Raw genomic sequence first — 115,343 nt, 5'->3', positions numbered from 1 at the left:
GATCTAGTGCTAGAGCAAGAACAATTAGGCAAAGGGAATATACAGGTAAAAGGTGAGGGTGATTATAAGCAGGTTACTATCGAAGATGTGATATTAACCAGCCTTCATGGTAATGCAGAAGCAATAGGTAAAGTCGAATGGGATCCAGAAATCCGTTGGAACTTTGATGTTGATGCGAAAAACCTAACTTCGAGTAATTTGCTGCCAGAATGGCCAGTTAGTGCCGATACCAAATTAAATTATACAGGTACTTTTTTAGATTCTCGATTGGAAAACCAGCTACAAATTTTAGAGCTGGATGGATTGTTTAGAGAGCAAAAGTTAACTGCAAAAGGCCAGATTACCGAAAGAGAAAGTCTAGTTCGTGCAAACAAGCTACAGCTTACATTAGGCGATAACAATATTCTGGTAGATGGAGCTGTAACAGAGCCATTGAACCTGGATATTAAATTAGACGCAAAATCACTGAAACAAATAGTACCAGATGTTGCAGGCAGGGTTGAAGGTGAAGTTTCGATTAAAGGTGAGTATAAAAAGCCAGAAATACAGGCGAAAGTTACTGCTAATAATCTTGAATATGCAGGCTTTAAGCAATCTTCAGTACCTATACTGATAGAAACCAATGTTGTTGCTGATAATGACGTGTTAACACTGAAAAGTGCATTAATTAAAAGCGGCAAGAATACTGTCGGTTTGACGGGTAATGCAACTGAACCATTTGATTTAAAATGGAAAATAGAGGCTAAAGATTTAAAGCAAGTATCACCTCAGTTAGTAGGTAGTATTAATGGAATTGCTTCTTTAAAAGGAGATATTGATAAGCCTGTCGCGACATTGGATATTACTGCTAAAAAACTTGAATTTAATGGCATCCGCCAAGGTGAAGTAGCTCTTACCTTAAAAGGCGAGGTAAGCTTAGATAATAAAAATATCCTTCTAAAGGATCTTAAGCTAGCGAGCGGTAAAAATGTTCTGCAAATAAATGGTAATGCCGGTGAGCCACTAGATTTAAACGTAAATATTAATGCGCCTGAATTAACACGGGTATCCCCTGATCTGGCAGGGCGTATACAGGGCGATACCAAGATAACTGGATTGTATAAATCGCCCACTATCACAACAAAATTAGTTGCCTCAAATTTGCAATATCAGGACTTTAAATTGGGTCAATCTGCGATGAATCTTCAAGGTGAAGTTCAGCTCGTTGATGGTATTCCAATGGTTAAATCGTTAAATACTCAAATAGGGGATAATCGTTTTGAGGTCTCTGGTCGAGCGAGTAGCCCTTTTGATTTAAGCTGGAATATTGACAGTAAAAATCTTAAAGAAATTACGCCCGAATTATCAGGTAGATTAATCGTTAAAGGACAGTTACAGGGAACTATAGATAAGCCTATTATCAATGCAACTGTAGATGCAAAGAAATTAAGTTATAAAGCTTTCAAGCTGGATTCTGCAGATTTTACGGCGAGTACTACAAACAATATTTATAAAATAAATGGAAAGCTGAAAAGTCTTGAAAGTGATGGTCAAAAAATAGATAACGCAAGTCTAGAGTTAAATGGGTCTATTGAAAACCATACCCTTGCTGCCTTTGTTGATCACCAAGAGGCTAAGGTACAACTTAAAGCAAATGGTGGCTGGGAAAATGAACAGTGGAGTGGAATCCTTCAACAATTAAAGCTTGATGATACGCAAGCAGGCGATTGGGCGCTGCAAAAGCCTGCACGAATCAGTCTTTCTAAAAGTGGGTTTAGTGCAGAGCAGTTTTGTTTATCAAGTAAAAAAACGAATGCTTGTTCAACAGCAAGTTGGTCAGAAAGTATAGGGCTTAACGCAAAAGGTACGTTAAAAGAGATACCTTTAGATCTAGCTAAGCCATGGTTGCCAGAGGGAATGACAGTTAATGGGGTGATTAATGGCTCCTACGATATTAACCAAAATAACGGTAAACCAAAGGGTAAAATTCAATTTAAACTGCCAAGTAATAGTTTTTCGTTTAAAACTGATGATGAAGAACGAGACTTCTTTTATGAAGATGCGGAAGTTAATGCAACCATAGATAATCGAACCATCAATGCTGATGCTTCGATGAAAATTGTCAATCGTGGTCAGTTTTCAGCGAATGCCAAGGTAAAACTATCACCAGAAAATGGAAAACATACAATCGATGGCAAGGCTAGTTTTGATATACCAAATATAAACTTCGCGCAGGAACTTATCCCACATAGTCGAGGTTTGCGAGGCGCTCTTAGCAGCAAAATTAGCTTTAGTGGTTTATTAAGTAAGCCCCAGATAAAAGGACAGGCAGATATTAAAAATGCCTACCTAAGATTACCAGAAGCAGGTACAGAATTAACCGATATCAATATCAATGTCATTGCCGATCAGCCGGGTAAAGCTAGAATCAACGGAAAAATGTTGATGGGTAAAGGAGCATTAAATGTCACTGGTGATATGGACATTAATGATGTGGCAAAGTGGAAAGCTAATATAAAAATTAGTGGTAATGATATCCGCTTCATGAACACCAATGAGATTAAAGCAAATATGTCGCCAGACATCGTATTAGGCTTATCTCCTGAAGTAGTAAGTATCAAAGGCAAGGTGACTATTCCTTATGCTGATATTCGTTTAAATGATATCCCGGAAAGTAGTATCGATGAGTCGGGAGATGCTTTTGTTATTGGTGAAAACAAGCCTGGTGAGCAGGTTTCGGCGGTTAAATTACAACCTAATGTAGTCATCGTGATAGGCGATAGAGTGCGACTAGATGCATTTGGTTTAAAGGCAAAACTTTCTGGCGACGTTAATGTGACTCATAACAGACGTGATGTCTTGGCCAATGGTTCTCTTCGAGTGACTGATGGAAAATTTCAAGCTTATGGTCAGGACCTGGAAATCAATAATGGTCGTCTGATATTTAATGGTTCACCCAAGCTTGTGGGTATGGATATTCGAGCTACTAGAACAGTTGATAATCAAGTGGTTGGTGTTCACCTTGGAGGAAATGTACTCAATCCAAAATCTACTATTTTCTCTAACCCTGCAATGCAAGAAAGTGAGGCATTAAGCTTCTTGTTAACAGGGCATAGCCTATCGTCAGCATCAGGTCAGGAAAGTGCGTTATTGATGTCAGCGGTCAGAGGCTTGGGAATAACCGGTAGTGGAAGTTTGGCGCAAAATATCGGTGCATCATTTGGTCTGGACGACGTTAATATCGTAACTAAAGAAGACTTGCGAGAAAGTGAGTTGGCTTTAGGTAAGAGATTAGGTTCGCGATTATATGTGCGCTATCTCTTTGGTTTGTTTGACCAAACCCAAAAGATTGCGATTAAGTATAAAATTAATAAAGTGTTGTCACTCGAAGCTGAAACATCCGTTGATGAATATGGTCTTGATTTAATTTACGAGTTTGAAAGAGATTAGGGTGAGTGAATCTCCATTGTTGTTAGCAGTCAGTGAAATAGGGGGATACCCAAATTTCACTGAATTGTATCAAGGCCTAGGTTTTGAAGTCATTACCGAAACCAGTATGCGAAAAGTGCTAAAGCTGCTTAAGAAAAAAGTCCCTACTGTAATCGTCGCCGAATTTAATTATCAATCAGACTTTCGTGATCGAACCAGCTCATTAGAATCCATGATGTCTGTTGTTCAAAGGCATAATGGTATTAGAGTGGTCATTTTCTATGATAAAGAACACGAAAGCCAATTAGCTAAATTGCAGGCTCGCTATGATATTAGTGAAGCACTGAGTTTCCCTATTTCAGAAGAAAAGCTATCCGCTGCGGTTAAACTTAAATCCTGCTAAAGTCAAAATAGAGCCGAAAATGAATTTAATTTATAGAAATGCAGAAGAAGGAGATCTGAGTAAGCTAATAGAAATGCTGGCTGATGATCAGCTTGGTGCACATCGAGAGGATTCATCTACACCAGTTAATCAAGCTTACATCGATGCGTTAAAAGTCATTAGCGATGATCCTAATAATGAGCTGATAGTGGCGGAAAGATCGGAAGATTCGGATACTTATATTGTTGGCATGTTGCAACTAACCTATATTCCTTATCTCACTTATAAAGGCTCATGGCGTTGCTTGATCGAAGGTGTGCGAGTGCATAAGGATCATCGCAGCAAAGGTTATGGTAAGCAGCTTTTCGAATGGTCAATAAAACGCGCCAAAGTACGGGGGTGTAATATTGTTCAGTTAACCTCAAACAAACAGCGTTCTGATGCTATCCGGTTTTATAATGATCTTGGATTTAAAGCCTCGCACGAAGGCTTTAAATTAATGATTGAGAATTAATGCTTCAGTCAATCTACGAATACGTTACATTCGTTCCATTACATCTATACCAAGCAAGTCCAATCCAGTTTTCAGCGTATTAGCGGTCAGCTGAGAGAGTCTTAAGCGGCTTTGTTTGGTGTTTTCATCGGCTTTCATAATTGGACAAGCTTCATAAAACGTCATGAAGTTTCCAGATAACTCATAAAGATAATTACACAAAATATTAGGTGTACCATCTTTCGCTACTGCTTCAATAGCTTCGGAAAGTTGTAATAGCTTGCTCGCTAATTGACGTTCTGCAGGCTCTTCAATAATAATCTTTGCGGATGTATCAATTGCTTCAGCTTTACGGAATATGCTTTGAATTCGAGCATAGGCGTACTGTAAATAGGGGGCTGTATTTCCTTCAAAACTGAGCATGGTATCCCAGTTGAAAATATAGTCGGACGTCCGATTCTTGCTCAAGTCTGCGTATTTTACTGCGCCGATGCCAACAGTCTTGGCAATGCTTTCTCGACTTTTTTGATCTAAGTCTGGGTTCTTTTCCGTAACAAGATCAAGCGCACGCTGCTGGGCTTCATTGAGTAAATCAATAAGCTTTACAGTGCCACCTGTGCGTGTTTTAAACGGTGTGCCGTCTTTACCCATCATGGTGCCGAATGCCATGTGTTCGAGGCTAGTTTCTTCTTTTACAAATCCAGCTTTTTTACCGACAGCAAATACTTGTCTGAGATGCAGACTTTGGCGTGCGTCGACAAGATACAGACCACGTGTCATCTTCAACGTATCATTACGATAACGAAGTGCGGCTAAATCTGTCGTCGCGTATAAATAACCACCATCAGATTTTTGCACAATCATCGGGATGATCGAGTCGTCTTTACCTTTAAACTCTTCGAGAAAAACACATTGCGCACCTTGGTCTTCAGTTAATAGCCCTTTTGTTTTCAGATCGCTAATAACATTGGCCAAGTCGTTGTTATAGGCACTTTCTGGCATTACATCTTCACGTGTTAGTAATACGTTTAGAATTTTATAGATTTCATCACAATGAGTGAGGGAGGTATCAATGAACTGTTTCCATAAGGCTAGAAACTCTGGGTCACCTGCTTGCAGTTTAACTACGTTATTCCGTGCCTGTTTAGCGAAATCAGCATCTTCATCAAAGCGCACTTTTGCTGCTTGATAAAACTTTTCTAAATCAGCTAATTGCAGGGTGATTTCTTTGTCTTGTTGTTTTAACTCGCCCATGTATGTGAGCAACATGCCAAATTGAGTGCCCCAGTCGCCGACATGATTTTGGCGAATGACTTTGTGCCCAGTAAACTCTAAAACGCGCGCGATAGCATCACCTATGATTGTAGAGCGCAAATGGCCCACATGCATTTCTTTGGCTAGATTCGGCGCAGAGTAATCGATGACTACGGTTTCAGGGTGTTCTGCTTTCTCTATATTTAATCTATCTGACTCGAGCGTTTTTTCTACTTGTTGTTGCAGCCACTCGTTCTTTAAATGAATATTGATAAATCCAGGGCCGGCTATTTCCAGCTTATCCGCATAGGTCGAGAGATCAAGGTTTTCTATAACTTTGGCGGCAAATTCTCGGGGATTCATTTTGAGTGCTTTTGCTGCGCCCATTATGCCATTTGCCTGGTAGTCACCAAACTCTGGTCGAGAGGAAGTTTTTACAACGGCAGGAGCATCGTTAAGCGCGCCAGCATCGGCCAATGCCTGAGTGATTATTGTTTCAAGTTGTGTGCGAATATTCATGGGCGGGGATTCTACCGCAAAAAATGATAGATGCCTTACTCTTTAGCGAAAACTTTAAGTGTAAGACTAATTAATATTTGGTCTTCCCTAAAAAAGTGCCTCAAAGTAGGGGGGTGACTATGCGTTTAGTCACCCTTTACTCCGTAAAGAGTTTGCTAATGCCAGATGCAATTACCCTTTCTTTAAATTCATTTCCTGAATCAGATTCATACTTTTCAGTAAATTAAGGGCTTCATAGAGTTGAAAATCAGTTTCAACTAATTTCTTCTCTGATTTTTTGTCTGTTTCGGTTGTATCTTCTTTAGTCGTTTCTGGTTTCTTTTCTCCATTCGGATTGGAGATGTGACCACTTAAATCAGCCTCTGAAAGAGGGGAAATCTCATCATCAGTATTTTCATCTTTATTCTTGAATTCAAGCTCTTCGACGGTAATGTCTGGCTCAATGCCTTTTGCCTGTATTGATCTTCCTGATGGTGTGAAATAACGAGCTGTGGTGAGCTTTACGCCGGTCTTTTCATCCAGAGGGAGTACTGTTTGAACAGATCCTTTACCAAAAGTTTTAGTCCCAATGATCAATGCTCGCTTATGATCTTGTAAGGCGCCAGCTACAATTTCAGAGGCGGAGGCTGATCCCTGATTTACGAGTACAACAAGAGGCGCACCTTCGAGTAAATCATCAGGTGTTGCGTTATAGCGCATCAGGGCGTCATCAACACGGCCTTCGGTGTAGACAATGTTGCCTTCGCTCAAGAAAACGTCAGATACGCCAACAGCTCCATTTAAAACCCCGCCAGGGTTATCTCTTAGGTCTAGTACAAGTCCTTTAAGTGATGCTTTATTTTCTTTCAGTAGGTCTTCAACAGCCTTTTTAGTGTTATCTGTGGTTTTAGATTGGAAGCTGGAAATACGAAGGTATCCGTAGTCTTTTTCCAGAATTCTCTTTTTAACACTTTTTACTTTAATCACATCACGAACGATGGTGATTTTAAAGGGTTTGGATTTACCTTCTCGGGTAATCAATAGATCAATAGGTTCCCCGGGTTTGCCGCGCATTATTTTAACGGCATCGTTAAGTGTTAATCCTTTAACCGATGTGTCGCCTAAACGAATAATCAAATCACCCGATTTTAAACCTGCTTTTTTGGCTGGTGTGTCGTCGATGGGAGCGATGACTTTAACGAAGCCATTCTCCATGCCGACCTCAATACCTAAGCCTCCAAATTCACCAGAAGTGCCCACCCGCAATTCTGTAAAAGCTTCCTCATCAAGGTAAGCAGAGTGAGGGTCAAGCCCAGACAGCATGCCACTGATCGCATCAGTGATGAGTTTCTTGTCGTCCACCTCTTCAACATAATCGTTTTTGATTCGGGCATAGACTTCCGAAAACTTTTTTAGTTGCGCAAGGGGGAGCGTTTGTGAGCTTGGTTTTAAAGCAAACGCGTTGATGCTAAAAGAGACAGCGAGCCCAATTGCAACGCCAGAAATGACGCCGGTTGTTAGTGATTTTTTCAAGGGCATACTACTCTCTAATATACAGGTAAGATGACCCGATATTACCCTAATAGTAGCGATATTGTCACTAAATAAGCAGTTACCTAAATGCTTATTTTTTAATGCTTATCTGCACCATTGTGCTGGATTATGATGGGTTGTGCCACGGCGTATCTCAAAATAAAGACCAGAATTAGTTTGGCTGCCAGAATTCCCTACAGCGGCGATAACTTCTCCGGCTTTAACAATTTGCCCTTCTTTCTTATAAACACTTCGGTTGTAAGCATATAAGCTTCGATAATTTTTGTCATGACGAATAATAACAAGGTAGCCATATCCTTTGAGTCTGCCGCTGTATTCTACTTTGCCGCGTGCAATAGCATATACATTCGACCCAGCAGGAGCAGAAATGACGACACCTTTCCATTTTTGTTTGGTGTTTCTATTGCTGCCGTATTTTTGTGTGAGCCGCCCTTTGACAGGCCATGAAAGTCTTCCTTTCAAAGAAGAAAACGGTTTATTAGGTACATAACGTCTGCTGACTGCAGTACCTGTGTTCTTAGGTTGCGTTGCTTTGGGATTAGCCTTGGGCGTTTTTTTCTGGCTAGCTAACTTTTTCTGTTGTTCCTGTCTTTTTCGTTCTGCTTCTTCTTTTTTTCTTTTTTGAGCGAGTCTTTCTATCACTCCTTTCAGGCGTGATTCTTCTTTTCGTAGCTTTGATAATTTTTGTTCTTGCGAGTAGACAACTCTCTTTTGCTTCTTAAGAGCCGACTCATGTTCTGCCACTGTCTTTTTCAATAGCGTTTTTCTAGAGCTTTGTTTGGCTAGCAATTCATTTAAGGTCTTAGTATCAGTATTTATCTGATCTTGAATTAGTTTTACTTCATCAAGCTGTTTCTGAATGCCTGTTATTTTCTTTAAGCGGTGTTTGTTCATATATTCGTAGTACTTTATCGTCCTACTAATATCTGAAGGGTTATCCTGCTTTAGCAATAAGCGCAAATGAGACTGCTTGCCCGATGTATACAAAGCCTGCATTTGCTGTGCGAGGGCATCTTTTTGTTGATTGGTTTGTATCAATAATTTCCGTTTCTTTTCATTAGACTTATTTAGATTGGTCGTTAATGTATTAATTTTAGTCTCGGTGTTGTGGAGTCTTTTGGAAATCTCATTGAGCTTGTCTTCGGTAATAGTCACTTTTTGAGCGAGTTTTTGAGATTTACTACGCTCCTTCTTTAGTGATTTGTTTGCGCTCGATATTTTATTCTGGATATTACTGCGTTTTTGCCCAGATGTTTCTGCAAAGCTTGTAGTTAAAGGCGTTATAAGTAACAGGCCACACACAAGTGTTGTGAAAACATTTAATTTCACGGACACGGTTTTAGATTTGATTGTTGTAATTTTTAGCCCCATTTGTCGAGATTTTATCAGTTCATAAACGAACTTTTAAGCTTTAACGTAAATTATAATCGGCTTGATATAAATGCAGTCGGAGTATATTATAGTATCGTTGTTTTATAATATATTGAATAACGAATATAACCCATCTACCGAGTTAATATAATATATGAATAGTCCTAAAATTGCTCAAGGCGCAGATGAAAATTGCACACTTGTCAGTGACCTTTTAGTCAGAGAAGAGGACGTTGAAACAGCATCGCGTTCACTTAAAGCTATTTCACACCCTTTACGTTTGAAAATTTTGTGTGTACTTGGTGAAAATGAAGTCAGTGTTCAGGATATTGTCGAAAGTGTCGGCACTTCTCAAAGCAATATTTCACAGCATTTAGCTATTTTACGTGACAAAGGAATACTTGCTTCAAGAAAAGAAGCGAATCGAGTATTTTATCGTGTAGGCGATGCTCGTACGCTGAAGCTTATCGGCATGATGCAAGAAGTTTTTTGTAGTACGCATTAAACGCAATATGCGTATTCTACGTTCTAAAATTAGGCCGTGTTGCCCTGTATAATTCTACTAGACTGACTCTTCAGTCTGAAAAAACAGTATTAGAGCTTTACGCAAAGCTCTAGTGCGGTTATCTTACCCTTTTTATTCATTTCTAAAGAAAATTCATGCAAGAATATATTGATTTCGCTAGCAATAACCCATTGCCTATATTGGGTTTTATTGCCGTATTGTTTTTTATCATCAAAATTGAAATATCACGTGCTACAAGAAAATATAAGCAAGTTAACGTGAATGAAGCAGTAATGTTATTAAATAAAGATGACGCTGTGGTTGTTGATGTTCGTGAAGATAAAGAAATAACGTCAGGAATGATTAAAGGCGCCAGACATATTACTTTATCTCAATTACCTCAAAAAATTGGTGAGTTAAACAAGAGTAAACAATCACCGGTATTGGTTTATTGCCGTAGTGGTAGTCGTTCTGGTAATGCATGCAACCAATTAACCAAAGCTGGCTTTGAAAACGTTTCGAATCTTGCTGGTGGTATCATGGCGTGGGAATCAGCAAACTTACCGTTAACTAAGCGATAATTACTATTTTATGCCTGCTGAAGTAATCATGTATGCCACACGGTTTTGTCCATATTGTATGCGGGCAAGGTCACTACTGAAGAAAAAAGGCGTAGAATATACCGAAATTAGCGTAGGTCGTGACCGCGATCTATGGGATGAAATGGAACAACGTAGCGGGCGAAATACCGTTCCGCAGATTTTTATAAATGATGAATCCGTAGGTGGTTATGATGACATTGCCGCTCTCGACCGACAAGGCGAACTGGATCAGAAATTAGGGATAGAACAAGATGGCTGAAGATACAAATTCACAAAACGGCGCAAACGGACAGGAAGCTGTTCAAAATACAGAAGCTCAAGAGCAACAGTTTATTATCGAGCGTGTTTACGTTAAAGATATTTCATTTGAGTCTCCAAATAGCCCAGCTATTTTTACGCAGGATTGGGAACCAGATACAAACCTAAATCTAAATACTCAGGTTAATCCTTTAGGTGACGACCACTATGAAGTTGAACTTCATTTAACGGTATCAGTAAAAGGTAAAGACGGTAAAACGGCATTTCTTGTAGAAGTGGTTCAGGCAGGTGCTTTCCTTATTAAAGGTTACCCAGCAGAGCAGTTAAACCATTTATTGGCTAGTTACTGTCCAAGTAATTTATTCCCTTATGCACGTGAAGTGATTTCAAACTTGGTATCAAAAGGTAGCTTCCCTGAAATGCATCTTTCACCAATTAACTTTGATGCACTTTATGCTCAAAATATTGCTAAACAGCAAGAAGAAGCTCAAGCAAACGGTGGAGCACCAGCAGAGACGACTGAAGTATAAATAGTCGATCTGTCTAAGCATATATCGTTTAAGAGTAAGTATTAGAAGAGTAAATTTAAGAAGAGTAAAAAAAATATGACAACATCAGAGCGTCCCCAGAAAATATCGGTTTACGGTGCAGGTTCATGGGGAACAGCTCTGGCGTTGCAACTCGCGAGAAATGGCCTGGATGTGCTTCTTTGGGGTTTTGATCCCAAGCATATCGAAGCCTGCGACAAAGCTCGCGAAAATACAGCATATCTTCCGGGAATTCCTTTCCCGGATAACCTCAAATGCACTGATTCAATCGATGACCTTGTGCAACATTCTGATGATCAACTAATCGTTATACCCAGCCATGGTTTTCGCGATCTACTCAAGCAACTCAAACCAAAACTCAATAAATCTCACACTATTGTTTGGGCAACCAAAGGCTTGGAAGTGGGTAGCGGTAAATTGCTTCATGAAGTGTTGATTGAAGAATTGGGTGATGAAATAGAATATGGGCTGGTTTCTGGTCCAACATTCGCGACGGAAGTAGCCAAGGGCTTACCTTCAGCAATGACTGCTGCTGCCTCTACAGTAGCTCTGGCAGAACGTACTGCGGCGGCTTTTCAAGGTGGTAATTATCGTGTTTACACCAGCGATGATGTACTGGGTGTAGAGCTCGGTGGCGCTGTAAAGAATGTATTGGCGATTGCCGCTGGTATTTCAGATGGTTTAGGCTTTGGAGCGAATGCACGAGCTGCAATTATCACCCGAGGTCTTGCAGAAATTATGCGTCTTGCGGATAAGATGGGTGCGCACAACGAAACCATTATGGGCTTATCTGGTGTGGGTGATCTGGTTTTGACCTGTACGGATAATCAATCGCGTAATCGTCGTTTGGGTTTGGCGCTGGGTGAAGGCAAGAATATTGATGTGGCAATCGCTGAAATTGGTCAAGCGGTAGAAGGTGCCAAGACATCTCATAGTATTCATTTGTTGGCTGATCGAGCTGGAGTTGAAATGCCGATTAGCGCGTGCGTTCACAAAGTCATTTACGAAAATATGGCGCCAGAAGATGCTGTTAAAGAATTGCTTGCGCGCGAATTGAAGCCTGAATTCTAATTTTTAACCGTACTTCTAATTCTTTATCTTTGATGCCCTATTTGAATCCCCTATTTAAATCCTGGGTGTATGCTGTTGTCTGATTCATCCTCATAAAAAAATGCTTTCAAAGTAGGGGGGTGGGTATTTAATAAACTATAATATCCTGTATCAAATTTTGTGAGCATTTAAATGAATTCCATACCTTATCTTGGCAGTGAGCAACTTAAAACAAAACTTCCGTGGCTAGACTTGATTGACGCCATCGATACCGTTTTCACCTCTGAAGTGATTGAGCCCTTGCGTCATCAGCATGACTTGAACGTACCCAATGAGCCAACCGCTTCGCTGTTATTAAAACCAGCCTGGATCGAAGGCGAGTATCTTGGGGTGAAACAAGTTACTATTTTCCCCGGGAATAGCGCTCGAGGACTTCCAGGGCTAAATGGCAGTTATCTACTCAGTAGTGCAAAAACAGGCGAACCATTATTGCAAGTTGATGCGGATGAGCTAACGGCGAGACGCACTGCTGCAGCTTCAGCGCTGGCTAGTCGATATTTATCTCGTGCAGATTCGCATAAATTATTGCTCATTGGTTCTGGTCGATTAGCCCGTGAATTAGTGTATGCACACAGTGCTGTCCGACCGATAGATCAGATTGAGGTATGGAGTCGAAATCAACAATCTGCAGAAAAGCTGGTTGCCACATTTGTTGCAGAAGGATTACCCGCAACCGTCTGCACGGATGCCGATTTAGCAAGCTCTGCAGCTTCTGCAGATATAATCAGTTGTGCAACCATGTCGACTCAAGCCATTATTTTAGGTGAATGGCTAACGCCTGGTACGCACCTCGATTTAGTGGGTGGATTCAAACCAGATATGCGTGAAACTGATGATGCTGCGATCCAGAAATCAGCCGTTTTTGTCGACACAAGACTGGCAGCCATCGTTGAAGCGGGTGATTTAACTCAACCCATAGAAAATGGTACGTTTGATAAAAATGATGTCGTTGCCGAATTATCTGAATTGAGTGGAAAGCAGCACGAGGGACGCAGTCAGCTTAAAGACAGCGACCAACAAATCACTCTCTTTAAATCGGTGGGTGCAGCAAGAGAAGATTTAGCGGCAGCTATTTTGGCTTATGAAGGTTTAGTAGACGAAACTTAAGATGAATCAAGACCAACCGAAAGGCACTGTTGCGATTGTCGGTAGTGGTATTATTGGTATTACTACAGCGCTCGAATTACAGGAAGCTGGTTATCAGGTTACGTTATTTGATAAAACCGAGCCAGCAACTGAGACTTCCTATGGTAATGCCAGCTTCCTTGCCATAGAGCTCATCGATCCTCAGGCTACAGTGGGGAATATCGTCTCTGCGGTGAAGCAACTTTTTAGTGAAAATGCGGCATTAAAAGTTACCCCCGATCACTTGTTGTCCTTCATCCCGTGGAGCATTAAGTTTCTAAAAGAGGTGGCTAGTTCACGACAAGATAAAAGCCGAAAAGCCATCGTCGCTTTAAATAAACACTCCATAAATGCCTGGAAGTCGCTATTAAATAGATCTAATTGCGAAGAAATGGTGCGTAAAAGTGGTTATCTTCAGGTTTGGGAAAAGTCTTCAAGTATCAAGCAAGCAGAAAACTGCCAGAAAGCACTACAAGCACAGGGTATTGAGTGTGAAATCTTAAAAGACGCAGCATTATTTGAGAAAGAGCCCGCGTTATCGCGTTATATTAAACATGCGCTTTATTGCCCAGAATCCGTGCAATTATTAGACCCCTACGAAACGGCAGCCGCTCTATTTGATCGCTTTGTACAGCAAGGTGGGGATTTTAAACAATCAGAAGTGAAGCAAATCTCTACGCCTGATCAACGCGTTGGTTTATCTACCTCCAGTGGTGATTTTAACTTTGATAAATTAGTGGTTTGCGCGGGAGTCTGGAGTAAAAAAATACTTGAACAACTGGGGCTGGATATTCCGCTGGTAGCCGAACGAGGTTATCACTTAACGTTTCCACAAAGCCCAGTCAAATTTAAGCGTTTGATTATGTCGGCTGATAGGCATGTGATGTTAACGCCACTCAAAACCGGAATGCGAATCACCGGTTTTGCCGAGTTTGCCAATGTGGATTCAAAACCCGTTGCAAAGCGTTATGACACCTTAAGTAAGCATATCAATGAAATAATCCCAAATTTTGAAGCAGATAAGCAACAGCCCAGTAAATGGATGGGTAATCGCTCAACATTGCCAGATTCTTTGCCTGTTATTGACTTGCACCCGCAACACCCTCAAATTGGCATGGTCTTTGGGCATCAGCATTTGGGCTTAACACAAGCACCTATATCGGCAAAAATTATTACGGCGTTAATTGATGGTGATAAAAACAATCAAACACTGGCTGACTTTAAAGACGTATTGAGTAGTTTTTCAGTGAATAGGTTTTAACGGATTTTTTTATATTCTTGAAAAAAAACGCCCCAAAGTAGGGGGGTGGGTATGACAACAAAGCAGTATAGTTATATAAAAAACTATATACGAAAATAAAGCACAAAAAAGCCTCGAGAATATCGAGGCTTTTCTAATACTCTTAATGCATTAGTATAGCGCTACACATTACTTTTCAACTTGAGATACATCTCTAACTGCACCTTTTGCTGCAGATGTTGCCATAGCTGCGTAAGCTCTTAATGCTGGAGTGACATTTCTCGGGCGAGGACCTGCTTTCCAGCCTGCGCTGCCTTTGGCATCCATTGCGTCACGGCGCTGTTGCAGCTCATCGTCAGAAATACGAAGTGAAATTTTACGGTTCGGAATGTCGATATCAATCGTATCTCCTTCTTCGACTAATCCAATCGCTCCGCCTTCAGCTGCTTCTGGTGAAGCGTGTCCGATAGATAAACCCGATGTACCGCCTGAGAAACGACCGTCAGTGATCAATGCGCAAGCTTTGCCAAGACCTTTTGATTTTAGGTAGCTGGTCGGATACAGCATTTCCTGCATGCCCGGTCCACCTTTTGGTCCTTCATAAAGAATAACAACGATATCGCCTTCAACGATTTCATCAGCAAGGATTGCCGTTACTGCATCATCTTGAGATTCATAAACACGTGCACGCCCTTTAAAGGTCAAGATATGCTCATCAACACCTGCAGTCTTTACTATACAACCGTCTTCTGCGATATTGCCGTAGAGTACCGCTAAACCACCGTCTTTTGAGTAAGCGTGTTCAACATCACGAATACAACCGCCGACTTTGTCGATATCAAGATCATCCCAGCGTTTACTTTGGCTAAAGGCATGCACAGTACGCACATTTCCTGGAGCCGCTTTATAGAAAGTTTGTACTTCTTCAGATGGGTTACGTGCGATGTCCCACTTTTCCAGTGCTTCGCCCATAGTACGAGCGTGAACAGTATTACATTCAGTGTGTAGCATGCCGCCTCGGTCTAGCTCCCCTAGAATTCTGAAAACACCGCCAGCGCGATGCACATCTTCCATGTGGTATAGCTGAGTTGCGGGTGCTACCTTGCTCAAATTAGGTACTGAGCGAGATAAGCGATCCATATCGTCCATGGTGAAATCGACTTTAGCTTCATGAGCTGCAGCAAGTAAATGCAGAACAGTATTGGTCGAACCACCCATGGTGATATCGAGGCTCATTGCATTTTCAAACGCTTTGAAGTTAGCAATGTTGCGTGGAAGTGCGGTCTCGTCATCTTCTTCGTAATAACGCTTTGTAAGCACCATGATCTGGCGAGCTGCTTCCAAGAATAACTGCTCACGATCTGAGTGCGTTGCCAGCATTGATCCATTACCTGGCAATGATAAGCCTAATGCTTCGGTCAAACAGTTCATTGAGTTTGCGGTAAACATACCTGAACAAGATCCGCAGGTAGGACAGGCTGAAACTTCTGTTTTAAACACGTCATCATCAGAGACATTGTCATCGGCTGCTGAAACCATGGCATCAACCAGATCAAGCTTTACAACCTGCTCCTGAATAACGGCTTTGCCGGATTCCATTGGTCCACCAGATACAAAGATTACGGGGATATTCAAGCGTAAGGCAGCGTTTAACATGCCTGGTGTGATTTTGTCACAGTTAGAAATACAGACTAAAGCATCCGCACAATGTGCGTTTACCATGTATTCCACAGAGTCAGAAATAATTTCGCGTGAAGGAAGGCTGTAAAGCATGCCATCGTGACCCATCGCTATACCATCATCAACAGCAATGGTGTTGAATTCTTTTGCGACACCGCCCGCTTTTTCTATTTCGCGTGCAACAAGTTGACCCATGTCTTTCAGATGAACATGACCAGGCACAAACTGTGTAAATGAATTTGCAATAGCGATGATGGGCTTGCTGAAATCGCCATCTTGCATACCAGTAGCACGCCATAGGGCTCTGGCTCCAGCCATATTACGGCCGTGGGTGGATGTACGTGAACGATACTCTGGCATGGGGATTCTTCTCTCGATTAAATGATAGAGAGCTATTTTAACGCTGAATTAGGGTCTTTGGAAATACTCTTTAAAAAAGCCGTTGAAAGTAGGGGGGTGACCTTTTGAATTATTCGCGAATCTGTTGTGAAAATGTGATGAATTTCACGGAATCGGCGTAGAGAATCCAATATATTATTCAGATAGAAATAGCCACGGTAACGAATGACAAAGGAGCTAATCATGAAACTTTCAATCTTACCAATATTGATCATAAGCGTGATGCTTGCGGCGACCATTATTATATCGGCAGAAGCGTTGATGTCTCCTTTCTAGCTGGCTTTGAAGCAGCTGTTTGGTAATGCTTTTAAAAAAGTGCCTCAAAGTAGGGGGGTGACTTTTAGTATTGAATGTCTTACTTAAACCCGTTACTTAAACCCATTGATAAATGTTTGAAAGCTTTTCGAGCGTTGCATTAATTTCATGCCGGCATCTTCTAGTTGGTCTACGGTTTTATTCGGTAACTCGAGAGCAGTGGGAACGATTCCTAATGCTTTGAGTTCCGAAGGTCGCAGGTCTTCAAGGTTAATTTCAATCAATTGGAACTCTATATTGGCGCAGTCTTTACTGGGCTTTTCTCGACAGCGCGCTGTTTGTACCTGTTTTTTCCAGACAGGGAATTTGCTCGTTAATAAGTCAATGGTCTCTGTATTGTACTTATTGGATTGGATTGTGGTGGTGGTGTCAATCACGTCAACCGTTGAAGGCGCTCGCTTGCGGGTGGCAATAACGGGGTTTTGAAAACTGGCGGCATTGACGCTGATAAAAACCATCTTCTTGGTATTCTGCATGCCGTAGGTTTTCATTGCACTCCACATGCTGTCGTTATGGAACGAGATGATATCCAGAATAGAGCGTATGCCCAGGTTATCAGCGACTCCACCATCCACTAAATGCAGGTATTTTAACTTTTTATTATCGCGGTAGTTTTTAACCCTAAGTGCATCTTTATAACGCTTTTGCTTATTTTTCACTTTGTTTCTATTGCGCTTTTGAACATCCCAGACGATAGGTGAAAACTTGCAACTACCCGCGTGATTCTCCAAAGTGATAGGAGAGAAAACCACGGGTACAGCTGAGGACGCTGCAACGGCACGAGATATCGGATAGCTATTTAAATCTGAGCAAATCCAGCTGAAATGATAACCAGTAAAAGAAAAGCCTTGGCCCAATGATAAGTCTGTCGCATTGATAACAATAAAAGGAGCATCGGGGCGCATATCGCCAAAATGTTTCTTTTTGAAAATTGTCTGGTGATAATATTCTGCGGCTAGATCGCTGCGTTCAAACAGCGCCGGCGCTAATCGAATCCAGGATTTAGGGCTAAATAATGAAAGATTGAGTAATTCGGTCTGGATTTTTCTCTTAAGCACCTTCTTCTCAAAGTCTTTGAAAATACCATCGCCAAATAAGCCATAATACGCTGAGGTGAAACTTCCGCCAGATACCGATGAAATCATGTCGACTTCATCCAGTAAGCGGCGTTGTTTGTTGCCGATGTTGATTTTAGTGTCACGTAATTTTTTTAGAACGCCGTATGACAATGCTGCAGAACGGGTTCCGCCACCTGAAAATGCCATAAACAAAGAAAGCTCATCAGATCGTTGGTTTTTTGATTCTGAACCTAATGCTGATAATTCTGAACTTGATTTAGCCTTCAGGGGCTCGTTCATTTTTGGGGAAGTAACGCTACAAGCACTAAGAAATAGTCCGCTGAAAATTATGTATAGCGGCTTAGCTGTGAATATTTTTCTTATGCGGCTTAGTGTTGTTATTTGTGACATAGTGGTTAAAGTAGTCTCTTAAATATTTTTTAGCTTTGTGTGTTAGTTTATCTTTATGTCAAAAATAATTCTATTCAATAAACCCTTCGGTGTTTTAACCCAATTTACTGATAGTGAAGGGCGTGCGACTCTGGCTGATTACATCAAAGAAAAAGGTGTTTATGCCGCAGGACGTCTTGATCGTGATAGTGAAGGTTTATTGGTGTTAACCGATGATGGAAAACTTCAAAACCGAATCGCCAGCCCAAAACATAAAATGTCTAAAACCTATTGGGTGCAGGTAGAAGGAGAGCCGGAGCAGTCTGACCTAGATAAACTACGTGAAGGCGTAGAGCTTAAAGATGGCATGACCATGCCAGCAAAAATCAAAATTATTCCAGAGCCTTATTTATTGTGGGAACGAGATCCGCCAGTACGTGTTCGTAAGACCATTCCGGATAGCTGGTTGGAAATTACCATTAGTGAAGGTAGAAATCGACAGGTTAGACGGATGACAGCAGCAATAGGTTATCCAACATTACGTTTAATTCGATATCGGGTGGGTTCCTGGACGATAGATGGGCTTGAAAATGGTAAATGTAAAACGCTTGAAATAGCTTAATACAGAGAAGACTTTGTTAAACATTGATATCACTATTAGAACGATTTAAATCTTGCTAAATTTGCATGTTACTAGGTATTTGATAAATAGATGTAAATTCAGGTCAGCGTTATGATTTCCGCTTTCGATTTGTGTGCTGTATCATCTAATAAATAAAAAGAAACGAATAAACAAGCCATTTAAGGGACGCTAATAAGTAATGCAAATATCGATGATGAAACTAGTTTTTATGACATCGCTTTTTTTATCAAGTTCTATTACCCCTGCCGCTGCTGAAACTATCAGAGTCAATTTTGATGATTGGTGTCCTTACTCTTGTATGGAAGACGACCATTCTGAAATACCTCACTCGAAAAGACCTGGCTATGAACTCGACATAATCAATCTGATTTTCAATAAACAGGGCATTAAGTTTGACTACCTTTTTATGCCTTGGGCTAGAGCTATTACCGAAGCAACCGCGGGAAGGCTTGATGCTCTTTTATCTCCGGGAAAGAAAGAAGCCCCAGGTTTGATGTTTCCCGAGGAGAGTATCGGTGAGCTCAAGTGGTGTTTTTATACTTTAGCAGGGAGTAAATGGAATTATTCAGGGGTGGATTCTTTAGAGAAAGTGACTCTGGGTTATCTTGAAGGTAATGTCGTGAGTGCTGAAGTTCAGGACTATATTGATAAACATAAAGATAATAGCTTATTAGTTCAGCCATCCTATCAAACTAACTGGATTGATATGAATTTCAATAAGCTTGCCATGGGTCGTATTACTGCGATTTTAGATGAGCAGTACACATTGGATTATCACATTAAAGAAACGGGAAAGACTTCTAATTTCAGAAAAGCGGGCTGTTTGAATAGTGAATCAATGTATATTGCTTTTTCCCCTGAAAACCCTCGAGCAAAAGAATACACAGAGATATTTGATGCAGGTTTAAGAAGGCTAAGAGCGTCAGGAGAGCTTAAAACAATTCTAGAAAATTATGGATTGGATGACTGGAATTAGCATAGGATTTTTTTATTCACACGTATTTACTTGCGATAAGTGCATAGAGCGCAAATAATGAAAGCCTATTAAGCATTAGGATTTAACTTTGTCTCTTATCTTTGAAGAACTCGATTTTCAACATACGCCGCTTGGCGAAATAAGCTTAAGAAAGCGTTCAGAGCCTCGTCTGGAAAATAAACTCATTTACGAAGTTAAGATGAATGAAGAGTTTTTGATGTCGAGTCTGTTTGTTGAAGCAGAATTACAACTCTCTCACCTTGGTTTAGCCGCGCTTGGCGGTAAGTTTGATAATAAACCACTAGATGTCATCGTCGGCGGTTTGGGGCTCGGTTATACGGCAGCAGCGGCGCTAGAGCATACTTCTGTTGCAACTTTGAAAGTGATCGATGTGATGCCGCCGGTGATTGAATGGCATCAAAAAGGTTTGGTGCCTTTAGGCGAGGAACTCATGGCTGATTCTCGTTGTGAGTTGGTGTTGGGAGATTTCTTCGCTATTGCGAGTGCAGATACTCAGGGCTTTGGTAAAGCTAATCAGGATCAAAAAGTAGATGCTGTATTATTGGATATCGATCATTCGCCCAGCTTTTTGTTATCCTCGGGGAATGCTTCCTTTTATACCAGCAAGGGTTTGTCTTCTTTAGCCAATAAAATAAATCAGGGTGGTGTATTTGCACTTTGGTCGGACGTTAAAGCGAGTGACAACTTTATTCAGTTACTTGAAAGTGTTTTTGCTGATGTTAGGTCTCATTTGGTTTCGTTTCCTAACCCTTATACGCAAGAAACGTCCAGTAATTATGTGTATACAGCGATCGTTCGGTAGTTGTTTTGATATTTTGTGATTTACTCACCATGTCTTGAGGAGAAATTTATGTCAGAAGTTATTAAACATTATTCTACGGATAATATTACTGTGGTCTGGCAACCAGCTAAATGTTCGCATTCTAAAATATGTTTTCATCAATTACCTCAGGTCTTTAACCCCAATAATAGACCATGGGTAACCTTGGATGGCAGTTCAGAAGATGAGGTTGTCGCACAAGTAGGGAAGTGTCCATCTGGGGCACTATCGATACAACAAAAAAAGGAGATCTCCACGCAAATGAACACGCAAGATAAAGATACTGCTACGAAAGTGAAAGTAACCAAAGGTGGCCCATTACTAGTGGAAGGAAATTTAACAATAACCATGCCCGATGGGGAAGAGGTTACGAAAGAAGGTATGACTGCCTTATGTCGTTGTGGTGCTTCTGCTAACAAACCTTATTGTGATGGTAGCCATAGTAAAATTGAGTTTGATACTTAATTTTAAGGTCTTGGTTGTGCTTATCAGTTGATGGGTAAAAACAATACTGAGTATCTGGTTAGTCCTGACAAAGGGACTATGCTTAATGGCTTAATGAAATAACCCCCTATAAGTAGGGGGGTGACCAATCGTTAAAAGGTTATTAATCGTATTCTGTATCTTTCCAGGTACGCATTGCGGTAAATACTTCTGTAGAGTTTTCTAAGGGTTTTCCGGCAAATTCAGAAACTCTTTTAACGACTTTGGGTAAATGTGTTCGAAGAAACGGATTTGTTTCTAATTCTAACGAGAGTCGCGACGGAACAGTCGTCTCGCCGTTTTCTCTTAAGGCTATTGCATCACTTTCTCGTGAAATAAGTTTTTCGTTATCTGGTTCTACCCATTTGGCAAAACCGATGTTATCTAACGTATATTCATGAGCACAGTAAATCAGTGTGTTTTCAGGTAGTTTTGATATTTTTTCTAAAGAATCATGAAGGTCTTTTTTTGTCCCGTTGAACACTCGTCCACAGCCTGCGGCAAATAAGGTGTCTCCACAAAAGAGACGTCCTTCACCAGTTTGATCTGCGCTATCTTCATGGGTGTAATAAGCGATATGTCCAGCAGTATGGCCGTGTACATTCATCACCTGAAAACCGGTGTTAATTTGGTCTATGTGTATTGTTTCACCACCTTGAAGTGGGTGAGTAATATGCGGGATGCGTTCGCTCGCGGGGCCATATACCGACAGATTTGGGTATTTTTCCAGTAGTTTGCCGATACCACCAACATGATCTGCATGAAAGTGAGTAATGAGAATAGCGACGGGTTGAATTTTGTCTTTTTCCAAGGCTTTAATGACAGGAGTTGCATCTCCTGGATCGACGATCGCGGCGTATTGTTGGTTTTCATCACAAATAAGCCAGATATAGTTGTCAGAAAAAGCTGGGACAGTGATAATACGATTCTTAGACGACATAATAATTAATTTTGAGAGTGGTAAATGAGTACGGGAACACTATACATTATTTCCGCACCTTCGGGAGCAGGGAAAACCAGTTTGATAACCAAGTTATTGGAAACGTTGGAAGGTGCTGAAATGGCCGTTTCTCATACAACTCGTAAAGCCCGTGAAGGCGAGATTGATGGCAAACATTATCATTTTATCGATGCTGATACCTTCCTCAATGGTGTACATAATGGTGATTTCTTGGAGCACGCAAATGTGTTTGGTAATCATTACGGAACGGCTAAAAAATCAGTAGATGAAATTCTCAATAAAGGTGTTGATGTCATTCTGGAAATTGATTGGCAGGGAGCACAACAAGTCAGAGACTTAATGCCCGGTTGTTTATCTATTTTTATTTTACCTCCATCCAAAGAAGAGCTAGAAAAGCGTTTACGAGGAAGAGGAACAGATAGCGACGATGTGATTGCTAAACGATTGGGGCAATCCGTTGATGACATACAGCATTATCCGGAATTTGATTATGTTGTGATCAATGATGATTTTGATGAATCAGTAGAAACACTTAAGAGTATATTTATTGCTAATCGAACTACTTTAGAAAGACAGAAGTTAAGAAATAAATCATTGCTTGAAGGCTTGGCTAATAAATAAAGTTTATCAATTCTATTTGTTGAAGCCTAATTAAGATATCCTGAGTTATTATTTGTCTGTAACTAAAATATGATAACTGAAACATTAAAAAACAAAATAATTAGTTATCTTAGAGAAAAAACCAAGGCACAGGATTGGGAAATAAATCACCCTGAAATTAATTCTACTGAAGCAATTGTCTATAGATTTTCCAGTAAAGATTTTCCAAAAGACGTCGCTTTAAAAGTATATCGTAATGATCAAAGCCCAAGAAGCAGGCACCATTTCGCTGCTATTGAGCGTTTCTCTTTGGCTATTAACATAGACAACGGAAAATATCGTGTACCTGAAGCTTATGGTTTTTTTCAGGATGATAACTGTTTTCTGATGGAATGGATTTCAGGTAAGAATTTAAGAGAAATTCTCTGGGAAAATTGTTTAAGAAAGGGCCCAATACAAAATAACATTAAAGTCGGCTACCAATGGCTTCGATATTATCATGAGCATGCTAATCTAAAGCTCAGCATTGTTGATAACTTGCGTTACTCAACTAATATCGAATCACACTGTGAAAAACTGCACACGGAAGAGTTATGCAAAAAGAATCCGATATTCATAGCTGGGTTTAAAGCTTTAAACCGCTATGCGAATTGCTTTTATGACTATAAAGTTTTACATGCGGATTTACATGGGGATTTGAATCTCAGTAATATAATAATTAATGAAAACCATGTGGTTGGTATTGATATTGGGGGAGCGAATTCGGCCCCAATTGCAGATGATATGGCTCAAATGTTAAATTATATATGCATAAACTACTTCAACATGCTTACCAAAGCGGATATGCGTAAGTCGCCAGATTTATGGGAAATATTTAACCTCGTTCTTGATGCGTATGAGTATCCTAAAGAGCAAAAAGCAAGGGACTTTTTTCTTTTTGTGTTTCTTTATCAGATGCTACATCGATGGATTTCCGTCTACGATTTTCATAAATCAGGATCAAACTATTCCAATATGGTTAAGTTGCTAGGTAAATGGCGCTTGCGTAACTCTGCAGTTATTGTAGAAGGGTTGACTAAGGTGGTGAATAATAAGATATCCTGAAACTTTATGGCTATGTAGTGAAGGAAATATTTTTATAATTTGTTATATTTAGTTGCTAAGCCTTTAGACTTTTCAATAGGATACTTTTCAGCATTCAGAATCATTTTTCGTTTCGCGGTTTTTACAAGATCCACATCTAATTTATCTGCTAGTCGAATCAGGTAAATAAAAATATCAGCCATTTCCAGACTTACTTCATCCAGGGTTTCGGTAGAAAGATTTTTGCTTTGTTCGTCCGTCAGCCATTGAAAATGTTCAACTAATTCGGCGCATTCAACAATCATTGCCATAGAAAAATTCTTCGGTGAGTGGAATTGATCCCAGTCACGCTCTTCGGCAAACTCGCGTAATTTAAGTTTTAGAGATTCTATTTCTGCTGACATGCTTAACTTCTATAAAATAAAAGTATCATAGCAAATTAACACCACTAAAAAAGCCAGTGGTTTTTCAACGACTGGCTATTTGAATCTTTTTTTAACTCTTAGGGTTGAATATACTAGTTAGAGTTAACTACAACCTTTAGGTCTTGGTAACCCAGCTACTTTATTGGCTGATTTAATCAATCCACCTTTAGGGAAAAAGCTAAAAATATACTTATTTGATGAACGATCTTTACCAAACTCTTCTTTCATCATTTTCATAAATTTACGTGGTTCAGCAACCTGACCGTTATCGTAAAATGCTTTACGAGTGAGGTTAATGATGTCCCAGTGTTCGGGAGTAAGCTCGTCGATACCTTCCACTTCTGTTGCAATCTTTTCTGCAATGGCTTCGGACCACTCGCTAAGCTCTTCTAACCAGCCTGCTTCGCTAAGTTGTATTGTTTTGCCTTCTACTTCGATTTCCATAATGTGCCCTTTGAAGGTTAAATATAATTTGTATTGTAGTATATCATTAAATACTAATAGATAACAAAATTGATACTTATGATTAATTTTATACGGGTATTTTCGGATACAATGACAAAATGAAGTTAATTGAAAATTTCCTGAATCTTTTACTGTCTATTCATAAGCAATCCTTTTCAAAAGAGGGGGGTAAAGGATCAACTGAAAAGATTGCCCCTGTTAATTCTGTCGCCTGGGACAAAAGACCTGCAATCGTTCTAGTGGTCGTTGCGTTTTGTATTTTGTTATTACATTACCTTAAATTTAATACGGCTTTCTATGCGACATTGAATTTATGGTTTGATCAGTTTTCAGATAATCCAGCAGCAAAAGTGCTGGAGTTGCGTCGACAAACATTCTTTCCGTTGGTGACACAAGCGTGGTGGGCTATATGGCATTTAGTTGCTTTTGTATTGATACCTGTTGTGACGATTAAATATTTATTAAAAGAGCCCTTGACGAATTATGGGCTTGGAGTGGGACGATTAAGACGGGATATTAAATGGTATGTATTGCTTGCAGCACCGATCCTTTCCTTTGTTGTAATCGTAAGCTTTCGGGATGATTTTACTAATCATTACCCTTTTTATAAGCTTGCTCATAGAAGCTGGTTTGATTTGGTCGCATGGGAAATCTTGTATTTACTTCAGTTTGTCTGTGTAGAATTTTTCTTTCGTGGTTTTATCATACAAGCCTGCCGACCGGCGTTTGGCGTGAACGCTATTTTCGTGATGATTGTGCCTTATATGATGATACATCTCTCAAAACCTTGGTTGGAAGCGAGTGGTGCAATATTCTTTGGATTGTTTTTGGGTGTCTTAGCCTTGCATTCTCGATCCATCTGGGGAGGTGTCGCAGTACATGTGTCGATTGCTCTGAGTATGGATATAGCTGCGTTGTTGCAGACTAAAGGACTGCCCCAGCAGTTGCTTCCTTAGGTAGAAGCGGTTGTTAAAACATTATAGAGTTCAATAGCGTGATCTACATCGTCATGAATTTCTAAATTATCGCCAGTCAGTAGAAGTGCGACATCGCTGTATTCTTTGATGGTTGCCATGCTATGCGAAACCATAATGATGCTTGAGTTTTCTCTTTTAGCAGCAAAAGCTTCTTTACATTTTTGCTGGAAGCCCTGATCTCCAACCCCCATGATTTCATCAACCAAATACACTTCAAAGTCTATTGCCATACTCAAAGCAAATGCCAGGCGAGAACGCATGCCCGATGAATACGTTTTAATCGGTTCATGGATATAATCGCCAATCTCAGAAAAATCCTTCACATACTCAGTGACGTACTTTATATCTGCGTTATAAATCCTGCAGGCGAAACGCAGGTTTTCAATACCAGTAAGGGAGGGGTGAAATGAACCTGTAAACCCCAAAGGCCATGAATATCTTCCTTTTCGGATTATTCTACCGCTATCTGGGTATTCACTTCCTGCAATTAATCTTAGGAGAGTGGATTTACCAGCCCCATTTACCCCTAATACACCAATGTTTTTTCTTTCAGGAAACTTGAAGTTAACATTTTTAAGAACGATATTCTGGCCATTAGCCATATCGTAAGCTTTATTTACATTTCGAAACTCAATCATACTTGTCGAGCCTTTTTACTACTTAATCTTTCGACGAGTAAGCCAAGGGTGAATATTCCTACACAGATAAAAACTGCATATTCTGGATCATACAAATCACTTTCAAAGCTAGGGTAGAAGCCTGACCTGAACCACTCTATTAAATGAATCAGTGGGTTGAAATCTACAAAATCGAATACTTCTGGTGAAAGAAAATTAGCTGTAAAAAATATTCCTGAAATAAAGTATAAAGGTCGGGAAAAGGCATTGAATATACTTGAGTAAGAGGGGTAGTGAGGGATAATAGCTGCATTAATCAAACCTATACCAGTACCAAAGAGAATGATTAATCCTGTTGGTTTCATCATCTCTAGAAAACTGTCTATCCTTATTCTAATGCCCATATAGTGTGCGATAGCTAAAAAGAACAGCATTACTAAAAATAATGTCGAAAATTCTAGAGCTACTCGAGAAATGGTGATGTCTATAGGCATCACTTGCGGATATCCAAGCAATGCTTTGTTTGTGCTTAAACCTGACATGACATTGCTAACTATATTGCTATAGAGTAACCAGGGAATAATGCCTGTAAGAATAAATAGTCCCATGCTATCTCCTAACGGAGTTGCTCTATCAAGGGCTGAGAAAATACCGATAAATACGACAACATGTGCAAAAGGCTCAAATAACGCCCAAAAGAAACCAAGTTTGCTATTGCCGTATCTAGCTCGTGTTTCACGCAAAGTGAGTGCAGAAATTACTCTACCTTGTACGTTTAATGCGTTTAAAAATTCCATAGCAATGTTTAGATTAAAATGTGTGTAATCTTGTCTTTCATTACATCCACCCAGCATGATCTCTAATGGAGGATATGATTAATCCTGATAATCCCCAGAACAAAAGGCAGGCCAAAAAGAGGATAATAAAATCATCCGGTGCTTTTGGTTTAGAGGGCTCCTCAGGTAGTTTAGGTTGTACAATAACAATTAAATAACGATGTTGTTGTGTAGCATCAATGCGAGATTGTTCAAGATTTAAAAGAGCGGCCTCATAAGATTTTTCTGCGAAGCCTTGTTCTGTTAATAATTCTTCATGCTTTGAAATTATCGAGCTCATGGTCTTTGCATCGGTGCTATCAGTGATTCTTGTACTTCTGATGCGTTCAATATTTACCTGTTTTTTCAGGGAGAAAACTTTGTTTTTGGCTTCTATAATCTTTCTGGATGTGTCAGGAAATTCGAGTCTGAGGCTGCGTAAATCCGCTTCTGCACGAGCACGCTCGGCTTCTAATTCTTCTACCAATTTGAGTTTCGATTCCGCAGATTGTTCTGGGCTAAGTGCCTGTTCTTTCTCACGAAATGTTCTGACATCTGTACGCGCGTTTTTTAGTTTTGTTTCAGCTTTCTTTAATTCTTGTCGTGCGAATTTTAAACTATCCTGACGGGATTTTTCAGATAAGGTATTAACCAGATCTTCACTGGCCGTTAAAATAGCCTTAATCACTTTTACTGCAGACTCAGGCTCAAATGCAGTGACCTTTAAATCCACTATTCCAGAAGTGGTATCAAATTCTACATTTACCTTTTTTTGCCAGTACTCAACAATATCCTCAATGCTGGAGTCTTGTTCTAATCGGGACAGGAAGTCTTTATCTTCACGTGCATAGAGCTTATTAATGTCAAAATATTGCTTGGTACGTTCGATGACTTCTCTGGATTCTATAAAGTCTTTAACGATCAAAGCATCTCTTGTCGATGATACGCTTCCAGGAAGTCCTGTTAGAGCACCTAAAGGATCTGATTGCCCCTGACCTTGTTTTTCAATGGTAAAGTGCGCATTCGCTTCATACTGAGGGCTTGCTACTTTGAGGTAATAAAGTGTTCCCAAAGTCATCGGGGTAACAAAAAATAACCAGAACAGAAGTGATTTAAAAATTTTCATAAAGGATTAGGCGATAGAAGCAAATGATCTGTGAGGTAGAATACTGATTTGACTGTTATTCTAGTATGAAGTTAGTGGTCATATTTTCAGAATATATGTTTTAACAATCTAGGTGTATAAGATCGTGGAGTATATAGGAATAATCAAGAACTGGAAAACTATCTAAAAAAACCGCTCAAAGTAGGGGGGTGTATTCATTCTAAAATTCACTGATGGATTAGCAAGTTTCGGGTTTTGTTTCTTTGCTATAAAACCTATGATGTTCTTAATCAGACAGGATTGTAGTCATCATGAGTAACATTCAACAAAATACAGATAGTCGAGATTACGAGCGCATCGAAACTGCTATTTTATTTATCAAAGAAAACTTTCAGCAACAGCCCAGTTTGGATGAAATCGCTACACACGTTCACTTGAGTCCTTTCCACTTCCAGCGCTTATTTACTGATTGGGCGGGTATTAGTCCTAAGCAATTTCTTCAGTACACTAGTATTAATTATGCCAAACAGATTCTCAAAGAGAGCCAATCTACTTTATTAGAAGTGTCAGAAGAAACTGGCTTGTCTGGTACAGGACGATTGCATGATTTATTTATAAAAATTGAAGGAATGACACCCGGCGAATACAAAAAGGGAGGCGAGTCACTCACAATCTATTATCAATATGTGCAAAGTGTTTTTGGGTTGGTGTTGGTTGCTTCAACAGAAAAAGGAATTTGTTATATGGGGTTTGTTGCTGAGGAAAAAAGAAAGACGTTTGAGGAATTGCTCCAGCGATTTCCTCAAGCTACTTTCAAAGAAGCCGAAAAAGAACTCCATTCACACGTTGTCAATTTTGGTAAGTTTGATTCATATAACAGTGGGCCTGACTCAATCAATAAGGGGATGATAAATCTGCATATTAAAGGGTCCGAGTTCCAGTTAAATGTATGGGAAGCGCTATTAAAGATTCCTTTAGGCCAACTAAATACCTACGGTAATGTTGCCGACATTATTAAACGTCCTAAAGCATCCAGAGCGGTGGGCACTGCGATCGGGAGTAATCCTGTTGCCTTTTTAATTCCTTGTCATCGTGTTATCAGAGCGAGTGGGGTATCTGGTGGTTACATGTGGGGGCAGGAGAGAAAATCAGCCATGCTTGGATGGGAAGCTGCCCAGATTGCAAATAGCAAAAACGACAAGACGTAAGAATGGATTTATTTGGTTTTGATGCTGATCTGAATATCCTGCCTTATGATGGGGATGTTTATTATTATGGCGGTATTTTAGAGTACGATTTCGCCAAACAAATCCGCTTGGATTTATTGCAAAATATCGCCTGGAAAAATGATGAAGTGGTTATTCATGGTAAACATATAATCACTGATAGAAAAATCGCGTGGTATGGCGATAAACCATACAGCTATACATATTCAAATACTACCAAGCAAGCACATGTGTGGACTGCTGAGTTATTACAATTGAAGCAGATCGTTGAAAAACACACAAACGCCGTTTTTAATTCCTGCTTGCTCAATCTCTACCATACTGGCGCTGAAGGACTATCCTGGCATAGCGATAATGAAAAAGAATTGGGTAAAAATTCGGTAATTGCTTCTTTAAGTTTAGGTGCAAAACGAAAGTTTTCTTTCAAGCACAAGCAAAGCAGAGAAACTGTTTCACTTGAGCTTGAAGAAGGAAGTCTTTTGCTGATGAAAGGTGGGACTCAGCAGCACTGGTTGCATTCTCTACCCAAAACGACAAAAGTTCACGAGCCAAGAATTAACCTCACTTTCAGGCAGATGCTATAGGTCTTTTCCATCAAATACTGCGGCATCGATATTGTCAGTATCAATCTCATCAATACACCCCAGATTGGCACGATAATGGTCAGGCATTCTCACTGTTTGATGGAATGGGTAAATGCCACACTCCTTGCAGAAGAAATGATGACCAACTTTGTCATCAAACTCGTATAGTCCAAGATTCTCCGGGTTTTTTAACTCGATATGAAATGCATCTGGTGGAATGACAAAATTTGTCATTAGTGCGCCCCTGCGTTTGCAAAAGGAACAGTTACAACGTAAACCAGCAGTGATCTCTTCTGTGTGTTCAAAAAAAAAGCTCACGTTACCGCAATGGCAGTTACCTGAATAAGTTTTCATCGCTTTTCGTCATCTTTTTTCGTTATCAAATTGCTTAACAAGCACAGAAGTGTCAGATCGAGAATAGCCTCGATCCTGCAGTTCTGCGTATTTTTCATCCACCTGTTTTGCAAGGGGTAAATCGACGCCGAGTTTTTCTGCTTCATCAAAGCAAATGGCCAAGTCTTTACGCATCCAGTCAATAGCAAAACCAAAATCGAATTCGTTGTTCATAGCTGTCTCTGTTCTATTCACCATCTGCCAGGAACCTGCGGCGCCATGTTGTAGTACATCAACCATCATTTTAGCATCGATATCAACCGCTTTAGCCATGCTCCAGGCTTCACTTAATCCCTGTAAAATACCGGTTATGCAGAGCTGATTTACCATTTTTAGGGCTTGCCCTTTACCTGAAGAGCCGATCAGAGTGGTCGCTTTGGCATAACTATTCATTGCATCTAAAGCGTTATCAAAGCTTGTTTGATCGCCACCAGCCATAATTGTAAGAATCCCTTGTTCTGCACCTGCCTGGCCGCCAGATACGGGTGCATCAAGGAATTCCATATTGTGTTTTTGGGCTTCAGCATATAATTCTTGAGCGAGGCTTGGGGAAGTTGTTGTATGGTCAACTAACAGCGCTCCGGTTTTAGCGCTAGCGAATATTTTTGTGAATACTTCTCTGACGTCATTATCGTTGCCCAGGCAAGTGAAAACGATGTCGGCATCTGCTACAGCTTCTTCCGGGGTTGCAGCAAATTTTGCTGGGTTTTCATTAGACGAGTATTCATCAGCCCATTTTTCGGCTTTTGCCGTAGTACGATTAAAAACAGTCACCTCATAACCCTTTTTTACGAGAAATCCCGCCATTGGGTAACCCATGGCTCCTAAACCTAGAAAGGATACTTTTTGCTTCGACATATTTATTCCCTGAAAATGAATTGATCTAATTTAACTGATTCAATTGTAGTTGAACTCAACTGTTTGTGTGGGTTCAAAAGTAGATTTTAGAAATTAATGAACGAGATCATTTATTTCTTATGTTTTTCGAATTTTCTAACAATGATTTCTAGTAGCGCTTTGATCACGGGGTCTTCTTTGCGAGATTCTAAATAGGCCATTCTCAATGGCAGTGTGAATGATTCGCCCGGCCACACAACAATTTCACCTTTTTTCAATAGAGCATCGGCTTCATCATTGCGAATAAAGGCTAGACCAATCCCAGAGCGTAATAATGCGATTGTGGAATCTTCAGTCGCACTAGACGTTGCCCATGCAGGCTGTACTTTGGTATCAGAAAAAATAAGATTGAGAAATCTGTGATAAATGCATAAAGGCTCAGGGTAAATCCACGGCAGCTGAGCCAGCTCTTCTCGTCCAGCACGTTTTAGTTTGTCTTTCCACTTAGGTGCGGCGGCTATTACGGCGTGCGTATCACATAACTCAACATAACTGACTTTGTCGTAAGGAATATCTCCCGAAAAAAAGCTGACATCAAGCTGTCCTTTGCCCACCTTTTGAACCAGGTCTATTGATGTGCCTTGGGTTAGCTGAATTTTAAGATTTGGGTATTCAGACATCAACGCGTTGTGCCATTTTGCAAGAAGCAGATATTCGGCATCCGTGTTTAATCCGACCTTGGCTTGCCCCGTAATTTCTCCCTGAAGTGTTTTTGCTGCCAGCTTTAACTCGTTGCCTGCATTAATCACTAATTGTGCTTTATCTCGTAGCGACGTCCCGCTCTCTGTAAGTCGCATACCTTTCGGGGTTCGATCAAAGAGTTTGACTTCAAGCTCTTCTTCCAGCGCTTTTATATGCGCACTGACAGCAGGCTGACTAGTGAACAGGCGTTCGGCTGCCTGTGTGAGATTGCCAGTATCTGCAACGGTGACAAAAGTTCTGAGTTGATAGAGTTCCATGTGAAAGATGATGTCATCATTTTGAGCGATGAACAATTCTAATGATGAGCAATTCTAATAATGATTAAAAATACCTAATGATAAATGCACAATCTGAAATCCTGATAGCAGGGTTTTGATTAAACGATTGGATAGTTTTTTCGCTGAAGCGTTAAATACATTCATGGTCTTACCTGTAGGGGGTAAATCATAACGGAGACCTTGCTTGCAGGGTCTCCATTTATAAACAAGATTGCTTAGAAATGCATTACAAATATAAGGAGACATGTCATGACTGTATACACACACGCAAATCATAATAATCATCTATCGCAGTGTCTACCCAGCTGTGAAGAAGCTGTAATTCAACCTTCAAAGAATTTATTTAAGACGCTTACTATCTGGAATCAGCGTATTCAACAACGCAAACATCTAGCAAAGCTTGATGACAGAATGCTGGAAGATATAGGATTAAATCGTGCCGATGTTGATTGCGAAATTAACAAGCCTTTCTGGAAATAAATCAATATGTTATTGCTTGAATTCCTAGGTGTTGGCTTGAAAAACATCAGAGATTTAGCTTGCAATACCGAGTAGAAAACAGTCAAATAGACATTATTACCTAATAAGGAGAGTGTCTTCTATGACTAAGTTTTTACTCGGTTTTTTCAGCTTTGGATGGCTGCGAGGCTTAGATTTCTTACCCCCATTACTACTTCGATTATTCTTAGCGCCTTTGCTTTGGGTGTCGGGTAGCAGAAAGTTGGGTTTGTTTACCGCAGACGATACTGTTTGGTATAACCCGTTAACCTGGTTCAATACAGATAACCCTATTCATCAGGCGACGACTGCCGGTTTGGCTAAAGTTCCATTTATTGGTGATGCCTTGTCAGGTGTTTTAACTAGCTCAATCGGTTGGTTGGAAATTATCGGTGCATTCTTGTTATTGATTGGTTTTGCTGTTCGCTGGGTATCAATTCCGTTATTGGCCTTAATTGTATTGACTGCACTCATGGCACTCAATGGTCAAGACATTGTAGCAACGTTGAAAGAAATGCTAATGACTCATGGTTATACTGATATGAGCAGTTCGGATTTCAGCAAGACAGTTGTTTATTTCTTGATGCTACTCACTTTATTCTTCATGGGAGCAGGTCGCTTCTTAAGTGTTGACTGGTTCTTATATCGTAGACTGAATAAGAAAGTTATTGCAGGACAGCAAGCTAAAAATATGGCTCATCCGCATGACAACATTAAAGCAGATCCATTTGACTTGGATAACACGACTGATGAAGTTAAATGATAATCTGAAATAATTTTATTATTTGATTGAGAAAGGACGCTACGGCGTCCTTTTTTTATTATTTTTTTTGTGGCAATTATTCGCTATGAAGAAAAAAGGCCCCAAAGTAGGGGGGTGACCTTAATATTATTAAAGCATTATTGTTTTGAGTGTTATCGTTTTAACAAGACGTAAACAGCGCCGGTTCCACCATCTTTAGGTTTGCAGGAATGAAATGCGAGTACTCTCTCATGCTCACTCAGCCAATGATTAACCTGAGTTTTTAAAACAGGTTTTTTATCGCCCGATCGATTACCTTTACCGTGTACAATTCGTATGCAGCAGCCTTCAAACTGAACGGCTTCTTGCAGATAATAAACCAGGATCATTTTTGCTTGTTTAATGCTAGATCCATGTAAATCGAGTTCATCAGAAATACGGTAATTTCCACTGCGCAGTTTTTTGAAAACGTTATTCTGTATGCCTTCTCTACAGAAGCTTAAAACGCCTTCCATTTGAACATCTTCCACTTCAAGTTCGTCTGAAAGAGGGTCGTGGATAAAAAGTTCTTCGAAGTCTTCATCCGCTGGGCGGACTTTTGCTTTTGGTCTTTCAACTTCATGATAAGCTTTGTCATCTGTAAGTGGTGTTACGCCTTGCATTGCGTCTGAAAAGAAATTTTGATCATATTGATCTTCTACTTGTTGTTTAAGGCGCTTTTGTGTAGCCTCCTTTTCGGCTCGGTTCTTTTCAGCTAGCTGCTTTTTAAGGTCTTTTAGTGTTTTCTTATCAAAATTAGACACGGTGAGTAGTGATGACTATAAATGGTTAATATCAATAGTTGAGATTATCATTTTATGAGTGTTTTATGGAAATTTTATGGAAATACTATTAAGTAATGATGACGGCTTTATCGCGCCCGGGATAAATTTGTTGCGTGATAAGTTATCAGAAATTGCTGATGTGCTGACAATTGCACCCGACAGAGACCGAAGTGGTGCAAGTAATTCACTCTCGTTAGAATCACCGCTTCGCCTTACAGAGCGCGGCAAAAATTTTTATAGCATCAACGGTACACCTACTGATTGTGTCCATTTGGCATTAACGGGCCTATACCCGGATAAAGAGCCTGATATTGTGATATCAGGAATAAACTCTGGCCCCAATATGGGAGATGATGTTATTTATTCAGGAACAGTAGCAGCCGCAATGGAAGGTAGAAATTTAGGATTACCATCCATAGCAGTGTCGATGGGTAATTACAAAGCACTGCATTACGATTCTGCGATACAAGCGGTGCTTCAATTGCTAAAGGATATGCCAGCGCTGAGATTAAGTGATTCAGATAATGCGGCGAGCATACTCAATGTTAATGTTCCCGACTTGCCGTGGAATGAAATCAAAGGATTCAAAGCTACAAGACTTGGAAAGCGCCATAAAGCCGAGCCTGTAGTCAAAGAAAAAGACCCGCGTGGTCGAGAAATTTTCTGGATAGGACCTGTCGGTACTGAAGCAGATGCGGGTGATGGAACAGATTTTTACGCGGTACAGCAGGGTTATGTTTCTGTAACACCTATACATATAGATCTAACACGTTATTCTGCTATAGATGATATGCAAAAATGGCTCCAAAGTGGGGGGGTGACAAAATCAATGAGCTAGATATCCAGGGCGTTGGTATGACATCCCAACGTACTCGTGACCGATTAATAGATCGCTTGCAAGATAAAGGCATCGTGAATTCTGATGTATTGCGTGTGATGCGTCTTGTACCGCGTCATTTATTTGTGGATGAGGCGATGGCGAGTCGTTCATACGAGGATGCGTCATTTCCCATCGGCCATGGACAAACGATTTCACAGCCTTTTATTGTTGCGCGCATGACAGAATTAATCATGCAATCTGAATCATTAGAGAATGTGTTAGAAGTGGGGACAGGTTCGGGTTATCAAGCCGCTGTATTGGGTGGTTTAGTAAAAAATTTGCACACAGTTGAAGTTGTGACTGAACTTCATCGCAATGCAAGAGACTTACTATACAAGTTAGGTTATCGAAATATTCGTACACACCTCGGTGATGGAAGTTGGGGATGGGAAGAAGCGGCGCCTTATGATGCGATTATGGTTACAGCAGCGCCAGATGAGATTCCTTCTGCATTAATTCAGCAGTTGAAAATAGGGGGTCGCATGATAATTCCCGTCGGGGCACAAAATAGTGAACAAAAATTGCAGGTAGTGACCCGTAACAATGAAACGAATTATTCCGTCGAAAATCATGAGTCGGTGATCTTTGTTCCATTGGTAGGTGGTTAACTGTTTACAGGTTAACAACGGGCGGTTAGCACAGTTTTTAAGGCTAATTTCAAGAAATATTACAAAAAACCAAAAAAATCCTTTAAAATGAACCTGTTTTCGAATATATATAACAAAGTAATTGAATATTCGCAGCATAAATATGCGAAAAATTATTTGGGGGTTGTAAGCTTTTTAGAATCGGCGTTACTGCCGTTACCTCCTCCGGATATAATGTTGATCCCCATGACGCTTTCAAAACCTGCGGAATGGTGGCGTTTAGCATTATGGACGACATTTACATCAGTGCTCGGTGGAATAGCTGGCTATTTACTGGGTACATGGGCTTATGAGTGGTTGGGACCGCTCATAGAAAATTGGGGTTATGGGCATAAGTTCGAGCAGGTTAAATCCTTGTTCGACCGTTGGGGCATCTGGGCAATTCTTGTCGCTGGCTTCTCGCCAATACCTTATAAACTTTTCACAATTAGTGCAGGACTTTTGTCGATGGCATTTTTACCTTTTGTGATTGCATCTGTAATCGGAAGAGGGGCACGCTTCTTTTTAGTGGCGTTGTTAGTTGCCAAAGCAGGACCTCGCATGGAACCACTCATTGTTAAATACATCGAGTGGCTGGGCTGGTTAACAGTAGGGCTGTTAGCGATCGTTGTGGGAATCTATCAATTAAAATAGAAATCGAAGGTATTTTATTATGGACAGTAAAATCAAACTAGTTGCAGTTGCTTCACTAGTTGCTGTAATGGCATCAGGTTGTAGTAGCTACAGGGGTGCATCTCAAGCTGGGTATGACACAGGAGCTACAAGCAGTGGCGGATACTCAACATCCGGCGAAACTCGCGGTTACGGACAACGTACACGTGCCAATCAGGTAGCTGGTGGCGGACAAGTACGTGGTGGCGGTCAGCAACGTGCTAATACATCTGCTACGTGTGCACCATGCGGTGCAACGGCAACACAGCCTAAGGCGCCAGCAACTTATACCTATAAGCCTGCAAAGCCTGCTGCACCAGTTGCTCAGCCAAGAACTCAGACTTCAACACATAACCAGCAGTATTACATCGACAAGTGGAACCGTGAGCAAGCAGCAGCGCGTAACAAAGTACAGCAGCCAGCGGCTCAGCCACAGCAAAACACTAACTATGCAGGTTACGGAACTAACTCTAATACACAGTATTACGATTACAGTTCTGCATCTGGCGGACAAACTACAGCGCCAGCAGCGAATACAAACGTAACGGCTAGTAATAAGAGTATTTACACAGGAAGCTACCAGCAAAAAACGTATAAGCCATACGCGCCAACAACGTATTCTGGTGGTAGTGCAGCAACAACGAATACTGCAACTTACGCAAATACTGCAGGTACATCTAGTTCAGGTGGAAGCAGCTACGTAGTTAAGAAGGGCGACACGGTTTTTGAAATTATGCGTCAAACAGGTGTGTACTGGAAAGATATTATCAGCATCAATAACTTACAGCCTCCTTACAATATTAGCCCAGGCCAAACTATCCGCTTGAAGTAATAACGGAAGTTAAGCTAAACGCTAATAAGTGTTTATAGATAACAAAAAAGCCCTCTTCTGAGGGCTTTTTTGTTATTGGTCATATTGTTTTTATTGTTTTTTATTATTGTTTGGGTTTTATTGATTTGGCGTACTTGAATCAAAACTTTGTTCAATTGTCTTTTTGTCCGCGCTCGCACTTTTATAAATCGGCGGATTTATGTGAAAATCAAGGTCGTCATAAGTGATGATACCCACATACTTATCAACGATTTCACCTTTGGGGTTAACTATATAGCTTGTCGGAATGCCAATTATGGTGCCAAAAGAAAGCATGGTGCTTTGCTGTATTGGGATCAAATCGTAGCTAATATTGAGTTGTTCTTTAAAGGAAAGAATCTCATTGATCTGGCTGCCACCAGCATCCATGCCTAGAACGATAAAATCATCTTTGTTATCTTGAGCGAAACGTTCAATGTCTGGAATTTCAGCATGACAAGGGGGGCAATACGTTGCCCAATAATTCACCAGTACCCATTTGCCTTGATAATCACTGAAATTATGACTTTTACCTTCGATATCATTAAAAGAGAAGTCTTTGACTTTTTCTAATGCCTGGCCGGAAAAGAAAGGAAGAATACTGAGTGCAGCCCATAATATTATTGGTTTTTTCATAGTGTAGAATCCTCACTTATTTTTCTTTTGAATTCAAGTAATAAGCTAATTATAAAAGAGAAAGTCACCCCCCTACTTATAGGCACTTTATATTATTGTTTTGTATGCTCATGTTCTGTTGTGTAGAAGAACTTCGATTTGAGAGATATAGAAAAGGAATGCGTGCAAACAGACTAAAAACAATTTGTGTTTAGATTTCGCTTGGATACACTAGTCACGGAAATCTTATTGAATAAATTTTTAAAAAGGATGCTATGACAGACTCAACTACAATTTATCACAATCCACGATGTTCTAAATCTCGTGCGGCAATGGAACTGCTTAGCGAAAAAGGCATTGAAGCAAATGTCGTTAAGTATTTAGATACGCCACCGGATAGTGATGCAATATCTGAGATTTTAGATATGTTGGGTCTTGAGCCTCGCGAGTTGATGCGTAAAGGCGAACAGGCTTATAAAGATAATAATCTCGCTGATGAAAGCCTAACGAGAGAACAACTGATTGAAGCGATGGTAAGTAACCCGATTTTGATTGAACGTCCGATAGTGATTAAGGATGGAAAGGCAGCGATTGGCCGTCCTATAGAAAATATCATTGATATTTTGTAATCGTATATCTATCTCAATTTCTTAAATATACGTTTAGCTCTAATCCAAATCCCAATCAAAGGCAGCAATGAAACAGGTTCTAGTTCTATATTACTCACGTAGCGGTGCAACCGCTGAAATGGCAAGGTTGATAGCGCGCGGAGCAGAAGGCGTTGAAGGTGTTGAATCTATACTTCGAACCGTTCCAGAGGTTTCTGAAGTCACCGAAGCGACAGAGCCAGCCGTTCCTGAATCGGGTGCGCCTTATGTATCACTGGATGAATTAAAAACCTGTGATGCCTTAGCGCTCGGTAGCCCAACTCGTTTTGGCAATATGGCTGCGCCACTCAAATACTTTCTGGAAAAAACCAGTGGTCACTGGCTGTCTGGTTCATTGGTTGGAAAACCTGCGGGCGTTTTTACCTCGACATCCAGCATTCATGGTGGTCAGGAATCAACTTTACTTAGCATGATGATTCCTTTATTGCACCATGGAATGTTAATCAGCGGTTTGCCTTATACAGAATCCGAACTGTTGACGACTCAAACCGGTGGAACACCATACGGGCCATCGCATCTTGCTGGTGCAAACAGTGATTTACCTTTAAGCGAAGAAGAGAAAGCATTGTGTCTGGCTCTTGGTAAACGTCTGGCAAAGTTAGCCGTGGCGTTATAGATGCTTAACCCTTTAATCATGACTAAAGCAGAATAAGTATTATGGATATCACCGTTTTTTACAGAGCTTTAGCCGGTATCGGAATCACGGGTTTAGTGATTCTCATTGTGCTTTGGAACGGCTGGTTGTCGCCGGTGCAAGAGTTTCCTAGGTCGATTGAAATAATTGTTTTCGTCGCCCCCTTACTATTTTTTGTACGCGGGGTACTGCGAGGTAATAGAGATACCTTCATTATTGTAATGCTGGTTTCTTTTATTTATATCTTGATTGGTATTTGGTTTATGTATTCTGCCGATGAGAAAGCTTACGGCTACTGGATGCTAGGATTAAGCTTATGCCTGTTTTTTGGCAGCTTGTTGAATGTCTGGGTAATGGATAAACGCGATAAGCTATTACACAATAAATAAAGCCACCCCCCACCTTTGGGGCACTTTTTTAAAAAAGTGCCCCAAAGGTGGGGGGTGGCTTAAATGCTAATAAAGTACTATCTTTTCTTTGTTTTGCCGTACTTAAATGCCTTGTTTCTATCGGCTCTGCTTTTGTATTCGCTTTTAGAGAGGAAATTTTCCTCATCCAGTTCCATATTTACTTTTTCGTAAAGGCTACGCATGGATTTTACATCCATCTCTTCGAAAGCTCCCGGGCGTAACGATCTATGGAGTTCTACATTGCCGTAACGAATACGTCTTAGTCGGCTGACGACAAGTTCTTGAGATTCCCATAAGCGGCGAACTTCACGGTTTCGTCCTTCGTTCAGAGTCACGTGATACCACTTATTAACGCCTTCGCCACCGGCAAATTTGATGGTATTAAATTTGCCTTTACCGTCTTCTAATTCAACACCTTTGAGTAAATTGTCGATATGCTCATCAGTCACTTCGCCCAAAATTCGCGCAGCGTACTCGCGTTCTATTTCATACGAAGGGTGCATTAAACGATTCGCCAACTCGCCATCGGTGGTAAAAAGCAATAAGCCATCGGTATTAATGTCGAGGCGTCCTACCTGAATCCAGCGACCGCTACTTAACGGAGGTAAATTATCAAAAACAGTAGGTCTGCCTTCTGGATCTTTACGAGAACTTATCTCACCGTTTTTCTTGTGATATAGCAATACTTGAGGCTTGGCATTGAGCTTACTGGAAAGCTTTAATACTTGTCCGCGCAAAACGACTTTATCGGTTTCGCTAATCGCTTGCCCAACCTCTGCCTTAACGCCATTCACCATTACTTCACCGGCTTTTACCCAGCGTTCTATTTCTCTACGTGAGCCGTAGCCAGCACGTGAGAGTATCTTTTGTATTCTTTCAGTCATATTGATATGGATCATACAGAATAGGGATTCTCTGGTATACACTTAGAATCAACAGTTAGAATCAATTAATAAGCAGAATAGCATTAGTCGCATTAAGGAGAGTATATGACAACAGCAAAAAAGCCTGTAAAAGAGCCAAGCCAGAAGGCTCCTGTAAAAGCAGCAGATAAGCCAATGACAAAGGAACAAGCTACCCAGGCTTTGGTAGGGTTGACTGATTCCGATAAGGTAATGAATTCCAAAACATTTACCAAAGGCGGTGATTTGTTGAAAATCAGTTGTGCTGCTGGTGACTATCCGTATTCGGAAAAGATGAAAACCAAAGATTACGAAAAAGAAAAGCGCCTGTTGCAAGTTGAATTATTAAAGGTTCAGAAGTGGCTCAAAGAAGCGAATAAGAAGATTGTTACGATTTTTGAAGGTCGTGATGCCGCCGGTAAAGGTGGAACGATTAAACGTTTTACTGAGCATTTGAATCCTCGTATTGCGCGAGTGGTTGCTTTGGAAAAACCTACTGAGCGTGAGTTAGGCGAATGGTATTTTCAGCGTTATGTGAATCATCTACCAACCAAAGGTGAGATGATTTTATTTGACCGATCATGGTACAACCGTGCTGGTGTTGAGATAGTGATGAATTTTTGCTCGCGCCACGATCACCTTGAGTTTATGCGCCAATGTCCAATGTTTGAGCGTATGTTGGTCAATTCGGACACCATCATGTTTAAGTACTGGTTCTCGGTAACTCGTCAAGAGCAGTTAAGACGCTTCCATTCGCGCAAACATGATCCGGTTAAACAGTGGAAATTAAGCCCTGTAGATGTTGAGTCACTGGATAAATGGGATGCATATACCGAAGCCAAGAAATCGATGTTCTTTAATACGGATACGGCAGATGCCCCTTGGATAGTGGTTAAATCAGACGATAAAAAGCGTGCTCGTCTCTCGTGTATTCGTCATTTCTTACATAATTTAGATTACGATAATAAAGATACATCGGTAGTTTATGCGCCAGATCCACTGATTGTTGGTTCTGTTGATAAAATGTACCCCGAAGATGCAGTGCTATAGATCAGTTGTCATAATAAATACCCCCTGAAAGTAGGGGGGTGGCTTAGGTTTGTTGCATAATCTACCGGTTTTAAGTCAAGGGGTTCTTTTGAGCCCCTTTTTTTATTTGAGGCGTTTAAGGCTCGTGTTTACTCAAACTATCTTCTAAAGAAATACTAGTTTGATGTGATTTAAGGCATAATTTTACTTTTGAAACTTCTGGTCTGATTTTGCATTTCACCCCTACCGGTAACGAAATTCATGGCAACCGCCGTGATCTTCAAAATTTACGTCATCTTTTGCCTTATCTCAGTGCCTATAAGGGCAGAGCGCTTTTGGCGTTACTATGCCTGGTGATCTCTAAGGTTTCTACCGTCTCTGTGCCACTGGTACTGAAAGATATTATTGATAAATTTGACGGAAAAGAAACTCAGGTATTGGTACTTCCGGTTGCATTACTTATTGCTTACGGTGTTTTCAGGTTACTGACCTCATTGTTCAATGAGCTTCGTGATACGGTGTTTGCCCGAGTTCGCTATCATGCGATGCGCGAATTATCGAAACGCGTCATGCAACACCTGCATAAATTATCCTTACGTTTTCATCTTCAGCGTAAAACAGGTGCTATCAGTAGAGATCTAGAGCGAGGAACTCGTTCTGTTTCTACGCTTATGAACTTTTTAGTGTTTAGTACTATTCCTATATTTGTTGAGTTTTCGCTCGTCGCTTTTATTCTTTTATCCAACTACGCAGTCATATTTGCTTTAGTAACCTTTGGTACCGTTCTTTTCTATGTGGCTTTTACCTTAATGGTGACAGAGTGGCGAATGCATTATCGACATGATATGAATCGACTGGATTCACAAGCCAATACGCATGCTTTTGATAGCCTTATTAATTATGAAACGGTTAAATACTTTAATAACGAACGGTTGGAGCAGAACCGTTACGATGAAATCCTTGAGAAATGGGAAAACGTTGCGGTAAAAAGCCAATCTACCATGTCGATGCTAAATTTTGGTCAGGGCGCGATTATCGCTGTCGGTGTGACGATTATTATGTTCCTGGCTGCCAATGGTGTTGTGGAAGGTACTATGAGCATTGGTGATCTGGTAATGGTCAATGCCTTTATGTTGCAGTTGTTTATTCCTTTAAATGCCTTGGGCATTATTTATCGACAAATCAAATATACCTTAGCTGATATGGATTTGGTGTTTAAGTTACTAAAGCAAAAGCCCGAAATACAAGATGTCGAAAACGCGACTGATATCAAGGTAAGTAAAGGCGAAGTCAAATTTGAAGATGTATCTTTTGCTTATGATAAAAAAAGAGAAATTCTTCATGGTGTGAATTTCACTATTCCAGCGGGTAAGACCGTTGCAGTAGTTGGTTTTAGCGGTGGAGGTAAGTCTACTTTAGTAAGGCTGTTATTCCGTTTTTACGATGTGAGTCAAGGTCGAATCCTGATAGATGGACAGGATATAAAAGAATGTACGCAGGACAGTTTGCGCGAAACCATTGGTATCGTGCCTCAGGATACAGTGCTATTTAATGAAAGTATTTTTTACAATATCCAGTATGGAAATCTAGATGCAAGTAGAGAAGAAGTCGAGAATGCGGCAAAGATGGCGCACATCTACGACTTTATAGAAGGATTACCAGATGGTTGGGATAGTGTTGTAGGGGAGAGAGGACTTAAGCTTTCTGGTGGCGAAAAGCAACGTGTGGCGATTGCCAGAACTATTCTTAAGAAACCGCCTATTTTGATCTTTGATGAGGCAACCTCGTCTCTGGATTCGGCGACAGAACAGGCTATACAGAAAACCTTGGGTAAAATTTCTTCAAAGACTTCTACGCTGATTATCGCCCATCGATTATCCACTATTGTAGATGCTGATATGATACTGGTCATGGAAGCAGGGAAAATTATCGAGCGTGGTTCACATCAGGTGTTGCTAGAGCAACAAGGCCGTTATTCTGAAATGTGGAATCTGCAACGAGATACTCAAGGTGATGATAGTGACAATCATGAGTAATTTAAAATGACTGGCTATTCCCAAGCTACGATTGCTGCACCTTTGAGTTTCAAAGGCGCAGGCTTACATACGGCTAAGCGTCATAAAATCACGTTACTGCCAGCTCCAGTGAATACGGGCATTATTTTCCGTGTTATCAAAAAGAAAGGGGCTGATATAGATATTCCCGCACATTGGCAGAATACAAAGAATCTACCATTGTGTACCTGTCTGGTTTCAGAAACAGGCGAGCAGGTTAGAACTGTAGAGCATCTAATGGCTGCGCTCTATGCCTGCGGTATTAGCAATGTCATCGTCGAGGTAGAGGGGAAGGAAATTCCCATTATGGACGGCAGTGCCAGGCCCTTTATCGAAGGTATTGATGAAGTGGGTATTGCTCAACAACATGCTCAGCAGAAAGTGTATCGGGTTACTGAAAAAGTAGAATACACTGAAGATAAACGCTATGTCAGAATCGAACCGGCAGATTCCTTACATCTGGATCTTGCTATTTCGCTGACTAATTTTGGACGACTGCATTGGAGTGGTGAAGTAACGCCAGAAACCTTCAAGCAGGAAATTGCTTCTGCAAGGACTTTTGGTCGGCTCAAAAATGGTCTGTTGGCGCAACTAACCCGTTTTCAAAAAGACCCTGTATGTCTTGGTGCAAATACTAAGACTGCCGTGGTGATTGTGAAAGATAAAGCGATCAATAAAGGCGGGCTGCGTATGGAAAATGAACTGATCTTCCATAGGGCGCTGGATATGGTCGGAGACCTGATGCTTTCAGGTGGAATTATACAAGGTAAAATCACTGCTAATAGCCCAGCACATCGATTGAATCACGGTTTGCTTCAGGCTATTTTTGAGCAGGGGAGTTACATAGAAGTGGGTGCTGAAACAGCGCCTGAATCAAGTCTTGCAAATGCTGACGAGAATAATTTAAAGTCTTCGGGCTGATTTTCTTTCCATCCCACTAAACTTGCCGTTCATTCCTCTATCGTGTTGGATTAACCGTTAGTGATTTGAGGTGTTTTAGTTTCAAAAATTGGCTGGTATATTTCTTTCAAGTTACAGCGATGTGACTGTTTCATACACTCCATTTGAAAAAAGAATTAGGATATACCAGTTGTGGGCTAAGGGATGGCTCTAAATATTGGAAGATCAGAGATCAACCAAAATCGTAAGGATTACAACAGCTGGGAGCCAAGGATGGCTCACTTTTCTTGTTGTTTTATATTTCTAAAGAAAGAGAGTGGAGTTGGCTGATCATCTTCGCTAGCCATTTTGTACTTTGCTATTTCAATAGTCGTGTTATCTTTGGTTTCTTTAACCGGAGATTGAGGAGCTTCTACAGACAGCAACTCTTCAGATATGAACTCTCCAGCATCTTCACTAATGTCACTATCGACTTTGCTTTCTAGGCTTTCTAGCTCTACATCTTCTGGTAGGCTCTGCTGTTCTTTGATGGCAATTGCATGTTCAACTTTGTTGGCCGTTTGTTTAATGTCGCTCTCGATTTCTTTGAGCTCGTCCAGCATGTAACGCGTTTCTTCGACTTTGTTGTGAATATCATCAAACATATTTTGCGTGGAATCTAAGGTGTTTGAGATTTTAACAATTTTAGAATAATCGAGGCTTTCAAGGTGCTTCATTGTTTGAGCGCTGATTCCATGGCTTTGCTGCTCATGTCTTCTCATTGTCTCTACGTGCTTACGACTTTCATCTATATTCGCATTAAGCTCTTGTCGAGCTAAATCGGCTACCTGGAAGCTCGTATCAAATTGCTCGTAAGCTTGCTCTTCGAAAGTGTTTAATTTGTCGTTGTAATTTTTAAGCGACTTCTCAGCTTCTTTTTGATATTTCAAAAGCGTATCAATTAATTTTTGAGATTCTTTCAGTGTCTGTTTTAAATTCGCGTTAACCTGATCAGAGATTTCAGAATTACTGTCTAAAGCAGTGCTTTGTTCATTGTGCTTGTTTAAGAAGTCCTGCAATAATTCTTGAGAAAGTTTCTTCTGATGATGGATCTTACCTAAATCATTATCGACAGTAATCAGGTTCTTATCTAACCTTTCCTGAACTTGTCCAATGATCTCTACGGTGCTTTTAAGTTGGTCATCCCAGTATGATTGAATATCGTCCATGCGATTACTCACATGGTCGGTAACTTCAAGAAGTTCTTTTTCCTGAGCTTTAACTTTCTCAGACGTTGAAGCAATACTTTGGGTATATTGCAGATTTTCTTCGCGCTGTGTACTTATTTCTGTGGCTTGAGACCGTATTTCATGAACTAGTTTGGTTGATTCTTTTTCTTGTTCTCTGATGGTCGTGGCAGCGGAGGTGATATTTTCCTTGTCCTGTTCTGCTTCAATTCTTATTTCTTTGATGATTTTCTTTTCTTTTTTGGCTAACCATCTGCCCAAAAAGAGTACTAATACTGAAATGATCAGCGCTGCAGCAACTATGCCCGCGACAACGAGTTCGATGATGTGAGTTAGTTGAGTGGTTGCTTCATTGACAGAGGCGAGAGATGGAGATTGCGTAACTGCTTCGGTGGTTGCTTCTGTATTTTGTAGGTATTCCTGTAAACCAACGGCGCTCGCACTGAAAACCATAAAAATAATAGCCAGACAAGCCAAGCTCTGGATAGCGCTCTTCTTCATACTCACTTCCCTTGTGTTTTTAGCCTCAGAGGAATGCTTTTGACGTATTATGAAATTCTTGGGTTTGTGTAGTCAGCATTCATCGGTGCAACTGTTTCAACCATACTACAACAAAAATGCCTAATTATTAATCTTAAATTAAGCATTTTTGTGTAGTTACGCTCAGGAATGCTTGGATGGATCTACTTTTAGGGAAAGCAGGCGCTTCTGATAACGAGATTGTACCATTTCTACAATCACCATAACAAAAATTATGAGATAGAAAGTCGCTTTACTCATTGGTGTGATTTCGGTATCAAACAGCTTAAGATGGGCATCGTGTGCGCCTTCTGATAGCAACATTGCTCCGACTAAAAACAGTATGAATAAACCTACAACTTCGTACATTCTGTTCTTCTTCAAAAATTCGGTTACTTTATCAGCGAGTACAATCATCATAATTCCACCGATTACAATAGCAGTTGCCATGATGACGAAGTTTTTAGTGAGTGCCATAGCGCTCAATATAGAATCGAAAGAGAAAATTGCATTCATAATAACAATTGAAAACAGAACCATTGCTACAGATGCAGGCTTACGTTCTTTATTGGCATCTTCTTCAAGCATCATCATATGAGTAATTTCTTTAAGCGCGGTGTAGATTAAGAATACGCCACCTATCAAAACGACAATGCTTTTGAGATTGAATGTTCCTTGAATAATCCCTTTGATATCCAAAGAAAATAATTCATTAGTAAATAGGCTGAGGACTTTCAATAACGCAAACAGTAGGACAATACGTAGTAAAACGGCGAGTCCGATACCCCATTTACGTACTTTTGACTGTTTAGATTTTTCTACTCGTTGTGACTCTAGTGAAATATACAAAAGGTTGTCGAAACCCAGAACAGCTTGGAGCATGACAAGCATGCCTAGCGTAAATAAGTTTTCTAGTGTGAAAAGCCCTTCCATTTTAAATCTCCGTATTTTGTGTAAAGGTTTTTATTCCTTTAACTTTATTTTTAATTGACCCTCGGCAACCGATATATTTTCAACGCCGTCTGCAAAAGACTTCCAGAAACCTTCATCGCCACCAAATTCTTTGACGAGGTCAACATTCTTTAAATTTCCTAACCAGGCGTTAGGTACGGGGACTCCCCAAACACTTACGCCTTTTAAGATGACAATTGGTCGTCCATTGGCGTAAGCAAGTTCAGCGCCAGCCCTTAATTTTAGTGTTTTTCCGCCTAAAAAAGGAAAATCAGGGTCTAATGGGATAAGCATTTTAGCGCTGGCAAGGTTGTCAGCTAGGTCGATAGCTATTTTTTCAGCCAGATCTGTATTCTTTGCCAGCATGGCGTTGAGTTCTTTTTCCGTAAAGAAAATCTCTCGTTTGCTCGGGTCTTCAGAATAAGGTTCTGGTGTTAAATCATCAGCGCTGTCTTGGGTAGTATCCGAAGGTAGCGTTGGTAAGCCAAATTGCTTGAGTTTTTGATTTAATGTAGATTCTTCTTTTTTGCTTAGTTCTACGGGTTCTAGCTTCTTCTGGGTTAAATAGTTGATCACAAAAATCGTAGCTACGATTGAGATGATGATGGTGATAAGCATGATGCCAATAGTTTTGAGACAGCCGCCATTTTTCCTCTCTGGCTGTTGAAGTGAGGATTCGTTAATACTCATAAGTTTGATTTTTATCTAGGAAAGAGAGTTCGTAAAGAATTAGCATGCATAATACAGGTATAATGCAGTTTCTGACAAGATCAACACAAAGCAACTCGACCACGACTCCTAATTTCACTAAACTCCCCCGCTATGACGCTTGAAGTTAAAAAATTAACCTGCACCCGAGGTGATCGAGAGTTGTTCTGCAACTTGTCGTTTACCTTAAAAGCTAAGCAATTGATGTACTTAGAGGGTGCTAATGGTAGTGGTAAAACCACCTTGCTAAGAACGCTTTGTGGTTTGTATCTGGCAGATGAGGGCGAGATATTGTGGGATGGTATTACCATTAAAAAGCAAGATGAGGCGTATCGTAAGGACTTGCTTTATCTAGGTCATCAGAATGGTATTAAAGCAGATTTAACTGCTTATGAAAATTTGAGACTCAACTGTCGAATGGCTGGGATTAGTGCGTCTAAAGATCAGTTAATAGAGGCGCTTGATACTATTGGCTTGTTCGCCTTTGAAGATTTTCCTGTAAGGACGCTTTCTCAGGGGCAAAAGCGCAGAGTAGCGCTAGCAAAGCTTTTGCTGAGTAATGCAAAATTATGGATTTTAGATGAGCCTTTTGTCGCATTAGACACTGTGGCGGTTGAACAGTTACAAAGTATTATAGGAAAACACGTTGAAAGTGGGGGGGTGGTAATATTAACTACGCATCAGGAAGTGCCACTGACTTCAGGTGAGCTAGTGAGAGTGTCGTTGAATAAGAGCCGAGCTGATTATGTTTAGCGCTTTCTTGCTCATCTTAAAGCGTGATTTACTGTTGGCAATGCGTCGTCGCAGCGAAATTTTCACTGTGCTGTTTTTTTTCATAGTAGTGATCAGTTTATTCCCTTTAGGAATCAGTACCGAAGATCAGTTGTTAAAGCAGATTGCGCCAGGCGTGGTGTGGGTTGCTGCTCTTTTAGCATCGACATTAGCGCTTGATAGATTGTTTTCTGATGATTACGAAGATGGGACATTAGAGCAAATGACTCTAGCCCCGGTTTCATTGCCGATTGTTGTATTGGCAAAAATTATTGCTCATTGGCTTTTGACTGGTCTTCCTCTGGTACTTATTTCACCGTTAGTAGGCTTGTTTTACCATTTGCCCTTTGAATCCATAAAAGTGATGATGCTTGTTTTATTATTAGGTACGCCAGTATTAAGCATGCTGGGAGCGATTGCAGCTGCGCTTACGTTAGGTTTGCGCGGTGGCGGTGTGTTGATCTCGTTACTGGTATTGCCTTTATATATACCTGTATTGGTATATGGTGCTGGTGCTATTTCAACTAGTATGGTTGAAGGTTTAAGTATCCAACCCTATGTTTTATTACTATCTGCTTTTATGTTACTGGCGTTTATTTTCTCGCCATGGGCTACAGCAGCAGCAATAAAGATATCAATAGAGTGATCTAGTCATATTATTGCACAGGATGCTATTGCTAGAGATAGTACTGGAAAAGATAGTACTGCTAGATTGCTAAGTAGATTATCAAATCCAACTGCTTGTTAGTTTCATTGACCCTAGTCAAAAACAGGCTAAAAGGTGGGGGGTGTATATAGCCAACTACAGCTATGATGTAATGAGTATATGGGTGTTTAATAAATTTGTGTGTAACTACATGAAATGTATCAAGGTAGAAGTTACGATTTAATATGAAAATAAACTGGTTTAAATATTCTGCACCTATGAATTTTTACCCTCTGGCGGGTAAGTTAATTCCTATATTCTGGATTGCGGCAATCCTTTTTATAACGCTTGGCTTGTACTGGGGCTTTTTTAAAACAGCAGATGTGCTGAGCGACCAGAAACAATATTACCGGATTATTTATGTGCACGTTGCCTCTGCGTGGATGGCTATGTGGCTGTATGCAGTTATGGTGGCGTGGGCGATGATTGGTTTAGTCTTCAATACGCGTTTATCTTTTATGATGGCCTCCGCTACCGCAATAACTGGGACAGTTATGACCGTTATCGCATTAGCTACCGGCGCCATCTGGGGCAAAACAAGTTGGGGGACCTGGTGGGATTGGGATCCTAAATTAACCAGCTTTTTGATACTGTTATTTGTTTACATCGGCTATATCGCATTACAGTCTGCTATTGATGATGTTCGCCGATCAGATAAGGCATCTGCTCTTCTGGCTTTGGTTGGTTTAGCATTGGTTCCTATTATTTATTATGCGGTGAATTGTCCAGACCCTAATGAGTGCGCATCACTGCATCAAGAATCTTCATTGGAGCGAGTAGAATCGAATATTTTGATCGCGATGTTCGTAACGACGTTTGGTTTTTGGATGTATAGTTTCGCGACTATTTTGATGAGAGTAAGAATAATTATACTTGAGCGGGAACGAAAAACGTCTTGGGTGTCAAAGCTTAAAGAATTTAACGGTTAAAAATGTACTGCTTTAGGAAGCTGTTAGATCAAAGCGCTGCGAGGAGTTGTAAATGAATGAGTTTTTTCACATGGGTGGATTTGGTGCTTACATCTGGAGCGCCATGGGTGTTGCGGCACTTTTGATGGTGCTAGAACCAATGACGCTAATGTACAGAAGACGTGCAGTAATTGCCCAAATAAAACGAACTAAACGTCTAGAAGAAAGACGAACAAATAACCAAAAGAATTAGAGATTGATATGAAACCAAGACATAAACGACTTGCATTTGTACTTCTGGCTTTGATCAGTGTTGGTGCAGCTTCTGCATTAATCAGTAAAGCTATGAAAGGTAATCTGGCTTACCTGCATAGCCCGGAAGAAGTATTAAATGGCGTCGTACCAACCGGTCAGGTTTTTCGTTTGGGAGGCTTGGTAAAAGAAGGTAGTTTAGAAAGAAGTGACTCTAAATTAGAAGCACGCTTCATCGTAAGGGATAACCGTGATCATGAGATTACCGTTGTAACTAATAAAATACTCCCTGACTTGTTTAAAGAAGGTAAAAGCCAGGTATCCAGAGGCAAGATGGGTGAAGATGGTTTGTTCTATGCGGATGAAGTACTCGCCAAACATGACTCTGAATATATGCCTCAGGAACTTAAAGATACCTTAGAAAAAGAGCATACCGTTAATGCATCAGAAGGAACCAAGTAATGATTCCTGAAATTGGACACTTTGCACTTATATTAGCGCTGTCTGTTGCTGTAGTTCAAGGCATATTCCCCATGTGGGGGTCTTTAACAGGCAAGTCACAATGGGTGGCGTTAGCAAAACCAGCGGCATTCGCTCAATTGTTTTTTATGTTGATATCATTCTTCTGTCTGCTTTATGCCTTTTTGACGAATGATTTTTCAGTAAAGTACGTTGCTACCAATTCAAATTCGCAAATGCCGACGATATTCAGGGTATCGGCGTTATGGGGAGCACACGAAGGTTCGTTATTACTTTGGGCATTAGTGCTTTCTGCTTGGGGCGCAGCAGTTGCTTACTTTAGTCAAGGCATCCCTGCGATCATGCTGTCTCGTGTGTTAAGTGTAATGGGCTTAATAGGCGTAGGTTTCATGCTATTTGTGATCATTACTTCAAACCCTTTCGAACGTTTATTGCAAATACCAGCAGAAGGACGACAGCTAAATCCATTACTACAGGATATTGGATTAGCGATTCATCCACCTATGCTTTACATGGGTTATGTTGGGCTTTCCGTAGCATTTTCCTTTGCTATGGCGGCAATGATTGGTGGGAAACTGGATGCAGCATGGGCTCGCTGGGCAAGACCATGGACAAACATCGCATGGATGTTTTTAACTTTTGGTATCACATTAGGTAGTTGGTGGGCGTATTACGAACTCGGCTGGGGCGGCTGGTGGTTTTGGGATCCGGTAGAAAACGCTTCTTTAATGCCATGGATTATTGCGACAGCCTTGATTCACTCATTGGCTGTAACTGAGAAAAGAGCAAGTTTCAAAGCGTGGACAGTTCTACTTTGTATCATGGGCTTTTCATTAAGTTTATTGGGTACTTTCCTGGTCCGTTCAGGAGTCCTAACATCTGTTCATTCGTTCGCAAGTGACCCAGAGCGTGGCTTGTTTATATTGATTTTCTTGTTGGTGGTTATTGGATCTTCTTTACTACTTTTCGCCTTCCGCGCGCATAAGCTGAAATCAATGGGAACCTTCTCTGTTATCTCGCGTGAAGCGGGGTTGTTGGTTAACAATGTGATCCTTGTTGTGATGACTGCAACCGTGCTACTAGGAACATTATATCCGTTAATTATTGATGCTTTAGGATCAGGGAAAATCTCTGTAGGACCTCCTTACTTTAACAGCGTCATGGTTCCACTCTCTATTATATTGTTCCTTGTAATGGGTACGGGTTTTTACCTTCGCTGGAAGAAAGATGACCCTGTTCGCATACTTAAAAAAGTAATGGTTCCTTTGCTTGTAAGCCTAGTGGCAGCTTTTGTTTTACCATTGGTTACGGTGTCTGACTTTAATTTCAAAACTTCGCTTGGTTTGTTTGTAGGAAGTTGGATTTCTCTAGCGGCGATTATGTGGGTCATTGGTTTAGGGCGTTCGCCATTTAAACTGCCTTTATCTAGCTGGGGTTCAGTGATTGCGCACATTGGTATGGCGATGACTGTTATCGGCGTTACGCTTGTGTCAATTTATGATACTGAAAAAGATGTGCGTCTTGAAGTAGGACAAAGTTATGAGCTCGCTGGTTACCAATTTATATTTAATGGTGTCGAATCGGTTCAGGTAGATAATTACCGCGCTAATAGAGCGAGTATGGATGTGATGAAAGACGGCAAACTCGTTACTCATGTAAATCCTGAAAAAAGAGACTACGGACGAGATCAAATGCCAATGACAGAAGCAGGAATCGATGCAGGGTTTACGCGCGATTTATTTGTCGCATTGGGAGAACCTTTAGGTAACAACGCATGGAGCTTCCGTATATATCATAAACCCTTTGTTAGATGGATTTGGATGGGGGGCGTTTTGATGGGTATTGGTGGATTGTTAGCGGCTTTTGATAAGCGTTACCGCCGTGTAAGAAAAGTTAAAATTGTCGACGAACATGATGCTGATATGGAAGGTTCTGCGTTATCGACAGCATCTCCTAAAACGACAGGTGTTACTGCATGAATAAGAAGTTTTTCATTCCACTGATTGCGTTTTTTGCATTAGTGGGTTTATTGCTTTTTGGTTTAAATAATGACCCTAAGTTAATTCCTTCACCATTTATAGGGCAGCCAGCGCCTGATTTTAAATTACCTAAACTTTACAAGCCTGATGAAACTGTATCAGCAAAAGATATGGAAGGAGAAGTTTGGATATTGAATATCTGGGCATCATGGTGTGCTCCATGCAGGGCAGAGCATAAGGTTTTGACAAGCTTGATCGCGAAAGAAAAAGTCCCAACAATAGGCATGAACTATAAGGATTACGGGACTGAAGATTACGGTGATGAAGCTGTGAAGTGGCTTGCTACTCTGGGTAATCCGTATACCGCGGTTGCCGTTGATGCCGAAGGCAAGGCAGGTATCGATTGGGGGGTTGTCGGTGTTCCTGAGACGTTTGTTATGGATAAAAAAGGAATTGTTCGCTATAAATTTACCGGTCCAATTTATCCAGAAGCTGTGGACGACATAATAATTCCATTAATTGATAAATTAAGGAAGGAAGCAGGATGAGGAACTTTTTCAAGTCATTAGCTTTTTCTTTTTTGTTTATAGGTCTCTCAGCGTTTGCTGTTCAGATTGAATTTCATCAATTTGAAAATAAAGCTCAAGAGCAACTCTATCTAAACCTTATTGCGGAGTTACGTTGTGTTAAATGTCAGAATCAGAATCTGGCAGAATCAAATGCGGAACTTGCTAAGGATATGAGAGATAAAACCTATGAGATGATCAAACAAGGTAAAACCCGCGAAGATGTGGTTAATTATATGACAGCTCGTTATGGTGATTTTGTTTTATACAAACCTCCTTTTAAAAGTAAAACATTATTACTTTGGATAGGTCCGCCAGTGTTTTTAATTCTAAGTTTGTTTCTATTATTAAAACTCATACGTAAACAAGGTCATGAGAAATCTGAACCATTAACTGAAGCACAGCGTGAATCAGTTCGTGCAGCATTGGATTCTAAGCGACTTAAAACTAAGTCAAACTAACCACACAACCAAGGTAATAAAGTTTAATGTTCTGGATAATCTGTGCGATTTTAGTGTTAATCGCTATCGCTTTTATTTTTCCTGCATTGCGTAAGCGCAATATTGATCAGGACGAAAGTAGTCAACAAAATATTTTAATTGCTCAAGAGCAATTAGCTGATTTAGAAACCCGTTTTGAAAATAGTGAGATAGATGAAGAAAGCTATCAGTCATCAAGAGACGAGTTAGAGCAATCTCTCTATTCGGACTTAAATGAAAGCGGCGTTATAAAAACTAACAACAATCAAAAAGCATCATCCAAATTCAGTATGGCGCTTATTCTATTGTTAATCCCAGTGATCTCCTTTCCTATCTACTACAAGACTGGAAATATGGTTTTTACCAAAAATGTGGATGCGATAGAGGCGGCTAAAATTGAAAGAAACAAAGCTGTTCCTAAAAAGCCAGACGGAACTCCTGATATCGAAGCGATGGTAGCGGGTCTTCAGCAGAAGATGGATAACAATCGAGATAATGCCGAAGGCTGGTATATGTTAGGTCGCTCCTATATGGTTCTTGAGAAATACCCTGAAGCAGCAAAGTCTTTTGAACGAGCCAACAAGCTGATTCCGGACTCTGCTAATGTCATGTTGTCGCTTGCTGATTCCTTATCTATGGCGCAACAAGGTAGTTTACTGGGAAGACCAGGTGCATTGATAAATGAAGCGCTTAAATTAGAACCAGAAAATGTTACGGCGTTATGGCTTTCAGGTATGGCTGCTCGACAAAGCGGTGATTATCTAGGTGCAATCTCTATTTGGAATAGAGTATTGCCTTTAATTCAGAATGCTCCACAGCAGGTTTCACAACTTGAAGGATTAATTTCAGAAGCGCGCAGTAAATTACCCGCAGAAATGCAAAATACTCAAGCGCAACCTGTAACTCCTTCTGCAACTGAAGCAGCAAATGAGGCAATAGATGAGACAGCTAAATCTGATACTGTTAAGCCTGAGGCAGAAATAAAGGTCATGGTTTCGCTCTCAGAAGATCTCAAGTCTAAGGCAGCTCCTGATGATTTGGTGTTTATTTACGCTAAAGCCATGAGTGGTCCGCCTATGCCTTTAGCTGCAGTGCGTAAACAAGTTAAGGACTTACCTTTAGAGGTTGTTTTGAATGATGAAATGGCGATGATGCCTAGTTTGAAAATGTCTTCGTTTGATACTGTAATCGTTGGTGCCAGAGTGTCAAAAACAGGCCAGCCTATTTCTCAAAATGGCGATTTATATGCCGAGAAGCGCTCTATCAAGAATGGAGAAAATATTTCTATTGAGATTAACGAGGTCTTGGTTAAATAAACGTAATGGTTTAATTAGCCTGAAGATTTAGCTGGCTTGCGCTCTGTATCTTTTCGTTGTTCTTGAGTAATTCATTAACGTCAGATTGTGTTTTTTCCTGAGAGCTGAGAACAGGTTTTTCTTTTGCTGCTTTATCTGCGTTCATGGCAGCAATAATGGCATCTACGGCTGAAGTATTAGCTCTTTCAGGTTCTTTGTTACTGTTTGTTTCTTCTTCTTCTTCTTCTTCTTCAGCTGGTTTGCTATCTTGAGCTTTAACGCTTTGCAGAAAGTCTTTGCTGGCTATTTTATTTTGCTCATAGTTGTTTGCTGCATTTAAATAAGCCTGGTCAGTCTTATTGGGTGTAGTAGTACTTTTGACTAAAGCTGATAAGGAGTCTTTGACGCTCTTCTTTTCAATAATTACGTCAGCAATTGTTACTTCTGTTTCTGCTTTTTTTACTTCCTGCTCTTTTTCCTGTTCTTTTATAGCCGCGGTAATGGCATCTATCTGGACTTCTTGTGATTTTGCAATAGTGCTGTTTTCAGTCTCATTTTCCTTAGTTGACTGCTGAATTTCACTGCTTTCTTCTCTGGTCGTTTTGTTGTCTATTTTTAGAGCTACGACTTCTTTTGTAATAACTTGAGGCGTTGAAATCACTTCTTGAGTGGCTGTTTCTGTGTTTTTTATTTCGTTTTCAATAGCCGCGATAGCGTTATTAACGGAATCCGATGACTCTGGGTTATTTGCAGTTTCGCTGAGTGTTTCCTGGTTATTTTGCACTTTACTGAGTTCATTGATTATTGACTCAGTGCTTTGAAGCTGGGTCTGGCTGCTTATTGGTTCATCTGTTTCAGATTCAAATACAACATCTTCAGGTAGTCCGTTATCTGTATTGTCTGCCGTATCCTGAATTTCTTCAATAATTTCACTGACTAGTTTTTGAGAACTATTTGTATCTTCGGTATTTAAATCGTTACTGACAGTTGTTGAGTTATTTGTAGCGTTATTTGCAGATTCAAGTTCTGACGTAGGGGCGTTTTTAGAAGCAGTGATATCGATTTCATTTGGACTAGTCTGCTCTGTCAAACTGACGATATTAGTATTCACAACCTCTGATTTGAAGTTTTGAAAATAAGCAATAACATCACTGGTGGAGATATGTTTGTACACAAAACCATAGGTAAAAACAGAGGCCAATAAAGCTACCCACAGATATCCCAAAACCCCCAGAAACCTGAAGTTTTTCTTTTTAACAGGTTCAGGTTGAATATATTCAATTTTATAGCGGCTTTCAGTCATTCTAGTTAGCTTGGGTAGTGGTGGTTTTACTTTCAGGAGTTATTGTCGTCAAGTTAAGTGCTTTCCATGCCTCAATACCCCCTCGATAATATTTAAGTTTATTTGCGGGATAACCGAGGTCTAATAAGGCTGAAATCGCTCTATTGGATTCATCGCATAAAGCATCATCACAAAAGAAGCACATGGCTTTTGCCTGAGAAAAATCTTTAGTGGAATTCTCTTCTGTAACTCCCAGTAATGTTAATACTTCATTAGATTTACTGCCATTAAATAAAATAAATGGAATGTTGATAGAGCCAGGAATTGTTTCTTTTTCAAATTTTTCCATCATTCTGGAATCAACTAAAAAACCTGACTCGTTTTTTACCTCATTATTTAAAAAAGAGAGGAGTTCTAGTTCGGCGAATGTTTCAACATTAGGCGCGAGTCTCATCGGGTTTATACAAAAAGGAGGGCAAGGCTTTGTCTTGATGTTTTCGCTGTGAATCGGGCTGCGCTTTATTTTGATAATGTTTCCATTATGATTAACGTCAAAGAAAGCTATTTCTGGAGTAAGGTTGATTGCATCAATGTCATCCGCCGAAGCATTACTAAATGAAAGTAATTGAATTATGAGGAAGGTAATTAAATACTTCATAGTTTTGCTGGTTAATTGTAATCAGGAATAACAGAAAATTAAACTGCGGCTAACTTACCATACAAAATCAAGTGAGTTAATTTATAGCTAATACTAAATGGTTATTTAAACGCTTGTTTCCTTAAAGATGGAACGGGTCTTTTAAATAACTCTTCATAAGCGGCTTTGGCTAATGCTTTTATTTCACTGTTACTTTTAGACGAAAGTACTTTGAAAATTGCTGTTTTTTCGTCAACCGTTGCAATGTAGTTAGGTTTTACTTCATCGCCAAGGTACAAGGACTCTATAGTGGTGAAGATTAAGCTTGACGCATAATACTCAGCCTGTCCCTTAGTCATGGGGTTGAGCGAGAATATTAATAATTTGCTTAACCAGATTTGTTGTCCCTGGTCAGTGTTGGCTAGCTGAGCTAAATACGCGCCAAGTTCTTCAAGGGTGTGATCTATGGCATTTTCATTGAGTTTATCTTTAAACGTATCCCTCAGCCAGGTAGGAGCAGCCCAGGTTTTTTTATCAATCTGGTGATAGGCTTCGTGGTATTCGATGCTCGGTAAAAGTACCTCATCTAATTTATCGAGAATCTCAGGCTCAAATTCTTCATTAGTGGTTTTCGGCTTCTTGTTTTTTTCTGTTCCAGCACTTTTTCCAAGCATGACACTGATGGCGTCAAAACCATTGCCAAAGATACTTTTTTCACTATTGCTGTTTTCTCTTTGCAGTGTTTGTTGCATCTTTGCATTGGACATTCGAAATTTATCATTGATCAGACTTTTAACCGCTATCTTGATTTTTCTCTGATCTTTTACGTCAGGATAAATTTCCGCAAGATCTTTTTTATATGCTTTGGTTACCGCTTCTTCTATCTCGTAGTAGCCTTGCATCCAGTATGGAATGATATAATTTCTTCCCTGAAAGGTTAGCGCAGGTAAAACAGATTCTTTGGCAAAATTCGCGATACGTTCTAATAAAATGATAGAACCGATACCACGATCTTTAAAGGTTAGCCCAAGTGCGCTATCAACTGCGGGTACTTTATCAATTCGTCTAACACGGAATAAAGGGAGTTCGACAGTGTCGTTATCAGTATCATAAAAAAGCTGTTTTCTATCATCAACCTTATATGCCGTCATCATCGTGGTACGACACAACTCAGGGTTGTTATTGCTCATTAATGATTCGAGCTCTTTGAGCATCATCATCTGTTCTACCGGTGCATCAATCAGTGACGAACAGGGCATGGAGAACGATTTAGGGGATAAATAAAAAGGTAAGTTATGTTTATCAAAAACTGTGTTTACGTCTTTAAAACCGAGCATGACTTCCTCGCTAGTACTTGCCGGGTCTTTAAGTCTGGTTAATTGTTTTTCAACTATTGCTCTAATGCCATCTCTTTCAGGGAGATCATTAAGTATTTTTTCTTCAGTTTGTTTTATAGATGCTTCAACTTCGGCCAATGCCTTATTCTGATCATTGTGTTTCAGTATCAGTTTTCTATGTAGCAAATCTGAAAAGTAGGGCAGGTGATTGGCGAATATGCTTTCTATTTTTCTATGTTGGTGCCATTGATTTAGTCCAATCGCGCCGATTACTAAACCAATCAACGCTAATGGGTAAATGACTTTTGATTTAAAACCTATTGCTGATAGTGGGTTTTTTGATGAACTATCAGTTGCTGGTTTTTTGATCTTGCCAGATAAATGATCTACTAGGGCTATTTTGAATTCGTTATCGTGAATCGGATAAATCTTTTGTGAGCGGAAGCTTTTTAACACCTGTTGTTTTATTTTTAGATAACGTAATGCCAGCAGGTAGCGGAATGGGTAAATCCATCCTTTATATGTTGCCGGGTTTTCAAAAGCATCTGTACTCATTGCCTGTAATGGTGTGTCAGACTGCGCTTTTATTAACGTTAATAGAATTCTATTGAGCATTTATATTCGCTCCTGCTGATAGGTCGAAATGTAACTATTTAAAGTCACCCCCCCACTTATACGGCTTTTTTTTATAAGATTATACTTATTTTGAATGTTTCGTCTGACTAAAATCATTGTCTTTTTAACCAACCGGACACATCGTTAATCACCTGAATGCGTTCAGGCATGCTTTGTTTTACATAACAATTTGCGGCATCCACCAAATTTCTGGCGCGATCACGAATATCATTATCAGCAATCGAATCCTCAAGGCCTCTTCTAAAACCGCTCCAATCCCAGCCACAGATAAATTCAGGCATCAGCTTGAATCGACTCGATAGGTTGTTTAGGGCGATGATGGCGTTTTCATCGTCCTTGTTTTGCATGTAATAAATAGATGCCAGCGTATCTTTGATTTGTTTGTAACCATCCGTCAATAAGCCGCTGGAATTGATTTCTTCCATTAAATCATTGAAGGAATCGAGGTCAATATTAGCGGTGACATAGGTTTCAAGTAAATCCAGATCAATCTCCGCTATTACTTCACGGGTAGCTGCCGTTTGTTTGGGCGCATTCTTTAGAATAGTGCGTCCTCTTTCTAACTCCGCCGTTGCCGTTTCAAGGTCGTCAAAATATAACCACGCTAATGCACCAGATTCACGGTGTCTCGATGCCACATAAGCAGCGCTGAAATCCTGTTTTCCTACGTAATCAGTTGCTTCCTGAAAGCATTGATAAGAGGATAAGGAGCTCGCTTTATCACCAGCATGATGAGTAATTGCGGTTAAAAACCAATAGACGCTGTTGATATAACCTTCATCACCCGTACATTGTAATTTGCGCGAATGTTCGATGGTTTTTTCTACGTTCTTTTGTTTGTAGAAACATTCTACCGCTAAATCTTCAAGATTCGCTTTAATACGTCTTTCCGATTTTCTCCACTGGAGTTGTTGACCAATGGTGTCGATGGATTTTTCAATTTTTTCGCAATCCAGCTCTGAATCGAGAATGGTATTATAGGCTTCCATTAATTGAACGACTTCTTCGCGCCTTTCTCCAGGTGCACTAGGAATATCTTTAGCTGCACAACTCACCGCAGGTTCTTTGCTGCATTGAAAAGCGGGTCGTCCAGGACCAGTATTGTTTTGTTGGTTTGCGGCTCTTTCTCGATCTCGACGTAATTTCTCTAATGCATCTGGTTGCATCAAAGACTGCATGAATTCCATTGGCGTTTGCGACCCAGCGGAGCGGTTGAAATCAAAGGTTAATTCAGGGTTTTCCTGTTGTAACGTAGTCATAATTTCAACCATTTGCTGTTTGGCTAGCCATTCTGTGAACGCAAACTTTTCCGGATTGCTGTCAGCAGGTAATACTTCTGGTTTGTTAAGCTGCTTCCAGAATAATGTGCCACCAATGATAAGGGCGAAAAGTGGAGCAAATGTCAGAAAAATGAATTTCGCTCTGGTGTGATCGCGCTTTTTTTCGATGCGGCTTTCTAGTGCTTCACCACGCTGTGATGTACGTTTATCGGTACTTTTTATGCTTTCTTGATAATACGTTTTTGCTTCTTCGGTATGCTCTGTGTGACGCATCAGCTCTGCTATGTTAAATAACAGCTCTGGGTTTTCCGGATCATTTTTTAATTTATTTTGTGCGTAGCTCAGCAGGTCTTCTAAAGAAGTATCTTCGGCTAATCCCCAGCTCTTTTTTAATTGTGAAAAATGACGCTGTTTCATCTTAGCCATCTCCCAGGTAAGAGGGTAGGTATTGGCAACCACCTCTATAACGTTTGTCACAAATATTCGCAGGTGCTTCGCTGTTGACAGGTTGCCAGCCTGATTTCACACTTTTACCTTTGAGGAACTCTCTTGCTTCTCTAAAAGCTTCGAAGCCACTCCCTGATATATTGCCGTCTTCACTGCTGTCGTAAACAAAGAAATAGGCAAACTGTTTTTGTCCGTCGATGTTATTCATCGTCTCTCTGAGTTCTGAGCTACGTTTTTGTAATTGATTAAATCTGGGCCAGTCTTGTGTGTCTCTGGCGTAAAACGAGATGCCATTTTCGTCGTCTATTTTCCCTAATAATCCATGAAAATCCAATGAGAATAGTCGTTTGCTACCCGCAGCTCCGCTGGTGGCTTGTAAGGTTGCATTGGAAAAAATGGTATCAGTATCTAAAGCGAGAATACGGTCGTCTTTGGCGATAAAGAATACTGGACTAAGCTGAGTGTTGTGCTCTAAAGGAATCTCTAATTGAAAGGTTTTGTTGTTATCGTGTATGAGGTTGATCACCGCGAATATAATCAGAATACCCACTGAATTGGATACGATATCTGTAAGTGAATCTAGGCTGATCAGGTTTCGCATGTTTCAAAGACTTTTATAAGGTTAGTTAGTGTTCTTGTTAAGGTTAAGAGTCCAGTTCGCATCCAGAGGTTCCAAACCAATACTGATTGATGCCGCATCCTGGGTGAAGCTCATTACATCGCGAATTTTTTGATAGGCTTGGCTACCATTAGGGTAGATGCCAAATAATAAAAACTCTTCGTACAGATAATTTGCTTTTAAAGCGATCTCGTTCAGCGTTCTTATATCTTGCATCGCTTGCAGAATATCGTCTACATCAGGTTCGGTTGCTAATCTCATCACCGGTCCATTGTGGTTTTCCAAACGGAACATGGCATTTTGCCTGCGCTGTAAAATATCGGTTATCGCGACTTGATCAATCCCTTCTACTGCATCTCTTAATTTGTCGAGATACTTAACCGGCGGGACGCTAATGATGCCATCCGGTAAGCTAAATATTTGATAGGCAACTTTATAGCCTTGTTCTAATTGTGCGGTAAGTTCTATTTTTTGTGGCGCACTAAAGCTATTGAGTACATTGATAAATGATAGAACCCCCATCACGCACAGGAATATGCTCAAAAACGGAAATAAACTAACTTCCAGTTTTTCTTCTTTAGGGTAGCGTGCGAGACGTGTAGCGCGAGACATTGCCATAGTTATTTATAGCTTCTCATTAGAGTTTCTCAAATTTTTCACGCTATATATCACTGCTAAGTAGTTACTTGGTTTCATCTTTTTGACTGGCTGAAATTTTAGAGGTAAAGATGGTTTCGTATAAGTCTTCCATGGTTTCCTGCAGCGCTTTAATTTGTGTACTCAGTAGTTTGATTTCTCCGGCAACTTTATTGTTGCTGTCGTTGCTGGCTTCTGCAGTAGAACTTACGGTAGTTGTGGTTCCCGTGCTTACAGCAGTGTCGCCATTAACATCTGCTAGCAAGGGTTTAATGTCGTGATACCAGCGTTCATCAAGTTCAATGAGATACGCTTCTTCCGTTTTTTCCAGTGTTAGCATCAACATCATTAATGGAATGCTCAAGAGCAGTGCCAGTAACGTCGTGTCAAAAGCTGTCGCTAAAGAGCTGGTTACCAAAGGCAAGTTCTCTTTCAGCATTGCAGATACATCTGTCACAGAATTGGTGCTGGTCATGGCATCTGAGAAGTGTGAAATACCGTTACTGATTCCCCAGACTGTGCCGATGAAACCCATGATCGGAATTGCCCACACCATAAAGCGGGAGAGAGAGAAAGATCCCTTCATATACTCCCGTTCTTTAATGGCAAAAGTGTCGTCAACACTCTCGTCGTTGTGATTAAGGAATAACGATAAACGTGTATTCAGTAAGTTGTTGGCTGGGATATTGTTTTGCTCACTGATTTTCAGTGTTTTCAAATGCAGGCTGTGCGCATCATTATCAATGATGGTTTGATCTTCGTTGATACTAGAGATGAATGTGTTTGCAAGTAGCACGCTTTGGTCGTTTTCTTTTTTTAGTTTTGCTTTCTTGAGCCAGAGATGTAGAAAGCTGGCGCAAAAGAACCACAAAATAATCGGAGATATCCAATTGCCAAAGAATATTTTAAATGCACGCGGCATACTTTGTGTATCACCCAAAAACCAGTACAACGCTAGCGCTGGTATCAATACCAGAATAGCGGTGAGTGTCAGTGGTGATTTAAAAGGTTGTTCTACAGGGTATTGATTTAGCGTGTTATTTGAATTTTCTACGGTCACGCGTGGTGCTCCAATTTTATATGATTAAACGACAATTTATCACAGTGTTAGACAGGAACACAGAAGAAGAGTTCTATAATCTTAAGATAAATAAACTATCAAGGTTTAATGATTAAAACTGTGAGTGTTTTTAGATGAAATTATAGTTCCTTCTGGTGATTTAGGCACCCCCCTGCTTACAGGCAGTTTTTTTGGAAACACCTTCATTAAAAAAACGCCTGTAAGTAGGGGGGTGTATTTAAAGAGTGGTTAATTTGACTGCTTGTCCTTAAAATGAGACTTTCAACTACAAGAGGTCATGGGTAGTTGTATCTGCTGTTATAGGTTCTAAGGTTTACATGAAAAATGCATTAAACATACCAATTTGGTTTTTCGAAATATTCACCACAGCCAAATCTTTTAAGGGAAACCCAATAATCGGATCGCCCATTTTGAATCGTTTAGGTCTTCATGTATTTCGCTTGATTTTCTCTCATGTGGTGATGCGTGGCAGAATGCTGTTGTTGTCTCCCATGATTTCTGCAGAAGACAGAAAGTCATATTTTGAAAAGGGTTATATCGTTAAAGAAGACTTTTTAAGTGACGAAGAATTTCAACGTTTAGAAGAAGCTGCAAGATCATTCGATGGAGAAATCAGAGAGGCGCGTCAGGGAAATACCTTAACTCACAGAGCAGTATTGTCTCCCGACGTTTTAGAAAATAGAGCGGTTTTGGCGCAGGTTGTCGATAATCAGAAACTCAACCGTTTGACTCAATTCGCCTCTGGGCATTTAAGAAAACCTTTTTATTATCTGGAAGAGGTAAAAAATCAGTTCTGTTCTGGAAATGAAGATCCACAGAAGACCTTTCATAACGATACCTTTCACCCTTCCATGAAATGCTGGTTGTTCATTGATGATGTGACGCCTGAGACAGGGCCTTTCACGTTTGTTCCTGAGTCCCATAAATTAAGCTGGAAACGAATTAAGTGGCAATACCAAATGAGTTTGGTCGCCAGTAACGATAAGAATGGCTATCACGCCAAGGGTTCCACGAGATATTTAGAAGAAGATTTAAAGGAGCTCGGCTTGCCCGAACCGAAGCCATTTACGGTAAAAAAGAACACGCTGGTTATCGTCAATGTGTTTGGTATTCATCGCCGTGGAAACAGCGAAAAAAGTACGCGTTTAGCACTTTGGGGAGATAGTCGAACCAACCCATTTATTCCTTTTCCCGGTATCGGTGGTAAATTTGCGAATCAAATACAATATTACTTCTTGGGTTTGTATCGGAAAAAAATGGATGATGCCGCTGCAGCGCGCGGTCACAGGTCTCCTTGGCACATAATCGAAACAGATGAAAAATAACATTTAAACTATCGGTTTTCGCTCCATTTATTGCTATTCTTACGTGCTTTAAAGTTTCTTAACCTCAGGAAGTAACGTGAGCGACAATTCAAACGACACAAATAATTCGATCGATTATAAAAAGACACTAAATCTACCGAAAACGAATTTCCCTATGAAGGGTAATCTGGCAAATCGTGAACCTGCGATGTTGAAAGGATGGATTGAGTCAGATCTATATTCGCAGCTTCGTAAACACGCTGAGGGAAGACCTACCTATATTTTGCATGATGGTCCTCCATATGCGAATGGTGATCTGCATATTGGTCACGCCGTCAATAAAATCCTTAAAGACATGATCTTGAAAAGCAAGACCTTGGCTGGCTTCGATGCTCCTTATGTGCCAGGCTGGGATTGTCATGGACTTCCGATTGAAGCTCAGGTTGAGAAAAAGGTTGGCAAAGTTGGTCAAAAGGTCGATGCAACAGAATTTAGAAAGCTGTGCCGTGAATACGCAACCAAGCAGATAGAAGGTCAGAAAGCTGACTTTGTTCGTATGGGAGTTTTAGGTGACTGGGACAAGCCGTATCTGACGATGAATTTCCAGACGGAAGCCGATATCGTTCGCTCATTGGCGATGATCATCGACAAGGGCCATTTAGAAAAAGGGCAGAAGCCGGTTAACTGGTGTCTGGATTGTGGTTCTTCGCTGGCTGAAGCGGAAGTTGAATATGAGGATAAGACCTCTGATTCAATTGATGTTAAATATCAGGCTGTTGATCAAGCCGCTTTCGCAGAAAAGTTTGGTGCTCCAGGCACAACGGATATCAATGTCGTAATCTGGACCACAACGCCATGGACGCTGCCAGCGAGTATGGCGGTTACGTTGAATGCTGATTTTGAATATATTCTTGTTGCTACAGATAAAGGTAATCTTGTATTAGAAGAAACCTTGTATGAAGCTGCTTTAGCCCGCTACGAGCTCGAAAACAAAGGTATTCTGGGTCGATGCAAAGGTGCTGATCTTGAAGGCTTAATTCTCAAGCATCCTTTCTACGACAGAGAACTTCCTGTTATTTTGGGTGAGCATGTTACTGCTGAAGGTGGTACTGGTGCTGTACATACTGCCGCCGCTCATGGTGCGGATGACTATGTGGTTGCTAAAAAATATAACCTTGAAATCATCAATCCATTGGGTAATGACGGTCACTTTCTGGCGGATACCGAGTTAGTTGGTGGTCAATTTGTATACACTGGAAATAAAACGGTTCTTGAGAAGATTGAAGAGAATGGCAGTTTATTGCACAAAGAAAAAATTCGTCATAGTTACCCACATTGTTGGAGACATAAAACCCCTATTATTTTCCGTGCAACGCCACAGTGGTTTATCAGCATGGAGAAACAGAATTTACGTCAAGATGCCTTAAAGGGTATCGATGAAGTAAAATGGATTCCTGATTGGGGTAAAAGCCGAATCTATAAAATGATTGAAGGCCGTCCAGATTGGTGTATATCACGCCAGCGTTTCTGGGGTGTGCCAATTACTTTGTTTGTGCATAAAGATACCCAGGAACTGCATCCGAATACACTTGAGATCATGGAAAAAGTGGCTCTAGGTATGGAGAAAGAAGGCATTGAGTATTGGCATAAAACTTCATCTGAAGAGCTTATCGGCAGTGACGCCAGTGACTACGATAAAACCACTGATACTTTGGATGTTTGGTTTGATTCTGGAACAACTCATTTTTCTGTGCTCGACAGAGATGACCGTTTAAGAAATTCTCCTGCAGATATGTATTTGGAAGGTTCGGATCAGCATCGTGGTTGGTTCCATTCGTCATTATTAACGTCTGTGGCAATGCGTGGCAGACCTCCGTATAAAAATGTTCTGACACATGGCTTTGTGACGGATGCCGAAGGCAAGAAAATGTCTAAGTCGGTAGGTAATGTTATCTACCCTGATAAAGTGATGAAAAACCTTGGGGCAGATATTTTGCGTCTTTGGGTATCATCATCTGATTATTCTCGTGAAATTACAGTATCTGATGAAATCCTGAAACGTTCTGCAGATGCTTATCGCCGTATACGTAATACCGCGAGATATCTTTTGTCTAATACTAATGATTTCAACCCTGCGACAGACACTGTAGCACCTGAGGACATGTTGGCGCTGGATCGCTGGGCAATGGCGAAAGCGCATAAGTCACAGGCAATTATTGTTGATGCTTACGAGAAGATGCAATTCCATTTGGTCTATCAGGAAATTCTTAAGTTCTGTTCGGTTGAAATGGGAAGTCTGTATTTAGATATAACTAAAGATAGACAGTACACCATGCCTGCTAATTCATTGGCACGTCGCTCTGCGCAGACTGCCTCTTATCATATTTTACAAGCTCTGGTTCGCTGGATGTACCCAATCCTCAGTTTTACTTCGGAAGAAATCTGGGATTCGATGTATCAAGATGAAGCTATGCAAGGTAAGAAGCCAGTAGACTATGTTTTGTTAACTCAATGGTACGAAGAACTCTTTGAACTAGGAAGTAACGAAGCATTAACAGAGCAAGAATGGGATAAAGTTTTTGCTGTACGTGTCGCTGTCAGTAAACAACTAGAGCAGCTACGTAAAGATGGCTCGATTGGTTCTTCTTTAAATGCGGAAGTAACAGTGTATGCATCCGGTGATACCTATGCGGCTTTAAGCAAACTAAAAGATGAGTTACGTTTTGTCTTGATAACTTCAGATGCGAAAGTTGAAGAGACTGCACAGCAGCCGGAAAATAGTGTTGCTGCCGAAGGTGACAATATTGATGGTGTATGGCTTTCAGTGAATGCTTCGACGCTTGAAAAGTGTGTTCGTTGTTGGCATCACAGAGCAGATGTTGGTGTAGATCCTGAGCACCCTGAACTTTGTGGACGTTGTGTAGAAAATGTCGCTGGTGACGGTGAGGCTCGTTCATATGCCTAATAAAAAGGCTGCGGACTTAACTGAAGAAAGTTCTATTCTGTCCAATACCTCATTGAAGTGGTTATGGGTTAGTTTTGTTGTTATTTTTATTGACCAGATAACGAAATGGACTGCTGAAAGCAGTCTTGAGCTAGGTGGTGCGAGCTACCCTGTTATACCTCATTTAAACTTCACACTTGCTTATAATTATGGCGCTGCGTTTAGCTTTCTTGGTGATCAGGGTGGCTGGCAGCGCTGGTTTTTTGTTGGGCTAACCATCGTTGTCAGCATTGTTATTCTGGTCTGGCTAAAGAAGTTAAAGGAAGATCAGAAATGGACGGCCATTGGGCTCTCACTTGTTTTGGGTGGGGCTGTTGGGAATAACCTGATTGATCGTGTGTTGCATGGTCGCGTTATCGATTTTATCGATGTCTATGCTGACTGGGAGGTGTTTTTTCTTTCTAAGTGGGCTGATGGTTTTTCTCATTTTGCTACGTTTAACGTCGCTGATATCGCAATAAATATCGGTGCAGTTATTCTTGTTATTGGTAGTTTCTTTTATTCTGAAGAAGAATAATCTTGAGATAAATTAAACCCAGACATAAAGCCTGGTTTTAATTTGTTATGAAAAAAAACGCCCCAAAGTAGGGGGGTGTAAATTAAATGTCTATTGAAATGCTAGAATAACTGTTCTGGCATTTCTACGCCTTCTCTATTCGCCCTTTGTGTTCTATCTATGGGCTGTTGATCATTCATATTGGCTTGAGGCTGTTGTTGCGTCAAAGATGCAGGAGGCTCAATACCTAAGCTGCGTAATCTATCTATTTCTCTTTGACGGGCTTGTTCACGTCTTCTTTGGTTTTCCTGTCTTTGTGCTGCTTCTCTTCTAATGCGTTCCATGTGTCTAGCTCTGGTCACTTCATCTAAGTTTTCCATGTTTTCCAGAACTTGCATTTCTCGTTGCTCGAGCATGTCTTCACGATGAGCAGCCATATAGGCTAAGATTTCTTCTTCAGTTGGAATCTGCTCAGGAGTTAATGCCTCATTGATCGTTTCCATTGTAAATTCATTAGGTGGCATGCCGGTTTCAGCATCCAGTTGAACGTTGATTAGTCCTCTTGGGACTTTCCAGCCAACGTCCTTTTCTCCTTTAAGCGCAGTGCCCATGAAATCTATCCAGATCGGTAATGCAGCGCCTGCAGCAGTCTCTTTTCTACCAAGTGGAGCAATGCGATCAAACCCAACCCAGACAGTGGTTACTTTGGTGGGTGAAAATCCACAGAACCAAGCGTCTTTCTGATCATCGGTTGTGCCTGTTTTGCCTGCTAAGTCTCTTCGCTTGAGTCTATTTGTCCGAGAACCAGTGCCTGATTGCGCTACACTTTGAAGCATGCTGGTAATCTGATAATGCACCGTCGGTTTCATAATTCGTTTCGCAGGATTGATCTTGGAAGAATTAGGGTTGTTTGTAGAACAATCCTCACACGCTGTATATGGGTTTGCTTCGTATATAGTGGTGTTGGTGCGATCCACGATTTTGCGGATGAAGTGACTTTCTACTTTAAAGCCGCCATTAGCAAAACTTGAGTATGCTGTAGCCATTTCTAACGGAGTAGCAGATCCTGTTCCTAACGCCAGTGTTAAGTCTTCTGGTAAGGCTCGTTTCTTAAAGCCAAAACGTTTTGCATATTCAATCGCGTATCCAAGGCCTATTTGTTGTAAAAGTCTGATAGAAACCAGATTCTTTGATTTGGCTAATGCAACACGCAATCGGGTAGGTCCACCAAATTCATGGCCGTAGTTTTGTGGGTCCCACGTGCTGTTTGCTAAATCAAGAGGCTCATCTTCGACAGTCGTAGCTGGGGAATATCCTTTTTCAAGCGCTGCTGCGTATATAAACGGTTTAAAGCTGGAGCCTGGTTGACGTTTTGCCTGGATTGCTCGATTAAATTTACTGTAAGTAAAATCAAAACCGCCTGCTATGGCTTCAATAGCACCATTTTTTGGGTTCATCGCAACAAGTGCACCGGTTACTTTTGGTACTTGAGAAAGATTCCAGATACCTTTGTCATCTTTCATGACTCTAATAACATCGCCTGCAACTATGACAGAATCTACAGCCTTGGGTTTCTTTCCTCTTTTATTTTCATTGATGTATTTTCTTGCCCAGGACATTTGCTTTAGGGTGATTTTTACCGGCTTACTTTCTTTATAAACCTCTAATACAGCTTCTTTCGCGTTACTGCTGATAACAAGAGCAGGATAGAGTTCGGCAAATACTTTATATGTTTTTAGCTTTTCCTGTTTTTCTTTCGTGGTTTTCAAAGACTCCAGTTCTACTTTGTCTTCAGCACCTCTATAACCATGTCGCTTGGTATAACTCAAAAGATTGTTACGAAGTGTTTGAATGGCGTTGTCTTGTTCTGCGCTATCAAGGGTCGTGTAAATCTTTAAGCCCAGCTTATAGATGTTTTCTTCACCATAGCGTCTGATCGCATCCGTTCTTGCCATCTCTGCCATGTAAGGGGCATAGGTTTCATTTTCTACATTATGAATTTCTGCGGTGATTTCTTCTGCTAAAGCGGTTTGATAATCAGTGTCACCAATATAGCCGAGCTCAAGCATACGCTTAAGAATGTAATCTCTTCTGACTTTGGCTCTTTTAGGGTTTCTTACAGGGTTGTATTTTGAGGGGGCTTTGGGTAACCCTGCAATCATCGCACTTTGAGCCAGCGTAAGATCTTCTACTTTTTTACCATAATAAATTTCAGCGGCTGATCCAACGCCATAAGAGCGTTTTCCTAAAAATATTTTATTCAGGTACAGTTCTAAAATTTCTTGTTTGGTAAGCTCATCTTCTATTTTTAAGGCAAGAAGTGCTTCACGTAATTTTCTATCAACCGTTCTTTCATTGGTTAAAAAGAAGTTTCTAGCGACTTGCATGGTAATAGTACTAGCCCCTTGGCTAACGCGACCACTTTTTACGGCAGATACAATCGCTCGGGCAATACCTTTGAAGTCCACGCCTTTATGTTGGTAGAAGCGAGAGTCTTCAATTGAAATAAAAGCGTTTTTTAAATTATCTGGAACCTGGTTATATTTAACCGGACGTCTACGGTGCTCTCCAAACTCAGCGATAAGTTGATCATCACTACTGTATACCCTTAACGGTAGGTTGAGCTGGGTGTTTTTTAATTCACTTACTGATGGTATTTGCGATGAATAATAAAAGTAGATCGCAGTGATACCTACAATTCCTAATATGCTGACAAAGAAAATAGGAGCAATGATGTAACGAATGAGTATTTTAAATAGAGGCATTTGAATTGATAAAATTTGTTTTTCTAGGTGTTTGTTATATATTAATTTTTAATATGCTTGATAGGTATTACTAAGCAGTAGTTCCTTATAATTAAAAATTATAACATTCTACCGTCCGTCCAAAGTATGTGCCATAGAGGGGTAAGAGGGTAGACTATTTTATTAATCGACGCTAGTATTGTCACAGAACTAATAAGAAATACCCCTCAAGGGTTTCTATAAATAATAACAATAAAAGGATCTAATCTGTGTTTTCCTTCTCAAAGAAAAGCGGCAATCTCTTAGGCATTGATATAAGTTCATCAGCTGTAAAGCTGTTAGAACTCTCTCGAAAAGGGTCTGATTATCGTGTGGATAGTTACGCTGTATCGGGCTTACCTGATGGTGTAACAAGTGAAAGAGATATCAACGAAGCCGAGAAAGTAGGCGAAGCTATCAAGCAAGCTGTGAAAAACAGCCGTACCAAAAGCAGACGATGTGCTTTAGGTATTCCTTCTTCGATGGCTATCAATAAAATCATCACTATCCCAGCATCCATTCCAGCGGGTGAATTAGAAGCTCAAATTTCCTTAGAAGCCGAACAGTACATTCCTTATCCCATGGATGAGGTTAATTTCGATTTTGAAGTTCTGGGTCCATCTGAAACTTCATCAGAAATGATGGATGTTTTGATTGCCGGAACACGAACAGAAAATGTTGAAGTTAGGCTGGCAGCTGCCGAAATGGCAGGTCTGCATGTAGAAATAGTCGACCTTGAATCCAACGCAGTTGAGTTATTGTTTAAAACAATGATCAACGAGCTAGATAAGCATGATGTTGTCGCAGCAGTTGACTTCGGTGCATCTATGACGGGTATCAATGTATTTGAACAAGGTAAGGTTGTTTTCTCTAGAGAGCAAGTTTTCGGTGGTAGACAACTTACAGAAGAAATATCTCAACGATATGGTCTTTCTTACGCTGAATCTGGTCTAGCCAAGAAAAACGGAAATTTACCTGAAGGCTATGTTTCTGAAGTACTTGATCCATTCAGAGAAAATATGGTGAGACAGGTACAACGATTCCTTCAGTTCTATTACGCCTCTACTCAAAACGAGAAAGTAGACAAAGTTCTTTTATCAGGAGGCTGTGCAAGTATTCCTGGTATCGATGAGCAAATTCAAGAGCTAATAGGAATACCTACTGCTTTAGCAAATCCATTTGCAAATGTCGTGTTGCATTCAAAAGTAAATCCAGCACGTTTCACCAGTGACATTCCTGCGATGTTAGTTCCTGCGGGATTAGCTTTAAGGGGGTTTGAATAATGGCTGGAATAAATTTATTACCATGGCGTGAGGCTGCGAGGAAGAAAAGCCAGCAGCAATTCGTTATGTCCATCGTGGGCGCGGTTGCTGTCGGTGTACTTGCAGTCGGTGCTGGATATACCTATATGGAAGGTAGAATTTCTTATCAAGAAAGTAGAAATGCTTATATACAGGCAGAAATTAAAAGACTTGATAAGACTTTAGAGGAAATCAAAACCCTGGATGCGAATAAAAAAGCATTGTTAGATCGTATTGCTGTCATTGAAAAATTACAGTCAACACGACCTGGTATTGTGCATCTGTTCGACGAAATGGTTAATGCTTTACCTAAAGGGCTCTACTTAACTCATCTCGTTCAAGAAGAAAACAAAATCAAACTAGAGGGTAAAGCGGAGTCTAGTGCTCGAGTATCTAGTTATATGAATAGATTGAATGCTTCACCTTGGTTGAGTTCTTCAGATTTGAATACGATTAAGGTCGATCCTAAAGATGATAAGAGTCGTTTAAGATCTTTCAAGCTAAATGTAAATCAATTACTCACGCAGGCTGGGGATAAGGAGAGCGAAAATGGCAATTGATACTCAAGAAATTAATAATCTATTAAGCGATCCGGCTAACGTTTCATTGCCGATAAAGATTGGTGCGGTTGTTATCGTATTTAGTTTGGCTTTATTCATCGGTTATAAATTAGTTATTGTTGATCAGCTGGCCACTCTTAAAACAGTGCAGTCTCAAGAGCAAGATAAGCGTAAAGTTTATGAAAAGAAGCAGGCTCGCGCTAATCAATTGCCAGCATATAAGGCACAATTAGAAGAGATGCAGATTTCATTTGGAGCACTAAAAGATCAGTTGCCAAGTGATACTGAAATCCCAGGTTTAATACTCGATATCTCTGAAAAAGGCTTAAGTAATGGTTTAGAAATTGAACTGTTTAAACCTGAAGATGAAATACATAAAGAGTTTTTTGCTGAAAAGCCGATAAAAATCGAAGCAAAAGGTACTTACGCAGAATTAGCTGGTTTTGTGAGCGATCTTTCAGCCTTACCTAGAATTGTTACGATTAATAATATCCAATTGCAACAAGCTGAAGAAAAGAAAGAAAAAGACGCCGCAAAAAAGAATAAGAATAAACCGACAATTTCACGCCTTTCTCTGAAAGCGACGATTAAAACGTATCGTTACTTAAGTGAAGAAGAAGTGGAAGGGACTGAGGGCTAGGATAATGATTAATAAGCTAAATAAATCAAAGAATTATCATTTCAAAAAGACAGCGATAATCTTACCTTTGTGTGTATCTTCTCTTATGCTAACTGGGTGTAATGTCAGTAAAGCTGATTTGGATACGTACTTTGCAGAGCAGCGTAGTAAGCCGGCTGCACCAATTGTACCGATCCCAGAGGTTAAGCCTTATCTAAGGTATATCTACCCAGAACATGAAAAAGATCCCTTTGATGCTGCGATGCTAGCGCCAAATACAGTAAGGGAAGAAATTATTGATAATGGTATTAATATTGATACTACTCGCGTACCAGAATTCCTGGAAGGTTTTCCACTGGATAGTTTGAGAATGGTTGGCACAGTAAAAAAAGATAATACCTTATGGGCTTTAGTGAAAATTCCTGAAGGAGCAGTGCAAACTGTTAAAGCGGGAAATTATCTTGGCCAAAATTATGGAAAAATCATGAATATTTCAGAAGTGAAAATGGACATGGTTGAGACCGTATCGAACGGTTTAGGCGGTTATAAGGAAAGAGATATATCCATTGCTCTTAATCAAGAATAACTTGATGATCAATTGGAACTGAAAAATAAAAATAAAATTAAACGAGTGGGTTATTTAACATGAAAATTATTACACGTACCTTATTGGGCTTGAGCTTGCCGGCACTGTTACTTGCAACTGGTAGTAGTTACGCTACAGCTCGTTTGCAAAGTGTGGATTCTGCAATTCAATCATCTGGTAAATCGAGTTTACGTCTGCATTTTGACAGTAAAGTAGGAATACCAAAAAGCTTTTTAATGAAGCAGCCAGCAGGCATAGTTTTAGACTTTGAGAATGCTGAAAGAGGAATGGGTAAGAGAAGCCATCAAGTTAACTCGAAGTCTGTGAAAGGAGTCAAGCTGGCTGGAGCGGGCGATAAGTTAAGAGTTATGGTTTCTTTAAACAAACTCACAAAATACACCACTAGTTTACAAGGTAATGATGTTGTTCTGACGTTCGATGATCAACAGGCAGCCCCGAATAATGCACAAGCTCAAGCCAAAGCGCGTCAGGTCGCTGCTCAAAAGAGAGCGGCAGAGCAAAAACGAGCAGCTGTTCAAAGAAACCAGGCAAGAAAAGCAGCAGAAGCTAAAAGACTCGCTGCATACAAGCCGGCGGATCTAAATAAAAGACCAGGTCCGGTTGTGAAAGCTAAGAGCGTGAAACAACAAGCTGTTGCAAGTAACTATGTTGCGCGTCCTAAAACGACTCAGGCAAAATACAAGCCAACACAGCGTGCAGTAACACATAGATCTCCTCAACATAGAGCTAATCATGTATTAGGTCAGATAGATTTTCATAGAACAGAAAATGCAGGTGGACGTGCGCTAATTAAGCTTCCAAGTGCAGCTACCGTTGTAGAATCTCGTAAGTTTGGTAATACCGTTGTTTTAACGATTAAAAATACTGCAGCGAAGCAAGCGAAGAAGCGAATCGATGTTTTGGATTTTGCAACACCTGCGTCTTATATAGATATAATCAGAAGTGGTCGAGATGTCCAAGTCAAGATAATGGCGAATTCAGCATTTGAATTTGATACATCAAAAAATGGCGCAAACTACATTGTTAATCTGAAGAAAGTTAAGCCTAAAGCTAAAACTAACCCATTAGTGCAAAAGAAGAAGCACTATAAAGGGAAAAAGCTTTCATTAAACTTCCAGGATATTGAAGTACGTTCTGTTCTGCAGTTATTAGCTGACTTTACGGATAAGAATATCGTTGTTAGTGATAGCGTAAAAGGTAATATCACACTTAGACTGAAAGATGTTCCATGGGACCAGGCGTTAGATATCGTGTTGGAGTCTAAGGGCTTGGCAATGCGAAGTAATGGAAATGTGATCTGGGTTGCACAAGCAACTGAGTTAGAAGCTAAAGAGCAACGTGAATTACAGGCGCATAAACGCAAACAGGCACTTGAGCCATTAATTACAGAATACATTCCTGTGAATTATGCAAAAGCTGCAGATATGCTTGCTATGATTCAAAGTGATACTGGTACAGAGCACTCAGCGATTTCAGCTCGAGGTTATGCATCTGGTGACGAAAGAACCAATACTATTATTGTAAGAGAAACAGCGTCTCGTGTTGCTGATATTAAGAATCTTATAAAGAGTTTAGACGTACCAGTGCAACAAGTTTCAGTTGAATCAAGAATAGTGATTGCTACTGATGAGTTCAGTAAAGAATTAGGAGCAAGATTCGGTGCTACAGCATTCGGTAAAAACCTAAGTACATCAGGTAGTTCAGAAAGTACAAGTTCGATGGTTAACGACCTTGTAGGAGGGGGCTCATCAGTAGCTGTTCCTGGTCTGAGCGATAGATTGAATGTGAATATGCCAGTTACAGCAGCAGCAGGACAAATTGCATTTTCATTGCTAAGCGGAGATTACTTGTTAGATCTAGAGTTATCAGCGCTTCAGGCTGAAAATAAAGGTGAAGTAATATCAACTCCACGTGTTGTTACCGCCGATAAGAAGAAGGCATTAATCGAACAAGGTGTTGAAATTCCATATACCGAGGCAAGTTCGAGTGGTGCGGCTACGGTTGCATTTAAGAAGGCAGTACTAAGTTTGGAAGTGACACCGCAAATCACTCCTGATGAACATGTCATTATGGACCTAAAGGTAAACCAGGATACAGTCGGCGAAATATACGCAGATGTTCCTAGTATCAATACTAGAGAGATAAACACTCAGGTACTTGTAGGAAATGGTCAAACTGTCGTATTAGGTGGTGTTCATGAAGAGGTGAAGTCATCGAAAGTTGATAAAGTACCAGTGCTAGGTGATGTGCCAGTGTTAGGTCGTCTATTCAGAACCGATACTGATAATGATGAAAAACGTGAGTTGCTTATCTTTGTTACACCAAAAATCATGAAGTAATTGATTGTTTTTTAAATCATTAAATAAAATTAAAACGCCTGGTTAACCAGGCGTTTTTTTTGGGTGCAGAAAAGAGTTATCACTTGATTCCTGTTTAAGCAACTGGCATAAAACATTCCATGGATAAAAATATAATTTTAGTAGGGTTAATGGGAGCAGGGAAGTCGACCATAGGTAGGTATTTAGCGAAACAGTTAAATAAAGAATTTCTTGATACAGATAGAGTAATAGAAGAAAGAACGGGCGTAGACATAGCGACCATTTTCGAGATTGAAGGAGAACAAGGGTTTAGAGATAGGGAAGAGCAAATAATAAAAGAATTATGCCAGCTTGAGAATATAGTTTTGGCTACGGGCGGTGGAAGCATATTGCGAGAAGAAAACCGGAAAAATATGAAAGAGCACGGTCATGTTGTTTATCTTTGTACAACGGCAGAGCTTTTATATTCGAGAATTCGTTTCGATAAATCTCGTCCTTTAATGCAGACCAAAAGTCCCCTTACTACTTTAAGAAACTTATTAAATGATCGAGAGCCTTTCTATAAAGAAGTTGCAGATACCGTTATAATGACTGGAAAGCAAAAAGCAGCTGTAATAGTAAAACGTGTTGAGCAAGCGATAGAGAGTCATATCAGAAAATGAAAACATTAAATGTTGATCTTGGAGATCGTAGTTATCCCATTTTTATTGGATCAGGTTTATTAAACAAACCAGAATTAATCACGCCCTATATAAAAGGGCAGTCTATCGCCATAGTTTCTAATACAACGGTAGCTCCGTTGTATCTGGATAAAATCCACAATATGACAGAAGGCTTTTCAAAAACAGATATTACTCTTCCTGATGGAGAAAAATATAAAACAACGGAAACTCTTGGGCAAATTCATACGGAAATGCTGCAGACACGTTGTGATCGTAAAACCACATTAGTGGCCCTAGGTGGGGGGGTGGTAGGAGATATTTCTGGTTTTGCCGCCGCAACCTATCAGCGTGGAATTAACTTCATTCAAGTTCCTACTACCTTATTATCGATGGTCGACTCATCTGTAGGTGGTAAAACAGGGGTGAATCATCCTCTGGGTAAGAACATGATTGGCGCTTTTCATCAGCCCCAATGCGTCATCATAGATACAGATACCTTAAATACCTTGGACGATAGAGAGCTAAGTGCCGGGATTGCAGAAATTATTAAATATGGCTACATCAACGATTTAGACTTTATTGATTGGCTAGATCAAAATATGGAAAAGCTCTTAAGTCGAGATCAGGAGGCATTAGCTTATGCCATTTTTAAATCCTGTGAACACAAAGCAAAAATCGTAGCTGCAGATGAAAAAGAAACAGGTCAAAGAGCGCTACTGAATCTCGGGCATACTTTTGGTCATGCCATTGAAACAGGTATGGGTTATGGTAATTGGCTTCATGGTGAGGCAATTTCAGCAGGTATGGTAATGGCAGCTGAACTCTCAAAAGAACATGGGTGGCTTTCAGAAAGCGATATTACAAGCATGAAAACTCTGCTTAAAAAAGCAAATTTGCCTATAGCCCCTCCTATGGAGATATCACCTGAGCGTTTCAGTGAGCTAATGTCAATTGATAAAAAAGTACAAGATGGTGTATTGCACTTAGTCTTAATGAAATCTCTAGGTGAAAGTATTATATCCAGTGATTTTGATAAGCAGGCTTTGTTACGCGTGCTTGGCGCATCGACCTAAAAGGTATTAATGAAAGCTCCCTACGCAGCCAGTCCAGAATTTAGTAAAGGCAGGAAATTTTCCGAACCTGCTCCAACTTATCGTTCTGAATTTCAAAGAGATCGTGATCGAATCATTCATTCGACAGGATTCAGAAGACTTGAATATAAAACTCAGGTGTTCGTTAATCACGAAGGTGACTTGTATCGCACAAGGTTGACGCACTCATTAGAAGTCGCTCAAATTGCTCGTTCTATTGCTCGTACCTTAAATTTAGATGAAGACCTAACAGAAGCTATTTCATTAGCTCATGATATCGGTCACACTCCTTTTGGGCATGCTGGTCAAGATGCGCTGAATGCCTGTATGAAGGATTACGGTGGGTTTGAACATAACCTACAATCTTTACGTATCATTGATGAACTGGAAAAGAATTACGCTGATTTTAATGGATTAAATCTTTGCTATGAAACCCGCGAAGGGGTTTTAAAACATTGTTCATTAAAGAATGCCGCTAATTTAGGTGATGTTGGTGAACGCTTTCTTAAGAAGGAGCAGCCTTCTTTAGAAGCTCAGTTAACCAATATTGCTGATCAAATTGCCTATAATAATCATGATATTGATGATGGTATTCGCTCCGGGTTAATCAATATTGAGCAGATGAGGCAAATGCAGCTATTTAGTACTCAATATGACAAAGTAATGTGGAAATACCCAGAATTAAAGGGGAATCGGAGAGTTCATGAAACCATTCGACGTATGATCGGTGAGCAGGTTGTCGATCTTGTTGAAACCAGTAGAGCAAAGATAGCTGAAGTAAATCCGGAATCTATAGAAGATGTTAGAAAGCATTCTGAGCAACTCATTAGTTTTAGTGATGAAATGAGGGTGCATAATCAGGAGCTTAAAAAATATTTACGCGAGAACCTGTATTTTCACCATAAGGTTTATCGGATGACTCGAAAAGCGCATCAGGTAATAGAAGCACTTTTTGATATTTTTATGCATGACTTAAGACTGCTTCCCCCAGGGCATTTGAAACTAGCGCGGAATGCACTAGTAGACGAAGGATTATCAGGTCAGGCGCGAGTCATTGCTGATTATGTTGCTGGAATGACTGATCGATATGCCACTAAAGAGTATGCCCGTTTGTTTGGTGTAGACGGCAATGTTTTTTAATCTATTTTAGAATGTTTAACTGAATTTCAGCTCTGCATAAGTTTCGTTTACATTTTTAAACAGTAGATCACAAAATGTCACTCAAAGTTAGGACCTCTTTATCTATTTGTTATCAGCTTTTTTTTGGCAATTAATAGAGCTGCCGTTGCTCCGAAATAGTTTGAATCTCCCGGTGTTCCATGTAACATTATCCTCATAATTATAATAATTTAGCTCGGCTATAAGCATGAGTTGCTAGGGGATATCTGTGAAATTATCATTCGCACAATTGCATTGTTTTTTCTTCAAGAAAAGATACGTACTGCCATGTTTAAATAAAATAACGTTATTTGCTCTGCTCTCGATTGCTGCTCCTCAAGTATTGAGTGCTGCCAATATCGATAAAGATAGTGATGGTGATGGACTAACTGATCTACAGGAAGAAAAACTGGGTACTGAAGCATATCTTGCAGATACAGATGGTGATGGTATTAATGATGGTATCGAAGTCGGTGATAATGTAAATAAGCCACTCGACAGTGATAATGATAATCGCATAGATGCCTTAGATTATGACGATGATAACGATGGTTTGCCGACATTTCTTGAGAGCAAAAACGATACTGATAAAGATGGTATTGTAGATTATCTAGACCCTGATTCAGACAACGATGGCCTAGCTGATGGTGCAGAGGCAGGCTTCTTAAATCAAGATAAAAATTTCGATGGTATAGACGATGCCTTTGATGCGTCACGTCCAGGGGCTGTGGACAAAAATGGAGATGGGATTAACGATAACCTTAAACTTCCAGATTATAATAATGATGGTATTGCTGATTATTTAGACCCGAACTATAAAAAACAAAATGCAGTGGTTTCTAATGCTTCAGAGCCTGCCAATACCTCAAAGGCAACTGATAAAACAATTGTAGAATCAACGTCCAAAGCATTAAGTGAAAGCCCTGAGAAAAATAATAAGGAACTCGTTGCAGCGTCATCAAAAACTGAAACTTCCGAAGTAGTGCCAAATAACAAAAAAACTTTGAGTGAAAACACAGGTACTAAGGAAAAATCAAAAGTTGTTGTTCTTCCTAAAAAAATACAGAAACAAAAAGTAGAACTGAATCGTTATACCGATACTGATAATGACGGGCTATTAGATTCTCAAGAGCTGATTTTGGGTACTGATATCATGAAACGTGATACAGATGGAGACAAAGTTTCTGATGCGATAGAAGTCGGAATGGATATAAATTCACCACAAGACTCGGACCGAGACGGCATTATTGATGCTTTAGACGAAGATGATGACAATGATGGCATTTTGACAAAGTTTGAAGATATCAATAACGATGGGACTGCGATCAATGATGATACCGATCAAGATGGTGTGCCAAACTACCTGGATGCTAATGATGATGGAGACAGTCGCTTAACCAAAGAAGAGGGTGGAACGAAAGACAGTGACGGTGATGGAATACTTGATTATTTAGATAAAAATGATGGGGTTAAAGATAAAGCACCTAAGCTAGCAGCGAAAAATGAATTACCTGATGAGCCTGAAGTCGTGGTTCTTTTTGATGGTGATCTTTCATCGTTACCTCCCGAGAAAAATGAAGATACAGATACTGCTGCACAGGAAATAGATGAGGTAATAGAGAACTCAATAGAAAATGCAGTGGCAAATGGCAGTTTAGATAAAATAGATGAAGGTGCTACTGACAAACAAGCTGCTGACAAACAAGCTGAAGATAAGCAAGTAGCAAAAATAGACGCTGATACTAACCAGCAAAAGAGCAAAACTAAGAAGGTCGTGCTTCCTGAAAACACGACTCAAGCTGCCAAGACTTCATCGGCAGAAAAAGAAAAAGGCGGTGTTATGCAGTGGCTAACATCTCTTTTGCCAGATTGAGTGTGGATTCGGTAATTTCTAATCCACCCATCATGCGGGCAACTTCCTTCACACGTTGCTCGCCATTCAAAACCAACATCCCTGTGGATGTTTTGTCATTGCCTTTGATCTTGGTGACTTGATAGTGATTATGAGCCTGAGAGGCTACTTGAGGTAAGTGAGTAACACATAATACTTGTCTATTGTGCCCCAGATTTCTGAGTTGTTGTCCAACTACCTCTGCAATACCGCCCCCAATACCACTATCTACTTCATCAAATATGAGTGCAGGAAGCGTAATTCGCTGAGCTGCTATCATTTGAATCGCCAATGAAATTCTAGACAGTTCTCCTCCAGAAGCTACTTTAATAAGAGATTTTAGAGGTTGCCCCGGATTACCGCTGACTTGAAATTCAACACGATCATTACCATGTGCATTGAAGTTTTCGGTTTTTTCAATAGCAATGGCAAAAATACCACCTTCCATACCTAATTCTTGCATAGCGCTAGTGACGCCCTTGGCTAGTTTTTTGCCAGACTTATTTCTGCTGTCACTTAATTTTGCAGCGGCTTCTAAATAGGCAGTTTCAGCTAGATTGAGTTTTTCTTGTAATGCATCAAGATCATATTCGTCACTGTCTAAAGATTGTAATTCTTCATGCAGAATTTGCCATTTAGCGAATAATTCTTCGGGGGCAGTTTGATGTTTACGTGCTAAATCGTGTAATGTCGATAGGCGTTGATTTACCCAATGTAAACGCTCTGGATCTAATCCAACGCTTTCGTTGTAGCGACGCAATAAGTCAGTGGCTTCCTGAATTTGTATTTGCGCATTTTGTAGCATCTCTAAAGGTTCAGATAACGCGCTATCCAGTTGATTTAAAGACTCTAATTGATGGGTTACACCACTGATGGCCGAATAGATTGATTTATTGTCGTCATCGTAAAGTTGCATAATGCTTTGTGAGCTTGCATCGAGCAGTTGGCCAGCATTGGAAAGTTTAGAGTGCTCTTCGTCTAACTGTTGTGCTTCATTTTCTGTGAGTTGTAAATCATCCAGCTCCTGAGTTTGAAAACGCAGTAAATCAAGCTTTGCCTGATGATCGCTATTTGCACCTTGAAGATTTTCCAGTTTAGTTTTGAGAGATTTCCACTCTTGAAATTTTTTCTTTACGCTTTTTCTTAGAGATTCATTGCTGGCGTAATCATCTAACATGGTTCGTTGCATGTCTTTTTTCATCAACGATTGATGTTCATGTTGACCATGTATATCGACGAGTTGTTCACCCAGTTGTCTTAATAGGGTTAGATTGCAGGGCGATCCATTAATCCAGGCTCGTGATTTACCGTTAGATGAAATAACCCGGCGCAATATACATTGATTCTCTTCATCGTTTTCATTTGCTAGTTCTTGTTCTTGCAACCAAAGTAGGGCTGATGGAGTGTCTTCAATATCGACACTTAACGTGATTTCGGCTTTGTCAGCGCCATGACGAACAACACCACTATCTGCACGATCGCCTAACACAAGTCCAATCGCATCAATCAGAATCGATTTACCAGCGCCCGTTTCACCGGTGAGCGCAGTCATGCCTGACTTTAGCTCTAAATCGAGTTTTTCAATAATGGCAAAATCTTTTAAATAGATATGTGAAAGCATGACTGTTCGACAATGAGTTTCTGATTGGGATAACTTTATTATTACAGATATTATTCAAAAAGAGAACAAAAATGAAACAAAATAATTAATCAGAGTAAATGATAAAAAACTGCCTCAAAGTAGGGGGGTGACTTTGAGATCTAAAAAGACACTCTTCCTAAGCGACTTTTTTAGTTTTTAATTAGTTCCTGATAAAAATGAAGTAATGCTTGTTTGGGGAGTTTGCCGTTTTCTTCTCTCGGTAGTTTCTCAACTTGAATAATGGGGCGAGGAATAAAAGCAGGGTCTAAATATTCACGAAAATGGTCAGCAAGTTGTTTCTTTGATATCCCATCTTTAATTGCAACAATTGCTACTAATCGCGGAATAGGGCGATCCTGTGGTGGAAAGAAAACGATGCCATCAATCAGTTCAGGAAAAGAAAGCAGTACTTTGTTAATTTCATTTAAAGAGCCACGCTTGCCAGCAATATCAATCATATCGTCAGTACGACCCTTTAGACGAAATTGCTGCTCGTTCAATAGTTCTATAAAGTCGCCTAATGTTGCAGATTCTTTAACATGTTCGGTATGCGCAAGTATTTGATTTGATGTTTGTTGATCAAAATGAATTCCATCAAATTTATCCCAGATATCCGTGTGGGCTGTTTCTCTGATAGCCATTGAGCCGATCTCGCTACAACCATACACCTCGCGCATTTGTGTACTAAATAACGCTTCAACTTGAGTCGCGAGTTCCTGAGTCAACGGTGAGGTCGCACATAGCACAGTTTCAAGTTTTGGGAATTTCAGATTGCTGCCTACTACCGCACGTAAATGCACGGGAGTAGAAACCATCATGCGAGGTGCAGGTAGCGTCTCAATTAAGGTCTGTATATCTTGTGGAAATAATGGTTTTGAATCGACCACACAGATGTTTGCAAACAACGCCATCAACACCGATGTCTCAAGGCCCCACATGTGTTGAGCGGGAACTGTTGCCAGAAGTTGAATGGTTTCAGTTGATTTTGGCAACATGTAATGACTGTTAATTATGGTGCTGTCGACAAAGGTTCTCCAGATTTTCTCATTGGGTTTTGCATCCCCTGTGGAGCCCGATGTAAAGCTAATGGCAGCGAGTTGATCAACATCGATTTCAGGTATTTCGTTGACTGTTTGAATGTCAGAAATACCTTCTTTATCGAGATCAATCGCTAATAAATCAGGATCAGTTTCTGAGCCATCATGAATGACATAGGTATTGTTATAGCGTTCTGAGAGCCGTTTTTGTGTGGCTATATTTCTGTTGGAAGGTAATAAATTGACTTGGTTTTTTAAAACGGTCGCGCAAAGCACCACAGTGAATAAATAGCGATTGCCACATAAATTAATGATGTGTTGTTTATCGTCGGGTAATTGTTTTGATAATGCGACAACAGTATCGATAAAGCGTTGCGCGCTAACAAATCCCTTGGTGTCTCCAGTGGTTTTGTTATCTTGAGTTAGATAGGCAAAATTATCACGTAGATTACGGTTCGTTAGCGGGAATGTTTTTCTAGTCATAACATGAAGCTATTATGTCTGATTTGCTAGTTAAGCTTTATTTTTCTCGACAAAATCAGTAAGGCTTTTCAAGGTCGCAAATGCTTCACGAGTGCTTTCATCTTCTGCTTTCATTTGAACGCCAAAATCCTGCGAAATAGCCAGTGCAATTTCTAATGCATCGATAGAATCCAGACCCAGACCATCACCAAATAACTGATCGTTTGGATCGATTTCTTCAGCGCTGATATCTTCAAGATTCAGAACTTCAACCAGTAAAATTGCCATTTTATTTTCGGCTTCAGTTTGTACGCTCACTATTTACCTCACTCACAGTCATCTTTATTTTTTTGAGGGTATAGTTTAAACTATATTCTATTGATAAATCATCTAAATTCACGTTTCGCTAGGGTGTGAGTTTTAAATATTTACTATGATTTTTTGATTATTATTTTCGACTGCTTATTAATTAAGCTATTTGTTAGTGGTAGCTAATTTCCATTTAAAACCTTTTTCATGTTTTAGTCCTCGTTCGGCTGAATATGAACATTCTTCGCTAGAGAATACAGAAAATGCTTATTAATTCTTATTCGAGTGCATCGGCAGAACAACTCAATGCAGAATCCCAGAATTTGGCTGTTATTGGTTTCGATTGCCCGATCACTCGTCAAAGTCAAAATCACATACCTTCAGGTCTCGGTAGAACCGATGCCAGCGATTTTGTTCATGAATTATGGAAGATTAAAGATGAGCCTGTAATAAGCGGAATATCTGGCTTATGCAAGTGGTCTGAATCTGGCGGTTTTTTGTTTACCTCTATTAGCTTAACAGCAGAAGAATGTGAAGACTTAGAGACAGCAACCGAGTCTGTTTATGCAGAGTTATTAGCATTTATTCATCAAACCGAACAACGTAATCTGTTACGTTTCTGGAACTATGTGCCTGCGATCAATAAAGGGTTGGGCGATAACGAAAACTATAAATTATTTTGTAATGGTCGCCTCAAAGCATTTAAACAGGCGGGAATAAACGATGCTGATTTCCCAGCAGCTACTGCCGTTGGAAATGTCACTGGCGGCATGACGATATACGCAATATCCAGCGTTTACAAAGGCATTCACCATACCAATAATAAACAGCAGAATGCTTATCAGTACCCGCGTCAATATGGTATCAGTAGTCCGTCTTTTGCACGTGCAACCAGCCTTGAGCATCCTAAAGGCAATCTGTTATTTATCTCTGGTACGGCTAGTATCATTGGACATGAGACGTTGCATGAGGGTGATTTAGCCGCCCAACTACAAATCACCAAAGATAATATTTTCCACTTGCTGGAAAAAACCGGCTACGAAGTTGATTCGATTCAAACCATGAAAGTGTATCTGCGAAATAAATCTTGCCTGGAAGAATCAAAAAAATCATTAGATAAAGATTTTCCCGATGCGGCGAAAATCTACACGATTGCCGATATTTGCCGTTCTAACTTGCTTGTCGAAGTTGAATGCTATTGCGCTTAGTGTTTGACTTTAAACGTCCTTCTATCTATTCCCAGATAAATCCTTGAAGATCCTATCTCTCAACCATTACTGGCGGATTATCGCTGCAGGCATTAGTTATATTGTATTTACTGTGGGCGCATTCTTTCCTGTCATTCATGCTGTTTTGATTGTTGTTTTTGTAAAGGATCAGGAAGGGAAGCAGAAAAAAATCCGTAAAACCATACAAAGACTATGTAAGTTCTATGTCGATTTTATGCAATTTCTGGGATTGATGTCTTATGATTTAGAACGACTTAATAGCGATGAAATCAAAGGCAAAGTTGTCATTTCCAATCATTCTATGTTGATTGATGCGTTATTTATTTTAGCCTATGTAGATGATGTATGTTGCGTGGTGAAAGAAGCACTTTTTCGTAATCCTGTAACACGCCTAACCGTGAGTCTGGCCGGTTATATTCCTAATGACGAAGAAGATCTGGTAGGCATGGCTGCGGAGAAACTTGCCGCTGGTGAAAATATTCTGATATTTCCTGAAGGTACGCGTAATCAATACGACACTCAATTGGAATTCAAGCGTGGTGCCGCAAATATAGCGATTCATGCAAATAGCGATATTGTTCCTTTTCTTATAACGTGTTCGCCGCGTGCATTGCAAAAGTATGAAAGCTGGTATCAGCTTCCTGATATCAAATCAAAAATTTTAGTGCGGATAAATCCTACGTTAACCATTGAGGAATGCATTGATACAAGCTTGGCAAGAACCATTCAATACCGTCGTTTAACTGGTTTTTTAAGGGATTATTATCTGACGGCAATTATGCAATTAGATAACTATACAACCAAAACTGATAAGCCCCCCCCCCACTTTGAATGACATTATGTTTTTGTTGTTTAAAAAACATAAATGGAATTTATGCAGAGCTCAGGCGTTTTTTTTTTGGAAAGATTCATAATGCGTTTAATAGTACAATTGCGCATATCGTTATTCGCATATAATTAGACACTAAATTAGAAAACTAATTAGCAGCTAAATAAGAATATATACAGTGAGTTAGAATAAATATGAGCGTTACAGTATGAGCAGTTACGAACAAAGCTACCAACAAACTCTTCAACAACTGAAAGAAAAATTAATCGAGTTATTTGAATTAGAAGAAGCAGAACTGGTTGCAGATGCACGCCTCTATCAAGATCTTGATATTGACAGTATTGATACGGTTGATCTGATGGTAGAACTAAAAAAGCATACCGGAAAAGATTTATCACCGAAGCTATTTAAAGATGCGAGAACTATCGATGATGTGGTTAAAATCATCGTAGAAATCTAATAGAAATATCAGTTTAATGAAACCCAATTCAAAAAAAGCAGGCCCGACACTGAGTGTCACACTTCCCATGGAAGTGGGTTTTTATGATGTCGATTCATATCGCATCGTATGGCATGGCAACTACCCGAAATATTTTGAAATAGCGCGCTGTAAATTGCTGTCTAAAATAGGCTTCACCTATGCAGATATGGAAGAAACTGGCTATTTTTATCCCGTTGTTGATCTGCACACCAAGTACATCAGACCTTTAAGGTTTGAGCAGCAGTTTGAAATAACTGCAGAACTGAAAGAATGGGAGCATAAGCTCGTTATCGATTATCTAATTGTTGATGTTACAACGCGAGATGTGTTTACCAAGGGGCAGACGACGCAATTTGCTGTAAAGATGCCAGAAGAAATCACCCAGTTTGATGCGCCTAAACAACTCCTGGATAGCGTCGATGCTGCCTTTAAGGTGCTTGCAGATGCCAAGTCAGATGAAAAACCAGAAGAACAAGGTGATGCATGATTAGACCTTTTTTATTAATGCTTTTTTTGGTGGGCAGTATGGTCAGTAGTGTTTCGCTAAGCGCTAACACGCCAGAAAACATAAAAGCATTAAAGTCTATGATGCCAGAAGCGTGTAACTTCTCCGGTGAGTTCAGTCAAAGCAAGCAAATAAAAAGTCTACCAGTTCCATTGGTTTCAACCGGCGAATTTATTTATTCCTGTGATCTCGGTTTAATCTGGAAAACGCAAAAGCCCATTGTCGAGTCGCTGGTTTTTACCAATCAAAAACTCAATTTTTTAGTGCCAGAAAAGCTATCAGTCGAAAATCTTGATGGCGTTCAGCATGACTTCTTGGCGAATCTGTTATTGGGCTTGATGGCTGGCAATACTGAGTTCATAACAAAAGAATTCGATATCCAGATTTCAAAGAATGATACGACAGGCGTTGAGTTAAGTTTAGTGCCGAAAAACAAAATGGTGAAACAGGCTATTGATTCTGTTGTGTTAGCAAAGCCAAGCACTAAAAATGAATTACAGATTTCAATCACCGATAAAAATCAGCAAGTAACCAGAATAGTGAGTAGCGAAACACAGCAATATGCGATGAACGATAAACTCGCTAAAGATGCTGCATTTTCAGAGCGCTGTGCATCGCTTTCTGCTGATGGCTGTAAATTATTATTGAACCCGGTTCGAATCACTACCAGCGGCCAAAACTGAGTAATCATTCATGATTGTTTGGCGATCACTATTTGTAATTTGCATTGTTTTTACGCTTGCCTTCTTTTTTCAAAGCAGTGGCAAGCTCGTTGTCGATACCAGCCTTCGCGATCTTTCACCAGATCTGGAATTAGATCAGTCAACACAAGATGCGATGGATGGATTGACTGAAAATATCAGTCGCAATATTATGTTTGTTATGGGCGCTGATGATCAGCAGCAACTCGACGCTGCAAAGGCAGATTTGAGCAAACGCTTATCCGAACTTAAGCCATTAACTGTTTTATCGAGTGATGCTTTATCGCTGACTGATATCATTGATTCACTGGCGAAATATCGGTTTCACTTACTCACTGCAACAGCGCAGAAAAATATTAAAGAAGAAAGTGCAGAAGAGCTTGCAAAACAAGCTCAGGCGAAGCTGTTTCGACTCACAAATGCACCACTCATGTCTTTTGAAAAAGACCCTCTAGGCGTTCATAGCGAATATTTTAGTGAGTTTCTGCAAAAGATAAGCGCAGATTTGGAGCAGGCGCAAACCTATGGTTCTGAAGCTAGCAGTAGCGATGATGCCGGGCAAAATAAAAAGAACAAAAAACAATACGAAGTTATCCAAACTAAATTGCAAAAAGGTGGACTGGGAATAGACGGGCAAAATCAACTGCTTACTGATATCAACACGATTAGCAAAGACCTTAAAGAGAAACACAATATTGAAATACTGCGCTCAGGTGTGTTTTTCTTTGCAGTGGATGCGGCGAGTAAATCTAAAAAAGATATCAGTTTTATATCCACTATTTCGATGGTTGGCGTGCTGCTGGTATTGCTCTTAACGTTTCGTAGCGTGGTGCCTTTGATTCTGCCGTTTTTATCGATCGCTTTTGGCGTTGCTTTTGCCTTTGCCGTTTCGCATTTTATCTACGGAAAAATTCACATATTAACCATCGTGTTCGGCGCAAGTTTGATTGGTATAGTAATCGATTATTCGATTCATTATTTCTTCCATCAGTCCCAGGCTTTATCAGATGGAGTAAGTGCTGGCGCAGAACGTGGTGTTGAGCATTCGCAATCCAGATTACATAGCGCGCTGTTATTAAGTTTGGTGACATCACTATTAGGATATTTAGCCTTATATTTTTCCCAACTTGATGCCTTGAAAAAGGTGGCTGTGTTTTCTTGCTGTGGATTAACAATGGCGTGGTTAAGTGTTATCTGTTTAGGGCAATATTCGAGTAAAAGAATTAAGGCGAATAACACAGTTATCAATACTATATTGAATGTTTTCAAGCGACCCTTGGCGGTTTTTAGTCCCAGAGTCGTCGTTATAACGATTGTGCTATTAATGCTGAGTTTGGCGCTCAGTGTATTTGCTATTAAAACCAGTGATGATCCACGTTTTTTCTTCACGCCTGATCCTGAAATATTAGCGAGTGAGGTTGCTGTATCCCAAATAGCTTCGGATTATGAACCGGGTAGATTCGTGGTAATCAGTGGTCAGAGCTCTGAAGAGCTTATTGATCTAACAGAATCGTTTTACGATAAAGTAAAAGCCACCCCCCCACTTATAGCCGATAATTTTAAAAGTATTACGCAATGGTTGCCAACACCTGAACAGCAGCGTGAGAACTATCAGATACAGGGAAAGCTATACGGAGACAATCAGGCCGTTGATGCCTTGTATTCCTTATTGGGTGCGGAAAAAAATAAGGCAGAATCAATCAAAACTGAATATGCAAACTCAGAAAAGCTGATCTTAGAGCCGCAACAACTGAACGAGCTTTTTAAAGAGATACTGCCACCGCTTTGGTATACAAAAAAACAGCAGGTCGAACAAAGGCCAGTAGAGCAAGGGCATGAAAATAGCAAAGCTGAATCTGGCGACAATTTCCGAAACTTTATCTTAATCGCCAAAGGAACAGACTTTGAAGCCTTAGAAAAGCTTAGCAACACGATGCCTTTTGTAAACTATGTGAATACGGTCGAAAGCGCGAAAAAATCATTGGCAGATCAACGCGTTTCAGCCACTCAATTGTTGCTTGTGGCTTATGCTTTAATCGCACTTTTAATACTGAGTCGATATCGTAAATTATCTGCTTTAAACATTGTTCTGGTTCCGTTGTGTGCCACCGCAGCGTTAATTGTGTTATTGAATGTTTTGGGTGTGTCCTTCAATCTATTTCATGTGATGGCGTTGTTTCTGGTGCTGGGCTTGGGCATGGATTACGGTATTTTTGCCTATGAACTTCAAGACGGAAATGTTACGCAGCAGGCGATATTTATTTCCGCAATCACAAGTCTGTTGTCTTTTGGTTTATTAGGTTTAAGCGCTATTCCGGTTGCACAAAGTTTTGGTATGATTTTATTTATTGGGAATAGTTTTAATTTAATTGCTTCGTTGATCTATACCGAGTTTTTGGCAAACAAAGCAATAACGCATTAAAAATAGCGATAGAGTTCGCTGTTATGGAAAACAAATCATGAGTAAAAAAAGAGTATTGGTCACTGGCGCAAGTCGGGGTATCGGCAAGGCAACCGCTATCGAACTGGCCGCTGATGGCTTTGATGTCACTGTGCATTACAATAGTAATCAAAAAGCTGCGGATGAAGTGCTTGAGCTTATCGAAAAAGCAGGTGGCTCAGGTCAGATCATGCAATTTGATATTGGTGATAGAGAACAAACTAAAGCGTTGTTAGAGGCAGATTTAGAGAAAAACGGGGCTTTCTATGGTGTTGTTTGTAATGCTGGTATCGCTGATGACGCGGCATTCCCTGCGATGGAAGCCGAGCAGTGGGATAGTGTGATTCACACCAATCTAGATGGCTTCTATAATGTGTTATACCCATTGATTATGCCTATGATTCGTTTAAGACAGGGCGGTAGAATTGTGACCTTAACCTCTGTTTCTGGCTTAATCGGAAATCGCGGTCAGGTCAATTATAGTGCTGCCAAAGCAGGTATTATAGGCGCAAGTAAATCGCTCGCTATCGAATTGGCGAAACGTAAAATCACTGTCAATTCGGTTGCTCCGGGAGTTATCGAAACAGATATGACTGAGGGGCTTTTTAAAGAAGAAGCCTATGTCAAAGAAGCTAAGAAGATGATCCCGATGGGTACTTTTGGTCAAGCCAGCGATATATCATCAACCATTAGTTTTCTGTTTTCTGATAAAGCGTCTTATATCACGCGCCAAACGATTAGCGTCAATGGTGGCATGTGTTAGCTTGCGATGAACAAATAGTTTTAGTATTTAATGCAAATCAATATTTAAGCAAACCAACAATCAAAGAGTGATGGATAAACAAGTTAAAAGTGTTGCGATTATAGGTGCGGGGCCATCAGGCTGCGCGCTAGGGTGCTTTCTCATCGAGAGAGGTATCGCGGTCACTATTTATGATAATTTGAGCAAACCAGAATTAATCGTAGGCGAATCAAATTTGCCCGCAGTCGTGCCCATTTTCCGTCGCTTAGGAATTGAAGAAAAAGTCGCCGCTATTTCACAAATTAAACGGGGTGCATCCTTTAGGCATGGCAGTGGCATACGCATGGATATCCCGTTTCAAACGCCCGGTAAACGTTATCCTAACTTTTCTTACAATACGCCTCGCCCACAACTAGATTCACTGATACGCCAACGCGCTGAAGAGGTTGGTGTTCGTTTTGTGAATAAAAAAGCGACATTAGAATTAACACCTGAGAATTCAGACCGAGATTTAATGTTGTCTGAAGCGTCTTTGAATGATGCTGGGTTGTGTACAGAAACACATCCAGATATTTTGATTGATGCGTCAGGTAGAAGTCGTCTTTTTAGCCGCTTGCTTGATATTCCGGCAAAACGTGGTGGTCGCGATGATGTTGCGTATTTTGCTCATTTTGAGAACTTCGAATACAAAGAAGTGATTGAAGGCCAAATTGTTGTTTCCATATTAGATCACGGCTGGTCATGGCAAATTCCTTTGAAAGGAAAATTATCTGTCGGTGTGGTGCTCAATAAACAGGCCGCCAAGAGTTACGGAGATACCCCGGAAGAGCGTTTAGATAATGTAATTAAACACAATTCCTTGCTGAAAGATGAAGGAAAGAACGCCAAACGTATTAGCAAAGTCATGCGTTATTCTAATTACCAATTACTTTCTGAGAAAGGCTATGGAAAAGGATGGGTAATGCTGGGTGATGCTTTTGGTTTTGTCGACCCAATGCTTTCCCCAGGTGTTTTTATGGCGTTAAATGCAGCAAAAAGCATTGATGAAGTCGTATTCAGTAGTCCTAAAATTACCACGGCGAATTTAGAAAAATATTCTCAACAGGTAAATAGCTGGCATCAGTCGTGGACGACACTCATTGACTATTTTTACGATGGTCGATTGATGAGTTTGTCCGAACAGGGCAAGTCCATACAGGAAAATCCCAAGTCGTCGGTTGTGGGTAAAATGGCTGAGAAGTTATACAGCAGAATAATTTCATCGATGGTCACTGGTATCAAAACTCGTTCTAAGGTAAATCAATCCCTGTTGTACCATGGCTGTCGCCAGCTATTGAAGGATCAGGAAGTCTTGAACGGCTATGCGGTAAAACCCTTTATAAAAAAAGAACAGAATAGTCACTGATATGTTTGAAAAAATTGCCCCCAATAAAGTAAAGCGTGTTTCGGAAATTACCAAGGAGCAATTTCTCAAAAATCATAAAGATACTGGCATTCCGGTAATCTTACCCACTCTTATGGAAGATTGGCCTGCCAAAGAAAAATGGGATGTCGATTATTTAATTGAAACCCTGGGTGATGAGGTTGTACCCGTGTACAGCAGTAAACCAGCCGTAGGCAAATCACATCAACATGCTGCTGCAAGGGAAATGCCGTTGCGTGATTATCTGAACTTATTAAAGAACGGCGAAAACGATTTACGCATGTTTTTTTATAATATCCTGAATAATGCACCTCAGATGATTAAGGATTTTTCTTATCCTGATATCGGTCTTAAGTTTTTTAAAAAGCTACCGGTTTTATTCGTTGGTGGTCGTGGCGCAAAAGTCCAGATGCATTACGATATTGATCTGGCGAATTTGATTCTTTGTCATTTCGGTGGCGTTAAAAAAGTATTACTTATTCCTCCAGAACAAACCCAATTTATGTATAAAGTGCCGTTCTCTTTCAGTGCTTTATACGATGTGGATTTTTTAAATCCTGATTTTGAAAAATACCCTGCGTTAAAGTACGTAAAAGGTTACGAAGCAGAATTAAAGCACGGCGATGCTTTATTCATCCCCTCTGGTTATTGGCATTATATTGTTTATGAAGACATTGGCTTTTCCATGACCTTGCGCGCATTCCCTACCAAGTTTAGTCAGCGTTTAAGTCTATTAAAAAATATTTTCGTGACCAGAACGGTAGAAGGGTTGATGCGTAAAACTCGCGGACAAGCCTGGAATGATAGAAACGAGAGAAAAGCGGTTGAGATAACAAACAGGAACATCCCTAGCGCTTAGTGTGGAAAAAGTGCCTCAAAGTAGGGGGGTGACTTTGTCTAATTAATCTTTAAACTTTTTTACAATTAAAGATGTATTTATCCCGCCAAATGCAAAGTTATTGCTCATAACCATATCAGTATCAATCGCTCTCAGATCACCCTGGATATAATCTAAATCAGCACACCTTGGATCAACTTCAGTTAGGTTTAGTGTGGGCGCGAACCAGCCTTCATTCATCATCTGGATAGTGGAGTACAATTCAAATGCACCACAGGCACCAAGACTATGCGCAGTATAGCTTTTAATCGAGCTGGTTGGCTTTTTGCCGAGTACATTTAACGTCGCTTGTGATTCTGCGATATCGCCGTATTCGGTCGCTGTGGCGTGCGCGCTAACATAACCAATTTGATCTGCTGTAACTCCGGCATCATCAAGGCTCATTTGCATCACGCTTTGCATGGTCTCCTGATTTGGTCGCATGATATGCGAGCCGTCTGAGTTTGTACCGTATCCTATGATTTCAGCAAGAATAGTAGCGCCGCGTTCTTTAGCGTGATCGTAAGACTCTAATATCAATGAGCTAGCGCCTTCGCCTAATACAAGGCCATCACGATCTTTATCAAAAGGACGGGGCGAAAGGTGGGGGGTGTCATTGGTGATACTGGCAGCAAAGATGGTATCGAACACCGCTGCCTGAGTTGGGCAAAGTTCTTCTGCGCCACCAGCAATCATGACTTTTTGTTTGCCCGACTGAATCGCTTCATAGGCATAACCAATGCCCTGGCTCCCTGCGACACAAGCGCTTGAGGTTGTGTATACGCGTCCTTTGGTGCCAAAATATATGCCTATATTCACCGCTGCTGTGTGGCTCATCATGCGAATATAGGTGGTGGTATTGATGCGTTCCATCGACTGTTCTTCGAGCATGCTGAAGAATTCTACGGCACCCGCGCTGCTGCCCGTTGCAGAGCCAAAGCTCACGCCTGTCTGACCGTTAGAAATTACATCTTCACCATACAAACCTGATTCTTTAAGCGCTAATTCAGTGGCACGTACAGCCATCTGTGCCACTCTACCCATGCTTCTTTTCTTTTTTAGGCGATAGGTGTCTGGTAGCTCAAAGTCTTTGATGGGTGCAGCCAGACGCGTTTTAAGCTCGGGGTATTGATCCCATTCTTCCATGTAACACACTTTTGATTGTTTGCTTTCAAAAGATATTTTTATCTCTTCCCAGGTTGAGCCCATTGACGAGATATTGCCAGCGCCAGTGATAACGACTCGATTGGGAGATTTTGATGAAACTGGCATTATTAATGATTCTCTGCAGGTGATTTATTGATTGGCTGACGAAGTACAGATAAGTTGGCACTGGCAATGATTTCTGCTTCGTCTTTATAGCGAATTGTACAACTAAAACTTGCCAGTGTTTCTCCTACCATAGCGCTTTCGCTGCATTCGACGACCAGTACACTGTTTTCTTTAAAATAAGATAGTGTGGATTGGTATTTTCGAGTTCCCAGTAAAAAACCAAGCTTGGCATCTGCCGGATTTTTTATCACTTGATTGCCTGCGATTAATGCAGCAGTTTGTCCCATGAATTCCAATCCAATGGTTGCTGGTACGCCCAGACCTTTTTCATAAAAAGGTGTTTTCTTGTCGATAAACACCTCAGCACTCGATTGTTTTTCGCCAACTTCCAATATTCTGTTAATCAACAGCATAGGTGGGCGGTGTGGAATTAACGTTAATATTTCTGGGTCAAATCGTGTTGCTAAATCGCTCATGCTACTTCCTTGTCAGCGATAGTGTTAATTTGTTCCTGTGGGTTTTCTTCAGGCAGCCAGAAATCATAAAAATTAAACCATTGAAAAGGCGCTTTAGCGCACTGCTTTTCTAATTCTGTGGCAAACCTTTGTGCGTAGTTCTCAATATCGCTTTGTCGTTGTTTGCGGCTAAGTACAATCTTTTCAGCGAAGTCGACCACTTCAAATTGTATCTGTCCTGACTTATCTACAAAGTCCTGATAGGAAAACATCAGTTTTACTGGGCAATCTAATGCCTTCGCCAGTAAATAAGGGCCAATTGGTAATGCCGCTTTTTTATTAAAGAAGTCGACAGTGACCGTACGCTCCACGCCTGTTAGTGGAATTCTGTCTCCTGCTATAAAGAGCCATTCTCCTGCATCTATCTTTTCCTTAAAAGATAGAATCGTATTGATATTGAACTCATCAACCTGATACACATTGAGTCTCGAGTCTGGGTTCAATTGAGCCATGATGTTGGTGTAGTTCTGTGAATGCTTATCGTGAAGTAATACGTTGATAGATTTGTCTTTATAGCGATGCATAAAGCCACGACAGAATTCCAGATTGCCAAAATGAGAGCCAATAATCAGTTGTCCGCGAGTATCGTTTAGTAACGTTTCGACGACTTCTGGTGAGTGAATTTTAAACAGGTCGCTATCAAGCTCCACATACCAGGATGAGAGTTTATCGACAACAGTTTCGGCGAATTGACGGAAGTGACGAATAGTGTCGGAAAACTTAGGTTTGCGCTTCCAGAAGTCAGGGTATTGCTGGTAATGGTTTTTCAGGAATTCTTGCGATGCTTTACGTGAATCAGCACGAAAAATCACAAAGTAAGCAACCGTGGGTAATAACAATATAGACACAGCTTTGCGTCCAAGCGTTTTATGGATCAACCAGAGAAAACGTAACCCAAACAACGTCCCAGCTTCCTGAGCGGAAGACCAGTGAGAATCGTCACTTGCCGCTGTTTGCTCGTTGTTCTTAGTGTTACTGGAATTACTCATGTTTAGCTAAATTTTAGAAGTATAATTTTAGGAATGCGAATCAGCATACCTAGCATTAACTTGGTGTGGAGTTTGATTAAGAGTAAATTATCTCTCATATAATGAAAATGAGACACATTGTTTTCGATGTAAATGACTTTTGTGTCGATAAAGTCGGTTTTGATGCCTTCCCAATGTGATTTGACTAAAATATCCGTATCAAATGTCATACGTTTGCCGACATTGTAATTATCAAAAACAATTTCAAACTCTTTAAGCGGGTAGACTCTAAAACCGCACAAGCTATCTTTAATATCAAACGACAGTGTTTCCAGCGCAACCCAGAAGCTCGTTACCTTTCTGCCGTATACTCTTGCTTTGGGGGCGGTCTCATCGAAATAGGGCGCACCGGAAACTATTTTGTGTGGGTTGGTTTCACTATGTGATATGAGTTTTTGAACATCCTCGATATTGTGCTGGCCATCGGCATCAATTTGAATGATGTGAGTATGTCCAGCCTGCCTTGCAGTATGGGCCGCCGTTAAGATCGCTGCGCCTTTGCCTCGATTATATCCGTGCTTGAGTAGTGTTATTTCAGGATAGCTACTGAGCAATTCCTCAAGCTTTCTGCGTTGCTCTTCATCACTGCCATCATCAACAACAATGCATGCTAGACCTAATGATTCGAGCTTAGGCAAGAATGCTTCAAAAGACTGGAAGTGATTATAATGAGGAACGGCAAGACAATAAGACATGATATTAATTATTTTGCCTCTGAAAATACGAATATGCCAGATGAAAAAAGGACTTCATTTTTTTCTTTCGTCATTGAATCGTCTTCTGCGATCGAGGTGTATCGAAATTTCACGGTGTGTTTTTCAGGGTTTAAGGTGAGCGATAAGATTACCTTGGTTTCAGGCAAAATCATGGTGTTAAATTTTAAATAATTCACACCTCTGAATTCTTCGTATTTGAATATTCGTTTTGCAAGATCATTCGCCCAGTTTATTTGAACCACGCCCGGTAATACCGCCTGATCAGGAAAGTGTCCTTTGAAACAGGATAAGCTCGCAGGAATATCACAAATGACATCGTAAGAGTTATCTGTAGGTAAAATGCTGGGTGTTTTACACGCAGAGAATGTTGGCCATTTATCCTTCTCAGGATATTGCTGATTTAACTCTTCTGCTGTTATTGCTAGATTCATTGCAGTCATTTTTCTTCGTGTCTTTTGATGTGAATTTGACGGTAACCATATTCAAGTGCCATAAAACCACCGAGGAAAATATACGCTAAAAAGCCATTATAGAAAGTCCAGGCTTGAAGTGAAAGACAGCATGCGGTGTAGAACGCTATTGCTGCGTTAACGACAAGAATAACGGCCCAGACCATCGAAAGGTTTCGCATATATTGTCGACCTTCATCGGGAATTTCTTTCATAAACATCTGGGCAAAGCGTTCAACCAGGGATGTTTCGGTGGTGAGTGACAACGCAAAAAATCCTGCAAAAGCAAGATTCATCATAACGGGATAATAACGAAGTAATTCTTCGCTGTTAAACCATGCTGCAATTACACACAATCCACCTACTAAAATCAGTTGGGCATATTGTTCCGGTCTTTGGAATTCGCCTCTTAGAATGACTCGTGCCAGTAAAATAATAAAAAGCGCTAAAGAAAGCAGAGAAGGCCCAAACCTATCGAGACTGAAATAGACGATAAAGGGATAGGCCACAGTCACAATGGCTATCAGGGCATATAGTATTTTTTTTGAATTCACAGCGTCTGGTCTTTGATGGCGTATTTAATAGCTTAGTTTAAGGGCTTAGTTTAATAGCTTAGTAAGCACTTTACGCTAAAACACTGTGTCGATAATCACCCAGCAGTTCTCTTTCATCATCGCTGATAGATTGGCTAGGGTTGTCAGACAAGAACTCAAGTGAGTATTTCGCAATGCGCTCGAGCATCTCTGTATTGGTCGCTACAGCCTCTCTAATATCCACAGTTTCATAGTCTTTTAAGACGTCATTGAAATGGCGTAAACAAGGAATCAGGTACTGATCAAGGAAAATGCCTTGTGCAGGTTGAATAATGCGTTTGCTGGCTCTTTCTCTTAATTTCTCCTGAACTTGCTGATGGAGCATTTTAGCTTTTGCTAGAAGAGGGTTTAGCTCGCGAATCGTATCGATATCAACAAAGGTATTTTTGAAAAACAATAAACTCAATATGCCCCAGTAATAGGAATAATCCCAAAGTAGCTTGGTGCCCATCATTCTGCGGTCGCCAAAACCACCATACTGCTGGGTGTATAAAGAAAGTGTATTTTCGTAATAATTATTTTGCAGGCTGTTGAAAACAACACTTTCGAGGCTGATATTGTTCTTTTCTTTTTGAGTGCTTATCAAGCTGCTAATAAACGTGTTGCTCATAGCGATTGCATCACTACCTGGTGAATAGAAAGGGTCAGCAAATACACCTGCTTCACCAGTCAAACCCCAGCCATCTTCTGAGAAGTACTTTTTACAGTCATAAGAGTAATCTCTTATAGCGACGTAATCTAAAACCTCGGCACCTTCAATTGCATTGGCACAATGTGGTTGGTTTTTTGCTAGCCAGGCGAATGCATCATCGTAATCGTTAAAGTCACTTTCTTCAAAAACCTGATCATCCATAACGATGCCGATACTGGTTGTGCCAGTACCTAGCGGGATTACCCAAACCCAGTAGCCGGGTCCCATCAAATGATTAGTACTTAACCAACGTTTGCCTGATTCAACAAGGCGGTTTTGCCAGTCACTGTTTGACGTCCAGTCATCTAATGTGACTTGTCGATCAATGCGAAACCAGACTGCATTGGCTTTGTGGTCATTCTCTTTAGCCAGATTGAGTTCTTTTTTAACCAGCATCTGACGTCCGGCAGCATCCACAAACCACTTGGAATTAAGCGTTTTGATGTCGCCGTTATTCGCAATGTCGATTTGTTGGTGGTGTTTATCAAGTCTGATATTACTGGTTGAAATCCCATCTATGATATTTACACCTAGCTTGCTTGCTTCCCTGTGGAGTTTGTTTTCTAACACGCCTCGGTCTATCTGGTAGGTAGGAATGCCGAATAGATCACTTATGCCTAACTCATCTTGATCTGAAAAGTCTGATTGCTGCTCGCCGAAAAAACAACGCAGCCCATACTTACGTAGATGATCTTTCTCAAAATGGTCTTTTAGTCCCAATACTTCACTAAAGTAATGAGAGCCAATTTCTACCGTAGATTCGCCCACTTTAGCAATCGTCTCGGGAACAGGAAATGTTCTCTGCTCTAACACGGCAACATCTAAATCAGGGGATTGTTGTTTGAGTTGCATGGAAAGCGTAAGACCTGCAAGTCCGCCTCCTGCTATTACGACATCATGGTTTTGCGTATTGGACATATTAATTAACTAACTTAGGATTATGTAAGGTTAACTGAAGCGATGTTTCAGCGCTGAGTGGAAGTAAAACAGTATCTGTAGAGTCTTTTGTCAGCATGTTTAATACTGCCAGAATTCTAGCGGATGGATTCTGTTTGTAGCTCGTATCAAGGTGAGTTTCCAAATCGAGTTCTGGCCATTCTGTTGCTTGTGACACTACTTGCATTTCCAGTAGGTTTGAATCGGTTTGATTTGATTCTAAAACAGGCTCAATAATGAGTGAGGCGGAGAACGACTGATCATTTTTTAATAGCGGTTTGAGAATTTCAGAAGAGGGGGCGTCATAAAATGTAATCTGCACAGGAGCCTGTTCTTGAACGCACTGGGTAACCGCTTCGAGTATTGCTAACGATACAGATTCATTAAAACCTGCTACAGAGTTTGCTGCTTTCATACAACCCGTACTAATCGTCCAGTATCCTGCGGCGGCGTTGTGTACCGAATTATGAAATTTGGTCGGCGATAATTGCATATTTTCGGTAGCCAGCACTTTGCACATATAGTCTGTGAGTTGGGTGTCGCCTAAACCAGAAACAAAAACGCATGCCAAATCTTTCGGGTCTAAATCCGCCGATTGTGTCGCCTGCCATGAGGATTCAACTGCAAGCTTTACAGGCAGAGGTGCGCGCCGTCTTTCGTTGGCAGGGATAATTTCTGGCTTAGGACTGCTTGCTGTATTTTCAGCGGTAGCGCCAGTGGTCAGTAGTTCAGAAAGTTCTTGCCAGTTTGTATAATTCTGTCCCCAGCCGCCAACGGCTTTGATGGAGCATCGTAAAATATTATCACTCATCAAGCGCTACCCTTATTGTTATCAGTCTTGCTGAAAACCAGACAGCAATTATTGCCACCAAAACCAAATGAGTTGGACATTACATGAGCCAATGAGCGCTCGATATTTTCAGCCGTAATAGAAAAATCCAGCTCGCTATCCAGATTGCTTAAATTCAAAGAGCCAGGGATTAAATCAGTTCTCGCAGCATCTATAGCGATTAATGCTTCAGTGATGCCCGCAGCACCTAATGTATGTGCCATCCAGCCTTTTGTAGAAGAACATTGTGTCGATGATGGAAACATAGAGCCTATTAACTTTCCTTCGATAGAGTCATTTGCCTGACTCGATGTGCCGTGTAGATTGATGTAATCAATCGCTTCGGCAGGGAGATTTGCCATTCTCAACGCACTTTCTATCGCTTGTTTAGCGCCCAATCCTTCGGGATGAGGGTGAGACATGTGATGAGCATCCGAGCTTTCACCGTAACCGGCTAACTCGATGCCTGTATCTGTTTCACAATCTTCTGCGCGCATTAAAATGGCATAACCAGATGCTTCGCCCAGATTAATGCCGTCTCTGTCATTATCAAACGGCTTACAAGGATTTTGAGAGAGTAATTGCAGGGAATCAAAACCGTGCAAAACGCTATAGCACAAGGTATCAACGCCACCCACTAAAACAGCATCAACCACATGGCTTTGGAGCCATCTTGCGCCTGTGGCAAAAACTTTTGCAGATGAGGAACATGCGGTATTGATGGTAATGGCAGGGCCCGTCACGCCTGTTTGATGAGCGACAAATAACCCCGGTCCATGTGGGTTGTGTACGGTTGCTTGTTGATACTCTGGTGTCAGCGCGCCATTTTCATCCAGATGACGATAAGCCGTCTCAGTGCGGTCGATACTTGACGTGCTGGATCCCATAATAATGCCGAGTCGACTAGGACCAAAACGCGCTTTCAGCTTTTCAAGCTGCGCTAAAATTGTTCCTTGTTGCAAGCCATATGCTGCCATCGCATTGTTGCGACTTTGCCATTCGCCCAAATCAATATCATCAATAGCGCTTACCCGCCCAATCCATGTGTCTAAATCAGAAAAAGGGAAGTCATTTTTACGCAGTCCACTGGTTTGGTTTTTAATAGCAATGCGAAGTTGCTCTATGTTATCAGCGCCAGCGGTTGTGGATTCGTAGTCGACAATGCGTATATTGCGTATATTCATGTATTAAGCAGTCAATAAAATCTAATAGATTAGGGGGTTATAGAGGAATGGATTCTATCAAATTAGCTTATACATTAACTAACTTTTTCATATTTTATTGGTTTGTCAGAACTTCTTGAAATATCAGCCTATTTTTATTGCAATAAATGGGAATTACTTCCATGCTAATCCTTTTTGTATTGGTTATAGGCAAACTATGAAGTTTTTCACAATATTTCAGATGTTTACACTCACGATGATTCTCGTGGTTGGCGCTACAGCTAGCGCAGAGACGGATAAAGACGAAGAAGGATTGCCACTTTGGGAGTTAGGTTTAGGCTTGGGTGCAGTGCATCAGTCGTACTACACGGGTACTAAACAATCGCGTGTTATTTTGCTGCCAATCCCCGTGCCTGTTTATCGTGGTGATATATTAAAGTCAGATGACGATGGCGTACGTGCGCAACTATTTAAAAATAAACGCGCAAAATTAGATATCAGTATGGATTTCAATGCTCAGATTGAGAGCGATGATGTTGATTTGCGCAAAGGTATGGATGATATCGGAAATATTGTCGAGTTCGGCCCGTCTTTTGAAGTGTTATTAGGCGAAACTGATAACAGTCGATTGCACTTGAATTTACCCCTTCGAGCGATTGTTGAAATTGGAGAAAATGGGATCGATAGTCGTGGTTTCAATTTCTCCCCGCATTTGACCTATCATCGCGACTTGGCATTTGCCGACAATTCATGGGTTGCAGGCGTGTCTTTAGGGCCGCAATTTGGTAATTCTGATTATCATGATATTTATTACGGCGTGGGTGCGGCTGATGCGACGCCAAACAGAGCCGCTTATTCAACCGACAGCGGTTATTCAGGGTCGCGTTTACAATTGACGCTTAAGTCTAATAACCGTAAACGTTTACTCCTTGGTTTTTTACGTTATGAGAATATTGACGGAGCAACGTTTGATGATTCGCCAATGGTTGAAACGAATGAGAACCTGGTTGTCGGATTTCTATATAGCCATTACTTCTTTAAATCGAAACAACGGGTTCATAGAAAGTAAAAGGCACCCCCCTACTTATAGGGGCTTTTTTCAATATCATAGGTTGAAGTGTGTTTTTAACTTATGCTATTAATCTTCATTACTATTTAATAAGAGAGACTTTTTCGTGGATAAACAAACGCAATTAGAAATCGAAGCAGCAGCCTGGCGCAAAACCCTGGAGCATTTTCAAAAACGTACCGATGTACAGAATATTGATTTGATGAATATGGCGGGTTTTTGCCGTAACTGCCTATCTAAATGGTATATGGGCGAAGCAAAAGAACGCGGTGAAGATATCGATTATGATCAGGCGCGTGAAGTGGTTTACGGCATGCCGTATGACGAATTTAAAGATAAATTTCAGGAAAAAGCATCTGAAGAGCAGATGGCCGCGTTTAATAGTATTGAGTGGGGTAAAGACACCACCGAATGATTTAATAGTTCAGTGTATTCATTTTTTGCCCCAGCACAGCGTTACTTTCGTACTCGAATGATCACATATTAATATATGCTCACATTCTCCGTGCGAAAAGTGCCTTGTTCTGAACCGAAATCTAAATACACTGAATCATAAAATACGTGGGAGTTTTACAGATGCAACTTTTTAAAGACCTAAGAAATCGTTTTTTATTTGCAGTATTTGTATTGTTTTTTGCTCTCCCTGTTCAGGCTAAAGATGCTTATGCACTGCCTGAATTTACACAAAAATCGGCGCAAGAGTGGTTGAATTCGAAACCACTCACAAAAAAGGATCTGCTAGGTAAGGTTACTCTGGTCGATTTCTGGACATTCGATTGCTGGAATTGCTATCGTTCTTTTCCCTGGCTGCACGGGGTAGAAAACAAATATAAAAGCAAAGGCTTTCAAATCATCGGTATTCACTCGCCAGAGTTTGACCATGAAAAAATTCACGCCAATATTAAAGCAAAAATAAAACAGTTTAAAATTACCAATCCAGTAATGGTTGATAATGATATGGGCTACTGGCGTGCGATGAATAACCGTTACTGGCCAGCCTATTATATCGTTGATAAAAAAGGCCGAGTGCGTGCCAATTATATTGGCGAAACGCATAAAAATACTGCACAAGCGAATCAGATTGAAGCGGCTATAGAGAAGCTTCTAGCCGAAAAATAAGATAGATAGAATTAGTATGAGCCGCTAAAAAAAACGCCTCAAAGTAGGGGGGTGGCTTTATTTTCTAACTAGTATTTGTCTGGTCTAACACTCCAGCCTAATTTTGTTCTAAGGATATGATAATAATCATAATTTTTAGGGTGCATCAATTGAAGTTGATGAGATTTGTGACGAATCACCACATTATCACCAGCTTTTAATTCGATATTGGATTGGCCATCAAAAGATACGCGCGCATCAACATCTCGGCTTTCCTCCATGCTGATATTTATCAGGCTGTCATTGCTTATCACAATGGGGCGATTACTCAGTGTGTGCGGACATATCGGGACTAGCACGACGGCATTTAAACTCGGGTGAAGGATTGGGCCACCACTTGATAATGAGTATGCGGTCGAGCCTGTTGGCGTCGCTACCACGATTCCATCAGCGCGTTGGGTATTCACAAATTTATCATCGATATGCGTTGTGAATTCAATCATGCGGATGTCATTTCTCACATGAAGTACAACATCATTGAAGGCAATGCTGCCACCCAGACTTTTATCGCCTCTAAAGGCTTCTGCATACAGCAAAGAACGTGTTTCTAAGGTGTAATCGCCTTTCAGCATCTGGCTTAATTGTTTGGTGATTTCATTGGGGGAAATATCGACCAGAAAACCTAATCGCCCCAGATTAATGCCAATAACAGGTACATTTTTATCCGCAAGTAATCGTCCTGCTTTCAGTAATGTGCCATCACCGCCAACCACAATAGCGAGATCAATGCAGCTGCAAAATTTTTCAGTATCAATAGCATCAATGTCTAGGTATTGGGCCGCATTTTTTTCCGCGACAACCGTAAACTTTTCTTTAATCAGAAAATCATGAAGGGTTGTAAGCGTCGCTTTTACGCGGTCATCACTGTCTTTGGAAAAAATACCAATCGTTGAGAAGTTTTTCATGCAGGTCTCTTTTTAAATCACTAAACTACGATACATTAAAAATGTCGCGTAAATATGCGGGCTTCAGTAGAAGTTGGCCTATATTAACGTAAAAGCGCAAAAGAAGAGAGAATAAGAGAGTAATGACACAGAATCGATCAGCCCTTACCGGTAATTTTTTGATGATAATTACCGCAGCTTTATGGGGCTTTGCCTTTGTTGCACAAAAAACCGGGATGGATCATCTCAGCCCGTATATGTTTAGTGCAATTCGATTTGTTCTAGGTGCTACCTGTTTGGTGTTTTTGCTTAGATGGTTTGGTGGTGCTCGTCTGGATCGACGTGGTTATATCATGGGAATAGCCATGGGCGTAGTTCTGACCTTTGGTGCCCTGATGCAACAAGTTGGCATTGTTGAAACAACGGCGGGTAAGGGTGGCTTTTTAACGGCTATTTATATTCTGTTAGTGCCTATTTTTCTATCTTTTTCAGGGCATAAGCTTGCCCTTCAGATATGGCCTGCCGCCATTTTAGCGATTGCAGGATTGTATTTGTTATCGATTAAAGGGGGCGAGTTTAACTCGATTAATGTCGGTGATTACTGGGTATTAGCCTCTGCCATTTTTTGGGCGGTACACATTATTCTTATTGAAAAAGCCGTGAAATATTACGATCCGCTACGTTTATCCATTGTGCAGTTTTATACCTGCGGTTTGTTGTCACTGGTTGCAGTCTTTTTCTTTGATACGACAGTTTGGTCTGATGTGCTTGAAGGTGTAAAAGGTGGGTGGTTAGAATTACTTTATGGCGGCGTAGCATCCGTGGCGGTTGCCTATACGCTTCAGGTATTTGCACAACGATCTGTACCTTCGCATCATGCTGCTTTAATTTTGTCGTTAGAGGCTGTGTTTGCCGTTATAGGTGGGGTTTGGCTATTGGATGAAGAGCTAACTATGCGCATGGTAATGGGCTTTGGCTTAATCTTCGTGGGCATTATTCTTGCCCAGATACCGTTGTCCGGAACTAAGGCGAAACTAAAAATTAGAGAAAATATTGCTGATTGAGGCGGGAAGTGCAGTAAATAGTCATTCTATTGACAAACTTTCCAACGAAAAGCAGGGGTATTTTAGCAATTTTTATGAGCCTTTGTTTCGTATAACGGTATCTATAATGATTTCAAAAATACGCCTAAGGTTGCCACCAACGAAACGCTTTAAAGAATAGATGTCAAAACGCGCTATTTCCATGTCGGCAATAATCAGATCATGATCTTGATTATAAGTGTGGATGCCTATAGCGCCTTGAGTCGGAGTTATTGTTTCTAGCGGTTCTTCAATGTACCCATTTTCAATCTGGATGACTTTGTTGAGTTGGAGTTGATGTCCGTATCGTTTAGCGCAATCTTGAGAAACTCGAATCAACTCACCATTTTTCTGGATGAAATTCCCAGCCATTCGGGCTTTTGTTACATCCGTAATAACAGGTTCGTCATAGAGCTTTTGAAAAGGACTGTTTAATAAATCTGCCGATTTATAAATGGATAATTCATCGTTGTAGTCAGCTGTAGTCTGTCCTTCTGAGGTAAATAAATACCAGTCGTCATTAATTTTTAAAGGCGTGGTATCTACTGCTCCAACCTTATCGATTAAGGTTTTTTTCTTTTTCCATTCATAGGGGAATGAAGTGCACTCAAATAAATCGACGCTATTGTTCTCTTCACTTTCCGGGATCATGTAGTACGTGCCGTTTTCCAACAATACATTAGGAAAAGACAAATGATAATCAAAGTCGAGAATGACCTTGTCATTGATCAAACGGTTGTTTTCAATATCGAGCTCGGCCGCGCAAAGGTAGCCACGATAATCCTCAAATTTTAGTTCTTCATAAAAAACGTAGTATTTATTGTCTTTGAAAACCACAAAAGGATCGGCTTGAAACAGCGCCGAATCAGGAATGATCTTGTGCCATTTGGTTTCATGAGCTTGCTTGTAAACGATCACCCATTGCGTTGGGATAAACGTTTCGAATAGCATTTTCTTCAAAAATAGCAGCTTATAAATCAACTTATCAGCTTTGGATAAGGGGCTGCGGTCGTATTCGAGGTCAGATTCATTGATGCCAAGTCTTGAACAAATGCGCTCTATTTTCTCGTGCGTCATTTGTAGTGAACGACTTAGTGATCTTCTGTCTGCCGCTAAACTCGCTTTAAGAATCGTTTCGCCATCTTTGGTGAATACTAATTCGACACAGCCATCGCTTACCGATGCTTTGTGGATACCTTCGAGTAGTGAGTTACAACCTGTAACCGTAAGCGTGTAATTTGCAAGCATCTAAAAGGGAGTAATGGCCAATTAAGACTCAGCAATCAGATCAGATTCTGAAGCATTATTGTTGTTATATAAATTACGATAAAGATCTTCGTGCTGTTTCACTTGTTGTTCCAGAGTGAAATTGTCTAAGGTTCTCTGTCTGGCTGCCTGTCCCATTTGTGCATAAGTGTCAGGTGTGTCTCTTTTGATTTTTACCATTTTTTGCCACGCTTCAGCCATTGCTTCATCATCTCCGATAGGAGTAATCAGGCCGGTATCACCAATAATATAATCATTGTCGCCCACTGCAGTCGCTACGCACGGTATGCCAGATACCATCGCTTCACCTAATGTAAGTGGGAAGGCTTCGCCGAAAGAGGTAAGCGTAGCAAGGTCAAATGCATTCACCACATCAGGAATATCTTCGCGATTTCCTAGCATGTGTACTTTGCCTTCAAGCCCAAGCTCTTTTCGTAAGTTGACTAATTCTTCGTTGTTTTCATCAACATTGGTGCCTACCAGCATAAAATGAACGTGTGGCTGAGTTTTTGCCAGCAAGGCTGCAGAATGCATAAAGCCAATATGATTTTTCTGGCGATGGAAACGTGCAATTTTACCGATAACGAATGCATTATCAGGAATCATAAGGCTATGACGAACTTTAAGTCCGGCAGGGCGGTTAGGAAAACATTTGCTGGTGTCGACGCCATTCGGAATAACAATTGATTTTTCGTTATTAAAACCCCAGGCAACATGTTGATCTTTATTCAGGTTTGAAACATACATCATGCACGCAGGTAATTTTGAAATTAGCCCCCAGGTACGCAACTGTAAACGTTTGCGAATTGGCTCTTTGTCGTAATGCTCTAAAGGCTCATGAACAGTCCAGATAACCGGTGGTTTTTTCGGCAAAAACTTGTTGAATAGTGTGCCAACAACGCCGCCTTCATACATGGTTCCATGAATCACGTCCGGATTGAATTCTTTTAGGATTGAATACGCCTTGCGTACATTTAATGGGTTCTTTTTGAGCTGTAATGAATGAACAGGCAAACCAAGTTCACGAATTCTATCTGCAAGATAGGTTTCGTTATGTAAGGAAATGACGATCATTTCAAACTTGCTTTTATCGATATCAGTCAATAAACGTAGCAGCTGAACTTCTGCGCCACCCGTTTCTAGACCTGTAGATATATGAGCTACTTTAATCACTTTGGTTACCTTGTTTTTTGCCTTATTGTTATCATTCATTTAGTTTTTTGATTTTCTCATAAGGGTTTTATTTATCAATATTGAATAAGATGAAAGGACTGGAACTCAGATTCAAGTGTACAATTTTTATCCAGCTGTTTGGTTGGATTAATAAAAAAAGCCGTATAAGTAGGGGGGTGACTAAATAAAACGGTTCATTTGGTCTTGAAAACTCATAAAAAATCATCATTATTAGGGCTATGTCAAAAGATACCTGTGATTTAAACGAAAGAGCCAAACATCTGCTAAAAGTCTTAATAGAAGGCTATATTTCAGATGGTCAGCCTATAGGCTCTACCTTACTTGCTAAACGTAGCGGTCTGGATTTGAGTCCGGCTACTATTCGTAATGTCATGGCGTCGCTTGAAGATGCGGGTTACATTCATGCGCCTCACACTTCTGCAGGTCGTGTGCCAACCTCTCAGGGTTATCGTTTGTTTGTTGATTCTTTGTTGAATGTCACTCCTTTGGCGGAACAGGAATGTCAGACGCTGCAAATTCAATTGGATAATCGATCTTCAGCCAATTTAATTCAGTCAGCATCAACCATGTTGTCTGGATTAACCCAGTTGACCGGTATTGTAATGGCGCCACAAATGGAAGCGCGTGCGATTCGTAAAATAGAATTCCTGAAACTCTCTGATTCTCAGGTGCTAGTGGTATTGGTGATGTCGAATAACGATATCGAAAATCGCATGATCACGATGGACCGCGAAATAACCAGTTCTGAATTACAGCAAAGCAGTAATTATCTAAATGAGATTTTAGTGGGCAAAGATTTGGCTCAGGCGCGTGTTGCTCTGTTAAATGAAATGAAACAAGTACGAGCCGATATGAACGCGATGATGCTTTCTGCGATTGATCTTGGTGAGCAGGCTGTTTCAGGTATGGCAGATAATGTGGAAGATGATTACGTTGTTGCTGGCCAAACGAATCTGATGGATTACGATGATTTATCAGATGTGACTAAGTTGCGTCAGTTATTTAATGCCTTCAACGAGAAAAGAGATATTCTGAATTTACTGGATCGCTGTATGACAGCGGATGGCGTTCAGATATTCATTGGTCGAGAATCCGGTCATGAAGTTTTTGGCGATTGCAGCGTAGTTACCGCACCTTATCAAATTGATGATACTCATATTGGTGTTCTGGGAGTTATAGGCCCTAAACGCATGCATTATGATCGTGTGATTCCAGTCGTTGATATCACCGCTAAGCTTCTTTCCGCGGCTCTGAATAAATAAAAATATTCGAGAAAGGCAAAAAACAATAAAATTTTCTTGAATTATTACTTAGAATCCCCACTTTTTACCGCACATTAAGTGAAATAAAGAAGTGTATTAAAGCTTTATTAAAATTTATTAAACATAAACAAATATTAGGTCGATAGCTCATGAGCGAATCTGAAAATAATAGTAATCCAGATAATATGGAAAATAACGTTGAGAACAATGTTGATAACAGCGTAAATAACGACGTTAACAATCAGCCGGAAGAAGCATCTGCCGAGATGCCAAATGGCGCTGAAGAAGTCACCATAGAATCTTTACAACAGAAGCTGGAAGAAGCAGAAGCCAAAGCCAATGAAAACTGGGACAAGGCACTGCGAATTCAAGCCGAGATGGATAATTTACGCAAACGTTCTGAAAAGCAGGTTGAAGATGCGCACAAGTACGCCGTAAAGAAGTTTGTCGAAGAAATACTCCCTGTGGCAGATAGTCTGGAAATGGGATACGCCGTAGAAGGTGAAGTTGAGCAGATTCGCGAAGGTATTGGTTTGACCATGAACGTCTTAAAAGCAGCCATGGAAAAGTTTAACGTTGTTGCAATTGATCCTTTGGGAGAAAAGTTCAACCCTGATTTACACCAGGCGATGGCAATGCAGCCGAGCGAAGAATATGAGAATGATCATGTGAGCGCGGTGATGCAAAAAGGCTATACCTTAAACGGTCGTCTGGTTCGCCCAGCAATGGTAATGGTTGCTAAAAACTAAATAATTTTATAACTACCTTTTTCAGTAGCACAAATAGCGCCTCTGACCGGGTAACAAATAAAGAAATTAAATAAATGTGGATTTTTTATTGATTTTAACCTTGATAAATAAACAAATAACCACACATTTATTACAACATTTTTTGATATTAACGTAACTCTAGATTGAGCTTAAAACAATCCAAAGTTATTGACAGTAATAAACACATTTAAGAGAGAATTAACATGGGAAAAATAATCGGAATTGACTTAGGAACCACAAACTCCTGTGTCGCAGTTATGGAAGGTGATAAGCCTAAAGTTATCGAGAACGCTGAAGGCGATCGCACAACCCCTTCGATCGTTGCATTTGCAAACGATGAAGTATTAGTAGGTCAACCAGCTAAGCGTCAATCAGTAACGAATCCTGAAAACACACTTTACGCAATCAAGCGTTTGATCGGTCGTACTTTTGAAGAAGAAGCCGTACAAAAAGATATTAAGTTAGTACCTTATAAAATCACTAAAGCAGATAACGGTGATGCATGGGTAGAAGCTAATGGTAAGAAGATGTCACCTCCTGAGGTATCAGCACGTATTCTTCAAAAGCTTAAGAAAGACGCAGAAGACTACTTGGGTGAGTCAGTAACAGAAGCAGTTATTACGGTTCCTGCATACTTCAACGATTCACAACGTCAAGCGACTAAAGATGCGGGTAAAATCGCGGGATTAGATGTTAAGCGTATTATCAACGAGCCAACAGCCGCAGCACTTGCTTACGGTATGGATAAAATGGCAAAAGGCGATAGCACGATTGCTGTATACGACTTAGGTGGTGGTACATTCGACGTATCAATCATCGAAATCGCAGAAATCGACGGCGAATACCAGTTTGAAGTACTAGCAACCAATGGTGATACATTCCTTGGTGGTGAAGACTTTGATATGCGTCTTATCGACTACTTGGCAGATGAGTTCAAGAAAGATAATAGTGTAGATCTACACAACGATCCTCTTGCTCTACAACGTCTAAAAGAAGCAGCAGAAAAAGCGAAAATTGAGCTTTCATCTGCAACGCAGACTGACGTAAATCTACCTTATATTACAGCTGACGCTTCTGGTCCTAAGCACTTAAACGTTAAAGTAACACGTGCTAAATTAGAATCACTGGTTGAAGATTTAGTTAAGCGTACGATTGAGCCTTGTAAAGTTGCACTGAAAGATGCTGGTCTTAAAGGATCTGAAATCAATGATGTAATCCTGGTTGGTGGTCAAACACGTATGCCAATGGTTCAACAAGCAGTAACAGATTTCTTCGGCAAAGAGCCACGTAGAGATGTAAACCCTGATGAAGCAGTAGCAGTTGGTGCAGCGATTCAAGGTGGTGTTTTAGGTGGAGATGTTAAAGACGTATTACTACTTGACGTAACGCCTTTATCATTAGGTATCGAAACAATGGGCGCGGTAATGACCAAACTTATTGATAAGAACACAACGATTCCTACTAAAGCACAACAAGTATTCTCAACAGCTGAAGATAATCAGAATGCTGTAACAGTACATGTGCTTCAAGGTGAACGTGAAATGGCATCGGGTAACAAATCATTAGGTCGTTTCGACTTAACTGATATACCACCTGCGCCACGTGGTCAGCCACAAATCGAAGTTACGTTAGACATCGATGCAAACGGTATCTTGAACGTATCGGCAAAAGATAAAGCGACGGGTAAAGAGCAATCTATCCAGATCAAAGCTTCATCTGGTTTGACTGATGAAGAAGTAGACGCAATGGTTAAGGATGCTGAAGCACACGCTGAAGAAGATAAGAAGGCGCGTGAGTTAGTTGATGCACGTAACCAGGCTGATGGTCTTGTACATGCTACTGAAAAGTCACTTGCTGAATACGGCGACAAAGTTGACGAAGCAGAAAAGACTAAAGTAACTGCGTTAGTTGACGAGCTTAAAGAAGCACTTAAAGGCGATGACAAAGACTTAATTGAGAAAAAGGCTCAAGAGTTAATGGAAGCGTCTGGTACTCTAGCTCAAGCTGCAGCAGGCGGCGAAGCAGGTGCTGCACCAGAAGGTGAGCAAGCTTCTGCGGAAGATGACGATGTTGTCGATGCTGAATTTGAAGAAGTTGATGCAGAAGACAGTAACGCAGACGATAAGAAGTAAAACGCAAAAAATGCCTTTTGACAGATTACGTTAAAAGTCAGGTAAGCAGATAAGGTGCATAGGTTTTTAACCTTTGCGCCTTATTTTGTTTTAGAGTTCTACTGGTTTTACAAAGCTGTTTTATATGGTTCTAATAAAGTGGTTCTAGTTTAAGTACGGCACATTTATTGTTTATATAGTTTAAAGAAAATAGGTTTCATCATGTCCAAACAATGTTATTACGAAATTTTGAGTGTTTCAAAAAGTTGCAGCGAAGCTGATTTGAAAAAAGCATATCGCCGCATGGCTATGAAATTTCACCCTGATAGAAACCCAGATAATCATGAAGCAGAAGTAAAATTTAAAGAAGTCAAAGAGGCGTATGAAATACTCTCTGACTCACAAAAACGCGCAGCTTACGATCAATTTGGTCATGCTGGTGTTGATGGTTCTCAAGGTGGTGGCTTCGGTGGTGGAAGCTCCGGTTTTGGTGGATTTGGCGATATCTTTGAAGATATTTTTGGTGGATCACGCGGTGGCGGAGGCGGAACTGCTGCTTATCGAGGCAGTGATTTACAATACAATCTAGAGCTAACCCTGGAAGAGGCAGTCTTCGGCACAAGCGTAGATATTCGTGTTCCAAGTAAACAAACCTGTGAAACCTGTGATGGTAGTGGCGCTAAAGAAGGCAGTCACCCAGAAACTTGTGGTACTTGTCATGGACAGGGCCAGGTCAGAATTCAACAAGGCTTTTTCTCGGTTCAGCAAACCTGTCCTCACTGTCATGGCGCGGGAACTGTTATTTCAGATCCATGTGATGATTGTCATGGAGAAGGTCGTGTAGAGCAGAAGAAGACTCTCGAAGTTAAAATTCCGGAAGGCGTTGATACGGGCGATCGAATTCGTTTAAGTGGTGAAGGTGAAGCCGGTATAAACGGTGGTCCATCAGGCGATCTTTATGTGCAAATGCACCTTAAAGAGCATGAAATTTTCACCCGTGATGGAAATGATTTGCATTGTGTGATGCCAATTCCATTTGTACAAGCCGCACTAGGTGGAAATATTAACGTACCTACGTTAAGTGGTGAAGTGAGTTTAAAAATACCCGCTGAAACACAGTCAGGCAAAGTGTTCCGCTTGCGTGGTAAAGGCGTTAAGTCGGTGCGCAGTAGTATGACAGGTGATTTGTTATGCCGCATCGATGTAGAAACACCGATTAACCTAACCTCAAAACAAAAGAAGCTGCTTGAACAATTCCAGGCTGCACTTGATAAAGGTGGCGAAAAGCATAGCCCTCAGCAACATGGCTGGGGTAATAAAGCGAAATCATTCTTTGAAGAAGTGAAAGGCTGGTTTGAGAACGAAGCGGATACCAAATAAAACGCCCCAAAGTAGGGGGGTGGCTTACAGCTGAATTCGTTTATTAAGCGTTTGATTTGTAAGTTGAGTTTAAGAAAGAAGCAGTAATCTAGGCAGATTAAGAGAAATAATATGGTAAATATAGCAGTAGTTGGCGCAGCGGGCCGTATGGGCAAGATACTAATTGAAGCGTGCGCTGAATCTGATGATGCACAATTATCTGTTGCGACAGAGCATCCAGAAAGTTCTCTACTAGGCGCAGATGCTGGTGAAGTTGCTGGTATCGGTAAAAATGGCGTTATCATTGCTGCAAGTCTTGATGAGGCTGAAAATGACTTTGATGTGCTGATTGATTTTACTCGCCCAGAGCCAACGCTTAACCATCTTGATTGGTGCGTGAAAAACAATAAATCCATCGTCATTGGTACTACGGGTTTTTCTGATGAAGAAAAAGCAAAAATCGATGCCGCCGGAGAAAAAATATCAATCGTATTCGCTGCAAACTTCAGTGTAGGCGTTACGCTCAGTCTTAAATTACTAGAAATCGCAGCAAAAACATTAGGCGATAGTGTTGATATCGAAATTATCGAAGCACATCATCGTCATAAAGTTGATGCGCCATCGGGCACTGCATTAAAAATGGGTGAGGTTATCGCAGATACGCTAGATCGTGATCTTGCTGAGCACGGTGTTTACTGCCGTGAAGGCGTTACTGGCGAAAGAAATCGTAAAGATATTGGTTTCCAGACGATTCGTGCAGGCGATATTGTCGGTGAGCACACAGTAATGTTTGCAGATATCGGTGAGCGTATTGAAATCACGCATAAAGCGTCTAGCAGAATGACATTTGCCAAAGGTGCTGTTCGCTCTGCTGCCTGGGTAACCAGTAAATCAGCAAAAGTTTATGATATGCAGGATGTTTTAGAATTCTAGATAGTTCTAAAGTTTCGTTTAAAACAGTACAAATATACAACGTAGATCTAAAGTTCTATGGCTGCTAATAAAACACTGTTTAGCGGAATTATGTATGTGATACAAAGGAGTCGATATACAATGAAGTATCACTTCAGAATAACAACATAAAAATGGAGTAATCTTACACTTGTTAGTTGATAGGGTTAATTACAGGGCTATTAAACGATGACTCAAAGTACACGCTGGTTTT

114 protein-coding genes (2 of these 114 cut by a window edge) are annotated in these 115,343 nt (G+C 40.5%); 71 read left to right on the top strand and 43 right to left on the bottom strand.

Features of this window, described 5'->3' with window-relative positions:
- The 3 genes in view from OO007_RS09885 to OO007_RS09875 are tightly spaced (at most 19 nt apart) and all read left to right on the top strand, a layout consistent with a single transcriptional unit that may run on beyond the window.
- Positions 1–3,429: the 3' portion of a translocation/assembly module TamB domain-containing protein gene (locus tag OO007_RS09885; protein WP_325808669.1), read on the top strand. 738 nt of this gene lie to the left of the window's left edge; only the last 3,429 of its 4,167 coding nucleotides appear in the window; its start codon lies beyond the left edge, outside the window; the stop codon is at positions 3,427–3,429.
- Between the two features lies 1 nt (position 3,430).
- On the top strand, positions 3,431–3,811 hold the full coding sequence (locus tag OO007_RS09880; protein WP_325808668.1) for a hypothetical protein: 381 nt from the start codon (positions 3,431–3,433) through the stop codon (positions 3,809–3,811).
- A 19-nt stretch (positions 3,812–3,830) separates the two neighbouring features.
- Positions 3,831–4,304, top strand: a complete 474-nt coding sequence (locus OO007_RS09875) for a GNAT family N-acetyltransferase (protein ID WP_325808667.1) — start codon at positions 3,831–3,833, stop codon at positions 4,302–4,304.
- A 24-nt stretch (positions 4,305–4,328) separates the two neighbouring features.
- On the opposite strand, the gene argS is transcribed toward OO007_RS09875, so the two are convergent.
- The 3 genes from argS to OO007_RS09860 form a co-directional block, all read right to left on the bottom strand.
- The gene (argS, locus tag OO007_RS09870) at positions 4,329–6,056 is read right to left on the bottom strand and encodes an arginine--tRNA ligase (protein ID WP_325808666.1); all 1,728 of its coding nucleotides are present in this window, start codon (positions 6,054–6,056) and stop codon (positions 4,329–4,331) included.
- A 171-nt stretch (positions 6,057–6,227) separates the two neighbouring features.
- Positions 6,228–7,574: a S41 family peptidase gene (locus tag OO007_RS09865; RefSeq protein ID WP_325808665.1), complete on the bottom strand. Its 1,347-nt coding sequence runs from the start codon at positions 7,572–7,574 to the stop codon at positions 6,228–6,230.
- A gap of 99 nt (positions 7,575–7,673) precedes the next feature.
- Entirely contained in the window at positions 7,674–8,918 is a 1,245-nt protein-coding gene (locus OO007_RS09860) for a murein hydrolase activator EnvC family protein (RefSeq protein WP_325808664.1), read from the bottom strand.
- A 196-nt stretch (positions 8,919–9,114) separates the two neighbouring features.
- Between OO007_RS09860 and OO007_RS09855 the strand changes: the two genes are divergently transcribed.
- The 7 genes from OO007_RS09855 to OO007_RS09825 all read left to right on the top strand — a co-directional run bounded on the left by OO007_RS09855 (position 9,115) and on the right by OO007_RS09825 (position 14,369).
- Positions 9,115–9,465 (top strand): ArsR/SmtB family transcription factor, encoded by a 351-nt coding sequence (locus OO007_RS09855; protein WP_131907459.1) that lies wholly within the window; start codon positions 9,115–9,117, stop codon positions 9,463–9,465.
- 155 nt (positions 9,466–9,620) lie between these two features.
- A complete protein-coding gene (locus OO007_RS09850; RefSeq protein ID WP_131907458.1) occupies positions 9,621–10,046 on the top strand; it encodes a rhodanese-like domain-containing protein in 426 nt (141 codons plus the stop codon).
- A gap of 10 nt (positions 10,047–10,056) precedes the next feature.
- On the top strand, positions 10,057–10,326 hold the full coding sequence (grxC, locus tag OO007_RS09845) for a glutaredoxin 3 (RefSeq protein ID WP_131907457.1): 270 nt from the start codon (positions 10,057–10,059) through the stop codon (positions 10,324–10,326).
- Positions 10,319–10,855, top strand: a complete 537-nt coding sequence (gene secB / locus OO007_RS09840; protein WP_131907456.1) for a protein-export chaperone SecB — start codon at positions 10,319–10,321, stop codon at positions 10,853–10,855. The genes grxC and secB overlap by 8 nt, the downstream gene beginning before the upstream one ends.
- Positions 10,856–10,930: 75 nt before the next feature.
- Positions 10,931–11,944, top strand: a complete 1,014-nt coding sequence (locus OO007_RS09835) for an NAD(P)H-dependent glycerol-3-phosphate dehydrogenase (protein ID WP_325808663.1) — start codon at positions 10,931–10,933, stop codon at positions 11,942–11,944.
- Between the two features lie 171 nt (positions 11,945–12,115).
- Positions 12,116–13,090 (top strand): ornithine cyclodeaminase family protein, encoded by a 975-nt coding sequence (locus OO007_RS09830; protein WP_325808662.1) that lies wholly within the window; start codon positions 12,116–12,118, stop codon positions 13,088–13,090.
- 1 nt (position 13,091) lies between these two features.
- Positions 13,092–14,369, top strand: a complete 1,278-nt coding sequence (locus OO007_RS09825; RefSeq protein WP_325808661.1) for an NAD(P)/FAD-dependent oxidoreductase — start codon at positions 13,092–13,094, stop codon at positions 14,367–14,369.
- 168 nt (positions 14,370–14,537) lie between these two features.
- On the opposite strand, the gene ilvD is transcribed toward OO007_RS09825, so the two are convergent.
- Positions 14,538–16,388 carry a dihydroxy-acid dehydratase gene (gene ilvD / locus OO007_RS09820; protein ID WP_325808660.1) on the bottom strand — a complete coding sequence of 617 codons (1,851 nt, stop codon included), beginning with the start codon at positions 16,386–16,388 and terminating at the stop codon, positions 14,538–14,540.
- A 407-nt stretch (positions 16,389–16,795) separates the two neighbouring features.
- Positions 16,796–18,100 carry a patatin-like phospholipase family protein gene (locus tag OO007_RS09815; protein ID WP_325808659.1) on the bottom strand — a complete coding sequence of 435 codons (1,305 nt, stop codon included), beginning with the start codon at positions 18,098–18,100 and terminating at the stop codon, positions 16,796–16,798.
- A gap of 166 nt (positions 18,101–18,266) precedes the next feature.
- Here OO007_RS09815 and OO007_RS09810 point away from each other — a divergent pair, with 166 nt between their 5' ends.
- From OO007_RS09810 to OO007_RS09795, 4 genes are all read left to right on the top strand, one after another.
- Positions 18,267–18,812 carry a pseudouridine synthase gene (locus OO007_RS09810; RefSeq protein WP_325808658.1) on the top strand — a complete coding sequence of 182 codons (546 nt, stop codon included), beginning with the start codon at positions 18,267–18,269 and terminating at the stop codon, positions 18,810–18,812.
- A 229-nt stretch (positions 18,813–19,041) separates the two neighbouring features.
- Complete coding sequence (locus OO007_RS09805; RefSeq protein ID WP_165874754.1) at positions 19,042–19,809, top strand: substrate-binding periplasmic protein; 768 nt, start codon at positions 19,042–19,044, stop codon at positions 19,807–19,809.
- An 88-nt stretch (positions 19,810–19,897) separates the two neighbouring features.
- Positions 19,898–20,632, top strand: coding sequence for a hypothetical protein (locus OO007_RS09800; protein ID WP_325808657.1), 735 nt, complete (start codon positions 19,898–19,900; stop codon positions 20,630–20,632).
- 48 nt (positions 20,633–20,680) lie between these two features.
- Positions 20,681–21,115 (top strand): (4Fe-4S)-binding protein, encoded by a 435-nt coding sequence (locus OO007_RS09795; RefSeq protein ID WP_325808656.1) that lies wholly within the window; start codon positions 20,681–20,683, stop codon positions 21,113–21,115.
- Positions 21,116–21,257: 142 nt separating this feature from the next.
- Here OO007_RS09795 and gloB read toward each other — a convergent pair whose 3' ends face one another.
- Entirely contained in the window at positions 21,258–22,073 is an 816-nt protein-coding gene (gene gloB, locus OO007_RS09790; RefSeq protein ID WP_325808655.1) for a hydroxyacylglutathione hydrolase, read from the bottom strand.
- Positions 22,074–22,097: 24 nt separating this feature from the next.
- Here gloB and gmk point away from each other — a divergent pair, with 24 nt between their 5' ends.
- Positions 22,098–22,715: a guanylate kinase gene (gene gmk, locus OO007_RS09785; RefSeq protein WP_325808654.1), complete on the top strand. Its 618-nt coding sequence runs from the start codon at positions 22,098–22,100 to the stop codon at positions 22,713–22,715.
- 69 nt (positions 22,716–22,784) lie between these two features.
- On the top strand, positions 22,785–23,798 hold the full coding sequence (locus OO007_RS09780; protein ID WP_325808653.1) for a hypothetical protein: 1,014 nt from the start codon (positions 22,785–22,787) through the stop codon (positions 23,796–23,798).
- Between the two features lie 32 nt (positions 23,799–23,830).
- Here the strand turns inward: OO007_RS09780 and OO007_RS09775 are convergent, their stop codons facing one another.
- Both OO007_RS09775 and OO007_RS09770 read right to left on the bottom strand, forming a co-directional pair.
- On the bottom strand, positions 23,831–24,181 hold the full coding sequence (locus OO007_RS09775; protein ID WP_131907442.1) for a nucleotide pyrophosphohydrolase: 351 nt from the start codon (positions 24,179–24,181) through the stop codon (positions 23,831–23,833).
- Between the two features lie 123 nt (positions 24,182–24,304).
- Positions 24,305–24,646, bottom strand: a complete 342-nt coding sequence (locus OO007_RS09770) for a TusE/DsrC/DsvC family sulfur relay protein (RefSeq protein WP_325808652.1) — start codon at positions 24,644–24,646, stop codon at positions 24,305–24,307.
- Between the two features lie 119 nt (positions 24,647–24,765).
- Here OO007_RS09770 and OO007_RS09765 point away from each other — a divergent pair, with 119 nt between their 5' ends.
- A complete protein-coding gene (locus tag OO007_RS09765; protein ID WP_325808651.1) occupies positions 24,766–25,623 on the top strand; it encodes a CPBP family intramembrane glutamic endopeptidase in 858 nt (285 codons plus the stop codon).
- Here OO007_RS09765 and OO007_RS09760 read toward each other — a convergent pair.
- From OO007_RS09760 to OO007_RS09750, 3 genes are read right to left on the bottom strand one after another with little or no spacing between them, the layout of a single operon-like run.
- Positions 25,620–26,282, bottom strand: a complete 663-nt coding sequence (locus OO007_RS09760; protein ID WP_131907440.1) for an ABC transporter ATP-binding protein — start codon at positions 26,280–26,282, stop codon at positions 25,620–25,622. The two genes, OO007_RS09765 and OO007_RS09760, sit on opposite strands and share 4 nt — an antisense overlap.
- Complete coding sequence (locus tag OO007_RS09755) at positions 26,279–27,058, bottom strand: ABC transporter permease (RefSeq protein ID WP_165874753.1); 780 nt, start codon at positions 27,056–27,058, stop codon at positions 26,279–26,281. Before OO007_RS09755 ends, OO007_RS09760 begins: the two co-directional genes overlap by 4 nt.
- 40 nt (positions 27,059–27,098) lie before the next feature.
- A complete protein-coding gene (locus OO007_RS09750; RefSeq protein ID WP_325808650.1) occupies positions 27,099–28,202 on the bottom strand; it encodes a hypothetical protein in 1,104 nt (367 codons plus the stop codon).
- Between the two features lie 290 nt (positions 28,203–28,492).
- Here OO007_RS09750 and OO007_RS09745 point away from each other — a divergent pair, with 290 nt between their 5' ends.
- Together OO007_RS09745 and OO007_RS09740 are read left to right on the top strand one after the other, a co-directional pair.
- Positions 28,493–29,389 carry a bifunctional helix-turn-helix domain-containing protein/methylated-DNA--[protein]-cysteine S-methyltransferase gene (locus OO007_RS09745; RefSeq protein WP_325808649.1) on the top strand — a complete coding sequence of 299 codons (897 nt, stop codon included), beginning with the start codon at positions 28,493–28,495 and terminating at the stop codon, positions 29,387–29,389.
- Positions 29,390–29,391: 2 nt separating this feature from the next.
- The gene (locus OO007_RS09740; RefSeq protein WP_325808648.1) at positions 29,392–29,991 is read left to right on the top strand and encodes an alpha-ketoglutarate-dependent dioxygenase AlkB family protein; all 600 of its coding nucleotides are present in this window, start codon (positions 29,392–29,394) and stop codon (positions 29,989–29,991) included.
- Here OO007_RS09740 and OO007_RS09735 read toward each other — a convergent pair.
- The 3 genes from OO007_RS09735 to OO007_RS09725 all read right to left on the bottom strand — a co-directional run bounded on the left by OO007_RS09735 (position 29,986) and on the right by OO007_RS09725 (position 32,276).
- Positions 29,986–30,345 (bottom strand): GFA family protein, encoded by a 360-nt coding sequence (locus tag OO007_RS09735; RefSeq protein ID WP_325808647.1) that lies wholly within the window; start codon positions 30,343–30,345, stop codon positions 29,986–29,988. The two genes, OO007_RS09740 and OO007_RS09735, sit on opposite strands and share 6 nt — an antisense overlap.
- Positions 30,346–30,354: 9 nt before the next feature.
- Entirely contained in the window at positions 30,355–31,248 is an 894-nt protein-coding gene (locus OO007_RS09730) for an NAD(P)-dependent oxidoreductase (protein ID WP_325808928.1), read from the bottom strand.
- Positions 31,249–31,352: 104 nt separating this feature from the next.
- Entirely contained in the window at positions 31,353–32,276 is a 924-nt protein-coding gene (locus OO007_RS09725) for a LysR family transcriptional regulator (RefSeq protein ID WP_325808646.1), read from the bottom strand.
- Between the two features lie 234 nt (positions 32,277–32,510).
- On the opposite strand from OO007_RS09725, the gene OO007_RS09720 reads away from it, so the two are divergent.
- The gene (locus OO007_RS09720) at positions 32,511–32,741 is read left to right on the top strand and encodes a DUF1127 domain-containing protein (protein ID WP_325808645.1); all 231 of its coding nucleotides are present in this window, start codon (positions 32,511–32,513) and stop codon (positions 32,739–32,741) included.
- 121 nt (positions 32,742–32,862) lie between these two features.
- Positions 32,863–33,522, top strand: coding sequence for a DoxX family protein (locus tag OO007_RS09715; RefSeq protein ID WP_325808644.1), 660 nt, complete (start codon positions 32,863–32,865; stop codon positions 33,520–33,522).
- Positions 33,523–33,674: 152 nt separating this feature from the next.
- Here OO007_RS09715 and OO007_RS09710 read toward each other — a convergent pair whose 3' ends face one another.
- Positions 33,675–34,304, bottom strand: a complete 630-nt coding sequence (locus tag OO007_RS09710) for a Smr/MutS family protein (protein WP_325808643.1) — start codon at positions 34,302–34,304, stop codon at positions 33,675–33,677.
- A 76-nt stretch (positions 34,305–34,380) separates the two neighbouring features.
- Here OO007_RS09710 and surE point away from each other — a divergent pair, with 76 nt between their 5' ends.
- The 4 genes from surE (at position 34,381) to OO007_RS09690 (ending at position 37,335) form a co-directional block, all read left to right on the top strand.
- Positions 34,381–35,163 carry a 5'/3'-nucleotidase SurE gene (surE, locus tag OO007_RS09705; protein ID WP_325808642.1) on the top strand — a complete coding sequence of 261 codons (783 nt, stop codon included), beginning with the start codon at positions 34,381–34,383 and terminating at the stop codon, positions 35,161–35,163.
- Entirely contained in the window at positions 35,124–35,813 is a 690-nt protein-coding gene (locus OO007_RS09700; RefSeq protein WP_131907428.1) for a protein-L-isoaspartate(D-aspartate) O-methyltransferase, read from the top strand. Before surE ends, OO007_RS09700 begins: the two co-directional genes overlap by 40 nt.
- A gap of 225 nt (positions 35,814–36,038) precedes the next feature.
- The gene (locus OO007_RS09695) at positions 36,039–36,485 is read left to right on the top strand and encodes a YqaA family protein (RefSeq protein WP_243651715.1); all 447 of its coding nucleotides are present in this window, start codon (positions 36,039–36,041) and stop codon (positions 36,483–36,485) included.
- Positions 36,486–36,504: 19 nt separating this feature from the next.
- Positions 36,505–37,335, top strand: a complete 831-nt coding sequence (locus OO007_RS09690) for a LysM peptidoglycan-binding domain-containing protein (protein WP_131907426.1) — start codon at positions 36,505–36,507, stop codon at positions 37,333–37,335.
- 117 nt (positions 37,336–37,452) lie between these two features.
- On the opposite strand, the gene OO007_RS09685 is transcribed toward OO007_RS09690, so the two are convergent.
- The gene (locus OO007_RS09685) at positions 37,453–37,989 is read right to left on the bottom strand and encodes a TlpA disulfide reductase family protein (protein ID WP_325808641.1); all 537 of its coding nucleotides are present in this window, start codon (positions 37,987–37,989) and stop codon (positions 37,453–37,455) included.
- Between the two features lie 254 nt (positions 37,990–38,243).
- Between OO007_RS09685 and arsC the strand changes: the two genes are divergently transcribed.
- The 3 genes from arsC (at position 38,244) to OO007_RS09670 (ending at position 39,659) form a co-directional block, all read left to right on the top strand.
- Positions 38,244–38,597: an arsenate reductase (glutaredoxin) gene (gene arsC, locus OO007_RS09680; RefSeq protein WP_325808640.1), complete on the top strand. Its 354-nt coding sequence runs from the start codon at positions 38,244–38,246 to the stop codon at positions 38,595–38,597.
- Positions 38,598–38,664: 67 nt separating this feature from the next.
- Positions 38,665–39,252 carry an NAD(P)H:quinone oxidoreductase gene (gene wrbA / locus OO007_RS09675; RefSeq protein ID WP_325808639.1) on the top strand — a complete coding sequence of 196 codons (588 nt, stop codon included), beginning with the start codon at positions 38,665–38,667 and terminating at the stop codon, positions 39,250–39,252.
- A 41-nt stretch (positions 39,253–39,293) separates the two neighbouring features.
- Positions 39,294–39,659 (top strand): DUF2069 domain-containing protein, encoded by a 366-nt coding sequence (locus OO007_RS09670; protein ID WP_131907422.1) that lies wholly within the window; start codon positions 39,294–39,296, stop codon positions 39,657–39,659.
- Between the two features lie 77 nt (positions 39,660–39,736).
- On the opposite strand, the gene rluB is transcribed toward OO007_RS09670, so the two are convergent.
- On the bottom strand, positions 39,737–40,579 hold the full coding sequence (gene rluB / locus OO007_RS09665; protein ID WP_325808638.1) for a 23S rRNA pseudouridine(2605) synthase RluB: 843 nt from the start codon (positions 40,577–40,579) through the stop codon (positions 39,737–39,739).
- 297 nt (positions 40,580–40,876) lie between these two features.
- Between rluB and ppk2 the strand changes: the two genes are divergently transcribed.
- The 3 genes from ppk2 (at position 40,877) to lpxC (ending at position 44,586) form a co-directional block, all read left to right on the top strand.
- Positions 40,877–41,632, top strand: a complete 756-nt coding sequence (gene ppk2, locus OO007_RS09660; protein ID WP_243651742.1) for a polyphosphate kinase 2 — start codon at positions 40,877–40,879, stop codon at positions 41,630–41,632.
- 209 nt (positions 41,633–41,841) lie between these two features.
- Positions 41,842–43,647, top strand: a complete 1,806-nt coding sequence (locus OO007_RS09655; protein ID WP_325808637.1) for an ABCB family ABC transporter ATP-binding protein/permease — start codon at positions 41,842–41,844, stop codon at positions 43,645–43,647.
- 6 nt (positions 43,648–43,653) lie between these two features.
- On the top strand, positions 43,654–44,586 hold the full coding sequence (gene lpxC / locus OO007_RS09650; protein ID WP_325808636.1) for a UDP-3-O-acyl-N-acetylglucosamine deacetylase: 933 nt from the start codon (positions 43,654–43,656) through the stop codon (positions 44,584–44,586).
- Positions 44,587–44,843: 257 nt separating this feature from the next.
- On the opposite strand, the gene OO007_RS09645 is transcribed toward lpxC, so the two are convergent.
- From OO007_RS09645 to OO007_RS09635, 3 genes are all read right to left on the bottom strand, one after another.
- Positions 44,844–46,292, bottom strand: coding sequence for a hypothetical protein (locus OO007_RS09645; protein WP_325808635.1), 1,449 nt, complete (start codon positions 46,290–46,292; stop codon positions 44,844–44,846).
- 162 nt (positions 46,293–46,454) lie between these two features.
- Complete coding sequence (locus OO007_RS09640) at positions 46,455–47,243, bottom strand: TerC family protein (RefSeq protein WP_325808634.1); 789 nt, start codon at positions 47,241–47,243, stop codon at positions 46,455–46,457.
- Between the two features lie 30 nt (positions 47,244–47,273).
- Entirely contained in the window at positions 47,274–47,951 is a 678-nt protein-coding gene (locus OO007_RS09635; RefSeq protein ID WP_325808633.1) for an arginine N-succinyltransferase, read from the bottom strand.
- A gap of 132 nt (positions 47,952–48,083) precedes the next feature.
- Here OO007_RS09635 and ccmA point away from each other — a divergent pair, with 132 nt between their 5' ends.
- From ccmA to ccmI, 9 genes are all read left to right on the top strand, one after another.
- Positions 48,084–48,722: a cytochrome c biogenesis heme-transporting ATPase CcmA gene (gene ccmA, locus OO007_RS09630; protein ID WP_325808632.1), complete on the top strand. Its 639-nt coding sequence runs from the start codon at positions 48,084–48,086 to the stop codon at positions 48,720–48,722.
- Positions 48,715–49,386, top strand: coding sequence for a heme exporter protein CcmB (gene ccmB / locus OO007_RS09625; RefSeq protein WP_325808631.1), 672 nt, complete (start codon positions 48,715–48,717; stop codon positions 49,384–49,386). The genes ccmA and ccmB overlap by 8 nt, the downstream gene beginning before the upstream one ends.
- A gap of 245 nt (positions 49,387–49,631) precedes the next feature.
- Positions 49,632–50,375 carry a cytochrome c biogenesis protein CcsA gene (gene ccsA / locus OO007_RS09620; RefSeq protein WP_131907413.1) on the top strand — a complete coding sequence of 248 codons (744 nt, stop codon included), beginning with the start codon at positions 49,632–49,634 and terminating at the stop codon, positions 50,373–50,375.
- Positions 50,376–50,427: 52 nt separating this feature from the next.
- A complete protein-coding gene (ccmD, locus tag OO007_RS09615) occupies positions 50,428–50,607 on the top strand; it encodes a heme exporter protein CcmD (protein ID WP_131907412.1) in 180 nt (59 codons plus the stop codon).
- Positions 50,608–50,615: 8 nt separating this feature from the next.
- The gene (locus OO007_RS09610; RefSeq protein ID WP_131907411.1) at positions 50,616–51,068 is read left to right on the top strand and encodes a cytochrome c maturation protein CcmE; all 453 of its coding nucleotides are present in this window, start codon (positions 50,616–50,618) and stop codon (positions 51,066–51,068) included.
- Entirely contained in the window at positions 51,068–53,065 is a 1,998-nt protein-coding gene (locus OO007_RS09605; protein ID WP_325808630.1) for a heme lyase CcmF/NrfE family subunit, read from the top strand. The genes OO007_RS09610 and OO007_RS09605 overlap by 1 nt, the downstream gene beginning before the upstream one ends.
- The gene (locus OO007_RS09600; RefSeq protein ID WP_131907409.1) at positions 53,062–53,613 is read left to right on the top strand and encodes a DsbE family thiol:disulfide interchange protein; all 552 of its coding nucleotides are present in this window, start codon (positions 53,062–53,064) and stop codon (positions 53,611–53,613) included. The genes OO007_RS09605 and OO007_RS09600 overlap by 4 nt, the downstream gene beginning before the upstream one ends.
- Positions 53,610–54,092, top strand: a complete 483-nt coding sequence (locus tag OO007_RS09595; protein ID WP_325808629.1) for a cytochrome c-type biogenesis protein — start codon at positions 53,610–53,612, stop codon at positions 54,090–54,092. Before OO007_RS09600 ends, OO007_RS09595 begins: the two co-directional genes overlap by 4 nt.
- Before the next feature lie 26 nt (positions 54,093–54,118).
- Entirely contained in the window at positions 54,119–55,426 is a 1,308-nt protein-coding gene (ccmI, locus tag OO007_RS09590; RefSeq protein ID WP_325808628.1) for a c-type cytochrome biogenesis protein CcmI, read from the top strand.
- 10 nt (positions 55,427–55,436) lie between these two features.
- Here ccmI and OO007_RS09585 read toward each other — a convergent pair whose 3' ends face one another.
- The 7 genes from OO007_RS09585 to OO007_RS09555 all read right to left on the bottom strand — a co-directional run bounded on the left by OO007_RS09585 (position 55,437) and on the right by OO007_RS09555 (position 63,339).
- Positions 55,437–56,708 carry a hypothetical protein gene (locus OO007_RS09585; RefSeq protein ID WP_325808627.1) on the bottom strand — a complete coding sequence of 424 codons (1,272 nt, stop codon included), beginning with the start codon at positions 56,706–56,708 and terminating at the stop codon, positions 55,437–55,439.
- A gap of 1 nt (position 56,709) precedes the next feature.
- Complete coding sequence (locus tag OO007_RS09580) at positions 56,710–57,345, bottom strand: rhodanese-like domain-containing protein (protein WP_325808626.1); 636 nt, start codon at positions 57,343–57,345, stop codon at positions 56,710–56,712.
- Positions 57,346–57,446: 101 nt separating this feature from the next.
- On the bottom strand, positions 57,447–59,276 hold the full coding sequence (locus OO007_RS09575) for a hypothetical protein (RefSeq protein WP_325808625.1): 1,830 nt from the start codon (positions 59,274–59,276) through the stop codon (positions 57,447–57,449).
- Between the two features lie 113 nt (positions 59,277–59,389).
- Positions 59,390–60,994, bottom strand: a complete 1,605-nt coding sequence (locus OO007_RS09570) for a hypothetical protein (RefSeq protein ID WP_325808624.1) — start codon at positions 60,992–60,994, stop codon at positions 59,390–59,392.
- Between the two features lies 1 nt (position 60,995).
- Positions 60,996–61,625: a hypothetical protein gene (locus tag OO007_RS09565; protein WP_131907402.1), complete on the bottom strand. Its 630-nt coding sequence runs from the start codon at positions 61,623–61,625 to the stop codon at positions 60,996–60,998.
- 21 nt (positions 61,626–61,646) lie between these two features.
- The gene (locus OO007_RS09560; RefSeq protein ID WP_165874752.1) at positions 61,647–62,255 is read right to left on the bottom strand and encodes a hypothetical protein; all 609 of its coding nucleotides are present in this window, start codon (positions 62,253–62,255) and stop codon (positions 61,647–61,649) included.
- Between the two features lie 70 nt (positions 62,256–62,325).
- The gene (locus OO007_RS09555; protein ID WP_325808623.1) at positions 62,326–63,339 is read right to left on the bottom strand and encodes a MotA/TolQ/ExbB proton channel family protein; all 1,014 of its coding nucleotides are present in this window, start codon (positions 63,337–63,339) and stop codon (positions 62,326–62,328) included.
- A gap of 338 nt (positions 63,340–63,677) precedes the next feature.
- Here OO007_RS09555 and OO007_RS09550 point away from each other — a divergent pair, with 338 nt between their 5' ends.
- The 3 genes from OO007_RS09550 (at position 63,678) to lspA (ending at position 68,185) form a co-directional block, all read left to right on the top strand.
- On the top strand, positions 63,678–64,685 hold the full coding sequence (locus OO007_RS09550; protein WP_325808622.1) for a phytanoyl-CoA dioxygenase family protein: 1,008 nt from the start codon (positions 63,678–63,680) through the stop codon (positions 64,683–64,685).
- Positions 64,686–64,839: 154 nt separating this feature from the next.
- Entirely contained in the window at positions 64,840–67,629 is a 2,790-nt protein-coding gene (gene ileS / locus OO007_RS09545; RefSeq protein WP_325808927.1) for an isoleucine--tRNA ligase, read from the top strand.
- Entirely contained in the window at positions 67,622–68,185 is a 564-nt protein-coding gene (gene lspA / locus OO007_RS09540; protein ID WP_131907397.1) for a signal peptidase II, read from the top strand. The genes ileS and lspA overlap by 8 nt, the downstream gene beginning before the upstream one ends.
- 101 nt (positions 68,186–68,286) lie before the next feature.
- Here the strand turns inward: lspA and OO007_RS09535 are convergent, their stop codons facing one another.
- The gene (locus OO007_RS09535; protein WP_325808621.1) at positions 68,287–70,929 is read right to left on the bottom strand and encodes a penicillin-binding protein 1A; all 2,643 of its coding nucleotides are present in this window, start codon (positions 70,927–70,929) and stop codon (positions 68,287–68,289) included.
- A gap of 248 nt (positions 70,930–71,177) precedes the next feature.
- On the opposite strand from OO007_RS09535, the gene OO007_RS09530 reads away from it, so the two are divergent.
- From OO007_RS09530 to OO007_RS09490, 9 genes are all read left to right on the top strand, one after another.
- Positions 71,178–72,230: a pilus assembly protein PilM gene (locus tag OO007_RS09530; protein WP_131907395.1), complete on the top strand. Its 1,053-nt coding sequence runs from the start codon at positions 71,178–71,180 to the stop codon at positions 72,228–72,230.
- Positions 72,230–72,808: a PilN domain-containing protein gene (locus tag OO007_RS09525; RefSeq protein ID WP_131907394.1), complete on the top strand. Its 579-nt coding sequence runs from the start codon at positions 72,230–72,232 to the stop codon at positions 72,806–72,808. Before OO007_RS09530 ends, OO007_RS09525 begins: the two co-directional genes overlap by 1 nt.
- Positions 72,798–73,448 (top strand): type 4a pilus biogenesis protein PilO, encoded by a 651-nt coding sequence (locus OO007_RS09520; protein WP_243651714.1) that lies wholly within the window; start codon positions 72,798–72,800, stop codon positions 73,446–73,448. The genes OO007_RS09525 and OO007_RS09520 overlap by 11 nt, the downstream gene beginning before the upstream one ends.
- A gap of 85 nt (positions 73,449–73,533) precedes the next feature.
- Positions 73,534–74,013: a pilus assembly protein PilP gene (locus OO007_RS09515; RefSeq protein ID WP_325808620.1), complete on the top strand. Its 480-nt coding sequence runs from the start codon at positions 73,534–73,536 to the stop codon at positions 74,011–74,013.
- A 59-nt stretch (positions 74,014–74,072) separates the two neighbouring features.
- Entirely contained in the window at positions 74,073–76,373 is a 2,301-nt protein-coding gene (gene pilQ, locus OO007_RS09510) for a type IV pilus secretin PilQ family protein (RefSeq protein WP_131907392.1), read from the top strand.
- 119 nt (positions 76,374–76,492) lie between these two features.
- Entirely contained in the window at positions 76,493–77,014 is a 522-nt protein-coding gene (gene aroK / locus OO007_RS09505; protein WP_131907391.1) for a shikimate kinase AroK, read from the top strand.
- On the top strand, positions 77,011–78,087 hold the full coding sequence (gene aroB / locus OO007_RS09500; RefSeq protein ID WP_325808619.1) for a 3-dehydroquinate synthase: 1,077 nt from the start codon (positions 77,011–77,013) through the stop codon (positions 78,085–78,087). The genes aroK and aroB overlap by 4 nt, the downstream gene beginning before the upstream one ends.
- Before the next feature lie 9 nt (positions 78,088–78,096).
- Positions 78,097–79,245 (top strand): deoxyguanosinetriphosphate triphosphohydrolase, encoded by a 1,149-nt coding sequence (locus tag OO007_RS09495; RefSeq protein WP_325808618.1) that lies wholly within the window; start codon positions 78,097–78,099, stop codon positions 79,243–79,245.
- Between the two features lie 247 nt (positions 79,246–79,492).
- Entirely contained in the window at positions 79,493–81,136 is a 1,644-nt protein-coding gene (locus tag OO007_RS09490) for a hypothetical protein (RefSeq protein ID WP_325808617.1), read from the top strand.
- On the opposite strand, the gene recN is transcribed toward OO007_RS09490, so the two are convergent.
- The 3 genes from recN to OO007_RS09475 form a co-directional block, all read right to left on the bottom strand.
- Complete coding sequence (gene recN, locus OO007_RS09485) at positions 81,102–82,775, bottom strand: DNA repair protein RecN (RefSeq protein ID WP_325808616.1); 1,674 nt, start codon at positions 82,773–82,775, stop codon at positions 81,102–81,104. The two genes, OO007_RS09490 and recN, sit on opposite strands and share 35 nt — an antisense overlap.
- Before the next feature lie 170 nt (positions 82,776–82,945).
- Entirely contained in the window at positions 82,946–84,316 is a 1,371-nt protein-coding gene (locus OO007_RS09480; RefSeq protein ID WP_325808615.1) for an AMP-binding protein, read from the bottom strand.
- A gap of 30 nt (positions 84,317–84,346) precedes the next feature.
- A complete protein-coding gene (locus OO007_RS09475) occupies positions 84,347–84,613 on the bottom strand; it encodes a phosphopantetheine-binding protein (RefSeq protein WP_325808614.1) in 267 nt (88 codons plus the stop codon).
- A gap of 254 nt (positions 84,614–84,867) precedes the next feature.
- Between OO007_RS09475 and OO007_RS09470 the strand changes: the two genes are divergently transcribed.
- The 9 genes from OO007_RS09470 (at position 84,868) to OO007_RS09430 (ending at position 93,813) form a co-directional block, all read left to right on the top strand.
- Entirely contained in the window at positions 84,868–85,812 is a 945-nt protein-coding gene (locus OO007_RS09470) for a chorismate transformation enzyme, FkbO/Hyg5 family (protein ID WP_325808613.1), read from the top strand.
- A 43-nt stretch (positions 85,813–85,855) separates the two neighbouring features.
- Entirely contained in the window at positions 85,856–86,668 is an 813-nt protein-coding gene (locus OO007_RS09465) for a lysophospholipid acyltransferase family protein (RefSeq protein WP_325808612.1), read from the top strand.
- Between the two features lie 202 nt (positions 86,669–86,870).
- A complete protein-coding gene (locus OO007_RS09460; RefSeq protein WP_299877619.1) occupies positions 86,871–87,122 on the top strand; it encodes an acyl carrier protein in 252 nt (83 codons plus the stop codon).
- Positions 87,123–87,138: 16 nt separating this feature from the next.
- The gene (locus tag OO007_RS09455) at positions 87,139–87,630 is read left to right on the top strand and encodes an acyl-CoA thioesterase (RefSeq protein ID WP_325808611.1); all 492 of its coding nucleotides are present in this window, start codon (positions 87,139–87,141) and stop codon (positions 87,628–87,630) included.
- Positions 87,627–88,331 (top strand): outer membrane lipoprotein carrier protein LolA, encoded by a 705-nt coding sequence (locus OO007_RS09450; RefSeq protein ID WP_325808610.1) that lies wholly within the window; start codon positions 87,627–87,629, stop codon positions 88,329–88,331. Before OO007_RS09455 ends, OO007_RS09450 begins: the two co-directional genes overlap by 4 nt.
- 10 nt (positions 88,332–88,341) lie before the next feature.
- Entirely contained in the window at positions 88,342–90,771 is a 2,430-nt protein-coding gene (locus tag OO007_RS09445) for an MMPL family transporter (protein WP_325808609.1), read from the top strand.
- Positions 90,772–90,808: 37 nt separating this feature from the next.
- Positions 90,809–91,552, top strand: coding sequence for a 3-oxoacyl-ACP reductase FabG (fabG, locus tag OO007_RS09440; RefSeq protein ID WP_325808608.1), 744 nt, complete (start codon positions 90,809–90,811; stop codon positions 91,550–91,552).
- A gap of 70 nt (positions 91,553–91,622) precedes the next feature.
- Complete coding sequence (locus OO007_RS09435) at positions 91,623–92,936, top strand: NAD(P)/FAD-dependent oxidoreductase (protein ID WP_325808607.1); 1,314 nt, start codon at positions 91,623–91,625, stop codon at positions 92,934–92,936.
- 1 nt (position 92,937) lies between these two features.
- Positions 92,938–93,813 (top strand): cupin-like domain-containing protein, encoded by an 876-nt coding sequence (locus tag OO007_RS09430; RefSeq protein WP_325808606.1) that lies wholly within the window; start codon positions 92,938–92,940, stop codon positions 93,811–93,813.
- A gap of 42 nt (positions 93,814–93,855) precedes the next feature.
- Here OO007_RS09430 and OO007_RS09425 read toward each other — a convergent pair whose 3' ends face one another.
- The 9 genes from OO007_RS09425 to OO007_RS09385 all read right to left on the bottom strand — a co-directional run bounded on the left by OO007_RS09425 (position 93,856) and on the right by OO007_RS09385 (position 102,044).
- On the bottom strand, positions 93,856–95,103 hold the full coding sequence (locus tag OO007_RS09425) for a beta-ketoacyl-ACP synthase (protein WP_325808605.1): 1,248 nt from the start codon (positions 95,101–95,103) through the stop codon (positions 93,856–93,858).
- Positions 95,104–95,105: 2 nt separating this feature from the next.
- Positions 95,106–95,579 carry an ApeP family dehydratase gene (locus OO007_RS09420; protein ID WP_325808604.1) on the bottom strand — a complete coding sequence of 158 codons (474 nt, stop codon included), beginning with the start codon at positions 95,577–95,579 and terminating at the stop codon, positions 95,106–95,108.
- On the bottom strand, positions 95,576–96,607 hold the full coding sequence (locus tag OO007_RS09415; protein WP_325808603.1) for an LpxL/LpxP family acyltransferase: 1,032 nt from the start codon (positions 96,605–96,607) through the stop codon (positions 95,576–95,578). Before OO007_RS09415 ends, OO007_RS09420 begins: the two co-directional genes overlap by 4 nt.
- A gap of 2 nt (positions 96,608–96,609) precedes the next feature.
- A complete protein-coding gene (locus OO007_RS09410) occupies positions 96,610–97,341 on the bottom strand; it encodes a glycosyltransferase family 2 protein (RefSeq protein WP_325808602.1) in 732 nt (243 codons plus the stop codon).
- An 8-nt stretch (positions 97,342–97,349) separates the two neighbouring features.
- Complete coding sequence (locus OO007_RS09405; RefSeq protein ID WP_325808601.1) at positions 97,350–97,802, bottom strand: ApeI family dehydratase; 453 nt, start codon at positions 97,800–97,802, stop codon at positions 97,350–97,352.
- Positions 97,799–98,365, bottom strand: a complete 567-nt coding sequence (locus tag OO007_RS09400) for a septation protein IspZ (RefSeq protein ID WP_325808600.1) — start codon at positions 98,363–98,365, stop codon at positions 97,799–97,801. Before OO007_RS09400 ends, OO007_RS09405 begins: the two co-directional genes overlap by 4 nt.
- 70 nt (positions 98,366–98,435) lie before the next feature.
- Positions 98,436–100,013: an NAD(P)/FAD-dependent oxidoreductase gene (locus OO007_RS09395; RefSeq protein WP_325808599.1), complete on the bottom strand. Its 1,578-nt coding sequence runs from the start codon at positions 100,011–100,013 to the stop codon at positions 98,436–98,438.
- A 1-nt stretch (position 100,014) separates the two neighbouring features.
- Positions 100,015–100,842, bottom strand: a complete 828-nt coding sequence (locus OO007_RS09390) for a beta-ketoacyl synthase chain length factor (protein WP_325808598.1) — start codon at positions 100,840–100,842, stop codon at positions 100,015–100,017.
- Complete coding sequence (locus tag OO007_RS09385) at positions 100,842–102,044, bottom strand: beta-ketoacyl-ACP synthase (RefSeq protein ID WP_325808597.1); 1,203 nt, start codon at positions 102,042–102,044, stop codon at positions 100,842–100,844. Before OO007_RS09385 ends, OO007_RS09390 begins: the two co-directional genes overlap by 1 nt.
- A gap of 196 nt (positions 102,045–102,240) precedes the next feature.
- On the opposite strand from OO007_RS09385, the gene OO007_RS09380 reads away from it, so the two are divergent.
- The 3 genes from OO007_RS09380 (at position 102,241) to OO007_RS09370 (ending at position 104,211) form a co-directional block, all read left to right on the top strand.
- Positions 102,241–103,092, top strand: a complete 852-nt coding sequence (locus tag OO007_RS09380) for a MipA/OmpV family protein (RefSeq protein WP_325808596.1) — start codon at positions 102,241–102,243, stop codon at positions 103,090–103,092.
- A gap of 106 nt (positions 103,093–103,198) precedes the next feature.
- Complete coding sequence (locus tag OO007_RS09375; protein WP_131907365.1) at positions 103,199–103,507, top strand: DUF1244 domain-containing protein; 309 nt, start codon at positions 103,199–103,201, stop codon at positions 103,505–103,507.
- 161 nt (positions 103,508–103,668) lie between these two features.
- Complete coding sequence (locus OO007_RS09370) at positions 103,669–104,211, top strand: redoxin family protein (protein ID WP_325808595.1); 543 nt, start codon at positions 103,669–103,671, stop codon at positions 104,209–104,211.
- A gap of 68 nt (positions 104,212–104,279) precedes the next feature.
- On the opposite strand, the gene OO007_RS09365 is transcribed toward OO007_RS09370, so the two are convergent.
- Positions 104,280–105,155 (bottom strand): NAD(+) kinase, encoded by an 876-nt coding sequence (locus tag OO007_RS09365; RefSeq protein ID WP_325808594.1) that lies wholly within the window; start codon positions 105,153–105,155, stop codon positions 104,280–104,282.
- 122 nt (positions 105,156–105,277) lie between these two features.
- Here OO007_RS09365 and OO007_RS09360 point away from each other — a divergent pair, with 122 nt between their 5' ends.
- On the top strand, positions 105,278–106,198 hold the full coding sequence (locus OO007_RS09360) for a DMT family transporter (protein ID WP_325808593.1): 921 nt from the start codon (positions 105,278–105,280) through the stop codon (positions 106,196–106,198).
- 72 nt (positions 106,199–106,270) lie between these two features.
- Here OO007_RS09360 and OO007_RS09355 read toward each other — a convergent pair whose 3' ends face one another.
- Together OO007_RS09355 and OO007_RS09350 are read right to left on the bottom strand one after the other, a co-directional pair.
- Positions 106,271–107,464 carry a glucosamine inositolphosphorylceramide transferase family protein gene (locus tag OO007_RS09355; RefSeq protein WP_325808592.1) on the bottom strand — a complete coding sequence of 398 codons (1,194 nt, stop codon included), beginning with the start codon at positions 107,462–107,464 and terminating at the stop codon, positions 106,271–106,273.
- A 21-nt stretch (positions 107,465–107,485) separates the two neighbouring features.
- Entirely contained in the window at positions 107,486–108,694 is a 1,209-nt protein-coding gene (locus OO007_RS09350; RefSeq protein ID WP_325808591.1) for a glycosyltransferase, read from the bottom strand.
- Positions 108,695–108,894: 200 nt separating this feature from the next.
- On the opposite strand from OO007_RS09350, the gene hrcA reads away from it, so the two are divergent.
- The 6 genes from hrcA to OO007_RS09320 form a co-directional block, all read left to right on the top strand.
- The gene (gene hrcA, locus OO007_RS09345; RefSeq protein WP_131907359.1) at positions 108,895–109,938 is read left to right on the top strand and encodes a heat-inducible transcriptional repressor HrcA; all 1,044 of its coding nucleotides are present in this window, start codon (positions 108,895–108,897) and stop codon (positions 109,936–109,938) included.
- Positions 109,939–110,087: 149 nt separating this feature from the next.
- Positions 110,088–110,687, top strand: a complete 600-nt coding sequence (grpE, locus tag OO007_RS09340) for a nucleotide exchange factor GrpE (RefSeq protein WP_325808590.1) — start codon at positions 110,088–110,090, stop codon at positions 110,685–110,687.
- Between the two features lie 224 nt (positions 110,688–110,911).
- Complete coding sequence (gene dnaK / locus OO007_RS09335; protein ID WP_325808589.1) at positions 110,912–112,840, top strand: molecular chaperone DnaK; 1,929 nt, start codon at positions 110,912–110,914, stop codon at positions 112,838–112,840.
- Between the two features lie 201 nt (positions 112,841–113,041).
- On the top strand, positions 113,042–114,199 hold the full coding sequence (dnaJ, locus tag OO007_RS09330; protein ID WP_131907356.1) for a molecular chaperone DnaJ: 1,158 nt from the start codon (positions 113,042–113,044) through the stop codon (positions 114,197–114,199).
- Positions 114,200–114,310: 111 nt separating this feature from the next.
- Positions 114,311–115,111 carry a 4-hydroxy-tetrahydrodipicolinate reductase gene (dapB, locus tag OO007_RS09325; RefSeq protein WP_131907355.1) on the top strand — a complete coding sequence of 267 codons (801 nt, stop codon included), beginning with the start codon at positions 114,311–114,313 and terminating at the stop codon, positions 115,109–115,111.
- Positions 115,112–115,318: 207 nt separating this feature from the next.
- Positions 115,319–115,343 carry the beginning of an AI-2E family transporter gene (locus tag OO007_RS09320; RefSeq protein WP_325808588.1) on the top strand. Its footprint extends 1,082 nt past the window's final position, so only the first 25 of its 1,107 coding nucleotides appear in the window; it begins with the start codon at positions 115,319–115,321; its stop codon lies beyond the right edge, outside the window.

The sequence above is a fragment of the Cocleimonas sp. KMM 6892 genome (assembly GCF_035798195.1).
GTDB classification, from domain to species: Bacteria; Pseudomonadota; Gammaproteobacteria; order Thiotrichales; family Thiotrichaceae; genus Cocleimonas; species Cocleimonas flava.
Note: the sequence above shows the minus strand (reverse complement) of the source record. Positions and strands in the feature narration are given on the sequence as shown.

Excerpts from the sequence above, each read along its gene's own strand:
- OO007_RS09875 (WP_325808667.1), top strand. The coding sequence starts at position 3,831 with ATGAATTTAATTTATAGAAATGCAGAAGAAGGAGATCTGAGTAAGCTA.
- argS (WP_325808666.1), bottom strand. The coding sequence starts at position 6,056 with ATGAATATTCGCACACAACTTGAAACAATAATCACTCAGGCATTGGCC.
- OO007_RS09865 (WP_325808665.1), bottom strand. The coding sequence starts at position 7,574 with ATGCCCTTGAAAAAATCACTAACAACCGGCGTCATTTCTGGCGTTGCA.
- OO007_RS09855 (WP_131907459.1), top strand. The coding sequence starts at position 9,115 with ATGAATAGTCCTAAAATTGCTCAAGGCGCAGATGAAAATTGCACACTT.
- OO007_RS09850 (WP_131907458.1), top strand. The coding sequence starts at position 9,621 with ATGCAAGAATATATTGATTTCGCTAGCAATAACCCATTGCCTATATTG.
- grxC (WP_131907457.1), top strand. The coding sequence starts at position 10,057 with ATGCCTGCTGAAGTAATCATGTATGCCACACGGTTTTGTCCATATTGT.
- secB (WP_131907456.1), top strand. The coding sequence starts at position 10,319 with ATGGCTGAAGATACAAATTCACAAAACGGCGCAAACGGACAGGAAGCT.
- OO007_RS09835 (WP_325808663.1), top strand. The coding sequence starts at position 10,931 with ATGACAACATCAGAGCGTCCCCAGAAAATATCGGTTTACGGTGCAGGT.
- OO007_RS09830 (WP_325808662.1), top strand. The coding sequence starts at position 12,116 with ATGAATTCCATACCTTATCTTGGCAGTGAGCAACTTAAAACAAAACTT.
- OO007_RS09825 (WP_325808661.1), top strand. The coding sequence starts at position 13,092 with ATGAATCAAGACCAACCGAAAGGCACTGTTGCGATTGTCGGTAGTGGT.
- ilvD (WP_325808660.1), bottom strand. The coding sequence starts at position 16,388 with ATGCCAGAGTATCGTTCACGTACATCCACCCACGGCCGTAATATGGCT.
- OO007_RS09815 (WP_325808659.1), bottom strand. The coding sequence starts at position 18,100 with ATGAACGAGCCCCTGAAGGCTAAATCAAGTTCAGAATTATCAGCATTA.
- OO007_RS09810 (WP_325808658.1), top strand. The coding sequence starts at position 18,267 with ATGTCAAAAATAATTCTATTCAATAAACCCTTCGGTGTTTTAACCCAA.
- OO007_RS09805 (WP_165874754.1), top strand. The coding sequence starts at position 19,042 with ATGACATCGCTTTTTTTATCAAGTTCTATTACCCCTGCCGCTGCTGAA.
- OO007_RS09795 (WP_325808656.1), top strand. The coding sequence starts at position 20,681 with ATGTCAGAAGTTATTAAACATTATTCTACGGATAATATTACTGTGGTC.
- gloB (WP_325808655.1), bottom strand. The coding sequence starts at position 22,073 with ATGTCGTCTAAGAATCGTATTATCACTGTCCCAGCTTTTTCTGACAAC.
- gmk (WP_325808654.1), top strand. The coding sequence starts at position 22,098 with ATGAGTACGGGAACACTATACATTATTTCCGCACCTTCGGGAGCAGGG.
- OO007_RS09780 (WP_325808653.1), top strand. The coding sequence starts at position 22,785 with ATGATAACTGAAACATTAAAAAACAAAATAATTAGTTATCTTAGAGAA.
- OO007_RS09775 (WP_131907442.1), bottom strand. The coding sequence starts at position 24,181 with ATGTCAGCAGAAATAGAATCTCTAAAACTTAAATTACGCGAGTTTGCC.
- OO007_RS09770 (WP_325808652.1), bottom strand. The coding sequence starts at position 24,646 with ATGGAAATCGAAGTAGAAGGCAAAACAATACAACTTAGCGAAGCAGGC.
- OO007_RS09765 (WP_325808651.1), top strand. The coding sequence starts at position 24,766 with ATGAAGTTAATTGAAAATTTCCTGAATCTTTTACTGTCTATTCATAAG.
- OO007_RS09760 (WP_131907440.1), bottom strand. The coding sequence starts at position 26,282 with ATGATTGAGTTTCGAAATGTAAATAAAGCTTACGATATGGCTAATGGC.
- OO007_RS09755 (WP_165874753.1), bottom strand. The coding sequence starts at position 27,058 with ATGGAATTTTTAAACGCATTAAACGTACAAGGTAGAGTAATTTCTGCA.
- OO007_RS09750 (WP_325808650.1), bottom strand. The coding sequence starts at position 28,202 with ATGAAAATTTTTAAATCACTTCTGTTCTGGTTATTTTTTGTTACCCCG.
- OO007_RS09745 (WP_325808649.1), top strand. The coding sequence starts at position 28,493 with ATGAGTAACATTCAACAAAATACAGATAGTCGAGATTACGAGCGCATC.
- OO007_RS09740 (WP_325808648.1), top strand. The coding sequence starts at position 29,392 with ATGGATTTATTTGGTTTTGATGCTGATCTGAATATCCTGCCTTATGAT.
- OO007_RS09735 (WP_325808647.1), bottom strand. The coding sequence starts at position 30,345 with ATGAAAACTTATTCAGGTAACTGCCATTGCGGTAACGTGAGCTTTTTT.
- OO007_RS09720 (WP_325808645.1), top strand. The coding sequence starts at position 32,511 with ATGACTGTATACACACACGCAAATCATAATAATCATCTATCGCAGTGT.
- OO007_RS09715 (WP_325808644.1), top strand. The coding sequence starts at position 32,863 with ATGACTAAGTTTTTACTCGGTTTTTTCAGCTTTGGATGGCTGCGAGGC.
- surE (WP_325808642.1), top strand. The coding sequence starts at position 34,381 with ATGGAAATACTATTAAGTAATGATGACGGCTTTATCGCGCCCGGGATA.
- OO007_RS09700 (WP_131907428.1), top strand. The coding sequence starts at position 35,124 with ATGGCTCCAAAGTGGGGGGGTGACAAAATCAATGAGCTAGATATCCAG.
- OO007_RS09695 (WP_243651715.1), top strand. The coding sequence starts at position 36,039 with ATGACGCTTTCAAAACCTGCGGAATGGTGGCGTTTAGCATTATGGACG.
- OO007_RS09690 (WP_131907426.1), top strand. The coding sequence starts at position 36,505 with ATGGACAGTAAAATCAAACTAGTTGCAGTTGCTTCACTAGTTGCTGTA.
- OO007_RS09685 (WP_325808641.1), bottom strand. The coding sequence starts at position 37,989 with ATGAAAAAACCAATAATATTATGGGCTGCACTCAGTATTCTTCCTTTC.
- arsC (WP_325808640.1), top strand. The coding sequence starts at position 38,244 with ATGACAGACTCAACTACAATTTATCACAATCCACGATGTTCTAAATCT.
- wrbA (WP_325808639.1), top strand. The coding sequence starts at position 38,665 with ATGAAACAGGTTCTAGTTCTATATTACTCACGTAGCGGTGCAACCGCT.
- OO007_RS09670 (WP_131907422.1), top strand. The coding sequence starts at position 39,294 with ATGGATATCACCGTTTTTTACAGAGCTTTAGCCGGTATCGGAATCACG.
- rluB (WP_325808638.1), bottom strand. The coding sequence starts at position 40,579 with ATGATCCATATCAATATGACTGAAAGAATACAAAAGATACTCTCACGT.
- ppk2 (WP_243651742.1), top strand. The coding sequence starts at position 40,877 with ATGAAAACCAAAGATTACGAAAAAGAAAAGCGCCTGTTGCAAGTTGAA.
- lpxC (WP_325808636.1), top strand. The coding sequence starts at position 43,654 with ATGACTGGCTATTCCCAAGCTACGATTGCTGCACCTTTGAGTTTCAAA.
- OO007_RS09645 (WP_325808635.1), bottom strand. The coding sequence starts at position 46,292 with ATGAAGAAGAGCGCTATCCAGAGCTTGGCTTGTCTGGCTATTATTTTT.
- OO007_RS09640 (WP_325808634.1), bottom strand. The coding sequence starts at position 47,243 with ATGGAAGGGCTTTTCACACTAGAAAACTTATTTACGCTAGGCATGCTT.
- OO007_RS09635 (WP_325808633.1), bottom strand. The coding sequence starts at position 47,951 with ATGAGTATTAACGAATCCTCACTTCAACAGCCAGAGAGGAAAAATGGC.
- ccmA (WP_325808632.1), top strand. The coding sequence starts at position 48,084 with ATGACGCTTGAAGTTAAAAAATTAACCTGCACCCGAGGTGATCGAGAG.
- ccmB (WP_325808631.1), top strand. The coding sequence starts at position 48,715 with ATGTTTAGCGCTTTCTTGCTCATCTTAAAGCGTGATTTACTGTTGGCA.
- ccsA (WP_131907413.1), top strand. The coding sequence starts at position 49,632 with ATGAAAATAAACTGGTTTAAATATTCTGCACCTATGAATTTTTACCCT.
- ccmD (WP_131907412.1), top strand. The coding sequence starts at position 50,428 with ATGAATGAGTTTTTTCACATGGGTGGATTTGGTGCTTACATCTGGAGC.
- OO007_RS09610 (WP_131907411.1), top strand. The coding sequence starts at position 50,616 with ATGAAACCAAGACATAAACGACTTGCATTTGTACTTCTGGCTTTGATC.
- OO007_RS09605 (WP_325808630.1), top strand. The coding sequence starts at position 51,068 with ATGATTCCTGAAATTGGACACTTTGCACTTATATTAGCGCTGTCTGTT.
- OO007_RS09600 (WP_131907409.1), top strand. The coding sequence starts at position 53,062 with ATGAATAAGAAGTTTTTCATTCCACTGATTGCGTTTTTTGCATTAGTG.
- OO007_RS09595 (WP_325808629.1), top strand. The coding sequence starts at position 53,610 with ATGAGGAACTTTTTCAAGTCATTAGCTTTTTCTTTTTTGTTTATAGGT.
- ccmI (WP_325808628.1), top strand. The coding sequence starts at position 54,119 with ATGTTCTGGATAATCTGTGCGATTTTAGTGTTAATCGCTATCGCTTTT.
- OO007_RS09585 (WP_325808627.1), bottom strand. The coding sequence starts at position 56,708 with ATGACTGAAAGCCGCTATAAAATTGAATATATTCAACCTGAACCTGTT.
- OO007_RS09580 (WP_325808626.1), bottom strand. The coding sequence starts at position 57,345 with ATGAAGTATTTAATTACCTTCCTCATAATTCAATTACTTTCATTTAGT.
- OO007_RS09575 (WP_325808625.1), bottom strand. The coding sequence starts at position 59,276 with ATGCTCAATAGAATTCTATTAACGTTAATAAAAGCGCAGTCTGACACA.
- OO007_RS09570 (WP_325808624.1), bottom strand. The coding sequence starts at position 60,994 with ATGAAACAGCGTCATTTTTCACAATTAAAAAAGAGCTGGGGATTAGCC.
- OO007_RS09565 (WP_131907402.1), bottom strand. The coding sequence starts at position 61,625 with ATGCGAAACCTGATCAGCCTAGATTCACTTACAGATATCGTATCCAAT.
- OO007_RS09560 (WP_165874752.1), bottom strand. The coding sequence starts at position 62,255 with ATGTCTCGCGCTACACGTCTCGCACGCTACCCTAAAGAAGAAAAACTG.
- OO007_RS09550 (WP_325808622.1), top strand. The coding sequence starts at position 63,678 with ATGAAAAATGCATTAAACATACCAATTTGGTTTTTCGAAATATTCACC.
- ileS (WP_325808927.1), top strand. The coding sequence starts at position 64,840 with ATGAAGGGTAATCTGGCAAATCGTGAACCTGCGATGTTGAAAGGATGG.
- lspA (WP_131907397.1), top strand. The coding sequence starts at position 67,622 with ATGCCTAATAAAAAGGCTGCGGACTTAACTGAAGAAAGTTCTATTCTG.
- OO007_RS09535 (WP_325808621.1), bottom strand. The coding sequence starts at position 70,929 with ATGCCTCTATTTAAAATACTCATTCGTTACATCATTGCTCCTATTTTC.
- OO007_RS09525 (WP_131907394.1), top strand. The coding sequence starts at position 72,230 with ATGGCTGGAATAAATTTATTACCATGGCGTGAGGCTGCGAGGAAGAAA.
- OO007_RS09520 (WP_243651714.1), top strand. The coding sequence starts at position 72,798 with ATGGCAATTGATACTCAAGAAATTAATAATCTATTAAGCGATCCGGCT.
- OO007_RS09515 (WP_325808620.1), top strand. The coding sequence starts at position 73,534 with ATGCTAACTGGGTGTAATGTCAGTAAAGCTGATTTGGATACGTACTTT.
- pilQ (WP_131907392.1), top strand. The coding sequence starts at position 74,073 with ATGAAAATTATTACACGTACCTTATTGGGCTTGAGCTTGCCGGCACTG.
- aroK (WP_131907391.1), top strand. The coding sequence starts at position 76,493 with ATGGATAAAAATATAATTTTAGTAGGGTTAATGGGAGCAGGGAAGTCG.
- aroB (WP_325808619.1), top strand. The coding sequence starts at position 77,011 with ATGAAAACATTAAATGTTGATCTTGGAGATCGTAGTTATCCCATTTTT.
- OO007_RS09495 (WP_325808618.1), top strand. The coding sequence starts at position 78,097 with ATGAAAGCTCCCTACGCAGCCAGTCCAGAATTTAGTAAAGGCAGGAAA.
- recN (WP_325808616.1), bottom strand. The coding sequence starts at position 82,775 with ATGCTTTCACATATCTATTTAAAAGATTTTGCCATTATTGAAAAACTC.
- OO007_RS09480 (WP_325808615.1), bottom strand. The coding sequence starts at position 84,316 with ATGACTAGAAAAACATTCCCGCTAACGAACCGTAATCTACGTGATAAT.
- OO007_RS09470 (WP_325808613.1), top strand. The coding sequence starts at position 84,868 with ATGCTTATTAATTCTTATTCGAGTGCATCGGCAGAACAACTCAATGCA.
- OO007_RS09460 (WP_299877619.1), top strand. The coding sequence starts at position 86,871 with ATGAGCAGTTACGAACAAAGCTACCAACAAACTCTTCAACAACTGAAA.
- OO007_RS09455 (WP_325808611.1), top strand. The coding sequence starts at position 87,139 with ATGAAACCCAATTCAAAAAAAGCAGGCCCGACACTGAGTGTCACACTT.
- OO007_RS09450 (WP_325808610.1), top strand. The coding sequence starts at position 87,627 with ATGATTAGACCTTTTTTATTAATGCTTTTTTTGGTGGGCAGTATGGTC.
- OO007_RS09445 (WP_325808609.1), top strand. The coding sequence starts at position 88,342 with ATGATTGTTTGGCGATCACTATTTGTAATTTGCATTGTTTTTACGCTT.
- fabG (WP_325808608.1), top strand. The coding sequence starts at position 90,809 with ATGAGTAAAAAAAGAGTATTGGTCACTGGCGCAAGTCGGGGTATCGGC.
- OO007_RS09435 (WP_325808607.1), top strand. The coding sequence starts at position 91,623 with ATGGATAAACAAGTTAAAAGTGTTGCGATTATAGGTGCGGGGCCATCA.
- OO007_RS09430 (WP_325808606.1), top strand. The coding sequence starts at position 92,938 with ATGTTTGAAAAAATTGCCCCCAATAAAGTAAAGCGTGTTTCGGAAATT.
- OO007_RS09425 (WP_325808605.1), bottom strand. The coding sequence starts at position 95,103 with ATGCCAGTTTCATCAAAATCTCCCAATCGAGTCGTTATCACTGGCGCT.
- OO007_RS09420 (WP_325808604.1), bottom strand. The coding sequence starts at position 95,579 with ATGAGCGATTTAGCAACACGATTTGACCCAGAAATATTAACGTTAATT.
- OO007_RS09415 (WP_325808603.1), bottom strand. The coding sequence starts at position 96,607 with ATGAGTAATTCCAGTAACACTAAGAACAACGAGCAAACAGCGGCAAGT.
- OO007_RS09410 (WP_325808602.1), bottom strand. The coding sequence starts at position 97,341 with ATGTCTTATTGTCTTGCCGTTCCTCATTATAATCACTTCCAGTCTTTT.
- OO007_RS09405 (WP_325808601.1), bottom strand. The coding sequence starts at position 97,802 with ATGACTGCAATGAATCTAGCAATAACAGCAGAAGAGTTAAATCAGCAA.
- OO007_RS09395 (WP_325808599.1), bottom strand. The coding sequence starts at position 100,013 with ATGTCCAATACGCAAAACCATGATGTCGTAATAGCAGGAGGCGGACTT.
- OO007_RS09390 (WP_325808598.1), bottom strand. The coding sequence starts at position 100,842 with ATGAGTGATAATATTTTACGATGCTCCATCAAAGCCGTTGGCGGCTGG.
- OO007_RS09385 (WP_325808597.1), bottom strand. The coding sequence starts at position 102,044 with ATGAATATACGCAATATACGCATTGTCGACTACGAATCCACAACCGCT.
- OO007_RS09380 (WP_325808596.1), top strand. The coding sequence starts at position 102,241 with ATGAAGTTTTTCACAATATTTCAGATGTTTACACTCACGATGATTCTC.
- OO007_RS09370 (WP_325808595.1), top strand. The coding sequence starts at position 103,669 with ATGCAACTTTTTAAAGACCTAAGAAATCGTTTTTTATTTGCAGTATTT.
- OO007_RS09365 (WP_325808594.1), bottom strand. The coding sequence starts at position 105,155 with ATGAAAAACTTCTCAACGATTGGTATTTTTTCCAAAGACAGTGATGAC.
- OO007_RS09360 (WP_325808593.1), top strand. The coding sequence starts at position 105,278 with ATGACACAGAATCGATCAGCCCTTACCGGTAATTTTTTGATGATAATT.
- OO007_RS09355 (WP_325808592.1), bottom strand. The coding sequence starts at position 107,464 with ATGCTTGCAAATTACACGCTTACGGTTACAGGTTGTAACTCACTACTC.
- OO007_RS09350 (WP_325808591.1), bottom strand. The coding sequence starts at position 108,694 with ATGAATGATAACAATAAGGCAAAAAACAAGGTAACCAAAGTGATTAAA.
- hrcA (WP_131907359.1), top strand. The coding sequence starts at position 108,895 with ATGTCAAAAGATACCTGTGATTTAAACGAAAGAGCCAAACATCTGCTA.
- grpE (WP_325808590.1), top strand. The coding sequence starts at position 110,088 with ATGAGCGAATCTGAAAATAATAGTAATCCAGATAATATGGAAAATAAC.
- dnaK (WP_325808589.1), top strand. The coding sequence starts at position 110,912 with ATGGGAAAAATAATCGGAATTGACTTAGGAACCACAAACTCCTGTGTC.
- dnaJ (WP_131907356.1), top strand. The coding sequence starts at position 113,042 with ATGTCCAAACAATGTTATTACGAAATTTTGAGTGTTTCAAAAAGTTGC.
- dapB (WP_131907355.1), top strand. The coding sequence starts at position 114,311 with ATGGTAAATATAGCAGTAGTTGGCGCAGCGGGCCGTATGGGCAAGATA.